Here is a 91,793-nt window from a genome sequence, read left to right on the forward strand (position 1 = left end):
TTCTTGCCCTCGCGCCATTCGCACCGAATATCTGGGTCTTCTCGGTCCTGTGGATTTCGCTGGGCTTTGCCATGGCGACGACGCTGTATGAGCCTGTCTTCGCCATGGTGACCCGAGCCTATGATGCCAAGGCACGGCGGGTCATCACCATCGTCACTCTGATCGGCGCGCTGGCGGGCACCCTCGCCTTCCCGCTGGTCCATGTTCTGGGGGAGATCGGCGGATGGCGCTTCGCGTCCTGGGTGCTTGCCGCGCTCATCGCTTTCCCGGCGGCACCGCTGCATGTCTTCGTCGCACACCGGTTGGAAAAACTGGCAGACGGAAGGGCTGAACCGGCCAATGCGACCGCGACCGCGACCGCCCGGCATGGCGCGATGGCGCCGGCGCGTTCAAGTCAGACGGGAGTAGCGGATGAGAGGCGCAATCTGATCCTGCTCACGACTGCCTTTGCGCTCGCCGGCGGATCGCACGGCCTCATCGTCAATCACATCCTGCCCATCATGGCGAGCTTCGACTTCACCGACGAGATGGCCGTGCTTGTGGCATCGGCAATCGGCCCGATGCAGCTGCTTGCGCGGCTGACCGTCCTTGGAACGGAAGAGCGGCTATCCGCACGGCTGATCGCGGTCTCGAGCTTTGCCGCGCTCGGCCTTTCGGCGCTGTGCCTGATGGGATCGGCAGCGGTGCCGCTGCTCTTGATCGGTTTCGGACTTCTGCAGGGCTACGGCTATGGTTCGGTCTCCATCATGCGGCCGGTCCTCCTGCGCGAGAGCGTCGGCATGGCTGCATTCGGCGAACGAAGCGGGCAAATGGCGCGGGCCTATATCACCGCGATCGCCCTCGCGCCGTTCTTGGGCTCACTCCTGTGGCAGCTCGGTGGATATGAGCTTGCGCTTGCGACCTGTGTAATGGCCTGCGGTGCAGCAGCAATGCTGGTTGCGCGTCTCAGAACCTGATCGAAAGTGGCCTCACCCGATGCTTCAGACCCTCGTTCGCGACTTCGACTACATCCATTCCGGAATATCGGTCGTCGGTAACGCCGCCTTCGTGCTTGGCTCGATCCTCTTCTTCAAGGCCTTTGAGAGCTACTATACGCTCGCCGTCTGGCTCTTCGTTCTCGGTTCGACCGGCATGTTCATCGGTGCGCTGGGCGAGCTCGCCAAGAAGATCTACCTGGCGCGTGAAAAACGGGCCAGCTGAGGGCTCACTTGCAATAGGTCTTCTTCCGCTCGCGAGCGTCGAGATGGAAGTGGTTGCGGTGGAGATAGTCGTAGCCTGGGCCGAGCACCGTTCCGAACCATCGGCACCCCGAACCGCGAACGTCGTTCTGGAACGCCTTTTCGCGCGGCGAAAAGATGCCCTTCTTCTCGACATCGATTTCGGTGCCATCCGCCATCACGAAAGCCGCTACGTCGAGCGCGTTGCCACTCGCATGCTGGGAGATGCCGCCACTGCCGGCGACACGTGAACAGCGATAGGACGACGAATTCTTGATTGCGGCGACGCGTGTTCCGAGCGTCGAATGGGCGGCACGCTTGACTTCCTTGTCGACCCAGCGGGAAATCCGGAAGGCTGCATCGCAGTTGAGTGTCGCGGCGGGAGACATCGCGACGCCCTTGGCAATCCGGGTCACCTTTACTGGATAAGGTACACCGCAGGACTTGCTCGCGCGGATCGGCGCGGGTTCGGTGAACTCAACGCCAAGCTGCACCAGCGCCGCACGGCAGAGAGCTTCCTTTTTAGGCAGGTTGCGCCAGCCGGACGGCGTCTTGTGAACGAGCGGCGCGCGCTGTTTAACCGGCTCCTCCAGCTTGGGTGCGGGCCTCTTCTCCAGCGCGGCATAGGAGGTCGCTCGCGGCGGCGCGCTTTGCTGGATGCGTTTGCGATCGGCATCGGTGAGGGCACCGGGCGTGACTGCCTTCATCGCGGCCCACGGGTCCTGACGAGGCAATTCGGGCAGCATGGTTCCGCCGAACAGGGTGTCCGCATCCCGCATCGGCGTCGGAGCCGGCGATGGCGCGAGATCGGGCGATGGCTGCGCGACCGGCAGAAGCGTGTTCTCGGTCGGAGCCGGCACGTTTCGCGGTATGAGATCGTTCGCGAGGCTGTCGACGGCGGAGGGCTGCGGGACGCTCTTCGGACTTTGCGCCGGTGCGGTCGCGTTCGTTCCGAACATGTCGACCGCCGAGGGGCTTGGTCGATAGGCCTCGTCGGGCGCGGGAATATTGCCGCCCCAAACGAGATTTCCGTTTGCCTGGGCCATGGAGGGCGCACTCAAGCCCACGACGACAAGAGCCGCCGCGCGCCATGATCCGCCCCCAACGCGAATACGCAAAACCATGCGTTGGGTCCTTCAATTGCCCGTCTCTGGGCGTCGAACCCTGGTGTTTACAGGAACGCGGTTAGCGAAGACTGAACGTGCTTCGCATCTGCGAGGTCGGAGCAATCACGCCGCGATCAATAAGTTGTGCCATCCTTGCGCGTGAAAACCCATGCTCCCTCCCGCCAAACTGCGACCAGATCGTCCTCGGGATATTCCGCCGAATCTCCTGGACTGCGATCGCCGATTTCCAGATATTTGACAGGCGTTTCGGAGCGGTTCACCAGATGATGGGCGCGGCCCTTTGCCGGAAAACCCGCGCACATTCCAGGCGTCATCGCGACTTCTCCTTCGTCGGTAACGAGGGTCGCTGTCCCTTCGATCACATAGACAAACTCGTCTTGCGTTTCATGGCGATGGAGAAGGGCCGAAACTGCTCCCGGCTCCAGAACCGTCAGATTGACGCCGAAATTGGCGAGGCCGAAAAGATCGCCGATCCGGCGTTTTGTGCGCCCCGACATCCGGCTCTTGAACGGTTCGGGATAATTGCTCGGCTTGGTACGAACGGGAGCCTCCAGCGCGAGGATCGCTAGAGGCGTTTCGCTATTGTTTTCGGACATGAACGCCATCGCTCCGTTCTCACAGCGTATCGCCCGAAATTATCCATAGGACGACCTGTCGGAAAGCGATCAGTTCGAGGCGGCGCTTGTCTCGGCCGTGGCATCGTTCAGATCCCAGTCGTAGCGATAGCTGACGATCTCGGCATCCGCTCCGCTTAGCCAATCGGCGCGCTCACCCTCGGCATAGGTCTGCATGTAATCGGTGATCTCGTCGGCTCCGCCGAAATCATCCGCATACCAATCGAAGATCTTCGAGGCGAGAAGATTACCGGTGTTCGATCGGCGAAGGCCGCGTTCGGAATTGATGTAGAGACGCGCCGCCGCTTCGAGATCTGCCTCCAGCGTCTCGGCGGTCCAAGGTGTCGGCTTCAGATCGGGGCATCCGATCGAGGCGCAGTTGACGGCGTAGTGAACACGCTCGTCGCCCATCGGGCGCAGGATCGAATGCTCGATCTCGTCGAGCGACAATTCCGTGCCGTCGATCGTCACGAGGTCTGCCGACCATGGGCCGATGTCGAAGGCGCTGGATAGGGAGGCGAACAGGCCTTCATCCGCCTCTTCGATGCGAATGTCGCGGATCGATTCCACCGGGTAATGATCCAGCACGACGTCGAGGGTCAGCGCATTGTAGAGATTGGTGTAGAAAGCGAATTTCTGGGACGCGGTCAGCGCCTTTACGTCGAGCGCCGTCCAACGCGCGATCATGCCCTTCAGAGCCTGATGATCGGCGTCCGTTACAGCCGCATACCGGAACCGGTTGAGACCGTCCGGATCGTCCTCGACATATTTGGCGAGAAAATCGGCATAGGGCTGCCAGTCAAGATCGATCGTCTGTTCGTCCGCTTGGCCAGCAAAGGATTCGGCAACCGTTTTGTCTGCGCGGTCATTAAGTCCCGTCACATCGAAAGGCTTGGCTTCGAAGGCTGACGCGGTCGCAGGTATCAGAACCGATAATCCGAGAACAGCGCCAAGCACCAAGGCCTTCTTCGAATGAAATGAACGTTCGCGAAGCATAGGACGTCTCCTGTGGTCGGTCCGGACTCGGTCAGACGGCATGGATCAGCCGTTCATGTGCAGCTTCGGCACGTCGGCGGGAGAAGTTACGTGGCAAATGGCAGGAGAGTTTCGAAGGCGCGCCCTATTCAGCCGCTGTCATAATCCGCGGGGGAACAGCCTCGCGCCCCTGGATCGAACCATCGATGACGCCGCCGCCGAGAACTTCGGCGCCTGCGCCTCCCTCGCCGTAGAAGACGCAAGCCTGGCCCTTGGCGACACCATATTCGGCAGCGAGGAGTTCGACCATCCAGCCGCCCTCCCCGTCCGCGACGAGCCGGGCCGGGCTCGGCGGGCGCGTCGAGCGGAGCTTGACGAAGATCTCGCGGGCTTCGGCGGCGTAGGCTTCAGGGTTTTCCTCGGCAAGCCAATTGACCTCGCGCAGCCGAACGGCGTGGGTCGCAAGCGCCTCACGCGGACCGACCACCACCCGGCGCGCAGCCGGATCGAGCTTCAAGACGTAGAGCGGCTCACCCGCCGCAACGCCGAGGCCGCGGCGCTGCCCCACGGTGAAGTTGATGATACCCTCGTGGTGGCCAAGCACCCGGCCATCGACGTGCACGATCTCGCCGGGGTCGCCGGCCTCGGGGCGCAGCTTGCGGATGAGGTCCGAATACTTTCCCGCCGGAACGAAGCAGATGTCCTGGCTGTCCGGCTTCGAGGCGATGGCAAGGCCGTGCTTCGCCGCGATCTCGCGCGTCTCGTCCTTGGTCAGCGCGGCGAGCGGGAAGCGAAGGAAATCCACCTGCTCCTGCGTGGTGCCATAAAGAAAATAGCTCTGGTCGCGATCGAGATCGAAGGGCCGGTGGAGGCTGCGATGCTCGCCGCGCCTGCGGCTCTCGATGTAATGCCCGGTCGCCAGCGCGTCCGCACCGAGGTCCATCGCGGTCTTCAGAAGGTCCCGGAACTTGACGGTCTGGTTGCACGAGACGCACGGGATCGGCGTCTCGCCCGCCACATAGGCGTCGGCGAAGGGGTCGATCACCGCCTCGCGGAAGTTCTCCTCATAATCGAGGACATAATGGGGGATGCCGAGAAGATCGCAGACCCGCCTTGCGTCGCGGATATCCTGGCCCGCACAGCAGGCACCGGCCTTCGCCGGCGTATCGCCCGCATCGTAGAGCTGGAGCGTGATGCCGACGACGTCGTAGCCTTCTTCCTTCAGGATCGCCGCCGTGACGGACGAATCGACGCCGCCGGACATGGCGACGATCACGCGCGTATCCTCCGGCGTCTTGGCGATATCGAGGCTGTTGAGTTGAGTCGTCATGATTGCTGGGGCTCCGCCGGCCGCTCGCATTCGTATTGGAATGAGCCCTACTTAGGACGTTTGGTCCGCCCGCGCAAAAGGCGCCGCAAAGCTTACCACAGTGCGCCCGCCGCGACGGGAATTGGGCCGTTTCACCTTAACCCATGGGGCGGCGCGATGGCGAAAAGAAGGACTTCGTTTACCAAGGGCGACCTCTGAACGAAAGCTTACCCGTGGCTTGACGGATTCTTAGGATCAACTGGCTAGCTTCGAACCCGATTAGGTCGCTGTGTAGAGTAGAGAGTCCAATGGCCGATCAGGTGAGATCAAGAATAAAATACGTCATCGGCCCCGATGGGTCGCCGCTGACGCTGGCGGATCTTCCGCCGCACAATACTAGGCGTTGGGTCATTCGTCGCAAGGCGGAAGTCGTGGCAGCCGTACGTGGTGGCCTGCTCAGCCTCGAAGAGGCCTGCAGCAAGTACACGCTGACGGTGGAGGAGTTCCTGTCCTGGCAGCTGTCGATCGATCAGCATGGCCTTGCGGGACTTCGCACGACGCAGATCCAGGAATATCGCGGTAAAGGCGATTTCCACTGACAAAAAAGCGAGATTTATCTCCCATCTGAAAAAGGCCGGCCCAGCGCCGGCCTTTTTCGTTGCGTCAGGCGCATCGAAGAAAAGTTCCGATCGGTTATCCACCTCCGATAGCGAGAACTATTCCTGATTCGCAGGCTTCTGCGTTGACCGGGCAATGGCCTCCCGAAATAGTCTCGCAACCTGATTCGACAGCGAAGGGCTAATTATGACGACACGCCTTACGGTTCTGACGATGGCACTCTCCGTGACAACCGGAATCGCCCTTGCCCAGGATGCGACAGAGGGAAAACCTGATCTAAGGGCGCTCGTCGACGAGCCGGTACTCCAGCCAGGCAACGACAGCGGGGCCGCGGAGCTCAGAACCTCGCTGGAGCCGTATCTGACGAAAGAAGCCTTCGAGAGTGGCGTCGTCTCGATCGAACCCGTCGACGAAGGCTATAGCCTCGATTTCGATCTTCAGGCGCTGGTGGACAGCTTTCTTGAGGCCGAAGACATATCGCTGAAGGTCAGCGACTATTCGGTCCTCATCAGCGAACAGCCAAACGGTCAGTGGTTCGTCTCATCGAGCGGCCCCCTCTCCTTCAGTTACGCCACGGACACGCCCCCCGAGGCGACCATCGATGCTACGTTCCCCCAATCGATCGACTACGAGATCGAGACGATGGATTGGGCCGGCTATTACGATCCGGACATCGCCACCTACACGAAATTTGAAGCCTATCTCGGCAAGACCCGGCAGGTTCAGACGAGCGCAGAAGGAACCGTGACCACGACCACCGAACCGATCCGCATGCGCTTTACAGGAAGCCCCGGTGTGAACGGCACGGCGGATGTGGAGGTGCTTCAGTTCGGCGGAGCGAGCCGGCAGGAGATGCAAATCCCGCTCGATCCTGCCGATCCACAGGCGAACATCCCAATCGTGATCGCCAGCGGCACGACGGAAGGCGTCACGATCGGCCGAAATCTCAAATCAGCGGATATGCTGCGGCTCTATTCGGTTGGGATCGAGCTGATCCAGAACCCGGAGCGTGAGGGCTTGCTGGAGGACGTCAAAGCGGCACTTGAGGGTGCCCTCCCCCTCTGGGACAATCTTGCAGCCGAAGTCAAAATCGCCGGCTTCAACGTCGACGTCGGCACTTTTGGTTCAGGACGGGTCGGTTCGCTCGACTTCGACATGGATTTTGACGGAATCAGCGATTCTGGACATTACACTATCGTCTACGACCTCTCCGATATCTCCGTCACCTCGCCCTTCGTGCCGGAATGGGCGAATGCCCTGATCCCGACCCAGATGCGGTTCGGGCTCGACGCGTCCAATATCGATCTTGCGGAGCCAGCCGCCATCCTGATTTCGGACCTGCGGCTTGATTCGGACGAGCCGATCCCCGACGAGACCGTCGAGGAAATCCGGGAACTCTTCAGAACGTCCCAAGCCAAGCTGGGCCTCGGCAATTCGACTGTCACCGGGCATGACTACCGCGTCGATTATTCGGCCGAATTCGAAGACGGCGATGTTGCGGTTGAGGTGGAAGCTGAGGGAATCGATGCGGTCATCGCGAGGTTGCAGGAAGCGAGCCAGCAATATCCGGAGGCCCTTCAGGGCGTCAGCTTCCTCCAAATTGCCAAGGGCTTCGGCAAGCCCACTGGTGAAGATACGCTGGAATGGAATGTCGATATCGCAAGCGACGGGTCCATCACCGTCAACGGCGCGATGCTGAAGCGTCCCGATCCTCAACCACTGCCCGATTCGGGCAATGAACAACTCGATCTCGATGCCCCGCCGCCAAGCGGCCAGCCGAGCGATCCGCTCTGATAACGTTCGTTGGCGGAAGCGCCGATGTAGAACGCGCGAGCGCCCGCTCGCTCGCAGCGTTCGCGTCAGATCGGCCTTGCCGCCGAAGACTTTCTCAAAAAATTCGAAGGGGCCGAACGTTTCCGTCCGACCCCTTCGTCTGCCTTCCCTGTCGAAGGAGGCGTGATCGTCAGCCCACCTGGGACTGGACGAAATTCTTCACGATCGAGACGATGCCCTTTCCAAGGAGATCGTCGAGCGCGTCGCAAAACGTGTCCACATGGCTTTCGTCGCAGATCAGCGGCGGCTCCAGGCGGATGACGTTTCGGTTGTATTCGGTGAAGGCCACCAGAATGTCGTAGTCGCGCAGCAGCGCGGCCCCGATGAAGCCAGAAAGCGAGCCCTTCAGCTTGTCATCGAGCAGCGCCACCATCGGGCGCAGCGCGAAGGGCAGCGTCTGTGAGAAGTCCTGGAATTCGAGGCCGATCATCAGGCCCTGACCGCGAACCTCCTTGATGATCTTCGGGTACTTAGCCTGAATGTCCTCGAGCCGCTTCTTCAGATAAGCGCCCGTCTCCGCCGAATTGCCGATCAGGTCCTCGTCATAAAGGACGTTGAGGCCTTCGATCGCCGTCACGCAGGCTTCGCCGATGCCGCCGAATGTCGCCTGGGCGTGGATCATAGCCGTCTTCGGCGTGCCATAGGCCTTCATGTAGACTTCGCGCTTCGCGATCATCGCGCCGACCGGGGCCTTGCCCGCGCCGAGGGATTTCGCCAGCGCCGTCACGTCCGGCACCACGCCGTGATGCTCGAAGGCGTAGAACTTGCCGGTCCGGCCATAACCGCACTGCACTTCGTCGGCGACCCAGAGCACGTTGTGCTTGTCACAGAGTTCGCGCACGCCTTTCCAATAGGCGGTCGGCGCGGTGACGATGCCGCCGCCACCCTGCACGGTTTCGAGGACAACGACGCCGATATCGCTGTCGTTCTCGATGACGCGCTTCAGAGCCGTCAGATCGCCGAAAGGCACCTTGTAGGTGTTTCCGGTCAGCTTGAACTCGCCCTGATAAAGCGGCGAATCCGTGATCGAAAGGACGCCCTTCGACTTGCCGTGGAACGAGTTCTCGGCGTGGACGATCTTGCAGTTCTTGCGGCCCGAGGCGCGCTCGGCGACCTTCACGGCCGCTTCCATCGCTTCCGAACCGGTCGAGCCGAGGAAGACCATGTCGAGATCGCCCGGCGAACAGGCGGCGAGGTTCTTCGCCAAAGCCGAGGCGTACTGCGACATGAAGGCGATCGCGATCTCGTGCCGGTTCTCATCCTGGAACCGCTGGCGCGCGGCGATGACCCGGGGGTGGTTGTGCCCCTGTGCCAGCGAGCCGAAGCCGCCGAAGAAATCGAGGATCTTCCGGCCGTTCTGGTCGGTGTAGTACATGCCCTCGGCGGTCTCGACCTTCACCTTGTGAAAGCCGAGCAGCTTCATGAAATGATACTGGCCGGGATTGATGTGATCCTTGAAGAGATCGGCCATCGTCTTGACGTCGAGCGCCTTCGCGTCCTCGACGGTGAGAAGGTCCGGCTTTTTCGGACCGGTCCGATTGATGTCGAGGCTCGGAGCCTCGACCGTCGCGCGATCGAGCATGAAAGCCTCCTTATTCGGCCGGTTGCATGGCGGCGACGGGCTTGCCCGCCTTGCCGGAGAGCTTGGCGCGGTACTCGCTATAGGCCGCGATCAGCATGTCTTCGTCACGGTATTGCGGCACCCAGCCGAGCTGATCCTTGCCCTTTGTCACGTCGAGGACGCAGTTCTCGTCGGCGATGAGATACTGCTCGGGGTCCATGAGCGGCTTGTTCATCCAGTCGAGCGCGTCGAGGGTCTTCTTCACCGCCCAGCCCGGCGTCGGGATCAGGATCGAGCGCGATTCCGCATGGCGGATCAGATCGCCGAGGAGCTTTCGAACCGGCGGCGGATTGAGCGAACCGAGATTGTAAGCCTCGTTGGGAACGCCGGCCTTCCATGCAAGCCGCGCCGCCTCGGCGCAGTCGAACACCGAGATGAACTGATAGGGGTTCTTGCCCGAGCCGATCATCGGAACGGGGAGATTGTTGTCGATCAGCTTGAACAGCTTTTCGAGAATGCCGAGACGGCCCGGGCCGATGATGAGGCGCGGCCGGAAGAGCGAGATGCTCATCCCTTTTTCGCGCCACTCCTGCGCCAGATATTCGGTATCGAGCTTGGATTGGCCGTATTCGCCGAGCGGGGCAACCGGATGCTCCTCGGTCATCGGGTAGGCGACCGTATGGCCGTAGATCATGTCGGTGGTGAAGTGGACGAGCCTCTGCGCTCCCGCCTTATCCATCGCCTCGATGATATTCTTCGTGCCGTCGTAGTTCACCGGATAGAAGAACTCGTGGCGCTTGGCGCGCACCTGAAGCGGCGAGAGCATCTTTGCCGACAGGTTGTAGACCATGTCGTCGGCTTTCAGCCCAAGCTTGGCGATCGCGGCCGGATCGGTCACGTCGCAATGGACGTGCCGAACGCTGGCATAGTGCGGGAAATCGCCCTTGGCGATATCGGCGACGACAACCTCTTCACCGTCTTCGTTGAGCTTCTTGGCAAGATGCCGGCCGACGAAGCCGTCGCCTCCAAACAGGATATGTCTCATTGGGAAACCTCGTGGGCAGCAGTCTGGGTAAGTTCGACGGCGGTTTCGGCCTCCTCGCTGACGGCAGAGCCGCCCTGGGCGATGAAGTACGTTCCGACGCAGATGAGGGCGATGCCGCCGACGCGATACGCGTTGAGATCTTCGGAGAAGACGAAATACGCAAAGACCGCGACCGCGACATAGGCGAGCGACAGGAAGGGATAGGCGTAGGAGAGTTCGACCTTCGACAGGACGTAGAGATGCGATGCCATCGAAATGACGAAGGTGCAGAGCCCGAGGAAGACGAAGGGGCTGAAGACGATCGACAAGAGCTTGAGGATCGGGTTCACGCCCGCGAAGCTGATCGCGCCGAGCTGCATCATGCCGTATTTCAGCATGACCTGCGCGGCCGCATTGGTGAACACGGTGAACAGAATAAAGGGAATATATTTCGACATGGGCTCTAGGGCTCCGTACGGGCCGATCTTTCGCTAGGTCCGTTTGTAAGGATGATGATCGACCGATCCGTTAAAAAGCGCCGCACTTTGCGAAAGCGGGCGAAAGATCGTCCTGCACGGTAAATGCATCGTATTCAGCCGCCCGCGATCCCGCTTCTAAGACTTGCGCTGACGGCGCGTCGAGAACGGTGCGCAACCAGAAATTGGACATCATCGACGGATCGCGCAGAGCTTCGAGCCGGTCCTTCCGCGGATAGCTTTTAGCGAAGGTCTCAGGGCTCATGCGGTGATGCTTGTAGGGGTTCACCGCACCGCCAGCGTCGACAGTAATCCGGTCGAGTTCTGCGAGCAGCTTCAGCGTCTTCTCGCCCCGGTCGGGGAAGTCGAGGGTCAGGGTGTAGCCCGGCCGCGGGAAAGAGTTCAGCCCCGGGCTTTCGATCGCTCCAAAGCGCTTGAGCACGGTCAGAAAGGAGCCCTGGCCGTGGGCATGAGCGCATTCGATGAGTGCACGAACGCCATCGCGACCGGCTTCGTCCGGCAACACGCCTTGATGCTGGCAGAGGCCGCGCGGGCCGTAGAGCCGGTTCCAGTGCCCCACCCTGTCAAGCGGAAAGAAGAAGCCGTCGAAGGGTACAGTGCGCGCGTGCGTGCCAGCCTTCGCCTTGCGAAAATAGGTTTCGTTGAAAGCCTTCAGCGCCGGCCCCATGAGCGGGCTGACCGGCGGCGTGAACGGCACGCTGGCGATCGGCGGGCGGCTCGATCCGGTTTTAGACCCGGCTTCGGAATGATCGCCGCAGATCAGATGCCCACGGCCGAAATGCCGGCCCTTCCCAAGCGAGTCGATCCAGGCGACGGCATATTCGTGCCGCGCGTCGGCGTCCTCGGCGAGGTCGAAATATTCGTCCAGCCGGTCGAACCGTGTCGTCGTCTCGACGATATCGGAGGAGGCAACAGGCATCAGCAGCAGCGTCGCTTCCTCGATGAGCCCCGTAAGCCCCATCCCTGAGATTGTCGCGGCGAAGAGGTCGGCGTTCTCGCTGCGCGAGCAGACCAGCCGCCCGCGATCGGAGCGCTTGAGAACGATCTCCTCGACATGGCAGCCGAAGGTACCGCGACGATGATGGTTCTTGCCGTGAATATCGTTGGCGATCGCGCCGCCCACCGTGACGAACTGCGTGCCCGGCAGAACCGGCGGAAACCAGCCCATGGGCGCGACATAGGCGATCACGGCTGACAGAAGCACGCCCGCCTCGCAGCGCAGAACACCTGTTTCACGATCGAAGGAGAGGATGCGATCCGCCCTGCGGGTCTCGATCATTGCGCCGCCGGACAGAAGGCAGCTGTCGCCGTAGGATCGGCCATTCCCGAAAGGTAGCGTGGTGATGGCGGCGGAAGGAAAATCAGCCGGAGCGATCGCGGTCGCCTCCCGCGCCACCGAGCCGCCCCAGCTTCGGAAGCGCTCAGACATAAATGGCACCGATGAACATGAGGCCGCCGAGACCCATCATCAGCTGCGAGCGCCAGTCCTGCAGGATAAAGACGACCGGATCCTCGTGCATCTGGTCGCGCCGGGCGAGAATCCAGATGCGCGAGATGATGTAGAGGACGAGCGGGCAGAGCGGCCAGACGAGATAGGGAATGTCGTAATGGGCCGCGACTTCCGGGCTGTTGATGTAGAGCGCCAGAACGAGAACCGCCGCGAAGCCCGAGGACATTCCCATCTGGCCGATCGTTTCGAGATCGGCGTCCACATAGCCTCGGCCCGTCGTCGAACGATCAGCGCCTTTGCCGTGGTCCTGAAGCTCGGTGTAGCGCTTCACGAGGGCGAGCGAGAGGAAGAAGAAGATCGAGAAGGAGAGCAGCCAGAACGAGGTGCCCACGCCGGTGGCTTCTGCACCGGCGATGATGCGGGTCGTGTATAGGAAGGCGAGCGTCATCACATCGATCAGGAGCATGCGCTTCAACGCGACGGAATAGGCGGTCGTCGCGGCCATATAGACGGCGAGGACGATCGCGTACTCGGCCGGCAGGAGAGCCGCTGCCCCACAGGAAAGCGCTATCAGGCCGAGCGCCATCTTGAGCCCGGTCGGGATGCTCAGCCGGCCGCTCGCGAAGGGCCGGTTCCGCTTGGTCTTATGGCGGCGATCGGCTTCGAGATCGAGAAGATCATTGACGATATAGACCGATGACGCAGCCGCCGAGAAGCTGATGAAGGCAAGCATTGCCCCCAAAATGATCTCGAGGTTGAGGAATTCGTGTGTCAGAACCATCGGCACGAAGACGAGGACGTTCTTCGACCATTGGTGGGGCCGCAGCGCCTTGATCGCTGCTTTCAGGCGTCCCTTTTCATGATCGATACGCGCCGAGCCGGTTCGCTTCTGCCATTTGTCGGCCGCTGCATCGGGCGCGACGACAGTCGCTTCGGCCGCATTCTCAAGAAGGCAGATGTCTTCGTGGGAGTTTCCGAAATAGTCGTAGCCGTCCACGCCCGCCTCGGCCTCGATCCGGTCGAGCTTGCGGGTGGCGGTGAGATTGATCTCGTCGTTCGAGGCCATCACCGCATCGAAGAGCCCGAGATGGGTCGCAACCGCGTATGCGAGCCGCTCGTTCGAACCGGTGGCAAGCACGATCCGCCGGCCCTTGGCTTTCAGCGAGCGGAGCTCGTCGAGCACTTCCTGCCGGTAGGGCAACGCGCTCGCATCGAAGCTGACATTGCGCGCGAGTTCGGCTTTCAGCCGTGCCTTGCCCTGGCGCATCCAGAGCGGAACCTTCGCAAGAAGCTTCGGATCTTGCCGAGCGGCCAGGAAGAGCGTTTCCCAAAGAAGGTCGCTATGGATGAGGGTTCCGTCGAGATCGACGTAAACCGTGCGTTCCGTCTGGGGTACTCTTGCGTCCACTGTCCAAGCCTCCGCCTCGGCATCACTGCCGGTTCGATGGCCTGTTTTAGGAAGATGCCGTTTTGAAACCTTTACTCAAAGGCATTCAGTGACTGCTTTCCGGCCAGACGGTTAACGGAATATGGCCGTCGAAACTGCAATCGATCTGATCCAAGCCGGAAGCGCTATCCGGTTCATTGCTTCATCAATGGCGCGCCGTCGGCGCATTTCGTTGCAGCTGTTCCGCGGCTGCCCAGTCCGGCCAGCCTGCCCTACGCACGATCTTAGGACAACATCTGGTGTCTGCGGCATGCCAAGGTTGTCGCCATGCCTGATGTTCGCTGACTTACTGATCAGTCCACGAACGCCCGCTCGACGACGTAGGTACCCGGGGCATTGTTGGCACCCTCCTCGAATCCGCGCTCCTGAAGCAGCTTCTCGGTGTCCTTCAGCATTGCCATCGAACCGCAGATCATGGCGCGATCGTTCGCCGGGTCGAGCGGCGCGATGCCGAGATCGGTAAAGAGCTTGCCGTTCTCGATGAGCTTGGTGACGCGATCTCCAACAACTTCGCCCTTCTGGGTGGCAGTCGCATGGAAGAAAAGCTCCTTCTCGCCGACGACTTCCTGCATCAATTCGTCGGTCTTCATGTGATCGACAAGCTGGCGGCCATATTCGAGTTCGGCGTCCTCGCGGCAGGTCTGGGTGAGGATCACCTGATCGAACTTCTCATAGGTCTCCGGATCACGGATGACAGAGGCGAAGGGTGCGATGCCGGTGCCGGTCGAGAACAGGAAGAGCCGCTTGCCTGGAATCAGCGCATCATGAACGAGCGTTCCCGTCGGCTTCTTGCGCATGAGGACCGTGTCGCCGTCTTTGATCTTCTGGAGATGTTCTGTCAGCGGGCCGCCGGGCACCTTGATCGAGAAGAACTCGAGCTCTTCGTCCCAAGCGGGCGAAGCGATCGAATAAGCGCGATAGACAGGCTTTTCGGCGTTCGGCAGGCCGATCATGACGAATTCGCCCGAGCGGAAGCGAAAGCTCTGCGGCCGCGTCATGCGGAAGGCGAACAGCCGATCCGTATAATGCGTGACCGAGGTGACGGTCTCGGCGAAGACGTTCGCCGGGATCGGGAAGCTTTCGGTCTCGGCGGTCTTTTCAGCGACGGAACTCATTCTCGGTCCTTCTCGGCAGCTTGCGGAGAAGAGCGACGCGCTGCTGCCCGATAAAAGCCAGCGACCATCGCTTCGAATTCTCCGCGGGATATCACGGTTGCACCCGGCTGCTCGGAGCCTGAAGGCGCGATCGTCGGGGAACATAGGGACAAATCGTGCGCTTCGCAGCCGCAAAACGTCCTATTGTTTCGCTGCGGCCCAAATGATTTTTTCTCAAATCGCGCAAATTGGAGGCGCGAGCCGCGTAAGGCTCAAAAGAACGGGCTCGTCGACACCCAGTATCCGACGACCACCAGCGAGACGATCGGCAGGAGCATCTGCAACGGACGCAGCTTTGCGAAATAGAGCGGTGCTCGGCCCTTTTTGGCGCTGATTGGATCAAGGACAGCCAGTGCCAGATAGCCGATGAGTTCGAGACCGACGGCATAGAGCGGATAGGCCCAGACGACCGAGAGGATCGCCGCAAAGCCGGTAACGAAGAGAAGCAGCATCATCGCTAGCTGGGTCGCCTTCGGTCCGCCCGGCTGGCGGAAGCTGACGCCGCGCCGCACACCGGAAAGAAAGGTCAGTATCGCGGCACCCCAGAGAAGGGTGAAGTTCAACGTCAGAAAGGCCCAGTTGTCCGGCAGGACGAAAAGACCGGCGGCCCCGGCGACGATCGGCAGCATGGCGAGATAAGCGAAGAAAAGCCCGTCGGAGGGGATATCCGCCGGTTCCTCGGCGACGATTTTGCGAGTCTCGGAAGCTGATTGTGTCATTTGCCTTTGCCTTCGATGTCCTGACCGGTCAAACCGGCATCCGCAACGCGTCCGGTGCGCCGATGTTCGCGGAATCGTTTCCGTGCCGCCAACGGCCCGTTCCCTGACCGTTCTTCAGAGTCTATGGTCTTGCCATGCCTATGCCCATGCTTCGGATCGCCGCTCTTCTTGGTTACGCGCTCGTCGTGGGAACGCCGGCTTTTGCCCAGACCGAGGAGGTGATCGGCGTTGCAGCGCCGCTCTCCGGTTCGAATGCTCTTCTCGGTGAGCAGATCGTCAACGGCGCGCAAGCCGCGAGGAACGGCAAATTCGCGCTCGCCCCGGCCGACACGGAATGTACGCCGGAAGGGGGCGAAGCGGCCGCGCGGCTCTTTGCCGAGGAGGAAGCGCGCATCGTCGTCGGCTTTCTTTGCACCGAATCACTGCTCGCCGCCCTTCCAATCCTCACCGAAGCCGGCATACCCGTGATCGATGTCGGCGTGCGCGCGAACCGGATCACCGACAACCGCGAGGATACCGGCCATCTCGTCTGGCGGCTTGCGCCACGCTCGGATGCCGAAGCGCGGGCAATTGCTGACACCATCGCCGAGCGCTGGCGCAACGAGCCCTTCGGCCTGATCGAGGACGGTTCCATTGCCAATCGTGGGCTTGTCGATACGGTCCGTCGTCTGGTCGCGCAGCAGGGACTGGAGCCGGCCGCGACGGACAATTATCGGCCAGCTGAGGAAAAGCAGTTCGGCCTCGTGCGCCGTCTCGCCCGCACCGGCGTCACACGCTTCTTCATCGCCGGCGACCGCCCTGACATCGCGGTGATCGCGCGGGACGCGGCCGAACTTGATCTCGACCTCCAGATCATCGGCGGCGAGAGCCTGCTCGACGAAACGAGCGTCGATCAGCCTTTGGCCGAAGGCATCGTCGCTCTCGCTCCACCTTACACTTACGGCCCAACGGAGGCAGAGGGATCGAGTGAAGCTGCTCTTTCGGGCTACGGCGGCATCGCCCATGCCGCAGTCGAGATTGCGATGAACACACTGGAACAGGCCAACGGCTCGGGGCGCTCGCTCGCCGAGGTGCTGAACGAGGAAAGCTTCGAGACCGTGATCGGCAGTGTCGACTTCGACGAAAAGGGCGACGCGCAGGCAATGTCCTACCACGCGCTCCGATGGTCGGGCGATGAATTCGTTTCCGATGCTGGAGCGACCGGCGAATGATCCCGTGGAGGGCCGGCGCACGCAACGATCTCACCGACGTTGAAGGGCTGAGCGTCGGCCAGGCTGAGGATGTCCAGCTCTTCAGCGGCACTTCTGTCGTCGTCTTCGACGAACCCGCTGTCGCCTCAGTTTCGATCCTCGGAGGGGCACCCGGCACGCGCGAGACCAATCTTCTCGATCCGGAAAATCTCGTCGGCGGCGTCGATGCGCTGGTCCTGTCCGGCGGCTCGGCTTTCGGCCTCGATGCCGCAAGCGGCGTCCAGGCCCGTCTTCGCGAACAAGGCCGAGGCTTTGCCGTCGGCCCCGCACGTGTGCCGATCGTGCCGGCCGCGATCCTGTTCGATCTCCTAAACGGTGGTGACAAGAACTGGGGCCGCTTTCCCCCCTATCGCTATCTTGGATACGAAGCGGCGGCGAAGGCAAACCGCGATCCGGTCGCTCTCGGGCGCCACGGCGCGGGCTTAGGTGCGAGAACGGCCCGACTGCGCGGCGGGACCGGGAGCGCCTCCTGCGTCCTCTCCTCCGGGATCACCGTGGGTGCCATGGTTGCGGTGAACGCGGTTGGCTCGCCGACCGTCGGAACGGGCCGGCATTTCTGGGCCTCACCCTTCGAAATCGATCAAGAATTTGGCGGCTATGGCCTCCCCTCGCCCATGCCGGATGATGCCAGGGAGCCATTCTCGAAGATTCATGCGGCGGAAGGCGCCAACACCACGATCGGCATCCTTGTGACCGATGCAGCGCTCGACAAAGCGAGCTGCAAGCGCCTCGCCGTCGCTGGGCAGGACGGTTTCGTGCGCTCGATTTGGCCGTCCCACACAGATTTCGACGGCGATCTCGTCTTCGCTGCGGCAACCAGCCGCCGCGACGGACCTGGCACTTCGGCGGACCGCATCGAGCTGATGGCAGCTGCTACCTCCGTCATGGCCCGCGCGGTGGCGCGGGGTGTCTATGAGGCCAATCGCGACCTGTTCGCAGCAGACAGCTGAGGTGCGCCTCAGCCGTTGCCCTTGAAGCCCGGATAGAGCGTCATCCCGCCATCGGCGAAGATCGTCTGGCCGGTGACGTAGTCGGCCGCGTCCGACACGAGCCAGGCGACCACCCGGCCGATATCTTCCGGATCACCGATCCGGCCATAGGGAATGAGGTCGAGAATCGCCTTGCGGTCTTCCTCGGTCTTTCTCGCGCTCTCATTGATCGCCGTCGCGATTGCACCGGGCGCGACCGCGTTGACGCGAATCTTCTCCGACGCCGTTTCCTGCGCGAGCGATTCCATCAGCAACTTCAGCCCGCCCTTGGCCGCAGCGTAATTGGCGTGGAACGCCCAGGGTATCTTCTGGTGAACGGAGGAATCAAAGACGAGTTTTCCGAGCGCCCGCGAGACATCCTCCCGCATGCCCTTCTTGCGAAACCGCTTGATCGCCTCGCGCCCGACCAGAAATCCGCCACTCAGGATGACCGAGCTTGTCTTGTTCCAATCTTCGAGCGTCATGTCCCCGATTGCAGCGTCAGCCTGAAGGCCCGCATTGGAAAAGACGATATCGATCGGCCCGAACTCTTCTTCCGCGCGATCGAAGAGCGCGACGGTATCGTCTTCCTTCGAGACATCGGCTTGAACCGCGATTGCCTCGGCGCCGGAGGCACGCAGTTCGTCGCGAAGGCTTTTCGCCGCGTCCTCGCTGCCGCGATAGTTGATGACGACGTTCGCACCGGCCTCGCTGAGAACCCTGACGGTCGCGGCTCCGATGCCCGACGAACCGCCGGTGACGATGGCCGTCTGGCCCTTGAGGGAGAGAAGATCAAAATAGCCCATCGGGGTCTTCCAGCATGTTGAATTCGAAATAGTGGGGATCCTGGCGGTCGCCGTTGAGGGACCTGTCGAGCCAGATCGCCGCCGAGATCAGCGACAGATGCGTCAGCGCCTGCGGGAAGTTCCCGAGATGGTCACCGGCGGAGGAGAGTTCCTCTGAATAAAGCCCGAGATGATTGGCATAGGTATGCAGCTTCTCGAACAGAAGACGCGCCTCGGCGACGTAGCCGGTCCGCGCTAATGCCTCGACATACCAGAACGAGCAGATCGTGAACGCGCCCTCCTCGCCGTCCAGCCCGTCGTCGTTCTCCGCGCAGTTCTTGTAGCGGTAGACGAGACAGTCGTGGACGAGTTCGCGCCGTACTGCCTTCAGCGTGGACGTCCACATCGGATCGCGCGGGTTGATGAACTTCACGAGCGGCATCAGGAGGACGACGGCGTCGAGCGTTTTCGAGCCCTTGAACTGGGTGAACGCCCCGATCTCGGGGTCCCAGAAATCCTCCAGAATGCTCTTCTGGATCGTGTCGCGTTCGCGGCGCCATTCATCGATATTGGCTGGCAGAGATTCGTCGAACGCCATGCGCAGCGCGCGATCGAGGGCGACCCAGCACATGAGGCGCGAGGAGAGATACTCCTGGGGTTCACCCCTGCTCTCCCAGATTCCCTTATCCTTGCGCCGCCAGTTATCGCAGACCCAATCCATCATGCGCGCAAGCTTGATCCACACCGAATAGGCTGGCTTCCCCCGCGCCTTGGTCGAGATGTAAACGGCGTCCATGAACTCGCCGTAGATGTCGAGCTGGAGCTGGGAATAGGCTTCGTTGCCGATCCGAACCGGCCGGGCTCCTGTATAGCCGGAGAAGTGATCGAGCTGTGTCTCGGTCAGTTCGGCCCGACCATCCATCCCGTACATGATCTGGAGGCCCTGGGCTCCGTCCTCGACGGCCCGCTCCATCAGGAAATGGATGAAGTTCTCAGCCTCGTCGTAATAGCCGAGCCGCGAGAGACTATAGAGCGTGAAGGCCGCGTCCCGCACCCAGCAGTAACGGTAGTCCCAGTTGCGCTCCCCACCCGGAACCTCCGGCAGGCCGAAGGTTGCGGCAGCCGCAATCGAACCATGGTCGTAGGAGGTGAGAAGCTTGAGGGTCAGCGCCGAGCGCACGACGAGTTCGCGCCAGAACGACGGATAATTCCCGCGATTGACCCATTTGTGCCAGTAGTCGCGGGTCTCTTTGAACTCGCGCGCAACATAGCTGCTGTCGACTGGCGGACTGTCCTTCCGATTGGGGCAGAGTACGATGTAGGCGCCCTCCCCCTCATCGAGCGTGATGCGCGCCGTCACCCGACCATCGCGGATATCCACGGGAAAGGACGCATAGACTGAGATCGGATCGACCTCGTCGTTCCAGCTGACGGAGAGCCCACCTTCGATCGGCTCGATGATCGGGTCGACACGGCCATAATCCGGGCGCGGCGTTATATCGAGTTCAAATTCGACCGCGTCCGTGATCGCCTTGGCACGGCGGATGATCCGGCCGGTACCATCCATCGGCATGAAGTCGCAGACCTCACCGATCCCGCTTTCATCGAGAAAACGGGTGATCAGGATGTTCGTGTCCGGCAGATACATCTGCCGTGTATTGGGTTCGCCCTCACCGGCTATGGCGGCGAAACGAAACGAGCCACCCCGCTCGGCATCAAGGATCGATGCAAAGAGTGTCGGCGAGTCGATGTCAGGATGACAAAAGAAGGTGATCGTCCCGTCATCGGCCACCAGCGCCGCCGTTCGCATATCCCCGATGACGCCATGGCGCGATATTGGATGCCTGATGTCGGTCTTCGAAACTATGCCCATGGTGTGTCCCTTGATTTTTAACGCAAACGCATGGCGCGGGCGCCCCTAACTGGTGTGCTGCGGCCGTTGAGCATCTGCGACTTATTGCACCGCAAACAAGTTCTCGACGTAGACAGACTGTGCCACCTCGCTCAACGATCCGAACCACGGCGCGTTTGTTGGCAGGCAGGTTGAGCCCGAATACCGCTGAACCACTGTCGGCACATTGGACACCGCAATTGCGCCATCCTCGGAGCTTCCTTAAAGTCCCGGGATATCAGGCGGAGAAGCGGATCGGACCCTTGACGGAGGGTAGATGGCCGTTCCGGCTCCAGCCGATGAAGGAATGAAGACTTGTGACAAGCCCGATCGAAAAGAGCATCCGGCGTGCTTTGGAAGCCGGAGCTTCGGACAGCCCGAAATTTCGCCAGGGCGTCTATCGGGCCGCCGGGCGGGCGATCGAGCGCGTACTCGCCACCGATAACGACGAGGCCCGCGCCGAAGCCAAGCGCCGTGAGCTGAAAGACGCCGTCGAGAGGGTCGAGGCGGAATACAGCGATAATGCCGATCCAGACGAGCCAGCAGTTCGTGAAACGCCGGCTCCGCCCCCGGAAGAATCTCTCCGGGATGAACCCGCGCCAGCGCCATCAGAACCAGAGCCGGCACCGGAACATCCAGTCGAGGCTCCGCCGGTCGAGGCGACAGCAGACATCGATCCTGCTTTCGTCCCACAGCCCGAGACGCGGAAAACGGGCGACATCGAGACGCCGCCGATCGTTGAACCCGAGCGAGAGCCGGAAGAACGGCCTGACGACGACGAGGCATCGATTGCGCCTGAGGCGCCCGGCGCCCGAGACGAGGCGCCGATCGTTCCGCCGCCGGCCACGGACGAACCGATAGCCGATTCTCCTCGTGCCGAGACCACGCCGGAGCCGGCTGCCCGGCGACCTCGCGCATTCGCGCCGCCCCCATCGGACGGACGCGAGGACACCTTCGAAGGTAATCTCGATCTCGGCGGCGTTACGCCAACCCGCGCACCCGCCGTGAGCGATTCCACGGGCGGTAGCGCCGGCTTTCTCGGAGCGCTCAGCCGACGCGAGGATGGCATAGCAGGTAGAAATCGCGAGGCAACGAATGACAGGCCCACAGATTTCGACAACTGGAGACCGGGCTCCAAGCACCCGCGCGTAAAGCGCAGAAGCAAGGCCGGCGGCTTCCTGGTGTCCGCCATCATCGTTCTTCTCTTCGCCTTTCTGATCGTCGCGGGCGCTTATCTCCTGGCGCCGTTCCTGATGACAGCTGCCAGCAACGATGCACCGCGTAGCGCGGCTGAAGGCGAGGATATGGCGGACACAGCGCGTGATACGCAGGACTGGATCACCGTTTTCTCGGGTCGCGAAATCGGCCAGATCAACACGCCCAACGGCGGACGGGTGACGACGGAGGAGGCACCGGACGGCTCACCGACGGTCCGCATCAGCGGGCCGGTCGACGAGGGCGGTGGCGAGATCGGTTTCGTCGTGGGACCCGGCGTCGTATCGCAACTCGGCGGAAGCGACGTGCGCGCGGAATTGACAGTGGGTTCCGCAGGCGGTGACGAGCGATCCTTTGCCGTACGTTGCCTCTTCGAAGGCGAGACCCGCTGCGGGCGTCAACGCTTCACCACAAGCTTGGTCCGCGAGCCGTTCGTCTTTGCGGTGGACCTGTCGGGAGTCGATGAAGATGGTGGGGAAATCGCGATCGATCCGGCGATCGGCGGCAGCAACGACCTCCTTGTCTACGAACTGCGATTGACCGCGAATGGCGGCAGTTGAGGGGACTGACGAGGCAGGAAAGGAAAATCACGCGGCGTCACGGTTTCGAGAGCCGCCCGCCTTGCGAGCCGAAAAACCGCTTCATATATACGCGCCAACGCCGCAGAGGCCGGGCGGCATTCACGTTTTATACGGCCTACGGACATTCCGCGAATAACAGGGGCCGTCCTCCAGAACGCCTCTTACGAGGGTCGCCGGACGGCTCGCTAAAGAAGGAGAATTAGGAACATGGCGAAGGTCATTGGTATCGACCTCGGGACCACCAATTCCTGTGTCGCCGTCATGGACGGCAAGAATTCCAAGGTGATCGAAAACGCCGAGGGCGCGCGCACGACGCCGTCCATGGTCGCTTTCACCGACGACGGCGAACGCCTCGTCGGCCAGCCGGCCAAGCGTCAGGCGGTCACCAACCCCGAGAACACGATGTTCGCGGTCAAGCGCCTGATCGGACGTCGCTACGACGATCCGACCGCCCAGAAGGACAAGGAACTCGTTCCTTACAAGATTGTCAAAGGCGACAACGGCGATGCCTGGGTCGAGGCGGACGGTGAGAAATATTCGCCGTCGCAGATCTCCGCGATGATCCTTCAGAAGATGAAGGAAACCGCAGAAGGCTATCTCGGCGAGAAGGTCGAAAAGGCCGTCATCACGGTTCCGGCCTACTTCAATGACGCCCAGCGTCAGGCGACCAAGGACGCCGGCAAGATCGCGGGTCTCGAAGTCCTGCGTATCATCAACGAGCCAACGGCAGCAGCCCTCGCCTACGGTCTCGACAAGACCGAGGGTAAGACGATCGCCGTATACGACCTTGGCGGCGGCACGTTCGACGTTTCGATCCTCGAGATCGGCGACGGCGTCTTCGAGGTGAAGTCGACAAACGGCGACACCTTCCTCGGCGGTGAAGACTTCGATATGCGCCTCGTCGACTACTTCGCGGCGGAGTTCAAGAAGGATCAGGGCATCGACCTTAAGGGCGACAAGCTCGCTCTTCAGCGTCTGAAGGAAGCGGCCGAGAAGGCGAAGATTGAACTCTCCTCGTCCTCACAGACGGAGATCAACCTGCCATTCATCACGGCTGATCAGTCCGGCCCGAAGCATCTGACGATGAAGCTGTCGCGCTCGAAGTTCGAGAGCCTCGTCGACGATCTCGTCCAGCGCACCGTCGGCCCGATGAAGGCCGCGCTCAAGGATGCCGGCATGTCGGCCAGCGAGGTCGATGAAGTCGTTCTCGTCGGCGGTATGACCCGCATGCCGAAGGTGCAGGAGACGGTGAAGTCGTTCTTCGGCAAGGATCCGCACAAGGGCGTGAACCCGGACGAAGTGGTGGCCATGGGTGCCGCCATTCAGGCTGGCGTTCTGCAGGGCGACGTGAAGGACGTTCTCCTTCTCGACGTGACGCCGCTCTCGCTCGGTATCGAGACGCTCGGCGGCGTGTTCACCCGTCTGATCGACCGGAACACGACGATCCCGACCAAGAAGTCCCAGACCTTCTCGACGGCCGAGGACAACCAGAACGCGGTGACCATTCAGGTCTTCCAGGGTGAACGCGAGATGGCCGCCGACAACAAATCGCTCGGCCGGTTCAATCTCGAGGGGATCCCACCTGCACCGCGCGGCGTGCCGCAGATCGAGGTCACATTCGACATCGACGCCAACGGCATCGTCAACGTGTCGGCCAAGGACAAGGGCACCAACAAGGAGCAGCGGATCACGATCCAGGCTTCCGGTGGTCTCTCCGACGCTGATATCGAGCAGATGGTGAAGGATGCCGAGGCGAATGCCGAGGCCGACAAGAAGCGGCGCGCCACGGTCGAAGCCAAGAACCAGGGCGAAGCGCTGGTCCATTCGGCCGAGAAGAGCCTTGAAGAATACGGCGACAAGGTCTCCGAGGACGACCGCAACGAGATCCGCTCGGCGATCGACGATCTCAAGGCCGAACTCGAGAAGGAAGGCGCGGACGCCGACTCCATCAAGGCCAAGAGCGACACGCTCGGTCAGGCTTCCATGAAGCTCGGCCAGGCCATGTACGAGGCTTCGCAGTCTGAACAGGCCGAAACCGACGCCGCGGCCGATGCGGCGAAGGATGCCTCGAACGACGACGTGGTCGATGCCGACTACGAAGAAGTCGACGAGGACGAAGACAAGCGCAAAAGCGCTTAATCTCTCGAAGGGCGCTGGCGGGCGCCTTACTTCGAACATTGCGAGCCCCGGCGGTGCGAACCGTCGGGGCTTTTCATTTGGAGAGGGTACGATCTCGGGAGGCGACTCTGCGCTCTTGATCGTCGCGATCTTGTGAGGCTCTGTAGACGGCCAGAGCTAATATTGGATACGACTCCGGAGACTCCGCCAAGCTGGGTATGAGAAAGTATGCTGCCGAAGGAGCTTGCGATGTCCTCGATCGAACGCATGACCATCACCATGCCTGCCGAGATGGCGGCGACCCTCAAGGCCCTCGTCGCCGAAGGCGAATACGCCTCGGCAAGCGAAGTCGTGCGCGAAGCGCTACGCGAATGGACGCGCTCCCACGACACCAATCACCGGGAACTGATGGCGCTAAGGGAAGCAATCCGCGTGGGCGATGAAAGCGGCAAGAGCATTCCGGCTGAAGAGGTCTATGCCGAATTGCGCGCACTCATCGCTTCCAAGCGTGCGGCCAAGGAGTGAAACCTCTTCGGTACTCGCCGGAAGCATTGTCCGATCTCCGCGAGATCGCTCTATACATCGCAGATGACAGTCCCGACCGCGCAATGAGCTTCGTAGCGGAATTGCAAGATAAAGCGGCACTCGCGGCGGCAAGGCCGGACAGTTGTCGCGAACGTCCATCAATTCTCGAGGCATCCGCGCCATACCGGCATGGCCGCTATCTGATCTTTTTCAGGGATCTTGAGATGGAAATCCGCCTCGTGCGGGTGCCGCACGGCTCGAGAAATCTTTCCGGCTTATTCGACTGACAACTTCTCGCTTCCGTGAGACTTCGATATAGCGGCGTCAATTTACCCAGCTAGGCTGCGGAGCCATCCAGCCCGCTGACGGCGACTGTGATCTTTACAATCTTACCTCGATCGACCAAAAACACACTCAACCGCAACGCACGGCAACACAGGGAGCTCTCACGATGATGATCATTCGTTCGATTGGCCGGACCTCCCTGTCGATTATCGGCGCCGGCGTCTTCGCCGGGCTGCGGGACTCGTAAGGCTCCGCACCCTCCCGGCGATCGCGACCGGCGGATCGGGCGAGGTGGACGGACCACCGATCGCCGCCGAAGTCCATCGCTCGAAAGCTCTCCCACGAGAATTCGATCATCCGGCATTTCGCGACGGCGAAATTGCTTCGAGACAGCGCGCGCCAAGCGGTTTAGAGAGCGGACAAGATCGCTCCCGCGTCCTCTCCAAAGACCAAAAGACGACATCATGACCGATACCGAATTCACCGCCGGCGTCGCCGAGGCCGAGACCGCATTGCGCGATCTCTTTCCCGAGACGCCGCTCCAGCTCAACGAGCATCTTTCGGCCAAATACAATGCGCGCATCTATCTGAAGCGCGAAGACTTGACGCCCGTCCGCTCCTACAAGATCCGCGGCGCGTTCAACTTCATGCGCAAGCGCATGGCGCAAGGGGGCAACGGCGCGAAGTTCTGCTGCGCCTCCGCCGGCAACCATGCGCAAGGGTTTGCCTTCGCCTGCCGCTATTTCGGGGTGAAGGGCCGGGTCTACATGCCCGTAACGACGCCGCAGCAAAAGATCGCCAAGACCCGCACTTTCGGCGGGGACGCGATCGAGATCGAGCTGATCGGCGACTTCTTCGACGACTGCTACAAGGCCGCCAAGGCCTATGCCGAGACCGAGTGTGCGGAGCTCGTGCCACCCTTCGACCATCTCGACATCGTCGAAGGGCAGGCGAGCGTCGCGCGGGAGGTTCTCGGTCAGCTCGGCGAGGAGAAGGCCGACATCGTCATCATGCCGGTCGGCGGCGGAGGGCTTGCCTCGGGCATGACGCGGTTCTTCCACGGCACGGACGGCGCGCCCTCCGATCTGCGCTTCGTCGAGCCGCTCGGCGCACCGAGCCTCAAGACCAGCCTCGACAGCGGGGTCCTTACCAAGATGGCGAAGATCGACGGCTTCGTGGACGGGGCGTCCGTGGCCGAGATCGGGCAGATCCCCTTCGACATCCTCAAGCGCTTCGAAAGCGGCGTCGTCCATCTCGCGCCGGAAGGCCGGCTTTGCGGCACGATGTTGGAAATGCTGAATGTGGAAGGAGTGGTGTTGGAGCCCGCCGGCGCTTTGACCATCGATGCCCTCAAGGGCTTCGGCACGGAAATTCAGGGCAAGACCGTGGTCTGCGTGGTTTCCGGCGGCAATTTCGACTTCGAGCGTCTACCGGATGTGAAAGAGCGGGCGCTTCGCTTTGAGGGCAAGAAGAAGTATTTCATCCTGCGCCTCGCCCAGCGACCCGGCGCGCTGAAGGACTTCCTCAACCTCCTCGGCCCGGACGACGATATTTCGCGCTTTGAATATCTGAAGAAGTCGGCGCGGGACTTCGGCTCGATCCTGCTCGGTATCGAGACGAAGGACCGCTCCAATTTCGACACGCTTCTCGCCCGCTTCGATGCGGACGGTATCCGCTATCAGGACATTACGAGTGACCCGATTGTCGCCGATCTCCTGATCTGAAGAAGGACTTGCAGAGGGCGCCCGCCTCTTGTGGCCGGGCGTCCGTCCCTCTTCCCCTTATCTTTGCTGCTGGAACGCAAGGCGCAGACCGAGGCCGCAATAGATGCCGCCGACCACCTTGCCCTGCCATTTCAGAACGGTCGGGTTGCGGCGCAGGAAATTCCCCAGCCAGCCGGAGCTCACGGCGAAGACGATCGTCGCGAAGAACCCGATGAAGGCGAAGGTGACGCCGAGGATCGTCAGCTGCAGGAAGACCGCGCCGTTTTCCGGCTTCACGAATTGCGGCAGGAAGGCGAGGAAGAAGAGTGCCGTCTTAGGGTTCAAAACCTCGGCAAGAACCGCCTGCCGAAAAGCCTGGCCCGCCGTCAATGGCAGCTGGTCGCGCCCCAGTGCAGCAGGCGTCTTCTCGAAGATCGCCTTGATCCCGAGATAGACGAGGTAGGCGGCTCCTGCGTATTTCACGAGGCTGAAAAGAAGACTCGACGCTGCGATGATAGCAGAGATGCCGATGACGGCGAAAAGCGTGTGGATGATGTCGCCGGCGGTGATACCCGCTCCCGTCGCGATGCCGACCCGCGTGCCGGATGTGGTCGCCCGCGCGACCGCCAAGAGGGTCGCGGGCCCCGGAATGAAAACGAAGCCGAGCACAATCGCGCAATAGGTGAGAAGTGTCGTCGGGTCGATCATGGGCCTGTCCTCCGTTCGATCGGAAGAGCAAGCCACAGCCTCCACGACCAAGGCAAGCCCTCTGGCGTCGGGCAAAGCAGGCGGAGCCTCAGGAAGGTCGCGGCAAAAGGTCGAAAGGCGGCTACTCCGCCGCCTGCACCTCGGCGATGGAAGCCCATGTCGGGGTCTTCACCTCACGGGTCGCGTAGGGAACGAAGCCGTGTTTCCGGTAGAGCCTGAGCGCTGCTGGATGATCGAGCGTGTTGGTCTCGATGGTCAGACGATTGGGGCCCTCGGCAAAGCCCGCCGCAATCGCCTCTTCTAGCAACGGGCCAGCCAACCCCTTGCCGCGATAATGCGAAAGAATGCCGAAATGGACGATCCGCGCCTGACGGACATTCCGCTTCACCTCGATCTCGAACCAGCCCACGGTCTCGTGGCCGATCTGGGCGACATAGATGCGCGTGCGCGGATTATGGATTTCTTCGGCAAGCGCCTTGTCCGGCAGCAGGCGCGAGGTCCAGTGATGCGCAGCACCCACGCCGGCATAGAGTTCGCGATAGCGCCGAAGCGGCAGGCGCGGCGCCTCCGCGATGCGCATTGTCGCCACGTCGCGCGAGACGAGTTTGCGAGCTCGATATACCTCGGACAACATTTCGAGACTCGTGACGCGCGTGGTCAGCAGTTCGACGGGCATCAGGATTGCGTTTCGACCGGCGTATCGCTCGCCGATCCCCATTCGGTCCACGAGCCGTCGTAGAGCTTCACGTCGTCATTTCCGACGCTCGCCAAGGCGAAGTTGAGAACGGCGGCCGTCACGCCCGATCCGCAACTGGTGACGGCCGGTTCGTCAGGACTGAGCCCGGCCGCCTGCATCTCGCTACGGAGCGCATCGGCGTCCTTCAGCCGTCCTTCGCTCTGAAGCTTCAGGAAGGGCAGATTGAGCGCGGTGGGCATGTGTCCCGCGCGGACGCCTTCACGAGGCTCCGGCGACGTTCCCGAGAAACGATCGGCCGGACGGACATCAACGATCCGGCGGTTGCCTTCGCCTGCCGCAAATTCCCGCATCTCGTCCATCGAGGCGACGGCGCTGCTCTTGAATTCCGGTTTGAATGTCGTGGGCTCGATCGCCGGGACACCCATCTCTCGTGGATACCCGCCCTCGATCCATGCGGGAAAACCGCCGTCGAGCACGCGCACGTCCTTCGCACCGAAAGTGCGGAACATCCACCAGACGCGCGGAGCGGAGAAGAGACCCATCCCGTCGTAGACGACGATCGTATCGACCTCGGATATCCCGAGCGCGCCAACCTTGTCGGCAAAGACCTCCGGCGATGGCAACGTATGCGGCAGCGCCGAGTCCGGATCGACGATCTCGTCCTGATCGAAGAATACCGCACCCGGCACATGACCCGCTTCGTATTCGGACTTCGCAAACCGGCCCATGGCCGGCAGATACCAGGAGGCGTCGACGATCGAGAGACCGTTGCGCCCGAGCGTTTCGGCAAGCTCGGCAGGCGAGATAAGAAAAGGGTTCTGGCTCATGCAGCTAGATTGTGGGAGCAAAAGCGCTTCGGCAAGAGTTTGGATCGACGGAAACCTTGGTCGGGACGAAATTTTGATTACCATCTCGGGGCCTTACGGCGCTTGGCGAAAACGCCAAAAGGCCCGGATTTCCCCGAGCCTTTTCATATTCACGCCAAGCCGGGAAGACCCGGCAGCCGACCTCAGGCTTCGGCGAGCTTCTTCACGCGCTGAGCGAGACGGGAAATCTTCCGCGAGGCGGTGTTCTTGTGGAACACGCCCTTGGAGGATGCGCGCATCATCTCCGGCTCGGCCGCACGGAAGGCTTCGGTCGCGGCACTCTTGTCGCCGGAGGCGATAGCCTCTTCCACGCGGCGCAGGAAAGTGCGGACGCGGGAGCGGCGTGCGGTGTTGACTGCGGTACGGCGGGCGATCTTACGCGCCGCCTTCTTGGCCGAAGGAGTGTTGGCCATCGGGCGTCTCTTTCTTGTCTATCCTGATCGTCGTCAGATGCTTGTGGCTCCGCCTTCATGACCGTCGGGCCTAAACCCTATCGACCGCTCAAAGGCGAAAAGCGCCCGCAGGGGCGCTCTCAAAAGTCTTGAGCGGGTCTATAAGCGCGCTGGCCGCACGCGTCAAGCATCCAGAAGAGTCACGTTTGAGCAAGCTCGATGCCGCAAACAACGGCCGTCATATCTCACGAATCGCCGCCTTGCTTGCGGGCGGGCCCGGCCATCGCTACATGGCACCGAGACGAAACGCCAAGAGGAAGTCACCCGTATTATGCTCGCCGTTCTCAGTGTTTTGATGCTCGCCCTTAATATCTACTGGTGGATCATCATCCTCTCGGCGATCCTTTCCTGGCTCTTTGCATTCAATATCGTCAATTCGGGCAATCCGTTCGTCGATTCGATCGCCACCTTCCTCTACAAGGCGACCGAGCCACTCTACCGGCGCATCCGCCGTTTCATGCCTGATCTCGGCGGCATCGACTTGTCGCCGCTCGTCGCGCTTCTCGGCATCTTCTTCCTTCAGCAGGTCATCATCATCTATCTGTATCCTGCCGTTCAGAGCGCCGGCATCTGACATAAAGGCGGGGCATGGCGGAGCCGTTCTTCGAGACGAGCGCAGCCGGGCTCAAGCTGTTCGTCCGTGTGACGCCGAAATCCTCAAAGGACGCTCTCGACGATATTTCAGACGATGGCGCGGGGCGACTGCGCCTCAAGGCGAAGGTTCGCGCGGTTCCCGAAGACGGCAAGGCGAACGCCGCGCTCATCCAGCTGGTCGCGAAACGCTTCGGCGTCCCGAAATCCGCAGCCAGCGTCATCGCCGGGGCAACCAGCCGCTCCAAGACCGTGCTGATCGAAGGCGATATTGAAGCCCTAACTGAGGTTGCCCGCTCGCTCGGGCCATCTTGACAGCTGGTCTACACGGATCGCTTCATCTCCATCCCTTTCAGGTGGAGAGCCGCGTCATGTGTCAGTCGAATAGTCTCGTCCCGAAGAAATCAGTTCGCGCCGTGGCGCCGATCCTGTTCGCTCTTCTCGCCGCAATCGCTCCGCTCGACGGCGCTGCCGCGAACGAGAGCGCCTACACGAAGATCGATTTCAACGCCTGCAAGACGCTTTCGTTCACGGAGGAAGGCGGATCGGTCTCGCTGAGATGCCCAGGATATCAGGGCATTCCGATCTATTACAACGAGGGAGACCTGCGGGTCGACGTCGACTTCGGATCCCCAAACACGCTCTTCGAGACTTTCAGCCCCTTCAATTCGACTGGCGACACAGTCGAATGGCGCCTTTCGGACGGTGAGCCGATCGCCGCGATCCTACGCTTTCACCTGGATCCCGGCGATGGCGGCGAGAAAGGTCAGGTTCTTTCGGTGCACGCGATGGGCACGCTGGAAAAGCCCGGATGCGCGGTCGCCTATGTGGATGCACGTGCAAATCCGATGCCAACCTCCTCGCTCGGAAGGCGGCTGACGAACTCGCAGCCGGTTTCGCCTGCGGAATGAAATCGCCCGCATATGTCGGCAAGGTCAGCCGCTCCGGCATGGGCGCGACGGCTGTGCGTAATTAAAGCAGCGGGCTGATCAGCCGCGTTATGTTTTCAGCAAGCTGCCTGAAGAAGCCACGTTTGCGCCATTCGTCGAGTTCAAGCCGTTTCGACTTCGCCCGATAATCGCCCTCGATCTTTTCCAACTGGGCTGCGAGCTTTCGATCGTAGGCGATAAGCGTCACCTCTGAATTCAGCTCGAAGGACCGTAGATCCATATTGGACGAGCCGATAATCGCGATGTCCTCGTCGATCGACAGATGCTTGGCGTGCAGAAAGCGCTCACGGTACAGATAAACCTCCACGCCTGCGCTCAACAGTTCGTCGAAATAGGACCCTTGGGCGAGGTCGATCAGGAGGCTGTTCGTCGTCGCGGTGATGTAGAGTTCCACCTTCACGCCCTTGCGAACCGCAGTGGCGATCGCGTTCAGGAGCTCGTCGTTCGGCACGAAATATGGTGTCGCGAGCGCGATCCGCCGCCGGGCGTTGTGGATGAGATCGGTGAAGAGGACGCCCACACCTGCCTCGGGAAAATCAGGCCCGGTGGGCATCACCTGAAGCAGCGAGCCCGACCCGACCTCGGCGCGGTCCAGCGCCTCTGGCGGCAGCAGCTTTTCTGTCGCGATGTCCTCTTCTGTTTCAAGATACCAATCGCCGACAAAGATTGTCTGAAGTTCGAGGACAACCGGTCCGGTCACCCGCGCCATCAGCTCGCGATAGAAGGTCTTCGGCTCATACTCGATCCGGTGCATGTTCTGGGAGCCCACCCAACCCACAGTGCCGTCGATGACGACAATCTTGCGGTGGTTCCTGAGATCGAGCCGTGTCGCCTGGCTCCAGAACCGAAGGGGCAGGATCACGTGCATTTCGACGCCGGAGCCTTTGAGGCGCCGCGCGATGCGCCTGCGGTCGGCGGAGGAGCCGACCGCATCGATGAGCAGACGGCAGGTGACGCCTCGCGCAGCCGCCCGTTCGAGCGCACTCAAGACGCGGTTGCCGGCCTCGTCGTCCTGCAAGATGTAGAAGCAGAGATGGGCGTGATGCTGCGCGGCATCGATATCGGCCGCGATTCGGTCCACCACGCGGTTGTAGTCCCCGTCAAAATCGACGTCGTTGCCGTGAACGGGTGGCAGACGGCCGATATGCTCCACCAGCTGCGCAGTGATGCGGTGCCGCGTCTTCAGCGCGTCGATTCCGGTGGGCGAGCGCTCGCCGATGCGCCGGATGATCGGCTCCAGGACGTTCGGGATCTCCGACAGCCGCGCCCGGCGCCATTTCGGATGCAGCGCATTTCCGAGGAAGAAATAGATCGGCAGGGCGACCCAGGGCAGGAAGAAAAAGAGGAGAAGCCATGCCTGCGACGCCGCCGGGGATCGACGGAAGGGGATATAGACGAGCGCCCCGAAAACGATCGTCCAGCCCGCGATCTGCAGGAGCGTCGTCAGAACGTCGATCGTAATCCCTTCGGAGATGGCGTGTCCCTTGAGCTTTGTGCGATGTGACGACAGGTCCAGGAGGATCACCCCGAACCGGTCGTCCGGGAAAGTCTAAGGCAGCACTCGCGATCTGGAAGAGCGCCGACCGATACTCAAAGCTGGCATCGCGGCCCGGAGCGACTATCTGCCAAGGCCGAGACCGCCTGACACCGCCACGAGCCGAGAAGCCATTCGTCTTTGACACGCATCGTCTACGCCAATCTCGGTTACCTTCGCGGTATCGACGGCTCCATCCGCCAGCATGTCGGACGGTTCTGGCGGCACGTCTACACGCCACTCGCCGCCCAGACCGAGAGCATCGCCCAGCTGACCGCGAAGATCAAAGAGTTCTCGCCCGATCTCTGCTGCCTCGTCGAACTCGATCGGGGCTCAATCACCAATCGCTTCTTCGACCAGTTGCCGACGATCGGCGGCGACCTGCTCCCAGTTTATGGCGCGCACGGGAAATATGGGACGCGGCGCACGCTTTCGCCGTTTCATATTTCCTACGGCAAATCGAACGCCTTCCTTGCCAAGCGGCCCGTTACCGCGACGGACCGCTATCTGACCGACGGCAAGAAGAAGCTGGTCTACGACATCCGCCTTCAGACCGAGGCGCTCGCCGTCCGGGTTCTCGTCGTCCACCTGTCTCTCGTCGAAAGCGAGCGAAAACGGCAGATCCGGGAACTCTCGACCTGGGTCGCGGAAGATCACACCTCGACCATCGTCGTCGGCGACTTCAACGCTTTTCGCGGGGAGAGCGAGCTTTGGCCCCTCCTCGCCTCGGGCCATCTCTATCACGCCAACAAGGGCATGGAGCCGACCTTCCGCTTCGGCCCATGGCGCGCAGCTCTCGATACCTGCCTCATCTCGGAGGACCTGCGGGAGACGGCGCGGATCAAGATCGTCGATCAGCCCTATTCAGACCATCAGATGCTGGTGATGGACGTGGAGTCTGGCTGATCACTTCGCCAGCTTCTTCACCATCCACCGCGCCATGCCCGGTGCGACCGCGTTGACGCTACGAAGCACGGCGGCCGGGCCGACCCAGATTTCGTCTTCGGCTTTTTCCAGCCCTTTCACGATGCGCTGCGTCGCCTTTTCGACCGAGACCTTCTGGGTCTTGTACTGCGTGGTCATCGGCGTTTCGACAACGGGAAGCAGGATTTCGACGATCTTGAGGTTGGGGGCGTAGCGTTCGGCCTGATAGCGCATTGACAGCGTAAAGGATCGAAGGCCGGCCTTGGTGGCGCAGTAGATCGGATTGTTCGCCGTCGGCACGACGGCGAGCCCGCTGGTGTTGTTCACGATCATCGCCGAGGGCTGCTCGGAAAGCGGCTTGAACAGCCGGTTGACGATATGGATCGGCGCGGTGAGGTTCACTGCGATCTGCGTGTCGGCGCGGGCGTCGAGCTCCTTCGGGTCGGTCGTCAGGAAGCGGCCCTGCTCCCCGGTGCCGGAATTGTTGATGACGACGGAAAGATCGGGATGGTCTGCGGTCAACCGGTCGAGCGCGGCATCGAGGGCCGCGGTATCCGCGAGATCGACGACCTCGTGCTCGACGAGATCGCTCTCGATCGCGGGCTGCCGGCGGGACCAGACGATGACCCGGCATTTGCGTTCGACAAACGCCTTCAGAAGCTCAGCGCCGACGCCGGACGAGCCCCCTGTGAGGAGGACCGTCCTGTCGACGAGATCGAAGCGGCTCACTGCTCGCCCTGTCTGGCCTCGGTTCCGTCGACATCACTCTCTGTTGCCGGCTGAAGCGGCTCGTCAGTCGGCGTCTGGTCGCCAGGCGAATCGACGAACAGGAAATAGATTGCGATCGCTGCGATCAGCACGATAACGGGCCAGAGGATCGCACGTCCGCGTCCTCTCTCGAAACTCGGTCCCATTCGCGGTGCCATTTCTCGACCTCCAAACCGTTGATCCTGGCCGATGACTTAGCGCTCAGCCCAGCCGATCAAAGCATGGTTCAGCCAAAGCGCTATCCGAACACCCGCTTGAAGATCGTGTCGGCATGCTTGGTGTGATAGCCGAGATCGAAGCGAGAGCGGATTTCCTCTTCCGACAGCGCGGCGCGCACTTCCTCGTCGGCGAGAAGCTGTTCGAGGAAATCGACCTTCGCATCGCCCGAGACGTGATAGCTCTCCCAGACCTTCATCGCGTTGCGCTGAACGAGCCGGTAGGCGTCCTCACGGGAGGTGCCGGCTTGGGTGAGCGCCAGAAGGATGCGCTGGGAGTGCACGAGGCCGCCAAGCCGGTCCATATTGCCCTGCATGCGCTCGGGATAGACGAGCAGGTTCTCCACCACATTGGTGAGGCGATGCAGCGCGAAATCGAGCGTGATCGTCGCGTCAGGACCGATATAGCGCTCGACAGAAGAGTGAGAGATGTCCCGCTCGTGCCAGAGCGCGACGTTTTCCATGGCCGGTATGGCGTAGGAGCGAACCATTCGGGCGAGGCCGGAGAGGTTCTCCGTCAGCACCGGATTGCGCTTGTGGGGCATGGCCGACGATCCCTTCTGGCCCTTGGAGAAGAACTCCTCGGCTTCCAGAACTTCCGTGCGCTGAAGGTGGCGGATTTCGGTTGCGAGCCGCTCCACAGACGAAGCGATGACACCGAGGGTCGCGAAATACATGGCGTGGCGATCGCGCGGGATCACCTGCGTCGAGACCGGCTCGGCCTTCAGCCCCATGGCCTCGGCGACGTGCTCCTCGACGCGCGGGTCAATGTTCGCGAAGGTGCCGACTGCGCCGGAGATGGCGCAGGTCGCGATCTCCTCACGCGCTGCGACGAGGCGATTCCGGCATCGCTGGAATTCCACATAGGCCTGGGCGAGCTTGACGCCGAAGGTGGTCGGTTCGGCATGGATCCCGTGGGAGCGACCGATGGTGATCGTGTCCTTATGCTCGAAAGCCCGCTTCTTCAAAGCGTCGAGCAGCCGGTCGAGATCGGCGAGAAGGATGTCGCTCGCCTTTGTCAGCTGCACGTTGAGGCAGGTGTCGAGAACGTCCGAAGAGGTCATGCCCTGGTGCACGAAGCGCGCATCCGGCCCGACGATTTCACTGAGATGCGTCAGGAAGGCGATGACATCGTGCTTGGTTTCGCGCTCGATCGCGTCGATCCGCTCGATGTCGAACGTTGCGGCGCCGCCCTTGTCCCAGATCGTCTTCGCTGCCTCTTTCGGGATCACGCCAAGTTCGGCGAGCGCGTCGCAGGCATGGGCCTCGATCTCGAACCAGATGCGGAACTTGGTCTCGGGCGACCAGACGGCGACCATATCCGGCCGAGCGTAACGGGGAATCATGGGGCGATGGGCTTTCGATATCGGACAGGCGAAAAGGGGTTTCGATGAGCGCTCTATCAGACGCTTGGAAAAGCCTCAATCAAAGGGCTGGCCTTGTCCTCAGTCCATCGGCACGGGCACGGCGATATGGCGTGTGTCCGGTCCCTCAAAGCCATAGCTCTGGAAAGCGATGATCGCGACGCCCGCATATCCACCCATCGGCTTCATCGCGAGCCGCACTTGGCGGATGGAGTAGTCCATCGGGCAGCCGCGCGAGATTGGAATTCCGGTGTCCTCGTGAAGAGTGAGCGTCTTGTCGCCTTCGGCCAATGCGATCTTGGTCAGCTTGTATCCCGCCGTATCGGTGATTCCTTCGCAAAGTTCGGGCCCCGCCATCGGAAAGGTCGACAGCCGCAGTTCCACTGCTCCATCGATCGGCGGAACGATCATGCGCGGCACGAAGCGCGCGATCTTGCCGTCGGCGGAAAGATCGGTCGGCAGGTTTTCCACGACGGCAAGGCCCGGACGCGGCTCGGGAATGAGCTGCGACATCAGTTCAGAGGCCTCGATGCGCGCCTCGTTCACGGCGTCAGCGATGCTCGCGGTCTCGTCTTTGAGGGTCACGCGAATCGGTGTGGGTCTGATGAAGCGGTCATTGTTCAGGTCGAGGACGAAGATATTGGCATATGGAAAGCCGGACCCGTCCTGAACCCCGCTTTCCTGATAGGCGAAGAACGAACCATCTTCGGAAAACCCGATCGGCTCCAGTTTCGCAAGGTCGCCGGCTCTGGCAGGATCTGGCATCAGATAGGCGACCAGAAAGAGGGCGCTGGCCACGGCCCCGATCCATGCACTACCTTTGACCCGGAACGCCATCCAATATCCTTCGTCTCGCCGATTCGCGGCGAAGTTTAGTCACTGCCTGCTTGCGTGCAAGTCGAAGTGGCGCGGCGAGGCACGCCGAAATATGGAAGAGGTCCCCCTATCCTCCGGCCGGTTTTCTGGCTGGGCGGACGGCGGCAATGGACAAGCTGACTGAAGGAGAGCAATCAATGGCACTCGATGGACGCGTAGCGATCGTCACCGGCGGCGCAAAGGGCATCGGCTATGCCGTCGCGCGCCGTTTCCTGCATGAAGGCGCGAAGGTCGTCATCGCCGATATCAACGAGCGAGCGGGCCATGAGGCCGCACGCGATCTCTCCGAATATGGCGAGGTTCATTTCGTTGCGGCCAATGTCGCCGAGAAGCTCGATGTCCACAACCTGATCGCTTCCGCGCTGGATGCGTTCGCCGATATCGACATCCTCGTGAACAATGCCGGCATGGTCCACAAGGCCGGCTTCCTCGATCTCGACGTCGACGACTTCCAGAAGGTGCTCGACGTCAATCTGAAGGGCGCGTTTCTCTGCGGTCAGGCGATCGCCCAGCACATGGTCGAGAAGATCAAGCAGGGCGGCAGCGCCGGCACGATCATCAACATGTCGTCGATCAATGCCGAATTCGCGCTGGCCGATCAGGTCGGCTATTCGGTCTCCAAGGGCGGTCTCAAGTCGCTGACCAAGGTCATGGCGCTGGCGCTCGCGCCGCACGGCATCCGCGTGAACGCCATCGGTCCCGGATCGATCATGACCGATCTCCTACAAGCCGTCGCCAACGATCCGTCTGCCAAAAAGACGATTCTTTCGCGAACCCCGCTGGGGCGTATCGGCGACCCGAAAGAGATCGCGTCGATCGCGGCCTTCCTCGCCTCCGACGATGCGAGCTACATCACCGGACATACCATTTATGCCGATGGCGGACGTCTCGCATTGAACTATCTCGTTCCCGTCAAGGACGACGAGGACTGACCAGAGACGATGCCGGTCCCCGAAATCTCCGAACAAAAGGGAATTGAAAGCGAATTCATGCTGAAGACCATCTCCGCCTTCGACCGGATCGGCGAGGAAAACGCCTTTGCGGTTCTCGCCCGCGCGAACGCACTCTCCGGCGAAGGTAACGACGTCGTCAATCTCGGCATCGGACAGCCGGACTTCGTGACGCCGCCACATATCGTCGAAGCCGCCGTGAAGGCGCTTCAGGATGGTCACCACGGGTACACACCCGCGAACGGGCTGCCCGCGACCCGCGAGGCGGTGGCGCGACGCACATTCTCGCTCACCGGCGTCGAGATCTCGCCGGACAGCGTGATGATTATGCCAGGCGGCAAGCCGACCATGTTCGCCGCGATCATGATGTTCGGCGAACCGGGTGCAGAAATCCTTTATCCCGATCCCGGCTTCCCGATCTATCGCTCGATGATCGAGTTCACGGGCGCAAAGCCTGTTCCTGTGCCGATCCGTGAGGAGAACGGTTTCGCCTTTTCCGCCGAGGAGACTCTGTCTCTGATCACGGACAAGACCCGGCTCCTGATCCTCAATTCGCCAGCCAATCCTACCGGCGGCGTCACGCCGAAGGAGGAGATCGACAAGCTCGTCGCAGGACTCCAGAACTTTCCCGACGTCGCGATCCTGTCGGACGAGATCTACGATGTGATGACCTATGATGGCGAGGTCCACACCTCACTCCTCACCTATCCGGAAATCCGCGACCGCCTCATCGTCCTCAACGGCTGGTCGAAGACCTGGGCGATGACCGGCTGGCGCATGGGCTGGTCGATCTGGCCGGAAAAGCTCTACGCCATGGTGCGCAAGCTCGCGGTCAACTGCTGGTCATGCGTCAACGCGCCGAGCCAGATCGCCGGCATCGCGGCGATCGACGGTTCCCAGGAAGACGTCATGCGCATGATGGAAGCCTTCGACCGGCGACGGAAGCTCGTGGTCGAGCGCGCCAATGCCCTGCCCGGCGTTACCTGCGCGACCCCGAAGGGCGCCTTCTACGCCTTTCCGAACATTTCCGAGACGGGGTGGAAATCGAAGAAGCTCGCCTCGGCGCTTCTCGAAAAGGCGCATGTGGCGCTGGTTGGCGGGCCTGATTTCGGCACGCTCGGAGAAGGCTATATCCGGATTTCCTACGCCAATTCCGAAATGAACATCTCCCGGGCGATGGATCGCATCGCCCAATTCCTGAGCGAGACGAAGCCGGACGCCTGAAGGGGAGATCGACATAATGGCTGGACCGCTCGCAGGCATTCGCATCGTCGATTTCACGGCGATGATCGCAGGCCCCCTCGCAACAATGATCCTCGCCGATCAGGGTGCGGAGGTGATCAAGATCGAGCGGCCGGACGGCGGGGATCATTCCCGTCAGGTCGCCGACCAGCGGAACGGCTTCTCGGCCTCCTTTCTCCAGAACAATCGCGGCAAGCGCTCGGTCGCTCTCGACCTCAAGACCCCGGCCGGTTTGGAGGCGGCCCTGAAGATCGCGGAGACGGCGGATGTCGTCGTCGAGAATTTCAGGCCGGGTGTCGCCGAGCGGATCGGCATCGGCTACGAGGCGGTGCGCGAGCGCAACCGAAGCGTCATCTACACCTCGATCGCAGGCTTCGGCTTTACCGGCGACTGGGCGAAACGCCCGGTCTACGACCCACTGATCCAGGCGCTTTCGGGGCTCGCCAGCGTTCAGGGCGGAGACGGACCGCGACCGCGCCTCGTGCGCACCATCGTGCCGGACAAGGTCACCGCGATCCAGACAGCCCAGGCGATCACCGCCGCACTCTTTGCCAGAGAGCGCACAGGCAAGGGCAATCATCTGACGATATCGATGCTCGATACGATCGTCGCCTTCCTGTTTTCCTCCGATATGAGCGGCCACACCTTTGTCGGCGCGGAAGCAGAGAAGCATGCGCCCGAGGATCGCGACCCGGACGAGGCCCAGAGTTTCGTGGAGCTCATTTACCAGACCGCCGATGGCTGGATGGCCGTCTCCGCCCACACGGACAAGACCTGGAAGGGACTGTCGGCAGCGGTGGGCCGGCCGGAATGGCTCGAGGACAAGCGCTTCGCGACGGTATCGGCACGCGAAATCAACAAGCGTGCCCGGCTGGAGCTGACACAAACCGCCCTCATCGAGGACACCACCGATAACTGGATGCGACGCCTGACCGAGGAGGACGTTCCCTGTGCACCAGTGCTCAAGCGCGGCGAGATGATCCATCATCCACAGATCGAGGGGAACGGCACCGTCATTGAGATCACGCACCCGCAAGCCGGACCGATCCGGCAAGCCCGCAGCCCGGCGCGCTTTACCGAAACACCACTCGACGCCCCCTCGCCCGCTCGGGCGCTTGGCTCAGATACCGAAGCGGTTCTCGCAGAGGCCGGCTATGACGCCGCCGCGATCACCGAGCTCCTGGCCAAGGGCGCCGCATCCGAACCAGACGGAGACCCCGCATGATCGACTTTTATTACGCGCCGACACCGAACGGCTGGAAGGTCGCCATCATGCTGGAGGAATGCGGCCTCGATTACGAACTAAAGCTTATGGATCTTCATGCCGGCGAACAGTTTGAGCCGGATTTTCTCAAGATCAGCCCTAACGCCAAGATGCCGACGATCGTCGACCACGAGCCGCCGGAGGGGTATGGTTCGGAAGCAGTTTCGGTCTTCGAGTCGGCTGCGATCCTGTTCTATCTGGCCGAGAAGACCGGCCGTTTCGCCCCGGACAAGTCGGACCGGCGCGCCATGAAGGAACTCGACGAGTGGCTGTTCTGGCAGACCGGCAGTCAGGGCCCGATGGCCGGGCAGCTTAGCCACTTCAAGAACTACGCGCCGGAAGACGAGCGCGATTATGGCTTCAAACGCTATCTCGGTGAATACGACCGCAATCTCGGCGTTCTGGAAAACCGGCTCGCGGGCCGTCCCTACATCATGGGCGAAGACTATTCGATCGCCGACATGCAGGCATTCCCCTGGGCCTTCATCGCGAAGCCTCTGGGTGCCTCGCTCGACGAATTTCCGCGCGTCGCCGACTGGCGCGGGCGGATCAAGCAGCGGCCGGCCGTCCAGCGCGCTATCAATCTCGCCAAGGACAAGCAGAACCGCGGCCAGCACCGGGTCGACAACAACGAGATCATGTTCAATCAGAGCTCGAAGTCGCTGAAGGGCAAAAGCGCTTCAAGCTGAACATGTCGATAGGCGGTCAGGCGAGCCAGGTCGCGTAGTCGCTGACTAACAACCGGTGTGGCGGCTCATCCTCCTCGATCGTCGCGAAGCGGCCGATCGGCTCGCGGAAGAGGTTGTCCGTCTCGTCGTCGTTGACCGTCGAGACCTCGCCGATGAGGACGTCGCCGCCCTCGCCCCAGAACGCATGCCAATCGCCGGGCCTGAGAGTCACGCTCTCGCCGGGGGCAAGCGAAAGGTGCTCACCGGGACCGTAGTCGCGCCAGAGCCCGTCGCACATGACGCGGCCACCAGCCGTCTCGCTGAACTTGCCGTCCTCGTCGGAGCCGAAAAGCTCAACGACCAGCGTCGCGCCTCCACGATTGATGATGTCTTCGGCCTTGATGACATGGGTGTGCATCGGGCTCAGCTGTTTCTCCCGCGAAATGAGCAGCTTCTCGGCGTAGCACATGCCTCGTCCCGCCGTGAGGTCGGCGAGTTGACCGTTTCTGAGCGTAAAGAGGAAAAGGCCCATCTCCTCATACCGGCCGCCGCCGTAATCGGTAATGTCCCACCCGCAGCGGCTGTCGATCACATGCCGGGCTTCGTCCTTCCGCGCCTTGAATTCTTCCGGCGTCCAGTTCGCAAAGGGCGGCAGGATGAAGCCATGGCCGGCGATCATCTCGGCGGCATCCGCCATGATGCGATTAATATCGGAACGCTTCATCTAGCGAGGCTTTCGTGATTGAACTTCAGAAGGGAACGTCCAGACCAAGTGGCATTGCGGGACGCGGCAGGATTGGGAGGCTTCTGGATATCCTCTGAACAATCCCTTCCGCAAGATCGAATATCAGAGACATCTAACGGGCCGCCGACGCCGGGCGGGGGCCGAAAAGGCCCTGAAGGCGTTCGAGGAAGGCGAATGGGGCCAGAAATACAAGGCCATCGGCCAGAGCTGGAGCAGGGCCCGGGCCGAGGTCGTCCCGTTCTTCGCCTTCCCCAAGGAAGTGCGCGAATTTGTCTAAACCACGAACCAGATCGAGGCGCTGAACTACAAACTGCGCCGGGCGGTGCGCGCCCGCGGCCACTTCCCGAGCGATGACGCGGCAATGAAACTGTTCCTTCTCGTCTTGAACCGAGCCGAGAAGGAGTGGAAAATGGCACCGCGTGAGTGGGTGATGGCCAAGGCGCAGTTCGCCATCCTTTGCGGCGAGCGCTTCACAAGGGCCATGGCCTGAGAAGGTTCAACCGCCCGCCCACACGCGGAATTCCTGGCATTTCTGGCAGCGGCGAAGCTCGCTGCCGATCGTTGCGGGAGCCCGGCAAAGGGCCCAAGCGATGGTGGCATTGGATTAGCCCGCGGCATGAAAATCGGCGATCTGCTTTCTTTCGAGAGAGGACAGTTGGACGTAGGATACTATCGCAACACTCCATTTGGTCTGGACAACGGAGCTGACTCTGCATCTGCAATGGGTTGTTGCACTTCCCCTTGGAACTCAGATCCGCTAGCCAGTCGCCACGTCAAGGTCATCAAGGCAAATCATGAAGATTGCAGTCGCAGGTCTTGGATATGTCGGTCTCTCGAACGGCGTGCTTCTGGCTCAACACAACGAGGTTGTTGCCCTCGATATCGTCGAGAGCCGTGTCGCGATGGTCAATCGCGGTGTCTCGCCGATCATAGACGACCATCTGCAGGCCTTTCTGAACACCGAGAAACTGTCGCTGACCGCAACGACGGACCCCGCTCACGCTTTCGAAAATGCCGACTTCGTGCTGGTCGCAACCCCGACGAACTATGACCCCGATACTGGTGCCTTCGACACCACCTCGATCGAGGCCGTGATCGAGGATGTCCTGAAGATCAGTCCCGAAACCACCATCATCGTGAAATCGACCGTCCCGGTCGGCTATACGGCGGACATCCGCACGCGGCCGGGATGCGGTAACGTGATCTTCTCGCCCGAGTTCCTGCGAGAGGGAAAGGCACTCTACGACAACCTCTATCCCTCGCGCATCATCGTGGGAGAGCGATCGACGCGTGGACGGCAATTCGCCGATCTCTTGAAGCAGGGCGCACGGAAGGAGGAAATCGAGGTACTGCTGACGGATTCCACCGAGGCAGAAGCGATCAAGCTCTTCGCGAATACGTTTCTTGCCATGCGCGTCGCGTTCTTCAACGAACTCGACACCTATGCCGCCTCGCATCAGCTGAATACGCGGCAAATCATCGAAGGCGTCTGCTTGGATCCCCGCGTTGGCGGTCACTACAACAATCCGTCCTTCGGCTATGGCGGCTACTGCCTTCCGAAGGACACGAAACAGCTCTTGTCAAACTATCAGGACGTTCCTCAGAACCTGATCCGTGCCATCATCGACTCCAACTCGACACGCAAGGATTTCATCGCCAATCAGATCATCGCCATGGCGCCGGAACGCGTCGGTATCTATCGCCTCGTGATGAAGGCGGAATCCGACAATTACCGTGCATCGAGCATTCAAGGCATCATGAAACGGGTCAAGGCAAAGGGTATCGAGGTGATCGTCTACGAACCCATCCTCGAGGATCAGGACGACTTCTTCCACTCGCGGATCGAGCGTGATCTCCAGCGGTTCAAGGCTGAATGCGATGTCATCGTTACGAACCGGATGGTCGACGAATTGGCCGACGTCGCGGAGAAGGTCTTTACGCGCGATCTCTTCGGAAACAACTGACGCCGAAGCCCTTTAGATCGGCACCTCGTAGAAACCGATGGCATCGGCGAGCTCGACTTCTTCGTAGCGAAAGTGGGAGCGCACCAGCGCTTCGAGGGCGCGGAGCGCTTTCCTTGCTTCGGCGAAATTCGCGGCACTCGCCTCGTCGGCAACGGTCTCGGCCTTTTCGGCCAGCGCTTCGATGTGCTCGTGGATGACCACATGCTCCTCCGCAAGGCGGTCGAGAACCTTGAGAAGACCCTCGCCGGCATGCTGGCGCAGGGCCGGAAACACGCCATGCTCCTCGGCATTATGGTGAAACGTCAACTGCCTGCATTCGCGACCACACAAAGTGCCGAAGCCCTTGTAAGCCCGAACCATCGGCAGCACGGCCACCGCTGCAGCGAGATCGGGCGCGGCCCTTTCGCCCATCTCGATCAGTGAAACGAGCTTGTTCAGTTCATCAAGCTCGCGAAGGTGCATTGCGTGGATATGCGACAGCGTCTTGCCGTGCAGTTCCTGGAAAGGCGTCAAACCTTCAATTTTCGGAGCGAGCGGTCTCGTTCGGTCGTCGAGAAGTGTGGTCTTGGTCAAAGTGGATCAGCTTATTATTATAAATACTATTTTACAACCAAAGGTAAATTCGGCATTCTTTGCCGTAAGCTCAAGCGCTTAGATGAATAATAGGTCGCAAAGCGTGCGGAACAAACTAAAAAAGGACTTCCTGCTCAATATTTGGTCAAACCGACCGAAATTTGGCTTCGGTAGCGATGGAAAGAGCCAGCAGCGCCCGCGCCGATGGACGAAGCATCGTTTATTGTAGAGCGGCTATCCAAGATTCCCCAGACAAAATGAGAGATTGGCACGGGCCTTGCTGGCGTTTGGGCAAACGCATCAGCAGGGAGCGGGCCCACCCGTGCCATCCGAAGCCGCCGATCTCGAACTTGCCGCCGTCACCAAGGCATATGGGGACACGCTAGCGGTCGATCATGTCTCGCTGAAGATCCCGGCGGGCACCTATTGCTGCCTTCTCGGGCCGTCAGGCTGCGGCAAGTCCTCGACCCTGCGTATGATCGCCGGCCACGAATTCATCTCCGATGGCGACGTGATGATCGGCAACAACATCGTCAACGATCTGCCGCCCGCGAAGCGCGGCACGGCCATGATGTTTCAGAGCTATGCTCTGTTTCCCCATTTGAGCGTCCGCGAGAACGTCGCCTTCTCGATGAAGATGGCGGGGGTGGACAAGGCCGAGCGCTTGAAGCGCGCCGACGACATGCTGAGTATGGTGGATATGGGCCGCTATGCCGACCGTCTTCCGGCGCAGCTTTCTGGCGGTCAGCAACAGCGCGTTGCGCTTGCCCGCGCCCTCGTCACCAATCCGACGGTCCTTCTCCTAGACGAGCCGCTTTCCGCGCTCGATCCGTTCCTGCGCATCCGCATGCGCGCCGAGTTGAAGCGCTATCAGCGGGAATTCGGCATCTCTTTCGTGCACGTCACCCACAGCCAGGAAGAGGCGATGGCGCTCGCCGACATGGTGGTCGTCATGAACGATGGCCGCATCGAGCAGGTCGGCTCGCCGCGAGAGGTCTTCAATCGCCCGCGCACGAAGTTCGTAGCCCGGTTCATGGGCGGCCATAACGTCGTGTCGGAGGGTTCGACCTCCTACGCAGTGCGGGCCGACAAGATCCGTGTCCTCGTTTCCGGGGCGCCCGCCGAGGGCCGGACCGCGACGGTGAAGGATATCGAATATCAAGGCATGACCGTCCACGTGACACTCACCGACGCGAATGGCGTCGACCTTCTCGTCACGCTGCCCGAGCACGAATACGACCGCAACCCGGTCTCCGAGGACGATACCGTCACCGTTGAATGGAATGCCGACGATCGCCACGAACTCGCGGCCTGACAGGCCGCGCAGAGCTCCTCCCAAGGCGTCCGGATCTTCGCGGGTTCGGGCGTCCCGGGAGCTTCATCGCAACCCCTTGAACGCAGAAAGCTTGGAGAAACCCCATGACTGACAAGAAACTGCCGCTGACACGCCGCTCGCTCCTCAAGGGCGCCTCGGCCATCGCTGGCGTTGCCGCTACGACCAAGCTTTCGGGCTTCCCGACCCCTGCCATCGCGCAGGAGAAAGTCACGCTTCGCTATCTGTCCACGGCGGTGAACCAGTCTCCGGGCATCGCACAGAAGGCCGGCGAGGACCTCGGCATCAACATCGAATACATCGCGGTCACGACCGACGACGTCGCCAAGCGCGTCATTACCCAGCCGAATTCGTTCGATCTCGTCGATACCGAATATTTCTCGCTGCCGAAGCTCCTGCCCTCGGGCAACATCATGGGCCTCGACGCCAACAAGATCAAACTCGCAGATCAGATCGCCTCGGTCATCCGCGAGGGCTCGATCGACGGGAAAGAGGTCGGTCTCGACGGCACGGCGCCGTCGGAAGTGCTGTATCTGCCGTCCGAGCAGGCGACCGAGTTCGCCAGCGAGGCAACCGACTTCCTCACACTCATCCCGACAACCTACAACGCCGATACGCTAGGCATCCGCCCGGACCTCATCGACGGCGAGGTCAATAGCTGGGCTTCGCTCCTCGATCCGAAGTTCGCCGGTAAGGCCGCGATCCTCAATATCCCGTCGATCGGCATCATGGATGCTGCAATGGCGATCGAAGCGCGCGGCGACATGACCTATGGCGACAAGGGCAACATGACCCGCGAGGAGATCGACAAGACGATCGCCGCGCTGATCGAGGCCAAACGCGCCGGCCAGTTCCGCGCCTTCTGGACCGACTTCAACGAGTCCGTGAACCTCATGGCCTCCGGCGAGGTCGTCATCCAGTCCATGTGGTCGCCGGCGATCACCGCTGTCCGCACCCAAGGCATCGAGTGCAAGTATCAACCGCTCAAGGAAGGCTACCGCGCCTGGGCTTCGGGCTTCGGTCTGCCGGTCGCGATCGCCGACCGCGAGAAGGACGCGGCCTACGAGTTCATCAACTGGTTCCTGTCCGGCTGGGCCGGCGCGCATCTCGCCAAGCAGGGCTATTACACGGCGGTCCTGTCGACCACCCAGGAAGCCATGGAGCCCTACGAATGGGCCTACTGGTTCGAGGGCAAGCCGGCCGAACAGGACATCATGAGCCCGGACGGCAAGCTTTTGGAAAAGGCCGGCGCCGTGCGCGACGGCGGCTCCTACGCCGAGCGCATGGGCAAGGTCGCATGCTGGAACGCAGTCATGGATGAGAACATCTACATGATCCGCAAGTGGAACGAGTTCATCGCGGCCTGATCCAGTGACCACGACGAACCATATGACAGCAGAGGAGGCTTCGGGTTCGCCCGAAGCCTCCTCCGAAACCTCCGGCGCGCAGACGACGCGGAAGGTGCCGACCAGCTGGACGCCTGCCTGGGTGGCCTATCTCCAGGCCGCGCCCATGGCGCTCGTCTTCCTGCTGTTCTTCATCCTGCCGCTTCTTGCGACGCTAACCGTCTCGTTCTGGAACTACACCGAATATTCGATCGAGCCGGCCTTCGTCGCGACGAACTATTCGGATGTCTTCTATGGCTGCTTTTCAGGCGGCTCGGCGCTCTGCACCACCTTCGCAACCTATCTGTCGACCTTGAAATTCGTCGCGATTGTGTGGGTGATGACCCTCACGATCGGCTTCACGGTCGCCTACTTCCTTTGTTTTCACGTGAAGACCCTGCCGATGCAGATCGCGCTCTTCATGGTCTGCACGATCCCGTTCTGGACCTCGAACGTCATCCGCATGATTTCGTGGATTCCGCTTCTCGGTCGCAACGGCCTCGTCAACGACACGCTGCAATCCCTCGGGATCATCGATGCGCCGCTCGAATGGCTGCTCTATTCCGATTTCGCGGTCGCGCTGGCGCTCATCCACCTCTATACGCTCTTCATGGTGGTCCCGATCTTCAATTCGATGATGCGGATCGACAAGGCGCTGATCGAGGCTGCCTACGATGCAGGGGCATCGAGCTGGCAGACCCTCACGAACATCATCATTCCGCTGGTCAAGCCCGGCATTCTCATCGGCTCGATCTTCGTCGTCACCATCGTCACCGGCGACTATCTGACGATCGGCATCATGGGCGGCCAGCAGATCGCCTCCGTGGGTAAGGTTATCCAGACCCAGATAAACTTCCTCCAGTTCCCGATCGCCGCCGCCAATGCGATCGTGCTCCTGGCGGTCGTCCTTCTCACGATTTGGGGCATGCTGCGCCTCGTCGACATTCGCAAGGAGCTTTGAGGCCATGGCCGTCAAAACCGTTCCGCGCGAGGAGAAGCGCCCACGCAGCTTCTATCTGCTGGCGCTGTTCTTCGCGCTCTTCGTGGTCTTTCTCTACGGGCCCGTTATCACCATCCTGACGCTCTCGTTCCAAGGGCCGTCGGGCGGGCTGACCTTCCCGATGAACGGTTTTTCCTTCTACTGGTTCGAGAGGCTCTGGGGCGGAGGCGGAACGGTGGACATCGGCTCGGCCTTCCGCCGGTCGATGGTGCTGGGGCTGACAGTGATGGTGCTGACGGTCGTGATCTCGGTGCTGGCGGGACTTGCCTTCCGCAAGAAGTTCCGCGGTTCGACCGCGCTTTTCTACATCGCGATCGCCAGCCTGATCGTCCCTTCGATCGTCGTTTCGCTCGGCATCGCGCTGGAATTCCGCATCATCGACGACATCCTCAGGCCCTATCTCGCCGCGATCGGCCTTGTCTCGCCACGCGGCAATTCGCTGGGGCTCTTCACCTCCGGCCTCGGGGCGCATCTTTCATGGACGCTGCCCTTCGGACTTCTCATCATGTTCGCGGTCTTCAACCGGTTGGACAAGAGCTACGAGGAAGCGGCCCGTGACCTCGGCGCAACCAACTGGCAGAGCTTTCGCTACGTGATTCTGCCGATGATCGCGCCTTTTCTGATCGGCATCGCGCTCTTCGGCTTCACGCTGTCATGGGACGAGATCGCCCGTTCCAGCCAGACCATGGCCTCGACGAACACCCTGCCGCTCGAACTTGCCGCGCTGACGACCACCGTTACGACGCCCGAAATCTACGCGCTCGGCACGTCGGTCACCGCGGTTTCGTTCACGGTCATCTTCGGGACACTTGCCGCCTTCATTCTTTTGCAGAAGCGTCGTCAAAGGCGCGGAATGAAGGACAGCTAAGGCAGGTCAATGCGGCTCTCGATCGTCAATCCGAATTCCACCCGTTCGATGACTGAAACCATCGCAGGGGCGGCAAGGCGCGCGGCCGCGCGGGGAACCGAAATCCTCGCCTATCAGAACGATGCCGGGCCAGTCTCGATCGAGGGGCATGTGGACGGCGCCCTCGCCGTGCCAGGCCTCCTGCGAGCGCTTCAGATCGCCGAAGCAGACGGCGCGGAAGGCCACATCATCGCCTGTTTCGACGACACCGGCCTTGATGCCGCCCGCTCGGTGCTGACGGGCCCCGTCATCGGCATCGGCGAAGCGGGAGCCCGCATGGCGAGCCTCGTCGCCCGGCGCTTTTCCGTCGTGACGACGCTGTCAGTCTCCGTACCGATCCTCGAAGACAATCTTCTGAAGGCCGGCCTCGCCACCTCCTGTGCCAGCGTCCTCGCCAGCGAAGTTCCGGTTCTAGCTCTCGAGGAAGACCCCGAAGCCGCAAACCGCAAGATCGCGGAAACGGTGGAAAAAGCGATCGAGCGCGACGGTGCCGAAGCCATTGTCCTCGGCTGCGCCGGCATGGCCGATTTCGCCGCGAAACTCTCCGAGCGATACGGCGTCCCCGTCGTCGACGGCGTCGTCTCCGCGGTCAAGCTGATCGAGGGCGCGGTCGCCATAGGCCTCACCACCTCAAAACGCGGCGGTTACGTCCTACCCCGCGCCAAGGAATGCGGCTTCTAGGAGGGTGAATCATAAGCGCCCGAACTGATCCGCCTATCTTCGTTAAATCGCCGGACGCTTGAGGTTCCAGGCAGTTTCAAAGTGTTGGCCTCAACCGCCACGTCCCAATGTCTTTCCGTTGATCTCAAAGAGAACCACGGCGGGCGAAGCTCGCGCTGGGAGGCGGTTGTGTCGTTGCGGCGAAGATCGGCTGCCCAGCGATGTGGCCGAATGGATGAAGGCCCTCGAACGCGAGAACCGAGAGTTTCGCCAGCCGACCGAGATTCTGCGCAAGGCGTCGGCGTCTCACCCGCCACTCGAACCAGCGGCGTGACGGGTTCGACTTTACCCAGGTAGAGCTCGACCGCTTGTTCAGGAAATGATCGCCTTCATCGACAAGCACCGCGAGGAGTATGAGGTCGAGCCGATATGCCGTTCGCCATTCTCGCTCGGACCAATGGCGCGACAAGGCTCACTCTGCCCATCGCCCTATCCACCGCCCACGAGCATATCGCGCAGCGGCGCGATCCGTCGCGGATATCCTCCTCTGCGCATCGCGATGTAGCCCTGAAGCCGGAAGGGCTGGGTGTGGTCGCCGAGAACTATGGCGTCTATGGCATGCGCAAGATCTGGCGTCATATGAACCGCGAAGGATTCGATGTTGCCCGCTGTACGGTGAGGCGTTCGATGCGCGAACGCGGCCTGCAAGGAGTGATCTGTTGGCAAGCCGGTGAAGACGACAATCAGCGACAAGGTGGCGCCCTGTCCGCTCGATGATGAACATATGTTGGATTTTTTCGGCCACAGTGTTTCTCTTACGTTCTCAAAACCAATGTGCCGGATAAGAGCGATTCGCGCAGCGCCGGGAAACATGCGACGGTCGGTTTCGTTCTTTCTTTGCGCTTTAAAAACAGGCGCGCGGAAAGCGAGGCGAATGTGAAGCCGGAAGAGCGCTACCCACGAAGGCGGAAATCCAAGGCTGAACGCCTCTACCTGATCGCGGCTATCGCGGCCGCGGTGGTAGCCATTGTGTTTATCGCGATCGAATCGCGAGAGATTGAGCCACCTGGGCCACCACAGATCGGGACCGACGCGACAAAAGTCCCTTCGCCGGAATGATTCAGCGAACTCCCTTAAGTCTCATGCTTGTAAAATTGAGCCTATCAGCGAATAAAACGCCAAAACCGTTTGTAGGTAAGAACGTTCAACGTCGCAGATATCGCTACAAATGTCTTAAAAATCGAAGGTTTAAACTGATAAATGGTGGTGAGAAAGGGGTTCCGCCGAATTTTCACTTTAGCCGTTAATTAGGCTGGCTTTATCGCTCGCCTTTAACGAGTGCCTCGTGTGCCACCGTGGCGTGCTCCGAAGCAAGTTGTAAATCGTCACCGGCAATCTTGATTGCCAAGGAAATCATACGCCTCGAAAGCTCAATTACCTAACCGGATTATAAACAGTCCTGCAGCCAGAAATAGTCGTCTCCGAACGGCATAAACCCCATTTGGGAATGAGTGTCGTAAAACACCGTTCTGCTATCTCGCTCGTAATACTTCGAACAATCTACGACGTTCCATCGCGTATTTTCGTGAGGTAATCGGCAGCGCCCATCTGGCCACCTTTCAGCGCGATTTCGAAATCACCCGAGGCGCTATGAGAACCATATGCTTTACAAAGGGGAGCCCCCGGAGCGGCGGGTGCGAGGGCCGATAGCGCTTCGATCCCGAGTTCCTTCGCCGCAAAACTCGAAGTGTCGCCACCACAGATGACGGCCCGGCCAATCCCAGCCTCATCCAAAAGCCGCTTCAGCACCTGTCCGAGCCCCTTCGACAGGCGCCGTTGCGCGGCGCCCTTCGCCTTTGGCGATCCTTCGACCATCGCCTCCAGTCGCGCGACAGCCGGATCGTCCGGACCTCGGGCCGAGGCGATCAACGGGCTCTTGCCCTTTGCGAGAACGGCGAGACCCAGCTGGGCCAAGCGTTCGACTTCAGCCTGCCACGTCGTATCGGTTTCAAGCGCACCGAGATCGGCCGCAATGAGTTCGAAGCCGTTCGTCGCGGCATGTTCGATCTGACCAGCCGTGGTCGGCGACACAGAGCCTGAAACGACCGCGATCCTGTCCACGGGTGCGATCGTCGGACGGGGCGGATCGGCCGCGAGAATGCCTGCGCGACGCCAGTGAGCGATCAGCGCATATTCGAGCCCCTGGCTCCCCGCAGCGAAGATCGGTCCCGTTTCGCGCTCCTGCCAGATCAGTGCGCCGACGCCTGCGAGGGTCTCCTCGTCGAGAACGTCGAAGGAGACGATCTCGCAGCCCCGATTCAGTTCGGCTTCGAGCGCGTTCCGGCCCTCGCCCGTTTTGAGCGCCGCGAGATCGACGAGACCGATTTCCCGATCCGTTTGCCGGGACAAATGCCGTGCAAGATCGGCCTCGTCCATCGGCGTTGCCGGATGCCGGCTCATGGAGGGATGCCGGTCGAGCCGATAGTTTTGCCCGGCGTGGGCCGCGAAGAGGTGCCCGAACGCCTGGTAGCGTCGGATCGCGGGCGCGCCGGTCACCAACGGCACGAAACGAGGCGAAAAGACGCTCGCGCCGAGGTCTATCGCACGGCCGATGGAGCCAATCTCGGGCGAGGAGTCGAAGGTCGAACAGATCTTGTAATGGTTGATCGGGGCGTTCAGGCTTTTCAGCGCAGCGAACGCGCCGGGAAGCGTCTCGTCCATCCATTGCGGTGTCTCGGCACGTGCCGTGCTCGCGATGCCGATCACCCGGTGGTCCGCAAACCGGGCGAGCTGCGTTTCGCCCGGCGCCTCCAGAAACATCACCGTCGGCAGGCCGGCAAAGGTCATAACTTCCATGACGGCCGACGAGCCGGTGAAGTCGTCGCCATAGAAGGCGACGAGTGGACCGTCGGGAAGTCCGCCGTCGAGACGCGGTCCGGAACTCACGCGCCGATCTCCATCGCCTGGCGGAGTTCGGCATCGCCCTTCGCCGCATCTTCGAGAGGAACGCCCTCGGACGCCGCCTCCCAGGCGCGCCGCAGCGCGCCGACGCCGGCTGCCGGTCCGGCGGGATGGGCGAGGATGCCGCCGCCGGCGGTATGGATGAGATCCGCTCTTCCGAGGAACGCGAAGGTGCCATGCGCCTGACGCACTGTCTGTCCGGAGGAGAAGACCGGCATCACCGTCATCGGATCGTCGGGGAACAGAGGGTCGAAGCAGGACCGGGCGGAGATCATCACCGACGGATCGGTCTCGGCAAACTTGTTGGCAAGGCCGTTGACATGACAGTGGTCGACGCCGGCAAGCCGCCAGATCGTGTTCCAGGCCGGGAAGGACCAGCCAAGCGAGGGATGGCGCGTCAGATAGCCCCAGCCGTTGCGGTGGGCATGGATCGGCAGCTGAGCATGCTTCCGCAGCGCCAGCATGCCTGCCAGACCGACGGAGTTGAGGCTTGCCATCACGCATGTCCCCCCCGCAGCGAGGACGAGGTCGTGGCGCCTCCGCATCTCGTCGAGATCGCCGGTGAGATTGAAGGCGATCATCACCTTCTTGCCCGTCCGGTCCGCATGGCGATCAACGACCGCCATCACGGCTGCGACGCGCTCATCGAACGGGCAGTGCGGGCCGTCCGCCTGGAGCTCGTCGTCCTTGACGAAGTCGATGCCGGCTTCGCAAAGAGTCGCGATGAGGCCGGCGGTCTCGTCCGGCCCAAGCCCGACGGACGGCTTCACGATGGTGCCGATGAGGGGGCCGGCTGAAACGCCCGAAAGCCGGCGGGTTCCGGTGACCGAAAAGGCCGGCCCGGGATAGGCGCGGGCGAAGGCGTCAGGCAGACGGATCGCCTCGATCCTGAGACCCGACACCTGCCGCAGTTCGAACAGATTGCCCGCGACGGTCGCCATCAGGTTCGGCAGGGAGGCCCCTAGGTTTTCCAGCGGCCAGGACAGCGTCACCGATGCCCGCCTTGCCCTACGAGAGGGGTCGACGGCGCTGGAGGACAGCGCCTGGGGAAGGTCTTCCGCAACGATCTCGCAGCGCTCGACCCTGGCCGCAGACCGGGCCTTCAGCGCTTCGTCCTCGCCGGGCACGGACACGAAAGTCCCGCTGGACTGTTCGCCCGCCATCACGGCGGCGACATCGGCAGGATCGGCCGTTGTCTCGAGAATATAGTCGGCCTCTATGCGCGCGCCATCGTTCATGATCTCGGGCCCATCCTTCATCCGCCTCTACCGCCTCACGTGATCCGGCGAATGCTCTCGGCGATTTCGTCCGGTTCGAAGACGCGCAGCCAATCCTCCTTCATGAGCATCGGCATGCCGTTCTCGATCGCCTTGTTGCAAGCATCGGAAAAGACGCCGTCGACTTCCTCGAAGATGACTGCACCGAGGATGTTGAGGTGACCCACCAGGAAATCCCGGGCGGCCGTCTTGTCGACGCCGCGGCGCACCACCTCGTCCATCGCCTGACGCATGGCAAGGAGCAGGGTGGCGCAGACGGTTTCCGACAGCCCCGGCTCAAGCAAGGCCATCTGGTCAACGGTCACGCGATGGGAGCGCAGGATCGGCGCCCAGATCGTCCTGGCGATCTCCTCGCCGGTCGCGTAATGCTCCTCCGGACCCTGCATCAGAGCGCTGACGATCGATTGCTTGGCCGCGATTCCGCCGAACCGGTCGGCAAGGGCGGCGTCGTGGGGTTCGGTCGAGAAGATCGGCGGATGACAGGGATGGGTGACGAAATAGGTGATGTCGTCCCGCTTCGGCAGGTGACCCGCATAAGGTGCCGCCGCATCGAGAATCACCACGATGGTTCCGGGATCGAGCCGATCGACGAGACCGGACGCCACTGTCCCGATCGCAGTGTCGGGAACGGCCAGGACCACCGCGCCGGCCCCGTCGAGCGCTTCGTCCAAAGGCACGCATTCGGTACCGAACGCCGCCTTCAAACGGTCCCGTCCGGCATCCGATACTTCGACATGTGCCGTCTCGTAGGCCGAGTTTTGGAGATTGCGAGCGAGCCGCATCCCCATCTTCCCGCCGGCTCCGATGAGAGCTAATTTCATGACGTTCCTCCTGATGGTTCTAAAATTCGTCGCGGACAGGTGCGGGCTCGCGCGGCAACGCCGCCGCCATTCCTGCGTGTCCGCCGGTTTCTGCGTCAGCCGTGCTTGATCGACACCGTCTTCAGTCGGGAGAAGCCGTACAACGCTTCAAAACCCTTTTCTCGGCCGTGACCTGACTTGCCGACGCCGCCGAAGGGCAGTTCGACCCCACCGCCGGCGCCATAATTGTTGATGAAGACCTGGCCGCAGTGCAGCGCACGCGCGAGCCGCATCTGACGGCCTCCGTTCTCGGTCCAGACGCCGGCGACAAGCCCGTATTCGGTGCCGTTCGCAATGCGAATGGCATCCGCTTCGTCTTCGAATGGGATCAGGACCTGGACCGGACCGAAGATCTCGTCCTGAGCGAGACGATGATCCGGCGCAACGTCCGCAAAAAGGATCGGCGCAACGTAGTGGCCGCCGGAGGGTGCGTCGGCAGCAATCGTTCCCTCTGCGGCAACGACAAGGTCCTTCCGTCCCTCCTCGATGAACGCCGTCACGAGCTTTTTCTGCTTGGCCGAAACCAGTGGACCGAGCGCGTAGGAGTCCTTGGCCGGCCCGACGACGAGGCCGCGATAGACCTCCGCCATGCGGTGCTTGACCTCATCGTAGACGCTGCGCTGAACGAGAACCCGCGAAGCCGCCGAACACGTCTGCCCAGCGGCCTGGATGCAGGCTCCGACGAGGGTCGGGAGCGCCGCGTCGAGATCGCAGTCGTCGAACACGATATGCGGAGACTTTCCGCCAAGCTCGAGCGTAACCGGGACGACGTTCGCGGACGCCGCCTCCTGAATGCGCTGGCCCGTCCCGACGGACCCGGTGAACGAGACGTGGTGGACGCGGGCGTGGCCGGACAGGGCCGAACCGACATCGTGACCATAACCGGTGACGATATTGAGCGCGCCTGCCGGCAGCCCCGCTTCGAGGCTCAGCTCCGCGACCGCGAGAGCCGACAAAGACGCATCCTCGGCCGGTTTCAGGACGCAGGCATTGCCCATGGCGAGTGCCGCGCCGACCGAGCGCCCGAGGATCTGCATCGGATAGTTCCATGGGATGATGTGCGCCGTGACGCCGTGCGGCTCGCGCAGCGTCAGCACGGTCGTTCCCGCCTGGTAGGGAATGGTCTCTCCCGTCACCTTGTCGGCCGATGCGCCGTAGAATTCCAAATAGCGGGCAAGGGCCTTCGCATCGTTCCGCGCCTGGTCGAGCGGCTTGCCGACATCCCGCGATTCCAGCTCGGCGAGTCGTTCGGCGTTCTCCTCCACCAGTCTGCCGAGACTGGCGAGGATTCGCCCGCGTTCGGCGGCCGTCGTCCGCCCCCAGTCGCCGGAGAGCGCGTCTTCCGCCGCGCAGACAGCCTTATCGACGTCCGCCGTCGTTCCCCTTGCGATCCGGCCGATCCGCTCGCCGGTGGAGGGATCTTCCACATCGATCGTGTCGCCGGCGGAGCCATCCTGCCAGCGCCCGCCGATGAACAGCTTCGTTCGCTCGAAACCGAAATGTATCGTCATACTCGTCCTCCCGAACGACGCACATTCAGGAAGCGCGCCGTTTCTCTACTATCCGTCTGCACGACCGCGTCACTGCCGACGTTTATCTCTCGAATTCTCCCCCCTCACAGCGCACGGCGCACATAGGGTTCGATCCTGTCATGCGCGGCATCGATGTGCTTCTTCATCATCGATGCGGCTCGGCCTTCGTCCTTCGCCGCGATCGCCTCGAGGATCGTCACATGCTCCGCAATGACATCTTCCACGACACCGGAGTGAATGCGGACCCTGAAGATGTGCAGCTGAGTGAAGAGCTTGGTGAGCGTGTCCAGCAACAGTTCATTGCCGCAGGCCGAGGCGATCACGGCATGGAAACGGCTGTCGAGCATGACGAGTGCGGTCGAATTGCGCTCGCTCGTTTCGCCGAGAAGATCCTGCATCTCCTGTGCGATCGCCCGGAGATCGGACAGATCGGCCGAGGAGGCTTTACGCGCGGCCTTCTGCGCGGCGGCGGGCTCAATAAGCGCACGCATCTCGAAAATCTGTTCGAGCCGCTCGAGAGTCGGCAGCGGCGCAACGAAGAAGCCTGAATTGTGCCTTTTGACGACGAGCCCTTCGCTCTCGAGCCTGATCAGCGCCCCGCGGATAGGTGTCTGCGAGACACCGAACCTGCGAGCGAGGCCGTCGACCGAAAGGCGTTCTCCTGGCGGCAACCTCAAAGAGACCAAGTCGTCGACCAGACGCTCGTGGACTTCCTCCCCGAGGCCCGGGCGCTGCTCGATGCGATCACTGATGCGCGCATCGTTCCAATCATCAGCCTGGTATCGAGACATACTCTGATCGATCGCTCCGCAAACCGTTGACCGCTTGTCAATTTCATATTACGAATATCGTATCGGATATCGGATGTAAATGCATCAGCACTATTCGAGTTGACTTCGAGCGATCGGGGAGAGGTCGCCGAGCAATCGCCATTTCGGCGTCGACAGCTAAGAATTTCTGGGAGGAAACCATATGACATTGAAGAGCCTCATCGCCGGCGTCCTGTTCGCGACGACTGCCCTTTCTGCATCGGCGCTCTCCGCCAAGGAGATGAATTTCGCGATCGTAACGCCGCCGGAAGGCCATTACGGCCAAGGCGCTAAGGCCTTCGCCGAGAAGATGAACGAGCTCTCGGACGGCGAGTTCACGATCAACGTGATGGCCGGCGGCTCGCTCGGCGGCGAGCGCGAACTTCTCGAAGGCGAGCAGATCGGGACGATCGATCTCGCGATGACGTCGACAGGGCCGGTCGGCTCTTTCGTTCCGGAAATCTATGCTCTCGACTTTCCCTTCCTCTTCAATGACTACGAGAGCGCTCGGCAGATTCTCGACGGAGAGATCGGTCAGGAACTCCTCGCTAAGTTCGAGGACAAGGGAATCATCGGTCTCGGCTGGTCGGAGAACGGCTTCCGCCATATCACGAACTCGGTGAAGCCGATCAGGACGCCCGAGGACGTGCAGGGTCTCAAGCTGCGGACGATGGAGAACCAGGTTCACATCGACGCCTTCCAGGAGCTTGGGGCTTCGCCAACCCCGATGAGCTGGACGGAAGTTCTGACCTCGCTTCAACAGGGCACGATCGACGGACAGGAAAACCCGGTTCCGATCATCACGTCCAACAACATGTGGGACATGCAGAAATACGTGACGCTGACGGGTCACGTCTATTCGCCAGCCGTTATCACCATGTCCAAGATTCAGTGGGACCAGCTCTCCGATGAGGAAAAGGGCTGGATCGAAGAGGCCTCGAAGGCCGCCATCTCCGCAACCCGCGCCAAGGTCGACGAGGACGAAGCCAACGGTGTCGCGCTCATGAAGGAGAACGGCATGGAGGTGATCGAGGACGTCGACAAGCAGGCTTTCCAGGATGCGGTTCAGCCGACTTACGAGCGCTATGGTGCCGAGTACGGCGAAGAGATGATCCAGCGCATCCGCGACGCGCAGCAGTAATCCTCCCAAGGAGCGGCTCCGATTGTTTGCAATCGGAGCCGCTTTTCCCGAACGCTTCACTTCGACAGCGATCGATTTCGGCTGTTGGCGGTGCGCGCATGATTCTCGTGATTGAACGTGTTCGGTCCGTCCTGCTCCGACATTTTACCTTTTTGCTTTGACCATAAGGTGCCGCCAATGCGGAACGGCTTCCTCAATGTCGCCGAGCGGATGATCTCGGTGACCCACAACCTCGCAGCCTTGCTTCTCGCCACGGCTGCAGTGCTGGTGTTCTGGCAGGTGGTAACGCGTTTCGTTCTTGGTGACGCATCCGCTTGGTCTGAGGTTCTGGCTCGCGGTGTCGTCATCTGGATGGTCTTTCTCGGTGCCGGAGCCGGGTTTCGCCTGAGCGCGATGATTCCACTCGAATTCGTGCGCAGCGTGCTGCCTCAGAACTTTCAGCGCGTCGTCATTTTCATCGTCATGCTGCTCAATCTGATTTTCCTCGGCGTTCTCATCTGGTTCGGAACCGCAATGGCTATCCGCGTGTCGTCGCAGCAGGTCGCGATGCTGGGTGTTCCAATTTCGTGGTTCTATGCCGCGTTGCCGGTCGGCGCGGTCCTCGCGCTGCCGGGTGTCGTTCTCGAATATCTGAAGCCGATGGAAGACGTCCGTGACGAAGCCGAAACTAGCGCGGAGCAGATTCAATGAATGCTGCCCTCGTCACCGCGCTGATCGTCTTCTTCGTTCTCTCCGTTCCGGTCGGGGTTGCGATCGGCCTTGCGGCGATTGTCGGTGTCAGCTTCTTCTCACCGCTGCCGCTCCTCGTCGTTCCGCAAAAGATCTTCACGTCGCTCGACAGCTTCCCGCTGCTGGCGGTGCCGTTCTTCATCCTGGCCGGCAACCTGATGACGTCGGGCGGTGTCTCACGCAGGCTCGTCAACTTCGCGAAGTCGCTTGTCGGCGGCATCCAAGGCGGCCTTGGAGCGACCTGCGTGGTCACCTGCATGATCTTCGCCTCGATCTCCGGCTCGTCGGTCGCGACCACCTTCGCCATCGGCGCAATCCTCGTTCCGGCGATGGCGCGACACAAATATCCCGTACCGATGGCCGCAACGATCCAGGCGAGTTCCGCCGAACTCGGCGTCATCATCCCACCTTCCGTGCCGCTCATCATCTACGGGGTGGCGACCGAAACGTCGATCACCCAGCTCTTCATGGCCGGCATCGGCCCCGGCCTGCTGATTGCGACCGCGCTCATCATCATGACGCAGATTTGGTGCCGTCTCAAAGGCATCGGCATGTCCGACGGTGACGACAGCGAGCCGATCCTGGAAAGCTTCCTCGACGCGTTCTGGGCGCTCATGCTTCCGGTCATCATCCTTGGCGGTATTTACGGCGGCATCTTCACACCAACCGAGGCAGCCGCAGTTTCGGTGATCTACGCGCTTGTCGTCGGTCTTTTCATCTACCGCGAGATGTCCATCACCGATCTGCCCCAAATCTTCCGTGCGGCGACGATCTCAACCGTTGCCATCATGCTGATCATCGCTACGGCGGGTCTGTTCTCCTTCCTGGTCTCGCTGTCCGGCCTCCCGAGCGTGGTCGGTGCATGGGCCGAGGGCTTCTTCGAATCGCCGATCAGTTTCCTTCTGTTCGTGAACATCCTTCTTCTTCTCGTTGGAATGTTCGTCGAAACCTCGGCAGCGATCCTCGTCCTCGCGCCAATTCTCGCTCCGATCGCCATCGGCTATGGCATCGATCCTGTTCATTTCGGGATGATTATCGTCATCAATCTCGCGCTCGGCATGATCACGCCGCCGCTTGGCGTCAATCTTTTCGCCGCAGCGCAGGTCGCACGAATACCGGTGCAGCGCATGTTCCTGCCGCTCGCCGTGCCTTTCACCGTCGTCCTCTCGATGCTTCTCATGATCACCTACGTTCCGGAGATCTCGCTCTTCTTCCGCGACCTCTTCACCTGATACCCACCGCACGAAAACCCGGATGAATTCGATGAGTGACACCAAACCCGAAACCTACCGGATCGCGACGATCGAAGGCGACGGCATCGGTCCCGAAGTCGCCAGATCGGCAACCGAGATCATCGCAGAAGCCTGCGGAAAGGCGAAATTCGATTTCATCATGGCCGATGGCGGCGCGGCGCATTATCAAAAAACCGGCGACGTCCTTCCCCAGGAGACGGCAAAACTCTGCCGCGAGTCCCACGCGATCCTACACGGCGCCGCGGGGCTGCCCGGCGTCGTCTATCCGGACGGCACCGAGGTCGGCAACGAACTGCATTTGAAGTTGCGGTTCGATCTCGACCTTTATGCAAATGTCCGCCCAATCAAGCTTCTGAAAGGCGTGACCTCGCCGCTGCGGGCGTTCGACGGTGGCGGCATCGACTACGTCATCGTGCGGGAAAACACCGAGGGGCTCTACGCAAGTCGCGGGGCTGGTGTCGTCCTTCGCGGCGAATTCGCGTCGGACAGCCTCGTCGTCACGCGCAAGGGTACGGAACGGGTCGCGCGCTTCGCCTTCGATCTCGCGAAGAAGCGCAATGGTGCGCTGCGCGATAAAAAGCACCGCGTCACTGTCTGCGACAAGGCCAACATCTTGCGCAGCTACGCCTTCTTTCGTTCGATCTGCGACGAAGTGAAGTCCGAATTCGCCGATGTCGACATCGATTACGCCTATGCCGACGCGATGACCGTTCATCTCCTGAAGAAGCCGGACTTCTACGATGTGATCGTCGCGGAGAACATGTTCGGCGACATCATCTCCGATCTCGGCGCAGCGACCGTCGGCGGCATGGGCATCTCGCCGTCGGGCGAGATCGGCGATCATCACGGCCTTTTCCAAGGCGCGCACGGGTCTGCTCCGGATATCGCCGGGCAGGATGCGGCGAGCCCCGTTGCAGCCGTGCTCTCTGCGGTCATGATGTTGCGCTGGCTCTCGGACCGCTACGACGACGAGAGCCTTGCGGCCGACGCTGCTCGCATAGAGCATGCGGTGGAGAGCGTTCTCAGCGCTGGCGACCACGTCCCGGCCGATCTCGGGGGCTCGGCGCGATGCAGCGAGATGACCAAGGCGATCCACAAGGCACTGAACTGACAAGCTTGCGCGGAAAAGGAACCCTATGACGAAGCGAACCGTCGGAATGATCGGCGTCGGAATGATGGGGCACGGCATAGCCGCCAACATCGTCTCGGCAGGCTGGCCGCTGCATTATCTCGATCATCCTGGAAACCAGCCTACCGAAGATCTCGATGCCTCGGGGGCCTGCCGTGAGAGCGATGCCGCGAGCCTCGTTGCAAAGATCGACGTCCTCATTCTGTGCGTAACAGGTAGCCGGGAGATCAAGACGATTCTAACCGGCGACGACAATCTTGCTGGCCATTTGAAACGCGGGACCATCGTCGTCGATTGCTCGACCGGAATTCCGAGCGAGACCCGGACCGTGGCCGAACGGGTCGAGGCCTCCGGCTGTCGCTTCGTCGATGCCGCGATGACCCGCACACCGGCAGAGGCGAAAGCAGGACGGCTCAATCTCCTGATCGGAGGGGACGCGGACGTCGTGAAGGAACTGACGCCACTTCTGGAGGCGTTCTCGGAAAACCGGTTCCATGCCGGCCCGATCGGGGCGGGACAGACCCTGAAGCTGCTCCACAACTACGTATCGCTTGGAACGGCCGTCGTCGTTTCGGAAGCGGCAGCCTGCGCGGCGGAGACAGGGATCGCCCCGGACGTTTTCGTGGACTGCCTGAAACGGGGGGGCGGCTACGGCGCGGCGCTCGACAGGATAGGTCCCTACATCCTATCGCAAGACGTCTCCGCCATGCGGTTCTCGAATGCCAATGCGCGCAAGGATATCGCCTATTACCAGAGCCTTGTCGCCGAGACCGGCGCAAGTCACGAAGCGGCAAATGGAATTCTCAACGCGCTCGATTGGCTCACCGAAAACGGGCATGGCGGTGCCATGATGCCGGAAGCCTGCGACGCCTTCCGTACCAAGAAGAGGGAATCCTCATAAGCGGTTCGGGACATCCGGCGTTTCAGTCCGCCCCGCCGTTCTGGGTTCCGGTACCGACGCATTTTCGCTCAGACGGTAAGACGCTTCCGGTCGATCCCAAGGCGCATGCTCGCCCAGTTGGAGACGATCTATCCATCATGTTTCGCAAGTCATGCTGGCGAGCTCGACAGGCGACTATTGGTAACTGGACGATGAAGGCTTTGACGCGCTGATCGATCTTGCATCTTCGGATGCCAGCGACGCGCTTGATCTTTCGCTGCTGTTCGGCGCCCTTCGCCCGACGCCATCTACTTCACCCAGTCGCTGCTCGCTGCGGCCCAAAACCCGCAGGCGATTCATCGATCAGAATCGGCGAGACGGTTCAGACAACCGGGACCACCTCTGTCTCTCAGGGGCAGGTCCGAGCATATCTGCCTTTGGGTCGCACGCGCAGCCCGTCGTTCCGACCGAGCACCCGTTGGGGGAAAACACAGATACTCATTATACCTGTTGACAAGACGATGGTCGTTTCGCAAGCTCACGTTCGATCGACATGAAACGCGTCCGGGAGGGATGCGGGCTGATCGGGAGGAACTTATTTATGACATTCAACCGCCGTTCCGTGCTTTTCGCACTCGTGGCGTCTGCCTGCTTTTTCGCAACGCCCGTCTTTGCGCAGGATGCCGGCCTGATCGCCATCATCACGCCAAGCCATGATAACCCCTTCTTCAAGGCCGAAGCCGTCGGCGCGGAAAGCCGTGCGAAAGAACTCGGTTACGACACACTCGTGCTCGTCCATGACGACGATCCGAACAAGCAGTCGGAAATGTTCGATACGGCGATCGCCCGCGGCGCCAAGGCCATCATCCTCGACAATGCCGGTGCCGATGCTTCGGTCGCGCCCGTCCAGCGCGCCAAGGATGCCGGCATCCCGTCCTTCCTGATCGATCGCGAGATCAAGGTCAGCGACATCGCCGTCAGCCAGATCGTGTCGAACAACTACCAGGGCGCTCAGCTCGGCGCGGAGAAGTTCGTCGAGCTGATGGGCGAGGAAGGCCCTTATGTGGAGCTTCTCGGACGCGAGGCCGATACCAATGCCGGCATCCGATCCTCCGGCTATCACGATATCATCGACCAGTATCCGGATCTGGAAATGGTGGCGCAGCAGTCGGCGAACTGGTCGCAGACCGAGGCCTATTCGAAGATGGAGAGCATTCTTCAGGCCAATCCCGAGATCAAGGGCGTGATTTCAGGCAACGATACCATGGCGATGGGAGCCTGGGCGGCGCTTGAAGCGGCCGGGCGCACCGATGTCATCGTCGTCGGCTTCGACGGCTCGAACGACGTCCGCGACTCCATCATGAACGGCGGGATCAAGGCGACCGTTCTGCAGCCGGCCTACCGTCAGGCCCAACTCGCCGTCGAGCAGGCCGATCAATACCTGAAGACCGGTGAGACCGGCCAGCCCGAAAAGCAGCTCATGGACTGCGTCCTCATCGATGCGGACAATGCGGAGAAGCTGGAAACCTTCGCACTCGCCGAGTAAGCGTCAGGCCGACGTGATCGAGAACGCCCGGTGCTCCAACGCACCGGGCGGATGTCGATAGAGGGAGTGATCGACATGGGACGGGCATTTCTGCGGATCGTCTGCGTCATAGCAGCGCTCACGCCACTTTCGGGCTTCACGATCGTCTGGGACGAGCCGCAACCCGCCGATGGCGCGGCGCCTGTCGCAACGACGGACGAAGAGCGGATGAACGCCTACGCCGCCGAAGTGTGGGACGCACAAGTGCTTCCCGTTGTTTCGGAGCATGTGGTGCCGCTCACCAAGCTGAGAAGCGCGCTCGCATCGAATACCGACGAGACAGGCAAAGAGTTCGGGCTTCGTCCGAAAGGCGAGGCCAACCCCTGGAATTTCGTCGTGTCCGGCGAGGGACAAGTCTTGAAATCCAAGCTAGACAGCCGCGCGGCCAAGCTTGAGGTCGATACCGATGGCGACGGCAAGGGCGACGTGACGCTGCAACTCGGACCGATCATCCGGGGAACTGCGATCCGCGATGCGATGCCATTCATCAGCTTCACCGACTTTCGCGACCAGATCGAATTCGCCAAGCTCGCGAACGGGCTGAACGGCGAGGCTCACGCGCATATCCAGATGCCGCAGGAAGACCCGATCGGCAAGTCGGTCTCCTTCGTAGGCGTCTTTACCCTGCGGGGCAGCGCCGAGTCCGTCGAACTCGTTCCGATCGAGTTCGAGATCGGAGCCTGAAAATGGCGCAGCACCAACACACGATCGGGCTGACGATCCGCGGTGGCACCAAGATCTATCCCGGCACAGTCGCGCTCGACAACGTGGACTTCGACCTCCGGATGGGCGCCGTCAACGTGCTAGTCGGAGAGAACGGGGCCGGCAAATCGACGATGATGAAAGTCATCGCGGGGGTCGAACGGCTGACCAAGGGTACGATCGCCATGGATGGGCGGGAGGTCGAGTTCCGCTCGACCGACGACGCGGCGAAGCACGGCATCGGCATCGTCTTCCAGGAGCTCAATCTCTTTCCCAACCTGTCTGTCTCGGACAACATCTTCATGGCGCGCGAGAAGACACGCGCCGGCATCGATATCGACGCGAAAGCCCAGCGCGAGGCCACACGCGCGCTGATGCGGCGGCTCGAACATGACATCGATCCCGACGCGCTGGTCGGCGAACTCAAGGTCGGTCAGCAGCAGATCGTCGAAATCGCCAAGAGCCTTGCCCAGGACGCCAACATCCTGATCCTGGACGAGCCGACCTCCGCGCTGTCGTCGAGCGAGGTGGAGATCCTTTTCCGGGTGATCGACGATCTGCGTGAGAGCGGAGTCGGTATCGTCTACATCTCCCACCGTCTTGAGGAGCTGATCCGCATCGGGGACTACATCACTGTCTTGCGAGACGGCGTCATCACCGGCGCGCAGTCGATGGACGGGGTAGATATCGCCTGGATCGTCAGGAACATGATCGGCGACGCCTCGAAAGACTACGCGAAGAACGACGAGCACGCGTTCGGTCCGGAAATCTTTCGGGCCGAGAACATTACCATGCCTCGGGCAAGCGGCGGCTACGCGGTCCGCGACGTGAGCTTTTCCCTCAGGGCGGGCGAGATCCTGGGCATCTACGGCCTGATGGGCGCCGGACGCTCAGAACTTCTCGAATGCATCATCGGCGGCGCGACGCATTATACCGGCACGATTCACGTCGAGGGCAAACTGCTGAAGACGCGCAGCGTCTCCGGGAGGATCGATCGCGGCATCGCGTTGATCCCGGAAGACCGCAAGGCGGACGGTCTCGTCCAGATCCTCTCGATCCGCGAGAACATGACACTTTCGAGCCTCGGCGCGTTCACGCGCGGCATCCACATGTCGCTCAAGAGCGAGGCCCGGAACGTCGCGGATTACATCCGCCGCATGACCGTAAAGGTCGCATCGCCCGAACACGAGGTCTCTTCGCTGTCTGGAGGCAACCAGCAGAAGGTCGTCATCTCCAAGGCGCTGATGACGAACCCGAAGATCCTTCTGATGGACGAACCTTCGCGCGGCATCGACATCGGCGCCAAGGCAGAGGTCTTTCGCGTGATGCGCAAGCTCGCCGCCGAAGGCCTCGGCATTGTATTCGTGACCTCCGACCTCGACGAGGTGATGGCCCTGTCCGACCGCATCATCGTGATGTCGAACGGCCGGGTCGTCTCAGAATTCGATCGCGAGGATGCGACGGAAACCGCCCTGATCCAAGCCTCCGCACTCGGCCATGAACCCGATCCCAAGACTGCGACCGAAACGACGATGAGGAAAGCCTCCTGATGACCGACCAGAGCATCGCTTCGCCGTCCTCGCAGGGTTTCGACACGAGTTCGGCGCTCCTGATCCTTCTGAAGGCGCGGACCTTCATCGCCCTCATCCTGGTCTTCGCCTTCTTCGCGTTCGCCGCGCCGAATTTCCTGTCGACGGCGAACATGATCATCATGTCGAAGCACGTGGCGCTGAATGCGTTTCTCGCCATCGGCATGACCTTCGTCATCGTCTCGGGAGGCATCGACCTGTCCGTCGGCTCGATCGTCGGGCTCTGCGGCATGGTCGCCGGCTGGCTAATTTTGAATGGCGTCGATCTCGGGCTCGGCTTCACCATCCAGTTCAACACCTTGGAAATCTGCTTTCTCGTCGCGCTGGTCGGCATCACGGTCGGGGCGATCAACGCTTTCCTGATCACCAAGCTCAACGTCGCGCCGTTCATCGCGACGCTCGGCACGCTTTACGTCGCGCGCGGGGCGGCGATGCTCTCGTCCGACGGGCGCACCTTTCCGAACCTCACCGGCGATCCGGCCTATGGCTCCGACACGTTCCGATGGATCGGCGCGGGCGACATCCTCGGCATCCCCGTCTCGATCCTGATGCTGATCGTCGTGGGCTTCGGTGCTGCCTACATCGCCAAACGCACGCCGCTCGGACGCTACATCTACGCCGTCGGCGGAAATGAGAAGGCCGCCGCGCTCTCCGGCGTGAAGGTCAACCGGGTCAAGTATTTCGTCTATATGTTTTCGGGCTTCTGCGCAGCTCTCGTCGGCATCATCGTCGCCTCGCAGCTGGTCGCGTCCCATCCGGCGACCGGCGAAACCTTCGAGCTGAACGCCATTGCCGCAGCCGTCCTCGGCGGTACGTCGATGTCAGGTGGCCGGGGCCGGATCGCCGGCACGATCGTCGGGGCGTTCGTCATCGGCGTCTTGTCCGACGGCCTCGTCATGATGGGCGTCTCGGCCTTCTGGCAGACCGTGATCAAGGGCCTGGTGATCATCGCGGCGGTGGTGATCGATCAGGCACAGCAGCGCTTCGAGAGCCGCGTTGCCCTCAAGGCGCAGGCGGCGCTCGGCAAATGAGGATGCGGCGGCACTGAAGGAGACGACCATGAAGGGCGCGTTGATCGGGTGCGGGTTCTTCGCCCAGAACCAGCTTCACGCATGGGGCGAAATCGAGGGCGCGGAGATCGTTGCCATCTGCGACAGCGATCCGGCTCGGCTCGAAGAGACGGCGCAACGCTTCGGGATATCGCGCACCTATGCGGATGCTGCCGAACTGCTCAGGGCCGAGGCGCTCGATTTCGTCGATATCGCGACGACGGTGCCGAGCCATCGCCCGCTGGTAGAACTCGCGGCCGAGCACGGCGTCAATGTCATCTGTCAAAAGCCATTCGCCGAGACCATGACTGACGCCCGCGCCATGGTGGATGCGGTGGCCGAGGCAGGCCGCGTGCTTATGGTGCACGAGAACTTCCGCTGGCAGTCGGCGGTCCGGCGAGTGATCGAAACCGTTCGAAGCGGGGCGATCGGCGAGCCGTTCTTCGGGCGGGTGACGTTTCGCTCCGGATACGACGTCTATAGCGGACAGCCCTATCTCGCCGAGGGCGAGCGATTCATCATCGAGGATCTCGGCATCCATATTCTCGATATCGCCCGCGCGCTTTTCGGCGATGTCGAGCGGATCACGGCGACGACGCGGCGCGTCAATCCGGCGATCAAGGGCGAGGACGTCGCCACCATGCTGCTCGCCCATGAAGGTGGCGTCACCAGCGTGGTCGATTGCTCCTATGCGACAAGGCGCGAACCGGAGACCTTTCCGGAAAGCCTGATCGAAATCGACGGCACGAAAGGCACGCTGCGGCTTGACGCGGGCTACGAGCTCGTCGTGCAGGCCGGCGACGCAAACGTGTTCGACGTAAGCCCGCCCTTGCTTCCTTGGGCCGAGCGACCCTGGCACAACATCCAGGAGAGCGTGAAGATCATCCAGCAGCACTTCGTCGATTGCGTGCGGTCCGGGTCCGAACCGGAGACGTCCGGGTCCGACAATCTCAAGACCCTCGCTCTGGTCGAAGCGGCCTATCGTTCGGCGGAGCGCGGAGAAACCGTCAGGCTCTTGGAGATATGACGACCGATCTCGACCTCTACGGCACGAGCGAGCCTGTCGCACCCGTCGAGATCGTTCGGATCGGTTCGGTTGCGTTCGAGCTTCAGGACGGGGCTGTCTCCTACCTTAGTGTCGATGGACACGAACTGATCCGCCGAATCGGATTTCTGGCGCGCGACCGCGACTGGGGAACCCTGTTTCCCGCCGTGGAGACGGTCGAGCGGATCGAGAACGGGAACAATTTTCGGCTTCACACAAAGCTGATTTTCGAGAACGACGGTGCGTGCCTGCGGGTCGATCTGCGCTTGAGCGTCGATGCCAGCGGCGCGGTGTTTGAGGCGACGGGACACGCCAGGGGAGCGTTCGAAACCAATCGCACCGGTTTTACGGTGCTTCATCCGATCGCCGGACAGCAAGGCGCGCCGATCGAGGTCGTCCACAGCGATGGGCGAACCGAAAACAGCGAGTTCCCCGAGAGGATCGCGCCCTGGCAGCCCTTCATGGACATTGCCGCAATCACCCACCAGGTCGGCGATATCACGTGTACCTGCCGTTTCGAGGGCGATGTCTTCGAGATGGAGGATCACCGCCAATGGGGCGATGCGTCCTTCAAAACCTATAATCGTCCTCTCGCACGACCCTGGCCCTACCAGATCGCCGACGGAGAGACGGTCAGGCAGACCCTGCGTTTGCACTGGAAGAGGACGAACGAGACGGCCCAGCGGGAACCGGCATCCAATCCGGCGACGCCGAAATTTCCCCAGACCGCGGTCCTTCTCACCGCCGACCATGCAAGGCGGGCAGTCGGGCATCTGGCGCACCTCGAATTCGTCTTGCCGCAACGCCTCTTGTGCCATGTGGATGCGACGCTCGGAGATGTGGCCGGGCAGTTCGCGGCATTTGCCGAATTGCAAAAGGCGGCGGGAGTGTTCGTCTACGATCTCGAACTGATCGGTGATTTCGGCTCCGATCCGACCATCGATCCGGCCGCGCCTCTTCAGCACTATGCCGATGCGATGCGTTGGGCCGGATTCGTCGCCGACAGCGTCATGTTATGCCCCGCGGTTGACCGCCAGTCGACGCCGCCGGGCTCGGAATGGCCACCCTGTCCGCCGCTCGATGCGATCCACGACGCAGCCCGAAAGGCTTTCGCTTGTCCAATCATGGGCGGCGGAATGGCGAGCTTTTTCCCTGAACTCAATCGCAAGCGTCCGCCGATCGGTATGCTCGATTTCGTGAGCCATTCGCTTTGCCCGATCATCCATGATGCCAGCGACCGATCCATCATGGAGATGTTCGAGGCGATCCCGCATATCGCGACCTCGGCGCGCGCGTTTCTGGGTGGCGCGGATTATCGGATCGGCCCGTCGACCATCGCCATGCGCCAGAACCCCTATGGCAGTCGGACAATTTCGAATCCCGATGGCCGCCGGATCGCGATGGCGCACGACGATCCCCGTCATCGGGCACGGTATGGCGCGGCTTACACGCTCGGACTGGCGGCCGCTCTCGCTCCCGCCGGCGTCACGGTCTGGACGCCGGCCGAACTCTACGGACCGCGCGGGCTCTTCGGCGATGACGGCCACCCGCATCCGCTGACCGAGGTCGTCGCAAGGCTGGCCCGCCAAGCCGGCAAGACCGTGCTTTCCTCTTCGACAACGAGTGGCGAGGCGGAGTTGCGGTTTGCTGACTTGCGCTTTCAAGCGAACCTCACGCACAGGCGCCAGAATGGACTAAACCCCTATGAATGGTTGTGCGAGGAGCGCGAAACCGACTAACCTTCGGCCTGATCACACGGGATATTTTGCGGATGAACGAAAGGCCTGGCGTGGCGCTGACACTGGAGACGAACATTGCCGACGACAAGATCGTGCGCCGCAAACTGTCGGAACAGGTGCTGGACAAGCTCCGGGCGATGATCCGCACCGGGGACCTCAAAGCCGGAGACGCCATGCCGTCGGAACGCGCCCTCATGGAGCGGTTCGGTGTCGGACGCCCCGCCGTTCGCGAAGCGCTTCAGTCACTGCACAATTCCGGGCTGATCACGATCCAGCACGGAGAAAGAAGCCGCGTCAACGAGATCAATGCCAGCACCGTACTGGACCAGAGCGACGAGATCGCGCGCTTTCTCCTCAATTCCGTACCTTCCAATCTGGAGCATCTGAAGCAGGCGCGCCGCATGTTCGAACTCGGCATCGTCAGAGTGGCCGCTGAAAAAGCGACCGAAGAGGACGTTGGCGCGCTTCGCAAGCTTGTCACCGACCAACGCTTGTTGTTCGGGACCGATCCGCTCCCGTTCATTACAGCCGACATGGCTTTCCACGCGCGGATTGCCGAGATCGTCGGCAATCCGATCATTTCCGCCGTATCGGTCGCAATGCTGCGCTGGCTTTTCGAATATCACACCACGCTTCTGCATTGGTCGGGCAATGAGGACGTGACGCTGGCCGAGCACGACCGAATCGTCGATTGCATTGCCGCCCACGACGTGGAGGGCGCAGTCGCCAATATGCGCGACCACCTCGACCGCTCTCTAAGCCTCTACGCGCAGAACGAACTGCCGTAGAACTTGCGTCGGCCGCCTTCTCCAGAAGCTGGGCGCGCCATTGGCCGATCTGGTTCTGACGGGCGTCATGCTGCTGCGAAAGTTCGGCGAGCGTTCATCGCGCTTGCGCGGGCCACGTATTCCGCTACCGCTCTTCACTCTCGCCCCGTAAGGCGGCAAGCGCCACCTTCGCCTTGAACGCCGGGCTGTGATTGCGGCGGGATCTCTTCGTCATCGTCTCTCCTCGTCGCGGCCATCCTGGCTGACGTCAGGCAGACAATCCACTTATCCCGCTGTTCAAAAATCCGAGGCAACCTCTACCCGGTCGAGGCACGCCGCATCGCGCCCGAAGCTGGTCAGCATCGACCTGACCGTCTCACGCGCGGGGGTTTCAAGCACCTGAGCCAGCCCGGTCTGCGAGCGCGCTGTCGCCTCGAACGCGCGCAACTGGTCCAGAAAGGAAATCAGAATGAGATGGGGAGGGCGACCGGTGAAGCGGCTGCTCTTTAAGCTTTCGAGCATCGTGTTCGCAGCGGCGATGACCTCGTCGACGACGGCGCGCTTCTCGACGGACAAGTGGGCGTAGGTCGACCCGCAAAGGCTGCTGCTTCCCACTTCGTGTCCTATGTCCATCGCCGCCAACTTCCTCGAGCCCTCAGCGCAGATCACCCGGAACTGCGCGACCGCCTGCTCGCCGATCAGGCAGGCATCGCGAACCGTCATCGGTCCGAAGCTTGCGCGAACGAAGTCAGGGCAAGATCGGGCCGTCGAATCATGGCTGAGAATACCGTGAAACTGCCGTGGCAAGCGTATCGAGAAGCGCCACCCGGAACCCGAGCGCGTCATGTGACGCGGACGTCGCACTCTCGGCTTCGGTTGCGATCCGCCTGGAACATGGGTTGGAACATTGACCACGACTCGATCCCTCGCAATGGGATCGGAGAAATTTCTCTATTAGCATCAATGATTTAGAAGCAGGCCTTTCGGAGGCTTGTCGTGGCGGAGAGGAAGGGACTCTCCCCCACAATAGCCGAAATCCCGCAAATCCAGCGATCGCCCGGAACGACCACAAAAACCTGCGATACACCGCACGATACACGACGCGATACACAGAGCCCAGCGCTATCGATTGAGCTTTGAAGATCGCGTGCGCCTCGGACGGCGCACGCCCCGGAAATCATTTCCGGACATGGTGCGGTCCGGAAAGCTTAAGAGAATCGCAGTGAGACCAGAAAACGCCGGCGCTCGTCCGCAAAGCCGGCACTCGGGACAGACGGGCCAATTGTCTGACTGGCAATAATCAATATCGGCAAGAAATTTGGCGCATCCCTCTACAATCTGCCTAATATTGAGGCGATCGATTGGCGTGCTCAAAAACCGATTGACAGCGATGCGCCGTTCGCTAAGCTGAGATCGACATACGGCATCTGCGCCGAACGGCATTCGAGCCCCGATCTTTCTACCGCGTACGCGATAGAAAGATCGGGGCTTTTTTATTTGAAAACGCTACGGATGAAGACCAGAATCGATATCGGCATCCTCTTCTCGCGGTCCGGACCATATCGGCTCCTCGCCGAGGCGTCCTACCGCGGGGCTATGGATGCGATCGCCGCGGTCAACGCCGATCCGGAACGGACGATCGAGATCATCGGTATCGTGCGCGACCCTGCTGGCAACACCGACCGCTACGCGCCGCTCTGCGCGGACATCCTTGCGACCTCGTCGGCCCGTCACATCGTCGGTTGCACCACATCGTGGAGCCGCAAGGAGGTGATTCCGAGCCTCGAAAAGGCCGGCGGGACACTCTGGTATGCCTGTCCCTATGAGGGGTTCGAGGCGAGCGAGCACGTGGTCTATCTCCATGCGTGCCCGAACCAGCATCTCGTGCCGCTTCTCGCCCATGTGCTGCCCCGCTTCGGAAGCCGCGCATTCTTCGTCGGCTCGAACTATATCTGGGGTTGGGAAACCAACCGGGTCGCCCGCGACGTGGTCGGCGATGTTGGCGGCACGGTGCTCGGCGAGCGCTATCTGCCACTCGGCGACACGGACGTCGCCCGGCTCATCGAGGAGATTCGCGCCACGCGGCCGAACTTCATTCTCAACAACCTGATCGGTCCCTCCTCCTACGCGCTCTTCCGGGCCTATGGGGATCTCTGTCGAAGCGACCCGACCTTCTCACCACGGACCTGCCCGATACTGTCCTGCAATCTGACGGAAATCGAGCTTCCGGAGATTGGGCCGACCGCAAACGGTCACCTATCTGTCGGGCCTTGGTTCGCCGCCTCGGCCACCGACGCGGCGCCGACGCCGTCCGACTCCTCGTTCTATGCCGCAGCCCACAGCGCCGTGAGCGTTCTCGCCGACCGGCTGACCGACGAGCTCCGCGGCGGCGCGGGTGCGACGGCCTTCTCGGACCGGGCATTCGAGACTTGGCTCGGTCCGATCCGGATCGATCCGAATACCCATCACACCAGCCTGCCTGTTCGCATCGCCCGAGCGCAGGACGGTCGGTTCGAGGTGATCGAGGCGGAAGACAAGCTCGTCGCGCCCGATCCGTATCTGTCGCGCTACGATCCGGCACGGCTGATGGCCCGCCGAACCTTGAGGGTCGTCTCGTGAGCGCGCGGGCCCGCATCCCCAATCTCGGAGGCGCCAAGGCGTTCATTCTCCATCGCCCGCACGCGACGACACTTGCCTTGTCGCGAAGCCTGTCGGCGATCGGTCTCGTACCGGTCGAAGCCTGGCCTGAGCTTCCAGCCGGAGGTCTTGCCGCCGACTTCGTGTTCTTCGACGCCGATCTCGGCTTCGACGAACAGTTCCCTTGGCGCGCCGGCGATGCGCCGATGCCGCAGATCGCCCTCATCGGCTCGGAGGCACCCGGCCGGATCGAATGGGCCCTAGGACAGAGCGCCGACAGCCATCTCGTAAAGCCGGTCGGCGGATCGGGTGTCTATTCGGCGCTTCTGATCGCTCGGCGCAGCTTCGATGCCCGCCGCAATCTCGCGCGGGAGGTGGAAAGCCTCAAGGCGCGGGCGAGTGAGCGCCAGACCATCGTGCGGGCGGTCGTCGCCCTCTCGGAGAGCGGTGTCGGCGAGGAGCAGGCCTACGCCCAGTTGCGCACGCTCGCCATGAGCTGGCGCGTGACTATCGAGGAAGCGGCTCGCCGGATCGTCGAGCTCAAGACGGGAGGAGCCGATGAGCGTTCCCGTTGCCTCTGAACCGGCAGCGCGCAAGGCGGCGAAGCGCCGGGGCGTCGGCGGCCAGCTTCTGCGCCGTCCGCTCGCTCTCGTCGGCCTCTTCATCATTGCCGTCACCGTCGGAGGCGCGGTATTCGCGCCCTACATCGCCGGCTACGACCCGAACGAGCAATTGTTCGACGGCCTCTCCCTTCTCGGCGAACCGATGGCGCCGGGCGGTGCCTTCCCGCTCGGCACCGATCTTCTGGGACGCGATCTCCTAACGCGTATCCTCTACGGGGCCCGAACCTCGCTCATCATCGGCATCGCCGCCAACGGCGTTGCCCTCGTCATCGGAACGCTGGTGGGCGTCACGGCTGGCTTTTATCGCGGCTGGATCGGCACGATCCTGATGCGCTTCACCGACCTGATGATGGCGTTTCCGGCTCTCCTTCTGGCGATCTGCCTCGCGGCCGTCCTCTCACCGAGCCTGTGGATCGTCGCGCTGGTGATCGCGTTGGTGAACTGGGTACAGACGGCCCGCGTCATCTTCACTGAGACGAGTTCCCTGTCGCGCCGAGAGTTCATTGAAGCCGAACGGGCGATGGGAGCCTCTACGGGTCGCATCCTGTTCAGACATATCCTGCCCCATCTGCTGCCGACGATCATCGTCTGGGGCACTCTCGGCATCTCGACGACGGTTCTGCTCGAGGCGACGCTCTCCTATCTCGGCGTCGGCGTGCAGCCCCCTACCCCCTCCTGGGGCAACATCATTTTCGAGAACCAGACCTACTTTCAAGCAGCGCCCTGGCTGGTGTTCTTCCCCGGCATAGCGATCCTTACGCTGGCGCTTGCCTTTAACCTCGTCGGTGACGCCCTGCGCGACATTCTCGACCCGACCCAGCGGGGACGCTTCTGATGGTCGCCTACATTGCCCGGCGGCTGGTTCAGTCCGCCCTCATCCTTCTCGGCGTCTCGGTCATCACCTTTGCGCTTCTCTACATGCTGCCCGCCGACCCCGTGCGGCAGATCGCGGGACGCAGCGCGACGGCGCAGACCGTTGAGAACATCCGGCGCGAACTCGGCCTGGATCAGCCCTTCATCGTCCAGTACGGCCGCTACCTCCTCGGAATCCTACAAGGCGACCTCGGACGGTCTTACCTGCAACGGACCGAGGTTTCGTCGCTGATCGCCGCGCGGCTTCCCGCAAGCCTGCTCCTTATGGCGGGCGCGATCGTCTGCGAACTGATCCTTGGTTTGACCATGGGTCTCTTCGCGGCCCTCAAGCGCGGCACCGCCACCGACCAGGCTCTCATGGTCGGCTCCTTCATCGGCGTCTCGGCGCCGCAGTTCGTGGTCGGTCTTCTGCTCCTCTATCTGTTCGCGGTCCGGCTCGGCTGGTTTCCGATCGGCGGCTACGGCACTTTCGCCCATCTGGTCCTCCCCTCGATCACGCTCGGCATCCTCGGGGCCGGCTGGTATTCGCGCATGATGCGCTCCTCAATGGTGGATGTGCTGCGGCAGGACTTCATCCGTACGGCACGCGCCAAGGGGCTCGCCCGCTCCACCATTCTCTTACGGCATGCCCTGCCCAACGCGATCCTGCCCGTCATCGCGATGATCGGCATCGATATCGGCCTCTTCATGAGCGGCATCGTGGTCGTGGAGAGCGTATTCGGCTGGCCAGGCATTGGCCAGCTCGCATGGCAGGCGATCCAGCGTGTCGACATTCCGATCATTATGGGCGTCACGCTGGTCTCGGCCTGCGCCATCGTCCTCGGAAACCTTCTGGCGGACCTCGTCTCACCGCTCATCGATCCCCGCATCAAGCTTCAATGATCCGCGAAGAAACCACCGAAAGGAAAGTGACCATGAAAGCTCTTCTCGCCTCGACAGTCGCCGGCATGGCGCTTGGTCTGTCGCTCGCAGCCATGCCGGCTCACGCGCAGGACGCCGCCGTTTCGGGCGCGGGCACGGCCCAGACGAACAATTACGAACGCGACCCGAACGCCAAACAGGGCGGCTCAATCGTCATCACCTACAAGGACGACGTCGCAACGCTCGATCCCGCGATCGGCTACGACTGGCAGAACTGGTCGATGATCAAGTCGCTCTTCGATGGGTTGATGGATTACGAGCCGGGCACCACGAACCTGCGTCCGGGCCTTGCCGAGTCCTACGAAATCTCGGACGACGGACAGACCTTCACCTTCAAGCTGAGGCCTGGCGTCAAATTCCACAACGGCCGCGAGATGACGGCAGAAGACGTCAAGTTCTCGCTCGACCGGGTGACCAATCCCTCAACTCAGTCGCCGGGTGCTGGCTTCTTCTCGATGATCGAAGGCTACGACGCCGTCGCATCCGGGGAAGCCGAAAACCTTTCGGGCGTCACGGTCATCGATCCGCAGACGGTCGAGTTTAAGCTTTCGCGACCCGATGCGACCTTCCTTCATGTGATGGCGCTGAACTTCGCCTCTGTGGTGCCCTCCGAAGCGGTCGAAGCATCTGGCGCAGATTTCGGCAAGAACCCCGTTGGCACCGGTGCCTTCAAGCTTGCCAACTGGACAATCGGACAGAGCCTAACCTTCGAGCGCAACAGCGACTATTGGCGTGATGGGCTTCCCTATCTCGACCAGATCACCTTCGAGATCGGCATGGAGCCGATCGTCGCTTTGCTCCGCCTCCAAAACGGTGAAGTCGACATCCCAGGCGACGGCATTCCGCCGGCGAAGTTCCAGGAAGTGATGAACGATCCGGACCAGAAGGCTCGCGTTGTCGAAGGCGGCCAACTCCAGACCGGCTACATCACCATGAACACCGAGATGGAACCCTTCGACAACAAAGCGGTGCGCGAAGCGGTCAACATGGCGATCAACAAGGACCGGATCGTCCAGATGATCAACAACCGTGCGCTGCCGGCGAACCAGCCGCTACCCCCTTCGATGCCTGGTTACGACGAAAGCTACTCCGGCTACGACTACGATCCTGAAAAGGCCAGGCAGATGCTTGCCGATGCCGGCTTTGGGGATGGGTTCTCGACCGAACTCTTCGTCATGAACACCGATCCGAACCCGCGCATAGCTCAGGCGATCCAGCAGGACCTTTCACAGATCGGCATTGATGTGTCGATCCAGGCTCTCGCACAGGCCAACGTCATCGCGGCCGGTGGTGCCAAGGATCAGGCGCCGATGATCTGGTCGGGCGGCATGGCTTGGATCGCCGACTTTCCCGATCCGTCGAACTTCTACGGGCCGATCCTCGGCTGTGCTGGGGCAGTTCCGGGAGGCTGGAACTGGGCCTGGTACTGCAATCCGGACATGGACAAGCGGGCGGCCGAAGCCGACTCGATCACCGATCCCGCGAGGCAGGACGAGCGCGACCAGATGTGGTCGAAGATCTATACCGACATCATGGCCGATGCGCCCTGGGTTCCGGTCTTCAATGAACAGCGCTTCACGATGAAGTCCGAACGGATGGGCGGCGCGGACGCGCTCTACACCGATCCTGTCAACATTCCGATCAACTACGACTATGTGTACGTGACCGATGTGCAGTAACTGCGACTATACCATCCACAGCCGCCATCATCATTTCGGCTGGAACAACGGCTTCGAGCCGGTGCAGCATGTTGCGCCGGGCTCCACCATCGAGTTCGAATGCCTCGATTCCTCCGGCGGTCAGTTCACCAAGGATTCGACCGTCGAGGACGTGAGAACGATGGACTTCGGCAAGATCAACCCGGTCACCGGGCCGATCTTCGTCGAGGGTGCGCAGCCGGGCGACGCGCTCAGGGTGACGATCGAGAGCTTCAAACCGTCCGGCTTCGGCTGGACGGCGAACATTCCGGGCTTCGGTCTTCTCGCCGATCAGTTCGAGGACCCCGCGTTGACCATCTGGTCCTACGACCCGGACAGCCTTGAGCCTGCGCTCTTCGGCAAGGAGGGGCGGGTGCCGCTGAAGCCCTTCGCCGGGACGATCGGCTGCGCGCTCGCCGAGCCCGGTCTTCATTCGATCGTGCCGCCGCGTCGGGTCGGCGGCAATCTCGACATTCGCGATCTTGCCGCGGGAACGGTGCTCTACCTGCCGGTGGAGGTTGCCGGCGCCCTCTTCTCCGTTGGCGATACCCATGCGGCGCAGGGTGATGGCGAAGTCTGCGGCACGGCGATCGAGAGCCCGATGAACACGGTGCTGACGCTCGACCTCGTCAAGGACGCGAACCTGCGCATGCCCCGCTTCACGACGCCGGGACCGGTGACACGCCATCTCGACGCGAAGGGTTATGAGGTGACGACGGGAGTGGGGCCGGACCTGATGAGCGGAGCAAAGGAGGCCGTCGCCCAGATGGTCGATCTTCTGGCTGGGCGCTACGCCATGGACCCGGTGGATGCCTACATGCTGGTTTCCACCTGCGGGGACCTGCGCATCTCGGAGATCGTCGACATGCCCAACTGGGTCGTTTCGTTTTACTTCCCGAGGTGCGTCTTCGAATGAGCGAGGTGAAGGACGGTGAGCCGGCTCTCGCGAACGGACCGCGAGCCTCCGCAAACGGACGGCGGGATGGCCAGGATCGGGTGCTGGTGGTTTCGAGCCTCACCGTTCTCGTTCGTGGCGAGGACGGGCCCCGCGCCGTCGTAGAGGATCTGTCCTTCTCGCTTTCTCGGGGCGAAACGCTGGCGATCGCGGGAGAATCCGGCTCGGGCAAGTCGATGACCTCGCTCGCGATCATGGGGCTTCTGCCCAAGCCGGGCGCCCGGATCGGCGGCGGATCGATCCGGCTCGGCGACCATGAGATCGCCGGCCTTTCCGAAGGCCGGATGAAGGCGGTGCGCGGAAGGCGGATCGCCATGATCTTCCAAGAACCGATGACCTCGCTCAATCCGGTTCTCTCCATCGGGCGGCAACTGACCGAGGCGATCCTCGCCCACGAGGCTATCGGGCGGTCCGAGGCGAGAAAACGGGCGATCGCGGCGCTTCGTGCCGTTCGAATACCCGACGCGGAAGGACGGCTGAAGCAATATCCTCACGAACTGTCCGGCGGCATGCGCCAGCGCGTGATGATCGCAATGGCAATCGCTCTAAAACCAGACGTGCTGATCGCCGATGAGCCGACGACGGCGCTCGACGTGACCGTGCAGGGCGAGGTGCTGGAGCTCCTGCGCGATCTTCAACGCGATCTCGGCACCGCCGTCATCCTCATCACCCACGACATGGGCGTCGTCGCGGAGATGGCCGACCGGGTCGTGGTGATGAAGGAGGGCCGCGCCGTCGAAACGGGCGAGGTCGGTCACCTCTTCGATGCTCCGAAGGCGGCTTACACGCGCGATCTTTTGGCGGCTGTTCCGCGCATCGGCGAAGGCCGGGGACGGATGGAGACGCGCGCGCTGGAAAGTCGCGCGGCGCAGCCGCTCGTCCGGATCGACGATCTATGCGTCCGTTTCCCGATCCGCAGCGGATTCCTTTCGCGCGTTCGGGCCAATGTCCACGCCGTCGAGGGCGTATCCTTCGAGATCGCGGCAGGTGAGACCCTGTCGCTCGTCGGCGAATCCGGATGCGGCAAGTCGACGACCGCAAAGGCGCTGGCCGGTCTCGTCGACTATTCGGGCGACATCATCCTCGAAGGCCGCAACATGGCCGGTCGCACGAGCGCCGAGACGAAGGCGCAGCGCCGAAAGGTGCAGATGATCTTCCAGGACCCGTTTGCCTCGCTCGATCCGCGCATGACGGTCGGCGATCTCGTTGCCGAGCCGATGGTAATCCATGGCACAGCGCCGCGAGAGGAACGGTTGGCGCGCGTTGCCGGCCTCTTCGACCGGGTGGGTCTTTCGGCGGACCAGATGGCGCGCTATCCGCATGAATTTTCCGGCGGCCAACGCCAGCGGATCTGCATCGCGCGGGCCCTCGCGTTGCGCCCACAGCTGATCATCGCCGACGAAAGCGTCTCGGCTCTCGACGTTTCGGTGCAGGCCCGTGTGCTCGAGCTCCTGCGCGAGCTTCAGGGGGAATTCGGAATCGCCTATTTGTTCATTTCCCATGATATGGCGGTGGTAGAGAATGTGTCCGACCGCATCGCAGTCATGTATCTCGGACAGATCGTGGAGATGGGAACGCGAGACCAGATATTCGGCGACCCGCAGCACCCTTATACGAAGCGGCTGATCGCGGCCGTTCCGCGTCCGGACCCGCATGCGCGGCGCCGCGCCTTCGAACGCGCGGCAAGCGAGATCCCGAGCCCCGTGCGCATGATCGGCGACCCGCCGAACCGGCTGACGCTTAACGATCTCGGCGACGGGCATTTGGTCGCGTCCAGAGCCTGATGCCGAGACGTCGCAATGAGTTCAACGGAAGTCGACACACGCTGCTGCGCGTTGCGGAGCGATGTCGGACCTCGTGTTCAGCAACCATTTTCTGAAAGATCGAAAAGACGAAGCGTGAAACCCGACCAATATCGGGTCTCATGCCTCGTCGTACGTCAGGTGTCGCGCGGGTCGAGCGCGTCGCGCAGACCATCTCCCGGAAGGCCGAAACCGAGCACCAGAATGAAGATTGTGACGCCCGGCAAGAGTGAAACCCTCCTCGACAGGAAGGCGTCTGGTCGTTCCCGCGTCCGGCCATCGCGACGTCGACCGCGGGCCACAAGGTCATCGAGCATGGCGGTCGTCGGATCGCAGACAGCCACAGGACGGTCCGCACCTTCGAGACCATCCAGCCACCTAGCTACTACATTCCGGGAGACGACATCGAACCCGGCATCCTCGCCCGCGTGAAGGGAAGTTCCTTCTGCGAATGGAAAGGCGGGGCCGTCTACTGGAACGTGGTCATCGGCGACACCCGCTTCGAGCGCGTCGGCTGGAGCTACCCCTTTGCTGACGGGGTCCTTCGCCTGCCTGAAGGACCATGTCGCCTTCTACGCACGCGTGTTCGACGCCTATGTCGTCGACAGTCAGAAGGTGACGCCGCAGGTGGGGCCGTTCTACGGCGGTTGAATCACCGATGGCTTCGCGGGCCCCTTCAAGGGCGGACCCGGAATGAATTGTTGGTAGTCTGAACGGCGCGATGGACGATCGCGCGGGGCTGCGACCTTTCGAGCGGTCGTGAGATGTACGAACGCATGTAGCGGAACAGAACAAGGTGAGTCGTGAGCTGGTCCCATGGCCGCCCGTCGATAGATCGCATGCATCGTTCCCGATTACCTTCGGATCCTTTGTATGCTCTACGGAGAGAGACGATCGCAATCGCCCGGAACGATCCATCCGGCCGGGCAGTCTCTTTCCTTCTTCGCCAGCCCTTCTCAAAACGACGATCGGCAAGCGAGACGCCAAACGTGGTCCGGAAATCATTTCCGACGCTTCCGATCCGCTTCCCCGCACAACCAACGAATATCCTCAAATTATCGATTCTCATGCGAACGGCGTTTCTCGAACTTTCGATTCTGAAGTCAGGAGTAATGGGGGCGACCGTCAATGAAGGGCAAACGTCGTTTGATCGGACGACGCTGGATCGATTGGTTTCCAGCGGCCCGGGCAACGGCGGACCGAACACGGCTGACGACCCACCCGGAAGCAGGGTCGCTGGAGCTTGGGAGCGAACGGACTGACGTTGATGCACTGAGGGTCCCGACCGTCGGCCATGGCGATGGAGGCAAAGAACGAGTTCCGGATCAGCTCATCCCGACAGAGGCGAGGTCTGCCAGGACGGCAGCGTTCCATGGTCGGTCGTCACCTTGGTCGCCATCGGGTGACGTTCCCGATGGTGAACGCCGTGCTCATCGGTCGTCGCCGAACATCTCGTCGAAGTCGGGCTTGTCCCGCAAGTGCCCCTTGCCCCGGAAAGTCCATCCCGCTTCGTACCTGTCGTAGATCTCCTCAATCCGTTCGCCCGCCTTCGCCTTGTCGAATCCTTGCTCGACGAGGCGGGGCAGGACGGCGTTATACACCTGGCCGAAGGCGGCGGCCTTGTTGTCGGCGGTCAGGCCGCTGAAGATCCAGTGCAGAAGAACCCTGGCGACGTCGTCCCGGGACGGCTTTCGTTCGATCCGGTGACGTTCCCGTAGAGCCTGCTGGCGGGCACGCTGATCGGCGAGGCGCTTCTCTCGCGCAGCTCGCCTGATCTCGTTTTCGCGAGTGGATGATGATCGGGCCATACTGATGTTCTCGTTGGGTCCCGCCTGCGGCAGCCACGATCGAGGCGACGCTGACGGAAGGCGGTTGTTCGAAAGGGGGGAGGTCGCTAGGCGGACCGAGCATCGAGCTGGACGTCGGCTGCGGCACCACGGCATCAGGCCCCGGTCCCATCGCTCCTGCGATAGGACCGGGGCCCGTTCTCTCTTCGATCAGACGGAGGCCTGCGGCCCCGAGGCGCCGTTCCCGGATCCCGTCCTGCTCCGCGCCACGAACGGGGTCACGTTCCCCATCTCGCGCCGGGGCGTTGCGTCGTCCACATCGTCGTCGTCTTCCTCCGTCTCGCGGCGGCTGAGCTCGAGCCCGTCCTCCTCGTCCACGTCCTGGTTCTCGTTCATGGCCGCGTTCCGGGCGTCGACCTCGTCCGGCCTCGCGGCGGGGTCCGCACCGCCGTCTAGGACGAAGCCGAGCGTCGGCAAAACGTCGTCGGCGACGTAGGCCTTCAGAACGGTTGCCTCCGCCCAGTCGCCGTAGCCGAGGTGGTCTAGGAGTTTAAGCGCGGCCGCCCAGCGCTCGTCGGCGGGCGGCAGGTGGCGTAGCGCCTGGCTGCCCGAGAGCGAAGCCGGGTCGATCTCGCAGACGAGTTCGGTCAGATCGCGGTAGACGATCCGCGCGATCGGGGCGAGGCTTTCAACCAGCTTCCCCTTCTTCAGCCGCCTGGTGCCCGCCGCCTCAAGCGCCTCGATGAGCGGCTTCCGGATCGCCTTGACGTTGGCCGCGACCGCTTTGGTCTGGCGGGTTGCCTTCGCTCGCGCGAGCGCTTTCAGCTCTGCGAGACCGCCACCCGCCGCGCCGTCAACGTTCGCGTCCGGGGCATTGCCCTTCACGAGGTCCTCGACCTCCCGGACCTTCATCGGCGTTCCCGCCTCAAAGGCGCCGATGACCTGATCGACCTGCTCAGGCGTTCCCCGGGTCAGGGCGATGAGCACGGTCGGCGTCACCCTGTGCCGGATCAGGTCCTCGCGGCGGCCGCCGAGGACTCGATGCACTTTGATCCAGTTGTCGGCGCTCTTGTAGGACAGCCCACAGAGCTTCGGCACCGCCTCTTTCCAGTCCATCTCGTCCGGAATGTCTTTCTTGATGACCTCGAACTCTCGGCCGAGATCGAACGTGTTCGCGGCGGTCTTCCGTCCGATCGCGTCGATCTGGGCGACGCTCGTCAACACCCGTTCCTTCGCCTCCGCCTCGAGGCGGTCGACGTCGAAGCTCTCGCGCTTGACCTTCTTCACCTTCGTCTTCCGGGCGGGTTTCCCGTTCGCCTCCTCCTCTTCGCTCTCGCGCGTGCCACGCGCGCGGTCCTTCTTCGCCTTCCGGGCGTCGATGTTCTTGCGAACCCGAGAGGGTTTCGCCTTGCCGTCGGCCTTCCCTTTCGCTTTCGCGGGGGCGCGTGTCTTCCCCTTCCTCGCGGAGACCTCTTCCTCCGCGTTCGTCTTCGCTGCCGCGTCTTCGTCTTCGGTGTTCGCCGACACTGCGGCGTCAGCCTCCGCCTCGTCTTGGTTCTCGTCTTCTCCCTTGCCGCCGACAGTCGCCTCCCCACTGTCGGCCTCAACCACGGCCTTCGTCTCGACCACCTCGCGGGCGGTGTCGTCGCTGGCCTTGTTTGCGTTCGTGTCCGCCTCCCGGGCGCTCTCCCCGCCGTTTGCCACGCCGTCCGTCTGCGCGCTCACGCCCTCGGCTGCGTTCACGTTCATGCCCTCGCTCTCTTCCATGTCCTCTCCCATGTCCTCCGCGGCGATCGGCGTCGCGGCGGCTGCCGCGTCGTCGGTCGCCTGCGCCCCGGCCTCACCCGGAGCGCTCAGGTTCTGCTCGTCCTTCATCAAGTCACCTCCTAGTCGTCGCATGCAATTTCCCGCGACGTCTTAAAGGGTGACATGGCTTTTCAGGCAAGTCCAATCGGATTCGAAATCGAATACCCGGCCGATCGCGGCGAATACATGAAGTAATATTTCGAAACGAGTATCGTCCTCCGCTTCGGTTGCATTAAAGCGCCCGAAAATTTGAGTGACACACTGTTCACGGCTCGCGCTATTCGGAGGCTTCGCAGTACCGAAAGTATTGCTTAACCCCGCAGTTCTAGGATTTTGGGCATGTCAAGTGGCAGGATTCGACGCAAAATACGGGGATGGCGAATCCTCGTGCGGTCCTGCGCCCGGCGACGCAACGGCAGCCAAAACGGCGTTCAATCTGCACTGTTCGTCGATCTGCGACTGGGCGGCGGTATCGTCCTCAGTTTTGTCCATCCGGGAGTGGTCTGCGCGAGTGGCGCATACAAGGGCGATGTTGTCCCCGAACGAGGAGAGCGGCGGCGTTCCGGATCGGAACGTCCCGCCGCTGCCGTGCTGCCTCTCGTATGTCTATCTGTTGCCGTCACGCTCTGGCGCTCTGGGCTTTGGCGCCGTTCGAACGCTCATGGAGCGCAAGCGAACCGATCCTTGACGCAAACGGCGTGAGCGGTCGAATCGTAAATTCCGAGGTCTGCAACGTTTGTATCGAGTCCTGAATCGAAAATTCGAACCTATGAGTCGGAAATTCCGACATCTGCAACGCAGATGCGTAACTCATTTCAATTGATCTCAAAGTGTCCGCGACCTGAGACGGGTTGCCAGAGACCTACCTTACGATCGAAATATCCCGACGATATGGGCGCCGCAGGTCACGGCGAAGGCTGCCGTCCCGCGACGCGGTGCGGGTACAGAACGTTCGGTCCTGCGGCGGCAGGAATCGCTTCTACCAAGGACTGAATCGCAAACTCCGAGGTCTGCAACGTTTGTATCGAGTCCTGAATCGAACATTCGAACTAAGGAATCGCATGTTCGGACGTCTGCAACGCAAATGCGTAACGTGTCTCGATTGATCTCAAAGTGTCCACGAACTGAGACAGGGTGCGGAAACGTCGGGGATCGTGTCCCACCATGCCGTGTTGCGCTCGTAGCCTCGGTGGTCCGCGGTGCCGCCGTCATCTCATCGTCTGCGTCCGGTTTCCCCATTGCCAGTCGTCCGGATGCTCATGAGGACGGATGGGAGGATCGGAACGCGCGGAAGCCGGCCCACGACGTTCGGGCCGCCTTCGTATGTTTGGAACCGTCGGCTTGCTGTCAGTTCATCTCGCCCTGCTCACCGAGCCGATAAAGACGACTGAGCGTACGGGCGTAGCCGAACTCGGGCGAGATCGCCCAAACCTCGGAGGTTCGGATCAGTCTGTGATCCGCAAGGGTCGGATGGCCAAGAACCTGACCGACCAGTGAGGGCACGGTACGGTACCCGATCCCCCAATCTTCGAGAACGGGCGCCTGCCAGAGATCGGCGGGCGAGGGTCGCCAGCCTGCCTGGATCGCCCCGAGATCGCGGAGAAGCTCACGGAGCTGGCGGACGGTCGTATCGAGTTCGTCGGACGCCCCGAATGGCGGAAGATGGACGACCATCAGGCTTCTCCGCTTTCGTCTGTCTGGTCGCCGATCGAGACCTGACTCGGCGCCGCGATCGCTTGAGTCGTTCCGTTCTCTCCACTTGTCTCCCGTTTAGGGTCTGTGTCTTCGGGCGGCGCACCGAGGATCGCCGCGATCTCGTCCGCATCGAGCGTTCCGGCTGCGAGAAGCGCGTCGGCAAGGCGGGTCAAGAGAGGCTGGTTTGCCTCAAGCGTCGTTCGGGCGAGTTCTTCGCCCGTACGCAGCCGCTCCTCGACCCGCTCGGCCAGCGGGCCGCCGCGCAGGAGAAGCCCCTGCGCCCATTCGGTGCTGCGCCAGGTCAGCGGGCGATCGGATCCGAAGCCATAGGCCGTCTCGAGCAAGACGGCGATACGCGTTGCCTGTGCGAGATCGCTCGTCTCGACGCCGCCGCTTCCCGTCGCGATACTGCCGAGAACGAGCTTTTCGGCGACACGGCCACCGAGAAGCTCTGCGATCCGTCCCATGAGCCAGCCTTCGTCCGCATCGTCATCGCCCTCATGGAGCGAGGCCGTAAAGCCGCCGCTCTCGTCTTCGATCGACAGGGCGATGACGCGGCCGAGCCTCAGGACATGACCGACGATCGCATGGCCCGCCTCATGGATCGCCATGCGGCGGCGAAGCTCCATGGGCAGCTCCTTCCGATCGCTGCCGACGACGACTTCGAGATCGGCAAGAGTGAGAGAACGTCGTGCCCTGCGCGCTCGTCCCCGTGCTTCGCGCACCACCCGTTCGACATCGGCGCCCATCAGACCGACCATGCGCCGCGACAGACGGTCAAGCGGACTGGCCGAGGTAACGTCCGGCCCGTCTTGCTCGCCAGAATGTAGACTCGTCTGTAACCGGGCGTGTTCGGCCTCATCGTCATTGCCCGCGTCGGCACCGATCTGATCGTCGCCATCATGGCTGCCTGCGTCGCTACCTGCTCCATCGCTGCCAGGACAAACCACAGCGTTTTTGTCGCCCTCGACGACGACCGAGGCACTATCGCCCGCGATCCTATGTTGATCGTCGCCGAGATGATGGGCAAGGATTGTCATCAGTTCCGTCCGATCCGGCCTGCCGAGCGCGATCTGGCGCTCCCAGCGTCCCGACCGCATCAGGGCGGGATCGATGACCTCCGGCCTGTTCGTCGCGCCGATGATGATGACGCCCGAGGTTTTGACCGCGCCGTCCATCAGCTCCAGCATGCGATTGACGATCGCGTTCCAGTAGTCCGAGAAGTCGCGCGAGGCAGGTCCGCGTGTTCCGATGGCGTCGGTCTCGTCGATGAAGAAAATGACGGGCGCTGCGGCCTCCGCCGCCTGGAATGCTGCCGACATCCGCTTCAGCACGCTGCCGAGGTAGCTTGGCTCGAGCCATGTCTGAACAGAGGCGACGTGCAGGGGCAGTTGCAACGTGTTGCAGAGCGCCCGTGCGAAGCTCGTCTTGCCCGTGCCGGGCGGGCCGGACAGGAGCAGACGCGTGCTCATCTCCTCCCATGCGATCTCACCTGCCCGATAGGCTTGGAGATCGGTCTTCAGATCGAGGGCCCAGTCCCGCGCCGTACCGAGCCCCGCCATGGTCTCGATGGTCAGGGGACCGCGTCGTAATGGTGTGCGTGTCGGCGTCTGCTGGGATCCAACCCTGTCGTCGCCAACGCTGTCGCCCTCGCCATCGTCGCCCTTGCTGTCGCCGTCTCCGACATTGTCACTGCCGCTGACGGGATCACTGGACGCTTTTGGTTTATTGGAGACGCCGCTGGTCAGATCAGCGTCGGAGCCGACTTTGTGTTCGCGATCCGTGGCGTCTTTCCGATCGCTGTCCCGCAGCGGTTCGGGGTGAATGACGATCGAGCCAGCATCCGCTTTGTTCGATCGGGTCTCGTCCTTCGGCTTCGCGGCGTTCGTCTCGGGTCGCGCCAAGGGTCTGCCTGCCCTGCCCTCGTTGCCGGGCAGATCGCTGGCCGTCCTCTCCGCCCAACTGCGCAGGGCCCGATTGGAATTGCGGTCGCCGTAGTCTGTGCCACTGCCTTTGCCGCCGCCCTCATCGTCATCGTCGTCGTCGTCAGCCTCCTTCGCAGCGGCGGCCTCTTCATCGGCAACCCTCGCGGCGTAGCGAGCCGACCGCTCGAGAAGCGTCAGAATGGTGTCGATCGTCAGACCGGGACGGATGGCGAAGGTCACGTCCTCGAGCGGCAGGGTATCGGGGCGCACGCCATCGGACGCGAGACGCGCCAGACCCTCGTCCGCCGCCGAGCGATCGATGCCCGTCACGACCTCGATCGTCCGGCTGATGATCCCAGCATCGATCGCTCCCCCATCGAGCCTGCACGTTGCCGAAAGCCGCGCGATCGGCGGCATCCGCTTCGTCTTGCCGAGAACAAAGATCGGATGACCCGAGCGCATGGCCGAGGCATATCGCTCGATCATCCGGCGCTCGGCGTCCTTGCCTCTGAAGTCCCGCGGCAGCGATCCCCAGGTCGCACCGAGAGGATCATCGAGCGACTGGACGAGGAGGCTCCAGTCACGCTCCCTGTCGGCAGGGAACGCGAACTGGATTGCCGCGCGCACATTCGTCAGGTCAAGCATGTCGACTCGGCCAGGAAGGATCGCACCGAGCGACAGGAGCTGGCGGCAAGTCTCTCCGAACCCGGTCGCATCTGCGTTGATCGCCAGCACGGTGCCGTGTCGCCGACAGAGACGCGTCAGGTCGTCGGCCGACATCGCCGCGTCTGCCATCGCTCGATCGATAAGAAGCAGCGCCGCGAGAAGGCCGCCATCGAAGCGGACCTTGTCCGGCAGGACGCCGAAGCGCGTTACGGGTCCGGCGCTCTGGACCGTTTGTCCAGTCTGCGAGCGATCGGTGTCGGCACTGGCGTTGGCAGCCGCGCTGGCCATAGTAGCCGCCCCGTTCGATGTCTCGGAAGGTTTGCGGGTCATCGGGCGCTCCTTCCAATCGTGCTCTGCCGTGAGACGCGCTTGCCAACCCATGCCTGGATCACACGGGCGGTCGGATCGCCGCGCGCGGCAAGGTCGTCGAGGGCGGTCCGCACGGGGAGCGGAAGATGGCCGATCTGACGGATGCTCATCATCGCAGCGGCGATGACGATCGCTGGATCGGTGAGCGGTCGCAATAGCGGGTGTTCCGGCTGCATCGAGCCGAAGCGCCGCGCGCCAGCGGCCTCGGCAAGTTCGGTGAGCTGGGGGTCGAAGGGAACAGGAACGAGCGTCAGGGACCGCTCACTACTGCGCTCGGACGGATGGTTCTGTTCGCGGTGGTGTTTGTCCGAGGGGTCGTCTCCTCGCTTGTTCAGGCGGTCGTCGTTGTGGTCGTCGTCATGTCCGAAGGTCATGGGGGATCCTTCGCGCGTCCGGCATCCGATCCGAAGATCGGCGGGACTGCGCGTTCGATTGAGTGAACAGGTTCTATGGATTGGTGACGGGCGCGCCGACGCGCGGCCGATCGTCAGGTTCTCAAGCGTGAAGTTGCTTCAGCGTCCGAACACGCCCGCGCTCAGGCGTGAAGACGCTCGCGCGCAAAGCCGAAGCGTATTCGTCGCCCGGCTCCGTCGAAGGCGGCGTGCGAAGCGCTCTGGAAATGATTTCCAGAACGGGGCGCTCGATCGCCTGCATCGTCAGTTTGAGCTTCTGCGAAGTCGTCTGCGGCTCGCGCGGCGGCGCAGGCCGTGCACTCGCTAGAGGATGCTGCTGAAGGCGACGGCGCGAGCCGCAGGATCTCGTCCTCGATCAGGGCCTGCACCCGGTCCGCGAACCGCGCGCGCATGGCGATGATCGCGGCAGCCGCCCCCTCGATCTCCAGAAGATCGTCGATCTCGCTGAGGCTCCAGAGACCCGAGCCATGATCGCTCGTTCCGCTCGAGCCGTCGACGATGGCGATCCCGACGCTGTCGACGGCAAGCCGCTTGCGCTCCTTGTAAAGCCAGTCCGGCAGGATCAGAGAGGCCGCCAGCATTCGCGTTCGGAGCTCACTCAGACGATGGGTGTCGATATAGGAGGCGAGCGAGCGCTTCACGTCGATGACGAGGGCCGAGCGATAGCGGCGGCTCACGGTGACGAGGTCCGGCGTATAGGTCGACTTCGCCTTCGCGTCGGCATCGAACGTTAGGCCGACGAGCGCGCCCGATCGGTTATGCGCGACCGCCTCGAGGGCTGCCGCCGTCACTGGAAGCCGGACGCCGTTGCCGAGGACGACGAGATCGGGGTTCGCTGCTCCGATCGCGATCATCGCGTCCTCGAGGAGCTTGCCCTCGTGGAACGAGACAGAGCGGATGAGAGCCGCGACAGCGATGTAGCGGCCGAGGATCGCGTCCGGGCTCGGCACGGCAGCCGCGACTTGCGCCACCGCTTTGTCGACGAACGGGTCGAGGTCGGCCGCGATGGCGTCGGGATCGAGGCGGCAGGGATAGGAGTCAGGCAGGTCTGCAGGTGCCGACGTCCTGTGCGAACGGTGTAAACCGGATGTGCCTCCCGCAGCCGCGGCGACACCGTTGAGATCGACGGCGTCCTGGCGCTCGGACCGATCGAAACGCGGTTCGACCTCGCTAACGTCGGCGTTTGCGGTGCGGTCGCTGCCGATATCGGCAGACGAAGCGGAAGAGGTTCGCGTTTGGCGATGCCGCGAGGCGTGGTGAATGGAATGGTTGTTCATGGGGATAGCCCTTCGATGAGGGACGAATGACGTCATGCATCATGGCCTCGCCGACATTCGAACGGCGGACCGTTCCGAAAGCAGGCAGGACAGCATGGGCGTCACGCACGATCGAGCCGATGAGATCTCGCGTCTCGCGAGTCTCGCCGTCAGCGATTGGTGCTGGTCGTCTCAGTGAAAGCTGGAAAGTCGAACGAGGCGGAGCGCGCCGGATAAGGCTGTCTCCGCCGGGCAGTCGTTCGGGCCGATCGGATCGATCAGGCGAACGAAACGGCGCGAGCGCGAGCTATTCGGCCTTGGCCGACGCGCGGATTCGTTAAAACTTTCCACGAAGGGACGAAGCGGATATGGCTCGTCATAGCCTGGGACCTCTTGATCAGGTTCTGGGTCAGGCCCTCGTCCGGTGTTACCAGCACCGCCGGGGGCCGTTTGCTTCAGGGGCCGCGGTTGACCCGATGGTCCGCTGCCTGCCCGATAACTTGACGCCCTCAACCACCGATCGCAAGGCGTCGATATGAGCAAACTTTGAAACGTGGTTAACGGCGAGCTCGCTCCGGGCAGCGCAGTTTCCCGCTCAACCTATCGGTCATCCGAAAGCTATGCAGTCTTTCCACTCAGGTAGCAGTTATCGAAGCGGACACGGAGTGCGTCGGACATGCTCGTACTCCTGTCGTTCCTGGCGGGCATCTGGACGGATTGGTGGTGGGTTCCGGCAAGCGCTGGCCTCGTCGGCCAGATCGCGCACTATGTCGGCTCACCGGGCTATCGTTATACCCTTCGCACGGTCGACGGCGCGCTTCTGACGGCCCTCGTATCGATGCTCGCCCTCACGGGGATCGCCTTCGCAGCGTTCGCCGCAGGTGGATGGCTCGCAGATCTTCTTTGAGATCTCGCGTCTCGCCGGAAGCCAGCCTGCCGCTTCCGCCTTGGCCGCCGAGCAGAACCAGCGTTCGCCTTGGCTCTCGTCGATCTTCGTTCGGCCGTAGTTCTGCTGGCCCGGCGAATGGTAGATGCGACCGTTCGATGAGATGTTGCCCTTGATCGGACATCCTTCGGGCTGGCCGACGGCGATGCGTTCGCTCTTCAATCGATCGCCGCGGCGCCACTCTGACGGCTCGACGAACTTGCCCTGCCAGATGCCGCGTCGAGCGGAGCGCGCTTCGGCCTCTTCCTCCGAATATCGTCCATCGCTGTATTGATCGTATTCGACGGCTCATCCCTGCCGGACGAGCTCGGCGTTGATGACGACGTTGTTCGGCGTCACGCACTCGGCAACGATACGTCCGTAGCGATCGCGATCCTCTTCGAAACACTGGACACGGCCGTTCCGCCCGATGATAGCGACAAGCGCGTCCGCGGACCGCGTTCCACACAGGTATCGCCGGCCGTTGGTATCATCGCAGGTCTGACCGCTTTCCGGCGCATCAATACCGTATAGCCTGATCCGAGCCTCAGTTCCGGAAACCCCGATCGTATCGCCGTCGATGACCGTCTCGGGTCCCGATATCTGCGCGACTGCGGGATCGGACGCGAAGGCTAAGAAGGCTGCGAAGGCGGCGCGGAGAGCGGAATGTCCAGCGAGCATGTCCGGGGGCGTAACGTGGCTACGCAGTTTCCACAAGAAGCTGACCGTCTGCTGCGGGGTGAATCGGATGAGAAGCCGCTAGTCTGGATACTTGAAGAGTTTCGGGCGCCGCGAGGCGTACGAAAGTCCGCGAAGAACGAACCTGCGGGATGCTGGAACGGGACTATGGGGTTTTCGGCTGAGAGCTGATCCTGTGTGATCGATTTCCAGGCC

At 62.0% G+C, this 91,793-nt stretch carries 84 protein-coding genes, 6 pseudogenes and 1 other annotated feature (1 of these 91 running past the window's edge); of the genes and pseudogenes, 50 read left to right on the plus strand and 40 right to left on the minus strand.

The window, feature by feature from the left end:
• Positions 1 to 956, plus strand: the 3' portion of a protein-coding gene (locus tag ABRA89_RS04365; protein WP_349940226.1) for an MFS transporter. Its footprint begins 280 nt before the window's first position; only the last 956 of its 1,236 coding nucleotides appear in the window; its start codon lies beyond the left edge, outside the window; the stop codon is at positions 954 to 956.
• A 19-nt stretch (positions 957 to 975) separates the two neighbouring features.
• Positions 976 to 1,200 carry a YrhK family protein gene (locus ABRA89_RS04370; RefSeq protein WP_349940227.1) on the plus strand — a complete coding sequence of 75 codons (225 nt, stop codon included), beginning with the start codon at positions 976 to 978 and terminating at the stop codon, positions 1,198 to 1,200.
• A 4-nt stretch (positions 1,201 to 1,204) separates the two neighbouring features.
• On the opposite strand, the gene ABRA89_RS04375 is transcribed toward ABRA89_RS04370, so the two are convergent.
• The 4 genes from ABRA89_RS04375 to mnmA all read right to left on the minus strand — a co-directional run bounded on the left by ABRA89_RS04375 (position 1,205) and on the right by mnmA (position 5,263).
• Complete coding sequence (locus tag ABRA89_RS04375) at positions 1,205 to 2,341, minus strand: extensin-like domain-containing protein (RefSeq protein ID WP_349940228.1); 1,137 nt, start codon at positions 2,339 to 2,341, stop codon at positions 1,205 to 1,207.
• Positions 2,342 to 2,457: 116 nt separating this feature from the next.
• Complete coding sequence (locus ABRA89_RS04380; protein ID WP_349940229.1) at positions 2,458 to 2,940, minus strand: cupin domain-containing protein; 483 nt, start codon at positions 2,938 to 2,940, stop codon at positions 2,458 to 2,460.
• Between the two features lie 69 nt (positions 2,941 to 3,009).
• Complete coding sequence (locus tag ABRA89_RS04385; protein WP_349940230.1) at positions 3,010 to 3,840, minus strand: DUF547 domain-containing protein; 831 nt, start codon at positions 3,838 to 3,840, stop codon at positions 3,010 to 3,012.
• Positions 3,841 to 4,078: 238 nt separating this feature from the next.
• Positions 4,079 to 5,263 carry a tRNA 2-thiouridine(34) synthase MnmA gene (gene mnmA, locus ABRA89_RS04390; protein WP_349940231.1) on the minus strand — a complete coding sequence of 395 codons (1,185 nt, stop codon included), beginning with the start codon at positions 5,261 to 5,263 and terminating at the stop codon, positions 4,079 to 4,081.
• A 287-nt stretch (positions 5,264 to 5,550) separates the two neighbouring features.
• Between mnmA and sciP the strand changes: the two genes are divergently transcribed.
• Together sciP and ABRA89_RS04400 are read left to right on the plus strand one after the other, a co-directional pair.
• Complete coding sequence (gene sciP / locus ABRA89_RS04395; RefSeq protein ID WP_349940232.1) at positions 5,551 to 5,841, plus strand: CtrA inhibitor SciP; 291 nt, start codon at positions 5,551 to 5,553, stop codon at positions 5,839 to 5,841.
• A 205-nt stretch (positions 5,842 to 6,046) separates the two neighbouring features.
• The gene (locus tag ABRA89_RS04400; protein WP_349940233.1) at positions 6,047 to 7,654 is read left to right on the plus strand and encodes a hypothetical protein; all 1,608 of its coding nucleotides are present in this window, start codon (positions 6,047 to 6,049) and stop codon (positions 7,652 to 7,654) included.
• Positions 7,655 to 7,823: 169 nt separating this feature from the next.
• Here the strand turns inward: ABRA89_RS04400 and ABRA89_RS04405 are convergent, their stop codons facing one another.
• The 7 genes from ABRA89_RS04405 to ABRA89_RS04435 form a co-directional block, all read right to left on the minus strand.
• Entirely contained in the window at positions 7,824 to 9,275 is a 1,452-nt protein-coding gene (locus tag ABRA89_RS04405) for an aspartate aminotransferase family protein (RefSeq protein ID WP_349940234.1), read from the minus strand.
• A gap of 10 nt (positions 9,276 to 9,285) precedes the next feature.
• The gene (locus ABRA89_RS04410) at positions 9,286 to 10,299 is read right to left on the minus strand and encodes an NAD-dependent epimerase/dehydratase family protein (RefSeq protein ID WP_349940235.1); all 1,014 of its coding nucleotides are present in this window, start codon (positions 10,297 to 10,299) and stop codon (positions 9,286 to 9,288) included.
• A complete protein-coding gene (locus tag ABRA89_RS04415; RefSeq protein ID WP_349940236.1) occupies positions 10,296 to 10,736 on the minus strand; it encodes a DMT family transporter in 441 nt (146 codons plus the stop codon). Before ABRA89_RS04415 ends, ABRA89_RS04410 begins: the two co-directional genes overlap by 4 nt.
• 70 nt (positions 10,737 to 10,806) lie before the next feature.
• Entirely contained in the window at positions 10,807 to 12,204 is a 1,398-nt protein-coding gene (locus ABRA89_RS04420; protein WP_349940237.1) for an FAD-binding oxidoreductase, read from the minus strand.
• Positions 12,197 to 13,633, minus strand: coding sequence for a UbiA family prenyltransferase (locus ABRA89_RS04425; RefSeq protein ID WP_349940238.1), 1,437 nt, complete (start codon positions 13,631 to 13,633; stop codon positions 12,197 to 12,199). The genes ABRA89_RS04420 and ABRA89_RS04425 overlap by 8 nt, the downstream gene beginning before the upstream one ends.
• 332 nt (positions 13,634 to 13,965) lie before the next feature.
• On the minus strand, positions 13,966 to 14,787 hold the full coding sequence (locus ABRA89_RS04430) for a ferredoxin--NADP reductase (RefSeq protein WP_349940239.1): 822 nt from the start codon (positions 14,785 to 14,787) through the stop codon (positions 13,966 to 13,968).
• Positions 14,788 to 15,038: 251 nt separating this feature from the next.
• Complete coding sequence (locus ABRA89_RS04435; RefSeq protein ID WP_349940240.1) at positions 15,039 to 15,545, minus strand: DUF3429 domain-containing protein; 507 nt, start codon at positions 15,543 to 15,545, stop codon at positions 15,039 to 15,041.
• Between the two features lie 134 nt (positions 15,546 to 15,679).
• Between ABRA89_RS04435 and ABRA89_RS04440 the strand changes: the two genes are divergently transcribed.
• Positions 15,680 to 16,756, plus strand: a complete 1,077-nt coding sequence (locus ABRA89_RS04440) for a branched-chain amino acid ABC transporter substrate-binding protein (RefSeq protein ID WP_349940241.1) — start codon at positions 15,680 to 15,682, stop codon at positions 16,754 to 16,756.
• Positions 16,753 to 17,745 carry a P1 family peptidase gene (locus tag ABRA89_RS04445; RefSeq protein ID WP_349940242.1) on the plus strand — a complete coding sequence of 331 codons (993 nt, stop codon included), beginning with the start codon at positions 16,753 to 16,755 and terminating at the stop codon, positions 17,743 to 17,745. Before ABRA89_RS04440 ends, ABRA89_RS04445 begins: the two co-directional genes overlap by 4 nt.
• A gap of 8 nt (positions 17,746 to 17,753) precedes the next feature.
• On the opposite strand, the gene ABRA89_RS04450 is transcribed toward ABRA89_RS04445, so the two are convergent.
• Together ABRA89_RS04450 and ABRA89_RS04455 are read right to left on the minus strand one after the other, a co-directional pair.
• Complete coding sequence (locus ABRA89_RS04450) at positions 17,754 to 18,569, minus strand: SDR family oxidoreductase (RefSeq protein ID WP_349940243.1); 816 nt, start codon at positions 18,567 to 18,569, stop codon at positions 17,754 to 17,756.
• Entirely contained in the window at positions 18,556 to 20,421 is a 1,866-nt protein-coding gene (locus tag ABRA89_RS04455) for a glycoside hydrolase family 15 protein (RefSeq protein WP_349940244.1), read from the minus strand. Before ABRA89_RS04455 ends, ABRA89_RS04450 begins: the two co-directional genes overlap by 14 nt.
• Before the next feature lie 335 nt (positions 20,422 to 20,756).
• Here ABRA89_RS04455 and ABRA89_RS04460 point away from each other — a divergent pair, with 335 nt between their 5' ends.
• The 5 genes from ABRA89_RS04460 to ilvA all read left to right on the plus strand — a co-directional run bounded on the left by ABRA89_RS04460 (position 20,757) and on the right by ilvA (position 26,887).
• Entirely contained in the window at positions 20,757 to 22,214 is a 1,458-nt protein-coding gene (locus tag ABRA89_RS04460) for a hypothetical protein (RefSeq protein WP_349940245.1), read from the plus strand.
• 228 nt (positions 22,215 to 22,442) lie between these two features.
• The gene (dnaK, locus tag ABRA89_RS04465; RefSeq protein WP_349940246.1) at positions 22,443 to 24,374 is read left to right on the plus strand and encodes a molecular chaperone DnaK; all 1,932 of its coding nucleotides are present in this window, start codon (positions 22,443 to 22,445) and stop codon (positions 24,372 to 24,374) included.
• Positions 24,375 to 24,602: 228 nt separating this feature from the next.
• Positions 24,603 to 24,878, plus strand: coding sequence for a ribbon-helix-helix domain-containing protein (locus ABRA89_RS04470; RefSeq protein ID WP_349940247.1), 276 nt, complete (start codon positions 24,603 to 24,605; stop codon positions 24,876 to 24,878).
• Complete coding sequence (locus tag ABRA89_RS04475) at positions 24,875 to 25,165, plus strand: type II toxin-antitoxin system RelE/ParE family toxin (RefSeq protein ID WP_349940248.1); 291 nt, start codon at positions 24,875 to 24,877, stop codon at positions 25,163 to 25,165. The genes ABRA89_RS04470 and ABRA89_RS04475 overlap by 4 nt, the downstream gene beginning before the upstream one ends.
• Before the next feature lie 462 nt (positions 25,166 to 25,627).
• Entirely contained in the window at positions 25,628 to 26,887 is a 1,260-nt protein-coding gene (gene ilvA, locus ABRA89_RS04480) for a threonine ammonia-lyase IlvA (RefSeq protein ID WP_349940249.1), read from the plus strand.
• 57 nt (positions 26,888 to 26,944) lie between these two features.
• Here the strand turns inward: ilvA and ABRA89_RS04485 are convergent, their stop codons facing one another.
• The 4 genes from ABRA89_RS04485 to rpsT all read right to left on the minus strand — a co-directional run bounded on the left by ABRA89_RS04485 (position 26,945) and on the right by rpsT (position 29,550).
• Positions 26,945 to 27,574 (minus strand): LysE family translocator, encoded by a 630-nt coding sequence (locus ABRA89_RS04485; RefSeq protein ID WP_349940250.1) that lies wholly within the window; start codon positions 27,572 to 27,574, stop codon positions 26,945 to 26,947.
• 121 nt (positions 27,575 to 27,695) lie between these two features.
• Positions 27,696 to 28,250 (minus strand): GNAT family N-acetyltransferase, encoded by a 555-nt coding sequence (locus ABRA89_RS04490; protein ID WP_349940251.1) that lies wholly within the window; start codon positions 28,248 to 28,250, stop codon positions 27,696 to 27,698.
• Positions 28,250 to 29,098 carry a 3-mercaptopyruvate sulfurtransferase gene (sseA, locus tag ABRA89_RS04495; RefSeq protein WP_349940252.1) on the minus strand — a complete coding sequence of 283 codons (849 nt, stop codon included), beginning with the start codon at positions 29,096 to 29,098 and terminating at the stop codon, positions 28,250 to 28,252. The genes ABRA89_RS04490 and sseA overlap by 1 nt, the downstream gene beginning before the upstream one ends.
• A 182-nt stretch (positions 29,099 to 29,280) precedes the next feature.
• Positions 29,281 to 29,550, minus strand: a complete 270-nt coding sequence (gene rpsT / locus ABRA89_RS04500) for a 30S ribosomal protein S20 (protein ID WP_349940253.1) — start codon at positions 29,548 to 29,550, stop codon at positions 29,281 to 29,283.
• Between the two features lie 310 nt (positions 29,551 to 29,860).
• Between rpsT and ABRA89_RS04505 the strand changes: the two genes are divergently transcribed.
• Genes ABRA89_RS04505 through ABRA89_RS04515 form a run of 3 tightly spaced genes read left to right on the plus strand, consistent with a single transcriptional unit; the run spans position 29,861 to position 31,091 of the window.
• The gene (locus tag ABRA89_RS04505) at positions 29,861 to 30,163 is read left to right on the plus strand and encodes a YggT family protein (RefSeq protein ID WP_349940254.1); all 303 of its coding nucleotides are present in this window, start codon (positions 29,861 to 29,863) and stop codon (positions 30,161 to 30,163) included.
• A 14-nt stretch (positions 30,164 to 30,177) separates the two neighbouring features.
• The gene (locus tag ABRA89_RS04510; RefSeq protein WP_349940255.1) at positions 30,178 to 30,495 is read left to right on the plus strand and encodes a DUF167 family protein; all 318 of its coding nucleotides are present in this window, start codon (positions 30,178 to 30,180) and stop codon (positions 30,493 to 30,495) included.
• Between the two features lie 56 nt (positions 30,496 to 30,551).
• Entirely contained in the window at positions 30,552 to 31,091 is a 540-nt protein-coding gene (locus tag ABRA89_RS04515) for a hypothetical protein (protein WP_349940256.1), read from the plus strand.
• Between the two features lie 61 nt (positions 31,092 to 31,152).
• Here the strand turns inward: ABRA89_RS04515 and cls are convergent, their stop codons facing one another.
• Positions 31,153 to 32,655 (minus strand): cardiolipin synthase, encoded by a 1,503-nt coding sequence (gene cls, locus ABRA89_RS04520; protein WP_349940257.1) that lies wholly within the window; start codon positions 32,653 to 32,655, stop codon positions 31,153 to 31,155.
• 150 nt (positions 32,656 to 32,805) lie between these two features.
• Between cls and ABRA89_RS04525 the strand changes: the two genes are divergently transcribed.
• Positions 32,806 to 33,570, plus strand: coding sequence for an endonuclease/exonuclease/phosphatase family protein (locus ABRA89_RS04525; RefSeq protein ID WP_349940258.1), 765 nt, complete (start codon positions 32,806 to 32,808; stop codon positions 33,568 to 33,570).
• Here ABRA89_RS04525 and ABRA89_RS04530 read toward each other — a convergent pair whose 3' ends face one another.
• The 4 genes from ABRA89_RS04530 to ABRA89_RS04545 form a co-directional block, all read right to left on the minus strand.
• Positions 33,571 to 34,317, minus strand: a complete 747-nt coding sequence (locus ABRA89_RS04530; protein WP_349940259.1) for an SDR family NAD(P)-dependent oxidoreductase — start codon at positions 34,315 to 34,317, stop codon at positions 33,571 to 33,573.
• Positions 34,314 to 34,514 carry a hypothetical protein gene (locus ABRA89_RS04535; protein ID WP_349940260.1) on the minus strand — a complete coding sequence of 67 codons (201 nt, stop codon included), beginning with the start codon at positions 34,512 to 34,514 and terminating at the stop codon, positions 34,314 to 34,316. The genes ABRA89_RS04530 and ABRA89_RS04535 overlap by 4 nt, the downstream gene beginning before the upstream one ends.
• Positions 34,515 to 34,594: 80 nt before the next feature.
• Positions 34,595 to 35,917 carry an adenylosuccinate lyase gene (gene purB, locus ABRA89_RS04540; protein WP_349940261.1) on the minus strand — a complete coding sequence of 441 codons (1,323 nt, stop codon included), beginning with the start codon at positions 35,915 to 35,917 and terminating at the stop codon, positions 34,595 to 34,597.
• A gap of 99 nt (positions 35,918 to 36,016) precedes the next feature.
• Complete coding sequence (locus ABRA89_RS04545; RefSeq protein ID WP_349940262.1) at positions 36,017 to 36,772, minus strand: DUF2259 domain-containing protein; 756 nt, start codon at positions 36,770 to 36,772, stop codon at positions 36,017 to 36,019.
• 176 nt (positions 36,773 to 36,948) lie between these two features.
• Here ABRA89_RS04545 and ABRA89_RS04550 point away from each other — a divergent pair, with 176 nt between their 5' ends.
• The 4 genes from ABRA89_RS04550 to ABRA89_RS04565 are packed head-to-tail and all read left to right on the plus strand — an operon-like array spanning position 36,949 to position 40,956.
• On the plus strand, positions 36,949 to 37,743 hold the full coding sequence (locus tag ABRA89_RS04550) for an SDR family NAD(P)-dependent oxidoreductase (RefSeq protein WP_349940263.1): 795 nt from the start codon (positions 36,949 to 36,951) through the stop codon (positions 37,741 to 37,743).
• Positions 37,744 to 37,800: 57 nt separating this feature from the next.
• Complete coding sequence (locus ABRA89_RS04555) at positions 37,801 to 38,985, plus strand: pyridoxal phosphate-dependent aminotransferase (RefSeq protein ID WP_349940264.1); 1,185 nt, start codon at positions 37,801 to 37,803, stop codon at positions 38,983 to 38,985.
• A 16-nt stretch (positions 38,986 to 39,001) separates the two neighbouring features.
• Positions 39,002 to 40,228 carry a CaiB/BaiF CoA transferase family protein gene (locus ABRA89_RS04560; RefSeq protein ID WP_349940265.1) on the plus strand — a complete coding sequence of 409 codons (1,227 nt, stop codon included), beginning with the start codon at positions 39,002 to 39,004 and terminating at the stop codon, positions 40,226 to 40,228.
• Positions 40,225 to 40,956: a glutathione S-transferase family protein gene (locus ABRA89_RS04565; RefSeq protein ID WP_349940266.1), complete on the plus strand. Its 732-nt coding sequence runs from the start codon at positions 40,225 to 40,227 to the stop codon at positions 40,954 to 40,956. Before ABRA89_RS04560 ends, ABRA89_RS04565 begins: the two co-directional genes overlap by 4 nt.
• A 16-nt stretch (positions 40,957 to 40,972) precedes the next feature.
• Here the strand turns inward: ABRA89_RS04565 and ABRA89_RS04570 are convergent, their stop codons facing one another.
• On the minus strand, positions 40,973 to 41,659 hold the full coding sequence (locus ABRA89_RS04570) for a D-lyxose/D-mannose family sugar isomerase (protein ID WP_349940267.1): 687 nt from the start codon (positions 41,657 to 41,659) through the stop codon (positions 40,973 to 40,975).
• Positions 41,660 to 41,825: 166 nt separating this feature from the next.
• Between ABRA89_RS04570 and ABRA89_RS04575 the strand changes: the two are divergent.
• Together ABRA89_RS04575 and ABRA89_RS04580 are read left to right on the plus strand one after the other, a co-directional pair.
• Positions 41,826 to 42,170 (plus strand): annotated as a pseudogene (locus ABRA89_RS04575) (transposase); the annotation flags it as partial.
• A gap of 304 nt (positions 42,171 to 42,474) precedes the next feature.
• Positions 42,475 to 43,644, plus strand: coding sequence for a nucleotide sugar dehydrogenase (locus ABRA89_RS04580; protein WP_349940268.1), 1,170 nt, complete (start codon positions 42,475 to 42,477; stop codon positions 43,642 to 43,644).
• Between the two features lie 12 nt (positions 43,645 to 43,656).
• Here the strand turns inward: ABRA89_RS04580 and ABRA89_RS04585 are convergent, their stop codons facing one another.
• Positions 43,657 to 44,217, minus strand: a complete 561-nt coding sequence (locus ABRA89_RS04585) for a hemerythrin domain-containing protein (RefSeq protein WP_349940269.1) — start codon at positions 44,215 to 44,217, stop codon at positions 43,657 to 43,659.
• Positions 44,218 to 44,539: 322 nt separating this feature from the next.
• On the opposite strand from ABRA89_RS04585, the gene ABRA89_RS04590 reads away from it, so the two are divergent.
• From ABRA89_RS04590 to ABRA89_RS04620, 7 genes and pseudogenes are all read left to right on the plus strand, one after another.
• The gene (locus ABRA89_RS04590) at positions 44,540 to 45,532 is read left to right on the plus strand and encodes an ABC transporter ATP-binding protein (RefSeq protein WP_349940270.1); all 993 of its coding nucleotides are present in this window, start codon (positions 44,540 to 44,542) and stop codon (positions 45,530 to 45,532) included.
• 104 nt (positions 45,533 to 45,636) lie between these two features.
• Entirely contained in the window at positions 45,637 to 46,917 is a 1,281-nt protein-coding gene (locus ABRA89_RS04595) for an ABC transporter substrate-binding protein (RefSeq protein WP_349940271.1), read from the plus strand.
• A 22-nt stretch (positions 46,918 to 46,939) separates the two neighbouring features.
• Positions 46,940 to 47,896: an ABC transporter permease gene (locus ABRA89_RS04600; RefSeq protein WP_463671250.1), complete on the plus strand. Its 957-nt coding sequence runs from the start codon at positions 46,940 to 46,942 to the stop codon at positions 47,894 to 47,896.
• Positions 47,897 to 47,900: 4 nt separating this feature from the next.
• Entirely contained in the window at positions 47,901 to 48,803 is a 903-nt protein-coding gene (locus tag ABRA89_RS04605) for an ABC transporter permease (protein WP_349940272.1), read from the plus strand.
• 9 nt (positions 48,804 to 48,812) lie between these two features.
• Complete coding sequence (locus ABRA89_RS04610) at positions 48,813 to 49,523, plus strand: aspartate/glutamate racemase family protein (protein WP_349940273.1); 711 nt, start codon at positions 48,813 to 48,815, stop codon at positions 49,521 to 49,523.
• Positions 49,524 to 49,689: 166 nt separating this feature from the next.
• Positions 49,690 to 50,277: pseudogene (locus ABRA89_RS04615) on the plus strand (IS3 family transposase); the annotation flags it as partial.
• Positions 49,843 to 49,954 (plus strand) — a sequence feature (AL1L pseudoknot). It overlaps the preceding pseudogene by 112 nt.
• Before the next feature lie 59 nt (positions 50,278 to 50,336).
• Positions 50,337 to 50,621 (plus strand): hypothetical protein, encoded by a 285-nt coding sequence (locus ABRA89_RS04620; protein WP_349940321.1) that lies wholly within the window; start codon positions 50,337 to 50,339, stop codon positions 50,619 to 50,621.
• Between the two features lie 441 nt (positions 50,622 to 51,062).
• Here the strand turns inward: ABRA89_RS04620 and ABRA89_RS04625 are convergent, their stop codons facing one another.
• From ABRA89_RS04625 to ABRA89_RS04645, 5 genes are all read right to left on the minus strand, one after another.
• Positions 51,063 to 52,448, minus strand: coding sequence for a four-carbon acid sugar kinase family protein (locus tag ABRA89_RS04625; RefSeq protein WP_349940274.1), 1,386 nt, complete (start codon positions 52,446 to 52,448; stop codon positions 51,063 to 51,065).
• Positions 52,445 to 53,722: a ribulose-bisphosphate carboxylase large subunit family protein gene (locus tag ABRA89_RS04630; protein ID WP_349940275.1), complete on the minus strand. Its 1,278-nt coding sequence runs from the start codon at positions 53,720 to 53,722 to the stop codon at positions 52,445 to 52,447. Before ABRA89_RS04630 ends, ABRA89_RS04625 begins: the two co-directional genes overlap by 4 nt.
• A gap of 14 nt (positions 53,723 to 53,736) precedes the next feature.
• On the minus strand, positions 53,737 to 54,576 hold the full coding sequence (locus tag ABRA89_RS04635) for a phosphogluconate dehydrogenase C-terminal domain-containing protein (protein ID WP_463671251.1): 840 nt from the start codon (positions 54,574 to 54,576) through the stop codon (positions 53,737 to 53,739).
• Positions 54,577 to 54,656: 80 nt separating this feature from the next.
• Positions 54,657 to 56,111, minus strand: coding sequence for an aldehyde dehydrogenase family protein (locus ABRA89_RS04640; protein WP_349940277.1), 1,455 nt, complete (start codon positions 56,109 to 56,111; stop codon positions 54,657 to 54,659).
• Positions 56,112 to 56,215: 104 nt separating this feature from the next.
• Complete coding sequence (locus ABRA89_RS04645) at positions 56,216 to 56,923, minus strand: GntR family transcriptional regulator (protein ID WP_349940278.1); 708 nt, start codon at positions 56,921 to 56,923, stop codon at positions 56,216 to 56,218.
• A gap of 181 nt (positions 56,924 to 57,104) precedes the next feature.
• On the opposite strand from ABRA89_RS04645, the gene ABRA89_RS04650 reads away from it, so the two are divergent.
• The 12 genes from ABRA89_RS04650 (at position 57,105) to nanR (ending at position 70,570) form a co-directional block, all read left to right on the plus strand.
• Positions 57,105 to 58,082, plus strand: a complete 978-nt coding sequence (locus tag ABRA89_RS04650) for a TRAP transporter substrate-binding protein (RefSeq protein ID WP_349940279.1) — start codon at positions 57,105 to 57,107, stop codon at positions 58,080 to 58,082.
• Between the two features lie 177 nt (positions 58,083 to 58,259).
• Positions 58,260 to 58,772, plus strand: a complete 513-nt coding sequence (locus tag ABRA89_RS04655; RefSeq protein WP_349940280.1) for a TRAP transporter small permease — start codon at positions 58,260 to 58,262, stop codon at positions 58,770 to 58,772.
• Positions 58,769 to 60,043 (plus strand): TRAP transporter large permease, encoded by a 1,275-nt coding sequence (locus tag ABRA89_RS04660; protein ID WP_349940281.1) that lies wholly within the window; start codon positions 58,769 to 58,771, stop codon positions 60,041 to 60,043. Before ABRA89_RS04655 ends, ABRA89_RS04660 begins: the two co-directional genes overlap by 4 nt.
• Before the next feature lie 31 nt (positions 60,044 to 60,074).
• Entirely contained in the window at positions 60,075 to 61,175 is a 1,101-nt protein-coding gene (locus tag ABRA89_RS04665) for an isocitrate/isopropylmalate dehydrogenase family protein (RefSeq protein WP_349940282.1), read from the plus strand.
• A 25-nt stretch (positions 61,176 to 61,200) separates the two neighbouring features.
• Positions 61,201 to 62,094, plus strand: coding sequence for an NAD(P)-dependent oxidoreductase (locus ABRA89_RS04670; protein WP_349940283.1), 894 nt, complete (start codon positions 61,201 to 61,203; stop codon positions 62,092 to 62,094).
• 580 nt (positions 62,095 to 62,674) lie between these two features.
• On the plus strand, positions 62,675 to 63,619 hold the full coding sequence (locus tag ABRA89_RS04675) for a D-ribose ABC transporter substrate-binding protein (protein WP_349940284.1): 945 nt from the start codon (positions 62,675 to 62,677) through the stop codon (positions 63,617 to 63,619).
• Between the two features lie 75 nt (positions 63,620 to 63,694).
• On the plus strand, positions 63,695 to 64,342 hold the full coding sequence (locus tag ABRA89_RS04680) for a DUF2291 family protein (protein WP_349940285.1): 648 nt from the start codon (positions 63,695 to 63,697) through the stop codon (positions 64,340 to 64,342).
• Positions 64,343 to 64,344: 2 nt separating this feature from the next.
• On the plus strand, positions 64,345 to 65,910 hold the full coding sequence (locus tag ABRA89_RS04685; RefSeq protein ID WP_349940286.1) for a sugar ABC transporter ATP-binding protein: 1,566 nt from the start codon (positions 64,345 to 64,347) through the stop codon (positions 65,908 to 65,910).
• Entirely contained in the window at positions 65,910 to 66,980 is a 1,071-nt protein-coding gene (locus tag ABRA89_RS04690) for an ABC transporter permease (RefSeq protein ID WP_349940287.1), read from the plus strand. Before ABRA89_RS04685 ends, ABRA89_RS04690 begins: the two co-directional genes overlap by 1 nt.
• Before the next feature lie 28 nt (positions 66,981 to 67,008).
• Positions 67,009 to 68,025, plus strand: coding sequence for a Gfo/Idh/MocA family protein (locus ABRA89_RS04695; RefSeq protein WP_349940288.1), 1,017 nt, complete (start codon positions 67,009 to 67,011; stop codon positions 68,023 to 68,025).
• Positions 68,022 to 69,782, plus strand: coding sequence for a hypothetical protein (locus ABRA89_RS04700; RefSeq protein WP_349940289.1), 1,761 nt, complete (start codon positions 68,022 to 68,024; stop codon positions 69,780 to 69,782). Before ABRA89_RS04695 ends, ABRA89_RS04700 begins: the two co-directional genes overlap by 4 nt.
• Positions 69,783 to 69,814: 32 nt before the next feature.
• Complete coding sequence (nanR, locus tag ABRA89_RS04705) at positions 69,815 to 70,570, plus strand: transcriptional regulator NanR (RefSeq protein WP_349940290.1); 756 nt, start codon at positions 69,815 to 69,817, stop codon at positions 70,568 to 70,570.
• Here nanR and ABRA89_RS04710 read toward each other — a convergent pair.
• Positions 70,569 to 70,784: pseudogene (locus ABRA89_RS04710) on the minus strand (transposase); the annotation flags it as partial. The gene nanR and the pseudogene ABRA89_RS04710 overlap by 2 nt on opposite strands.
• A gap of 62 nt (positions 70,785 to 70,846) precedes the next feature.
• Positions 70,847 to 71,272 (minus strand): hypothetical protein, encoded by a 426-nt coding sequence (locus ABRA89_RS04715; protein ID WP_349940291.1) that lies wholly within the window; start codon positions 71,270 to 71,272, stop codon positions 70,847 to 70,849.
• Between the two features lie 789 nt (positions 71,273 to 72,061).
• Here ABRA89_RS04715 and ABRA89_RS04720 point away from each other — a divergent pair.
• Genes ABRA89_RS04720 through ABRA89_RS04750 form a run of 7 tightly spaced genes read left to right on the plus strand, consistent with a single transcriptional unit; the run spans position 72,062 to position 80,039 of the window.
• Positions 72,062 to 73,168, plus strand: a complete 1,107-nt coding sequence (locus ABRA89_RS04720; RefSeq protein ID WP_346221660.1) for a transporter substrate-binding protein — start codon at positions 72,062 to 72,064, stop codon at positions 73,166 to 73,168.
• On the plus strand, positions 73,165 to 73,767 hold the full coding sequence (locus tag ABRA89_RS04725; protein WP_349940292.1) for an ANTAR domain-containing response regulator: 603 nt from the start codon (positions 73,165 to 73,167) through the stop codon (positions 73,765 to 73,767). Before ABRA89_RS04720 ends, ABRA89_RS04725 begins: the two co-directional genes overlap by 4 nt.
• The gene (locus ABRA89_RS04730; RefSeq protein ID WP_346221662.1) at positions 73,745 to 74,644 is read left to right on the plus strand and encodes an ABC transporter permease; all 900 of its coding nucleotides are present in this window, start codon (positions 73,745 to 73,747) and stop codon (positions 74,642 to 74,644) included. Before ABRA89_RS04725 ends, ABRA89_RS04730 begins: the two co-directional genes overlap by 23 nt.
• On the plus strand, positions 74,644 to 75,564 hold the full coding sequence (locus ABRA89_RS04735; RefSeq protein ID WP_346221663.1) for an ABC transporter permease: 921 nt from the start codon (positions 74,644 to 74,646) through the stop codon (positions 75,562 to 75,564). The genes ABRA89_RS04730 and ABRA89_RS04735 overlap by 1 nt, the downstream gene beginning before the upstream one ends.
• Before the next feature lie 32 nt (positions 75,565 to 75,596).
• Positions 75,597 to 77,282, plus strand: coding sequence for an ABC transporter substrate-binding protein (locus tag ABRA89_RS04740; protein WP_349940293.1), 1,686 nt, complete (start codon positions 75,597 to 75,599; stop codon positions 77,280 to 77,282).
• Positions 77,272 to 78,216 (plus strand): acetamidase/formamidase family protein, encoded by a 945-nt coding sequence (locus ABRA89_RS04745; RefSeq protein WP_346221665.1) that lies wholly within the window; start codon positions 77,272 to 77,274, stop codon positions 78,214 to 78,216. Before ABRA89_RS04740 ends, ABRA89_RS04745 begins: the two co-directional genes overlap by 11 nt.
• The gene (locus ABRA89_RS04750) at positions 78,213 to 80,039 is read left to right on the plus strand and encodes an ABC transporter ATP-binding protein (RefSeq protein ID WP_346221666.1); all 1,827 of its coding nucleotides are present in this window, start codon (positions 78,213 to 78,215) and stop codon (positions 80,037 to 80,039) included. Before ABRA89_RS04745 ends, ABRA89_RS04750 begins: the two co-directional genes overlap by 4 nt.
• 155 nt (positions 80,040 to 80,194) lie before the next feature.
• On the opposite strand, the pseudogene ABRA89_RS04755 reads toward ABRA89_RS04750, so the two are convergent.
• Positions 80,195 to 80,308: pseudogene (locus ABRA89_RS04755) on the minus strand (ABC transporter permease); the annotation flags it as partial.
• A 117-nt stretch (positions 80,309 to 80,425) separates the two neighbouring features.
• Between ABRA89_RS04755 and ABRA89_RS04760 the strand changes: the two are divergent.
• Positions 80,426 to 80,524: pseudogene (locus ABRA89_RS04760) on the plus strand (DUF427 domain-containing protein); the annotation flags it as partial.
• Between the two features lie 61 nt (positions 80,525 to 80,585).
• A complete protein-coding gene (locus tag ABRA89_RS04765; protein ID WP_349940294.1) occupies positions 80,586 to 80,708 on the plus strand; it encodes a hypothetical protein in 123 nt (40 codons plus the stop codon).
• Between the two features lie 779 nt (positions 80,709 to 81,487).
• Here the strand turns inward: ABRA89_RS04765 and ABRA89_RS04770 are convergent.
• The 6 genes from ABRA89_RS04770 to ABRA89_RS04795 form a co-directional block, all read right to left on the minus strand.
• Positions 81,488 to 81,865: a hypothetical protein gene (locus ABRA89_RS04770; protein WP_346221668.1), complete on the minus strand. Its 378-nt coding sequence runs from the start codon at positions 81,863 to 81,865 to the stop codon at positions 81,488 to 81,490.
• Positions 81,866 to 82,054: 189 nt separating this feature from the next.
• Positions 82,055 to 83,719, minus strand: coding sequence for a hypothetical protein (locus tag ABRA89_RS04775; RefSeq protein WP_349940295.1), 1,665 nt, complete (start codon positions 83,717 to 83,719; stop codon positions 82,055 to 82,057).
• Positions 83,720 to 84,997: 1,278 nt separating this feature from the next.
• On the minus strand, positions 84,998 to 85,324 hold the full coding sequence (locus tag ABRA89_RS04780) for a DUF6634 family protein (protein ID WP_346221670.1): 327 nt from the start codon (positions 85,322 to 85,324) through the stop codon (positions 84,998 to 85,000).
• Complete coding sequence (locus ABRA89_RS04785; RefSeq protein WP_349940296.1) at positions 85,324 to 88,266, minus strand: AAA family ATPase; 2,943 nt, start codon at positions 88,264 to 88,266, stop codon at positions 85,324 to 85,326. The genes ABRA89_RS04780 and ABRA89_RS04785 overlap by 1 nt, the downstream gene beginning before the upstream one ends.
• Complete coding sequence (locus tag ABRA89_RS04790) at positions 88,263 to 88,679, minus strand: hypothetical protein (protein ID WP_349940297.1); 417 nt, start codon at positions 88,677 to 88,679, stop codon at positions 88,263 to 88,265. The genes ABRA89_RS04785 and ABRA89_RS04790 overlap by 4 nt, the downstream gene beginning before the upstream one ends.
• Before the next feature lie 161 nt (positions 88,680 to 88,840).
• Positions 88,841 to 89,995, minus strand: a complete 1,155-nt coding sequence (locus tag ABRA89_RS04795; protein WP_349940298.1) for a hypothetical protein — start codon at positions 89,993 to 89,995, stop codon at positions 88,841 to 88,843.
• A gap of 655 nt (positions 89,996 to 90,650) precedes the next feature.
• On the opposite strand from ABRA89_RS04795, the gene ABRA89_RS04800 reads away from it, so the two are divergent.
• Positions 90,651 to 90,881, plus strand: a complete 231-nt coding sequence (locus tag ABRA89_RS04800) for a hypothetical protein (protein ID WP_349940299.1) — start codon at positions 90,651 to 90,653, stop codon at positions 90,879 to 90,881.
• A 24-nt stretch (positions 90,882 to 90,905) separates the two neighbouring features.
• Here ABRA89_RS04800 and ABRA89_RS20410 read toward each other — a convergent pair.
• Positions 90,906 to 91,082, minus strand: a pseudogene (locus ABRA89_RS20410) (sunset domain-containing protein); the annotation flags it as partial.
• A gap of 126 nt (positions 91,083 to 91,208) precedes the next feature.
• Positions 91,209 to 91,580, minus strand: a complete 372-nt coding sequence (locus tag ABRA89_RS04805; RefSeq protein ID WP_346221675.1) for a thermonuclease family protein — start codon at positions 91,578 to 91,580, stop codon at positions 91,209 to 91,211.
• Between the last annotated feature and the right edge of the window lie 213 nt (positions 91,581 to 91,793).

Source organism: Fulvimarina thalattae (genome assembly GCF_040239565.1).
Classification (GTDB): domain Bacteria; phylum Pseudomonadota; class Alphaproteobacteria; order Rhizobiales; family Rhizobiaceae; genus Fulvimarina.

Bases quoted from the DNA above. Each gene is read 5' to 3' on its own strand.
- ABRA89_RS04780 (WP_346221670.1), bottom strand. From the start codon at position 85,324: ATGGTCGTCCATCTTCCGCCATTCGGGGCGTCCGACGAACTCGATACG.
- ABRA89_RS04485 (WP_349940250.1), bottom strand. From the start codon at position 27,574: ATGATCGACCCGACGACACTTCTCACCTATTGCGCGATTGTGCTCGGC.
- ABRA89_RS04685 (WP_349940286.1), top strand. From the start codon at position 64,345: ATGGCGCAGCACCAACACACGATCGGGCTGACGATCCGCGGTGGCACC.
- ABRA89_RS04415 (WP_349940236.1), bottom strand. From the start codon at position 10,736: ATGTCGAAATATATTCCCTTTATTCTGTTCACCGTGTTCACCAATGCG.
- ABRA89_RS04790 (WP_349940297.1), bottom strand. From the start codon at position 88,679: ATGACCTTCGGACATGACGACGACCACAACGACGACCGCCTGAACAAG.
- ABRA89_RS04535 (WP_349940260.1), bottom strand. From the start codon at position 34,514: ATGGCACCGCGAATGGGACCGAGTTTCGAGAGAGGACGCGGACGTGCG.
- ABRA89_RS04660 (WP_349940281.1), top strand. From the start codon at position 58,769: ATGAATGCTGCCCTCGTCACCGCGCTGATCGTCTTCTTCGTTCTCTCC.
- ABRA89_RS04735 (WP_346221663.1), top strand. From the start codon at position 74,644: ATGGTCGCCTACATTGCCCGGCGGCTGGTTCAGTCCGCCCTCATCCTT.
- ABRA89_RS04690 (WP_349940287.1), top strand. From the start codon at position 65,910: ATGACCGACCAGAGCATCGCTTCGCCGTCCTCGCAGGGTTTCGACACG.
- ABRA89_RS04450 (WP_349940243.1), bottom strand. From the start codon at position 18,569: ATGGGCTATTTTGATCTTCTCTCCCTCAAGGGCCAGACGGCCATCGTC.
- ABRA89_RS04515 (WP_349940256.1), top strand. From the start codon at position 30,552: ATGTGTCAGTCGAATAGTCTCGTCCCGAAGAAATCAGTTCGCGCCGTG.
- ABRA89_RS04435 (WP_349940240.1), bottom strand. From the start codon at position 15,545: ATGACACAATCAGCTTCCGAGACTCGCAAAATCGTCGCCGAGGAACCG.
- ABRA89_RS04550 (WP_349940263.1), top strand. From the start codon at position 36,949: ATGGCACTCGATGGACGCGTAGCGATCGTCACCGGCGGCGCAAAGGGC.
- ABRA89_RS04410 (WP_349940235.1), bottom strand. From the start codon at position 10,299: ATGAGACATATCCTGTTTGGAGGCGACGGCTTCGTCGGCCGGCATCTT.
- ABRA89_RS04700 (WP_349940289.1), top strand. From the start codon at position 68,022: ATGACGACCGATCTCGACCTCTACGGCACGAGCGAGCCTGTCGCACCC.
- ABRA89_RS04665 (WP_349940282.1), top strand. From the start codon at position 60,075: ATGAGTGACACCAAACCCGAAACCTACCGGATCGCGACGATCGAAGGC.
- ABRA89_RS04740 (WP_349940293.1), top strand. From the start codon at position 75,597: ATGAAAGCTCTTCTCGCCTCGACAGTCGCCGGCATGGCGCTTGGTCTG.
- ABRA89_RS04650 (WP_349940279.1), top strand. From the start codon at position 57,105: ATGACATTGAAGAGCCTCATCGCCGGCGTCCTGTTCGCGACGACTGCC.
- ABRA89_RS04800 (WP_349940299.1), top strand. From the start codon at position 90,651: ATGCTCGTACTCCTGTCGTTCCTGGCGGGCATCTGGACGGATTGGTGG.
- purB (WP_349940261.1), bottom strand. From the start codon at position 35,917: ATGATTCCCCGTTACGCTCGGCCGGATATGGTCGCCGTCTGGTCGCCC.
- ABRA89_RS04595 (WP_349940271.1), top strand. From the start codon at position 45,637: ATGACTGACAAGAAACTGCCGCTGACACGCCGCTCGCTCCTCAAGGGC.
- ABRA89_RS04695 (WP_349940288.1), top strand. From the start codon at position 67,009: ATGAAGGGCGCGTTGATCGGGTGCGGGTTCTTCGCCCAGAACCAGCTT.
- ABRA89_RS04670 (WP_349940283.1), top strand. From the start codon at position 61,201: ATGACGAAGCGAACCGTCGGAATGATCGGCGTCGGAATGATGGGGCAC.
- ABRA89_RS04630 (WP_349940275.1), bottom strand. From the start codon at position 53,722: ATGAAGGATGGGCCCGAGATCATGAACGATGGCGCGCGCATAGAGGCC.
- ABRA89_RS04750 (WP_346221666.1), top strand. From the start codon at position 78,213: ATGAGCGAGGTGAAGGACGGTGAGCCGGCTCTCGCGAACGGACCGCGA.
- ABRA89_RS04440 (WP_349940241.1), top strand. From the start codon at position 15,680: ATGCCTATGCCCATGCTTCGGATCGCCGCTCTTCTTGGTTACGCGCTC.
- ABRA89_RS04655 (WP_349940280.1), top strand. From the start codon at position 58,260: ATGCGGAACGGCTTCCTCAATGTCGCCGAGCGGATGATCTCGGTGACC.
- ABRA89_RS04730 (WP_346221662.1), top strand. From the start codon at position 73,745: ATGAGCGTTCCCGTTGCCTCTGAACCGGCAGCGCGCAAGGCGGCGAAG.
- ABRA89_RS04375 (WP_349940228.1), bottom strand. From the start codon at position 2,341: ATGGTTTTGCGTATTCGCGTTGGGGGCGGATCATGGCGCGCGGCGGCT.
- ABRA89_RS04745 (WP_346221665.1), top strand. From the start codon at position 77,272: ATGTGCAGTAACTGCGACTATACCATCCACAGCCGCCATCATCATTTC.
- ABRA89_RS04405 (WP_349940234.1), bottom strand. From the start codon at position 9,275: ATGCTCGATCGCGCGACGGTCGAGGCTCCGAGCCTCGACATCAATCGG.
- ABRA89_RS04510 (WP_349940255.1), top strand. From the start codon at position 30,178: ATGGCGGAGCCGTTCTTCGAGACGAGCGCAGCCGGGCTCAAGCTGTTC.
- ABRA89_RS04610 (WP_349940273.1), top strand. From the start codon at position 48,813: ATGCGGCTCTCGATCGTCAATCCGAATTCCACCCGTTCGATGACTGAA.
- rpsT (WP_349940253.1), bottom strand. From the start codon at position 29,550: ATGGCCAACACTCCTTCGGCCAAGAAGGCGGCGCGTAAGATCGCCCGC.
- ilvA (WP_349940249.1), top strand. From the start codon at position 25,628: ATGACCGATACCGAATTCACCGCCGGCGTCGCCGAGGCCGAGACCGCA.
- dnaK (WP_349940246.1), top strand. From the start codon at position 22,443: ATGGCGAAGGTCATTGGTATCGACCTCGGGACCACCAATTCCTGTGTC.
- ABRA89_RS04680 (WP_349940285.1), top strand. From the start codon at position 63,695: ATGGGACGGGCATTTCTGCGGATCGTCTGCGTCATAGCAGCGCTCACG.
- ABRA89_RS04455 (WP_349940244.1), bottom strand. From the start codon at position 20,421: ATGGGCATAGTTTCGAAGACCGACATCAGGCATCCAATATCGCGCCAT.
- ABRA89_RS04570 (WP_349940267.1), bottom strand. From the start codon at position 41,659: ATGAAGCGTTCCGATATTAATCGCATCATGGCGGATGCCGCCGAGATG.
- ABRA89_RS04775 (WP_349940295.1), bottom strand. From the start codon at position 83,719: ATGAAGGACGAGCAGAACCTGAGCGCTCCGGGTGAGGCCGGGGCGCAG.
- ABRA89_RS04430 (WP_349940239.1), bottom strand. From the start codon at position 14,787: ATGAGTTCCGTCGCTGAAAAGACCGCCGAGACCGAAAGCTTCCCGATC.
- ABRA89_RS04380 (WP_349940229.1), bottom strand. From the start codon at position 2,940: ATGTCCGAAAACAATAGCGAAACGCCTCTAGCGATCCTCGCGCTGGAG.
- ABRA89_RS04545 (WP_349940262.1), bottom strand. From the start codon at position 36,772: ATGGCGTTCCGGGTCAAAGGTAGTGCATGGATCGGGGCCGTGGCCAGC.
- ABRA89_RS04580 (WP_349940268.1), top strand. From the start codon at position 42,475: ATGAAGATTGCAGTCGCAGGTCTTGGATATGTCGGTCTCTCGAACGGC.
- ABRA89_RS04675 (WP_349940284.1), top strand. From the start codon at position 62,675: ATGACATTCAACCGCCGTTCCGTGCTTTTCGCACTCGTGGCGTCTGCC.
- sseA (WP_349940252.1), bottom strand. From the start codon at position 29,098: ATGAGCCAGAACCCTTTTCTTATCTCGCCTGCCGAGCTTGCCGAAACG.
- ABRA89_RS04445 (WP_349940242.1), top strand. From the start codon at position 16,753: ATGATCCCGTGGAGGGCCGGCGCACGCAACGATCTCACCGACGTTGAA.
- ABRA89_RS04470 (WP_349940247.1), top strand. From the start codon at position 24,603: ATGTCCTCGATCGAACGCATGACCATCACCATGCCTGCCGAGATGGCG.
- ABRA89_RS04605 (WP_349940272.1), top strand. From the start codon at position 47,901: ATGGCCGTCAAAACCGTTCCGCGCGAGGAGAAGCGCCCACGCAGCTTC.
- ABRA89_RS04565 (WP_349940266.1), top strand. From the start codon at position 40,225: ATGATCGACTTTTATTACGCGCCGACACCGAACGGCTGGAAGGTCGCC.
- ABRA89_RS04715 (WP_349940291.1), bottom strand. From the start codon at position 71,272: ATGACGGTTCGCGATGCCTGCCTGATCGGCGAGCAGGCGGTCGCGCAG.
- ABRA89_RS04600 (WP_463671250.1), top strand. From the start codon at position 46,940: ATGACAGCAGAGGAGGCTTCGGGTTCGCCCGAAGCCTCCTCCGAAACC.
- ABRA89_RS04645 (WP_349940278.1), bottom strand. From the start codon at position 56,923: ATGTCTCGATACCAGGCTGATGATTGGAACGATGCGCGCATCAGTGAT.
- ABRA89_RS04720 (WP_346221660.1), top strand. From the start codon at position 72,062: ATGAAGACCAGAATCGATATCGGCATCCTCTTCTCGCGGTCCGGACCA.
- ABRA89_RS04560 (WP_349940265.1), top strand. From the start codon at position 39,002: ATGGCTGGACCGCTCGCAGGCATTCGCATCGTCGATTTCACGGCGATG.
- sciP (WP_349940232.1), top strand. From the start codon at position 5,551: ATGGCCGATCAGGTGAGATCAAGAATAAAATACGTCATCGGCCCCGAT.
- ABRA89_RS04770 (WP_346221668.1), bottom strand. From the start codon at position 81,865: ATGGCCCGATCATCATCCACTCGCGAAAACGAGATCAGGCGAGCTGCG.
- ABRA89_RS04785 (WP_349940296.1), bottom strand. From the start codon at position 88,266: ATGACCCGCAAACCTTCCGAGACATCGAACGGGGCGGCTACTATGGCC.
- nanR (WP_349940290.1), top strand. From the start codon at position 69,815: ATGAACGAAAGGCCTGGCGTGGCGCTGACACTGGAGACGAACATTGCC.
- ABRA89_RS04805 (WP_346221675.1), bottom strand. From the start codon at position 91,580: ATGCTCGCTGGACATTCCGCTCTCCGCGCCGCCTTCGCAGCCTTCTTA.
- ABRA89_RS04370 (WP_349940227.1), top strand. From the start codon at position 976: ATGCTTCAGACCCTCGTTCGCGACTTCGACTACATCCATTCCGGAATA.
- ABRA89_RS04420 (WP_349940237.1), bottom strand. From the start codon at position 12,204: ATGTCTGAGCGCTTCCGAAGCTGGGGCGGCTCGGTGGCGCGGGAGGCG.
- ABRA89_RS04795 (WP_349940298.1), bottom strand. From the start codon at position 89,995: ATGAACAACCATTCCATTCACCACGCCTCGCGGCATCGCCAAACGCGA.
- ABRA89_RS04400 (WP_349940233.1), top strand. From the start codon at position 6,047: ATGACGACACGCCTTACGGTTCTGACGATGGCACTCTCCGTGACAACC.
- mnmA (WP_349940231.1), bottom strand. From the start codon at position 5,263: ATGACGACTCAACTCAACAGCCTCGATATCGCCAAGACGCCGGAGGAT.
- ABRA89_RS04490 (WP_349940251.1), bottom strand. From the start codon at position 28,250: ATGCCCGTCGAACTGCTGACCACGCGCGTCACGAGTCTCGAAATGTTG.
- ABRA89_RS04505 (WP_349940254.1), top strand. From the start codon at position 29,861: ATGCTCGCCGTTCTCAGTGTTTTGATGCTCGCCCTTAATATCTACTGG.
- ABRA89_RS04555 (WP_349940264.1), top strand. From the start codon at position 37,801: ATGCTGAAGACCATCTCCGCCTTCGACCGGATCGGCGAGGAAAACGCC.
- ABRA89_RS04640 (WP_349940277.1), bottom strand. From the start codon at position 56,111: ATGACGATACATTTCGGTTTCGAGCGAACGAAGCTGTTCATCGGCGGG.